The organism is Streptomyces sp. NPDC048197, assembly GCF_043202395.1.
GTDB classification, from domain to species: Bacteria; Actinomycetota; Actinomycetes; order Streptomycetales; family Streptomycetaceae; genus Streptomyces; species Streptomyces siderophoricus.
Window position 1 is genome coordinate 54,695 of sequence record NZ_JBIDAJ010000017.1, and the last position, 113,083, is coordinate 167,777.

At 72.5% G+C, this 113,083-nt stretch carries 100 protein-coding genes, 2 tRNA genes, 1 pseudogene and 1 riboswitch (2 of these 104 cut by a window edge); of the genes and pseudogenes, 55 read left to right on the forward strand and 48 right to left on the reverse strand.

The annotated features are described in order from the left end of the window. From mshA to ACGF4C_RS22600, 3 genes are all read left to right on the forward strand, one after another. A protein-coding gene (mshA, locus tag ACGF4C_RS22590; protein ID WP_393568601.1) for a D-inositol-3-phosphate glycosyltransferase crosses the window boundary here: on the forward strand, positions 1-1,321 show its 3' portion. It extends 50 nt beyond the left edge of the window; 1,321 of the gene's 1,371 nt are visible here — the last part of the coding sequence; the start codon falls outside the window, past its left edge; the stop codon is at positions 1,319-1,321. Then, positions 1,314-1,841 (forward strand): YbjN domain-containing protein, encoded by a 528-nt coding sequence (locus tag ACGF4C_RS22595; protein ID WP_393568603.1) that lies wholly within the window; start codon positions 1,314-1,316, stop codon positions 1,839-1,841. The genes mshA and ACGF4C_RS22595 overlap by 8 nt, the downstream gene beginning before the upstream one ends. 349 nt (positions 1,842-2,190) lie before the next feature. Next, positions 2,191-3,069 carry a class I SAM-dependent methyltransferase gene (locus ACGF4C_RS22600; RefSeq protein WP_393568605.1) on the forward strand — a complete coding sequence of 293 codons (879 nt, stop codon included), beginning with the start codon at positions 2,191-2,193 and terminating at the stop codon, positions 3,067-3,069. A 64-nt stretch (positions 3,070-3,133) separates the two neighbouring features. Here the strand turns inward: ACGF4C_RS22600 and ACGF4C_RS22605 are convergent, their stop codons facing one another. From ACGF4C_RS22605 to ACGF4C_RS22615, 3 genes are all read right to left on the reverse strand, one after another. Next, positions 3,134-4,522 carry an alpha/beta hydrolase family protein gene (locus ACGF4C_RS22605; RefSeq protein ID WP_393568606.1) on the reverse strand — a complete coding sequence of 463 codons (1,389 nt, stop codon included), beginning with the start codon at positions 4,520-4,522 and terminating at the stop codon, positions 3,134-3,136. A 188-nt stretch (positions 4,523-4,710) separates the two neighbouring features. Continuing rightward, complete coding sequence (locus ACGF4C_RS22610; RefSeq protein ID WP_393568608.1) at positions 4,711-5,058, reverse strand: deoxyxylulose-5-phosphate synthase; 348 nt, start codon at positions 5,056-5,058, stop codon at positions 4,711-4,713. 61 nt (positions 5,059-5,119) lie between these two features. Then, positions 5,120-6,517: an MDR family MFS transporter gene (locus ACGF4C_RS22615; RefSeq protein WP_393568609.1), complete on the reverse strand. Its 1,398-nt coding sequence runs from the start codon at positions 6,515-6,517 to the stop codon at positions 5,120-5,122. Between the two features lie 265 nt (positions 6,518-6,782). On the opposite strand from ACGF4C_RS22615, the gene ACGF4C_RS22620 reads away from it, so the two are divergent. Both ACGF4C_RS22620 and ACGF4C_RS22625 read left to right on the forward strand, forming a co-directional pair. Beyond that, complete coding sequence (locus ACGF4C_RS22620) at positions 6,783-7,544, forward strand: phosphoglyceromutase (RefSeq protein WP_393568610.1); 762 nt, start codon at positions 6,783-6,785, stop codon at positions 7,542-7,544. Positions 7,545-7,858: 314 nt separating this feature from the next. After that, a complete protein-coding gene (locus ACGF4C_RS22625) occupies positions 7,859-8,374 on the forward strand; it encodes a hypothetical protein (protein WP_393568612.1) in 516 nt (171 codons plus the stop codon). 55 nt (positions 8,375-8,429) lie between these two features. On the opposite strand, the gene ACGF4C_RS22630 is transcribed toward ACGF4C_RS22625, so the two are convergent. Then, on the reverse strand, positions 8,430-8,867 hold the full coding sequence (locus tag ACGF4C_RS22630; protein WP_393568614.1) for a hypothetical protein: 438 nt from the start codon (positions 8,865-8,867) through the stop codon (positions 8,430-8,432). Between the two features lie 184 nt (positions 8,868-9,051). Here ACGF4C_RS22630 and ACGF4C_RS22635 point away from each other — a divergent pair, with 184 nt between their 5' ends. After that, positions 9,052-9,300, forward strand: a complete 249-nt coding sequence (locus ACGF4C_RS22635; protein WP_265361556.1) for an SCO4226 family nickel-binding protein — start codon at positions 9,052-9,054, stop codon at positions 9,298-9,300. Between the two features lie 58 nt (positions 9,301-9,358). Here the strand turns inward: ACGF4C_RS22635 and ACGF4C_RS22640 are convergent, their stop codons facing one another. Both ACGF4C_RS22640 and phoU read right to left on the reverse strand, forming a co-directional pair. Further along, a complete protein-coding gene (locus ACGF4C_RS22640; RefSeq protein WP_393568616.1) occupies positions 9,359-10,306 on the reverse strand; it encodes an Ig-like domain-containing protein in 948 nt (315 codons plus the stop codon). A 648-nt stretch (positions 10,307-10,954) separates the two neighbouring features. After that, the gene (gene phoU, locus ACGF4C_RS22645; RefSeq protein ID WP_393568617.1) at positions 10,955-11,632 is read right to left on the reverse strand and encodes a phosphate signaling complex protein PhoU; all 678 of its coding nucleotides are present in this window, start codon (positions 11,630-11,632) and stop codon (positions 10,955-10,957) included. Between the two features lie 388 nt (positions 11,633-12,020). On the opposite strand from phoU, the gene ACGF4C_RS22650 reads away from it, so the two are divergent. Together ACGF4C_RS22650 and ACGF4C_RS22655 are read left to right on the forward strand one after the other, a co-directional pair. Next, positions 12,021-13,289 carry a cell wall metabolism sensor histidine kinase WalK gene (locus ACGF4C_RS22650; protein ID WP_030414363.1) on the forward strand — a complete coding sequence of 423 codons (1,269 nt, stop codon included), beginning with the start codon at positions 12,021-12,023 and terminating at the stop codon, positions 13,287-13,289. After that, positions 13,286-13,966: a response regulator transcription factor gene (locus ACGF4C_RS22655; protein WP_006603892.1), complete on the forward strand. Its 681-nt coding sequence runs from the start codon at positions 13,286-13,288 to the stop codon at positions 13,964-13,966. Before ACGF4C_RS22650 ends, ACGF4C_RS22655 begins: the two co-directional genes overlap by 4 nt. A gap of 136 nt (positions 13,967-14,102) precedes the next feature. Here the strand turns inward: ACGF4C_RS22655 and ACGF4C_RS22660 are convergent, their stop codons facing one another. Beyond that, entirely contained in the window at positions 14,103-14,744 is a 642-nt protein-coding gene (locus ACGF4C_RS22660; RefSeq protein ID WP_393568619.1) for a DUF461 domain-containing protein, read from the reverse strand. 782 nt (positions 14,745-15,526) lie between these two features. Between ACGF4C_RS22660 and ACGF4C_RS22665 the strand changes: the two genes are divergently transcribed. The 7 genes from ACGF4C_RS22665 (at position 15,527) to ACGF4C_RS22695 (ending at position 22,727) form a co-directional block, all read left to right on the forward strand. Then, the gene (locus ACGF4C_RS22665) at positions 15,527-16,009 is read left to right on the forward strand and encodes a CarD family transcriptional regulator (protein WP_003953493.1); all 483 of its coding nucleotides are present in this window, start codon (positions 15,527-15,529) and stop codon (positions 16,007-16,009) included. A gap of 439 nt (positions 16,010-16,448) precedes the next feature. After that, positions 16,449-17,195: a 2-C-methyl-D-erythritol 4-phosphate cytidylyltransferase gene (gene ispD / locus ACGF4C_RS22670; protein WP_030414365.1), complete on the forward strand. Its 747-nt coding sequence runs from the start codon at positions 16,449-16,451 to the stop codon at positions 17,193-17,195. Then, positions 17,182-17,703 (forward strand): 2-C-methyl-D-erythritol 2,4-cyclodiphosphate synthase, encoded by a 522-nt coding sequence (ispF, locus tag ACGF4C_RS22675; RefSeq protein WP_030414366.1) that lies wholly within the window; start codon positions 17,182-17,184, stop codon positions 17,701-17,703. The genes ispD and ispF overlap by 14 nt, the downstream gene beginning before the upstream one ends. Before the next feature lie 157 nt (positions 17,704-17,860). After that, positions 17,861-18,265, forward strand: a complete 405-nt coding sequence (locus ACGF4C_RS22680) for a PPOX class F420-dependent oxidoreductase (protein WP_393568621.1) — start codon at positions 17,861-17,863, stop codon at positions 18,263-18,265. Positions 18,266-18,408: 143 nt separating this feature from the next. Next, positions 18,409-19,803, forward strand: coding sequence for a cysteine--tRNA ligase (gene cysS / locus ACGF4C_RS22685; protein WP_393568623.1), 1,395 nt, complete (start codon positions 18,409-18,411; stop codon positions 19,801-19,803). 128 nt (positions 19,804-19,931) lie between these two features. Then, the gene (gene rlmB, locus ACGF4C_RS22690) at positions 19,932-20,885 is read left to right on the forward strand and encodes a 23S rRNA (guanosine(2251)-2'-O)-methyltransferase RlmB (protein WP_030414369.1); all 954 of its coding nucleotides are present in this window, start codon (positions 19,932-19,934) and stop codon (positions 20,883-20,885) included. Between the two features lie 204 nt (positions 20,886-21,089). Further along, entirely contained in the window at positions 21,090-22,727 is a 1,638-nt protein-coding gene (locus ACGF4C_RS22695; RefSeq protein ID WP_393568625.1) for a DoxX family membrane protein, read from the forward strand. Between the two features lie 347 nt (positions 22,728-23,074). Here ACGF4C_RS22695 and ACGF4C_RS22700 read toward each other — a convergent pair whose 3' ends face one another. From ACGF4C_RS22700 to ACGF4C_RS22710, 3 genes are all read right to left on the reverse strand, one after another. After that, positions 23,075-23,803, reverse strand: a complete 729-nt coding sequence (locus ACGF4C_RS22700; RefSeq protein ID WP_393568627.1) for an NDP-sugar synthase — start codon at positions 23,801-23,803, stop codon at positions 23,075-23,077. Between the two features lie 109 nt (positions 23,804-23,912). Further along, a complete protein-coding gene (locus tag ACGF4C_RS22705) occupies positions 23,913-24,329 on the reverse strand; it encodes a hypothetical protein (RefSeq protein WP_030414372.1) in 417 nt (138 codons plus the stop codon). A 254-nt stretch (positions 24,330-24,583) separates the two neighbouring features. Further along, on the reverse strand, positions 24,584-25,720 hold the full coding sequence (locus tag ACGF4C_RS22710) for an ABC transporter ATP-binding protein (RefSeq protein ID WP_393568629.1): 1,137 nt from the start codon (positions 25,718-25,720) through the stop codon (positions 24,584-24,586). 179 nt (positions 25,721-25,899) lie between these two features. On the opposite strand from ACGF4C_RS22710, the gene ACGF4C_RS22715 reads away from it, so the two are divergent. From ACGF4C_RS22715 to ACGF4C_RS22725, 3 genes are all read left to right on the forward strand, one after another. Then, positions 25,900-25,973 (forward strand) — tRNA-Thr (locus ACGF4C_RS22715). A gap of 203 nt (positions 25,974-26,176) precedes the next feature. Then, positions 26,177-27,280 (forward strand): M24 family metallopeptidase, encoded by a 1,104-nt coding sequence (locus ACGF4C_RS22720; RefSeq protein WP_393568631.1) that lies wholly within the window; start codon positions 26,177-26,179, stop codon positions 27,278-27,280. 223 nt (positions 27,281-27,503) lie between these two features. After that, positions 27,504-28,148, forward strand: coding sequence for a pentapeptide repeat-containing protein (locus tag ACGF4C_RS22725; protein WP_393568718.1), 645 nt, complete (start codon positions 27,504-27,506; stop codon positions 28,146-28,148). 133 nt (positions 28,149-28,281) lie between these two features. Here ACGF4C_RS22725 and ACGF4C_RS22730 read toward each other — a convergent pair whose 3' ends face one another. The 3 genes from ACGF4C_RS22730 to ACGF4C_RS22740 all read right to left on the reverse strand — a co-directional run bounded on the left by ACGF4C_RS22730 (position 28,282) and on the right by ACGF4C_RS22740 (position 31,665). Further along, positions 28,282-28,779 carry a hypothetical protein gene (locus tag ACGF4C_RS22730; protein ID WP_393568632.1) on the reverse strand — a complete coding sequence of 166 codons (498 nt, stop codon included), beginning with the start codon at positions 28,777-28,779 and terminating at the stop codon, positions 28,282-28,284. A gap of 391 nt (positions 28,780-29,170) precedes the next feature. Further along, on the reverse strand, positions 29,171-30,079 hold the full coding sequence (locus ACGF4C_RS22735) for a response regulator (RefSeq protein WP_393568634.1): 909 nt from the start codon (positions 30,077-30,079) through the stop codon (positions 29,171-29,173). Beyond that, positions 30,076-31,665, reverse strand: a complete 1,590-nt coding sequence (locus tag ACGF4C_RS22740) for a sensor histidine kinase (RefSeq protein WP_393568719.1) — start codon at positions 31,663-31,665, stop codon at positions 30,076-30,078. The genes ACGF4C_RS22735 and ACGF4C_RS22740 overlap by 4 nt, the downstream gene beginning before the upstream one ends. Before the next feature lie 377 nt (positions 31,666-32,042). Between ACGF4C_RS22740 and ACGF4C_RS22745 the strand changes: the two are divergent. Further along, positions 32,043-32,222 (forward strand): annotated as a pseudogene (locus tag ACGF4C_RS22745) (heme-binding protein); the annotation flags it as partial. A 264-nt stretch (positions 32,223-32,486) separates the two neighbouring features. Here ACGF4C_RS22745 and map read toward each other — a convergent pair. Continuing rightward, the gene (map, locus tag ACGF4C_RS22750) at positions 32,487-33,254 is read right to left on the reverse strand and encodes a type I methionyl aminopeptidase (protein ID WP_393568636.1); all 768 of its coding nucleotides are present in this window, start codon (positions 33,252-33,254) and stop codon (positions 32,487-32,489) included. Positions 33,255-33,331: 77 nt separating this feature from the next. On the opposite strand from map, the gene ACGF4C_RS22755 reads away from it, so the two are divergent. Continuing rightward, positions 33,332-33,628, forward strand: a complete 297-nt coding sequence (locus ACGF4C_RS22755; RefSeq protein ID WP_393568638.1) for a helix-turn-helix domain-containing protein — start codon at positions 33,332-33,334, stop codon at positions 33,626-33,628. Between the two features lie 212 nt (positions 33,629-33,840). On the opposite strand, the gene ACGF4C_RS22760 is transcribed toward ACGF4C_RS22755, so the two are convergent. Then, a complete protein-coding gene (locus ACGF4C_RS22760) occupies positions 33,841-34,416 on the reverse strand; it encodes a TerD family protein (RefSeq protein ID WP_261956221.1) in 576 nt (191 codons plus the stop codon). Between the two features lie 330 nt (positions 34,417-34,746). On the opposite strand from ACGF4C_RS22760, the gene arfB reads away from it, so the two are divergent. Next, complete coding sequence (gene arfB, locus ACGF4C_RS22765; protein ID WP_393568639.1) at positions 34,747-35,175, forward strand: alternative ribosome rescue aminoacyl-tRNA hydrolase ArfB; 429 nt, start codon at positions 34,747-34,749, stop codon at positions 35,173-35,175. A 122-nt stretch (positions 35,176-35,297) separates the two neighbouring features. Here the strand turns inward: arfB and ACGF4C_RS22770 are convergent, their stop codons facing one another. Continuing rightward, positions 35,298-35,912: a flavin reductase family protein gene (locus ACGF4C_RS22770; RefSeq protein WP_393568640.1), complete on the reverse strand. Its 615-nt coding sequence runs from the start codon at positions 35,910-35,912 to the stop codon at positions 35,298-35,300. Positions 35,913-36,235: 323 nt separating this feature from the next. Between ACGF4C_RS22770 and cdgB the strand changes: the two genes are divergently transcribed. Then, the gene (gene cdgB, locus ACGF4C_RS22775) at positions 36,236-37,906 is read left to right on the forward strand and encodes a diguanylate cyclase CdgB (RefSeq protein ID WP_030414926.1); all 1,671 of its coding nucleotides are present in this window, start codon (positions 36,236-36,238) and stop codon (positions 37,904-37,906) included. 338 nt (positions 37,907-38,244) lie between these two features. Next, positions 38,245-39,159 carry a CBM35 domain-containing protein gene (locus tag ACGF4C_RS22780; protein ID WP_393568642.1) on the forward strand — a complete coding sequence of 305 codons (915 nt, stop codon included), beginning with the start codon at positions 38,245-38,247 and terminating at the stop codon, positions 39,157-39,159. A 17-nt stretch (positions 39,160-39,176) separates the two neighbouring features. Here the strand turns inward: ACGF4C_RS22780 and pfkB are convergent, their stop codons facing one another. The 3 genes from pfkB to ACGF4C_RS22795 all read right to left on the reverse strand — a co-directional run bounded on the left by pfkB (position 39,177) and on the right by ACGF4C_RS22795 (position 42,364). Beyond that, on the reverse strand, positions 39,177-40,103 hold the full coding sequence (pfkB, locus tag ACGF4C_RS22785) for a 1-phosphofructokinase (RefSeq protein ID WP_393568644.1): 927 nt from the start codon (positions 40,101-40,103) through the stop codon (positions 39,177-39,179). Positions 40,104-40,235: 132 nt separating this feature from the next. Beyond that, positions 40,236-41,447 (reverse strand): N-acetylglucosamine-6-phosphate deacetylase, encoded by a 1,212-nt coding sequence (gene nagA, locus ACGF4C_RS22790; RefSeq protein ID WP_393568646.1) that lies wholly within the window; start codon positions 41,445-41,447, stop codon positions 40,236-40,238. Next, the gene (locus ACGF4C_RS22795; RefSeq protein WP_393568720.1) at positions 41,447-42,364 is read right to left on the reverse strand and encodes an ROK family protein; all 918 of its coding nucleotides are present in this window, start codon (positions 42,362-42,364) and stop codon (positions 41,447-41,449) included. Before ACGF4C_RS22795 ends, nagA begins: the two co-directional genes overlap by 1 nt. Positions 42,365-42,634: 270 nt before the next feature. On the opposite strand from ACGF4C_RS22795, the gene ACGF4C_RS22800 reads away from it, so the two are divergent. The 3 genes from ACGF4C_RS22800 to otsB all read left to right on the forward strand — a co-directional run bounded on the left by ACGF4C_RS22800 (position 42,635) and on the right by otsB (position 45,212). Continuing rightward, positions 42,635-43,903, forward strand: coding sequence for an extracellular solute-binding protein (locus tag ACGF4C_RS22800; RefSeq protein WP_393568648.1), 1,269 nt, complete (start codon positions 42,635-42,637; stop codon positions 43,901-43,903). Between the two features lie 73 nt (positions 43,904-43,976). Beyond that, entirely contained in the window at positions 43,977-44,258 is a 282-nt protein-coding gene (locus ACGF4C_RS22805) for a DUF3263 domain-containing protein (RefSeq protein ID WP_030810538.1), read from the forward strand. Between the two features lie 90 nt (positions 44,259-44,348). Further along, a complete protein-coding gene (otsB, locus tag ACGF4C_RS22810) occupies positions 44,349-45,212 on the forward strand; it encodes a trehalose-phosphatase (RefSeq protein ID WP_393568650.1) in 864 nt (287 codons plus the stop codon). Between the two features lie 10 nt (positions 45,213-45,222). On the opposite strand, the gene ACGF4C_RS22815 is transcribed toward otsB, so the two are convergent. The 3 genes from ACGF4C_RS22815 to ACGF4C_RS22825 form a co-directional block, all read right to left on the reverse strand. Beyond that, a complete protein-coding gene (locus ACGF4C_RS22815) occupies positions 45,223-45,918 on the reverse strand; it encodes a hypothetical protein (protein ID WP_393568651.1) in 696 nt (231 codons plus the stop codon). 134 nt (positions 45,919-46,052) lie between these two features. Further along, positions 46,053-47,495 (reverse strand): trehalose-6-phosphate synthase, encoded by a 1,443-nt coding sequence (locus ACGF4C_RS22820; RefSeq protein ID WP_393568653.1) that lies wholly within the window; start codon positions 47,493-47,495, stop codon positions 46,053-46,055. A gap of 47 nt (positions 47,496-47,542) precedes the next feature. Then, positions 47,543-48,505, reverse strand: coding sequence for a glucosyl-3-phosphoglycerate synthase (locus ACGF4C_RS22825; RefSeq protein ID WP_393568655.1), 963 nt, complete (start codon positions 48,503-48,505; stop codon positions 47,543-47,545). Positions 48,506-48,691: 186 nt separating this feature from the next. Continuing rightward, positions 48,692-48,836: riboswitch (SAM riboswitch) on the forward strand. A gap of 17 nt (positions 48,837-48,853) precedes the next feature. On the opposite strand from ACGF4C_RS22825, the gene thrC reads away from it, so the two are divergent. From thrC to ACGF4C_RS22860, 7 genes are all read left to right on the forward strand, one after another. Further along, positions 48,854-50,146 (forward strand): threonine synthase, encoded by a 1,293-nt coding sequence (thrC, locus tag ACGF4C_RS22830; protein ID WP_393568657.1) that lies wholly within the window; start codon positions 48,854-48,856, stop codon positions 50,144-50,146. 55 nt (positions 50,147-50,201) lie between these two features. Beyond that, on the forward strand, positions 50,202-50,480 hold the full coding sequence (locus tag ACGF4C_RS22835) for a MoaD/ThiS family protein (protein WP_393568659.1): 279 nt from the start codon (positions 50,202-50,204) through the stop codon (positions 50,478-50,480). Between the two features lie 500 nt (positions 50,481-50,980). Further along, the gene (locus tag ACGF4C_RS22840; RefSeq protein ID WP_003986833.1) at positions 50,981-51,184 is read left to right on the forward strand and encodes a cold-shock protein; all 204 of its coding nucleotides are present in this window, start codon (positions 50,981-50,983) and stop codon (positions 51,182-51,184) included. Between the two features lie 423 nt (positions 51,185-51,607). After that, positions 51,608-53,230: a chaperonin GroEL gene (gene groL, locus ACGF4C_RS22845; protein ID WP_030414913.1), complete on the forward strand. Its 1,623-nt coding sequence runs from the start codon at positions 51,608-51,610 to the stop codon at positions 53,228-53,230. Between the two features lie 378 nt (positions 53,231-53,608). Next, a complete protein-coding gene (locus tag ACGF4C_RS22850; RefSeq protein WP_393568662.1) occupies positions 53,609-54,349 on the forward strand; it encodes a DUF998 domain-containing protein in 741 nt (246 codons plus the stop codon). Between the two features lie 74 nt (positions 54,350-54,423). Further along, entirely contained in the window at positions 54,424-54,822 is a 399-nt protein-coding gene (locus tag ACGF4C_RS22855) for a hypothetical protein (RefSeq protein WP_393568664.1), read from the forward strand. 162 nt (positions 54,823-54,984) lie between these two features. Continuing rightward, positions 54,985-55,263 (forward strand): hypothetical protein, encoded by a 279-nt coding sequence (locus ACGF4C_RS22860; RefSeq protein ID WP_393568666.1) that lies wholly within the window; start codon positions 54,985-54,987, stop codon positions 55,261-55,263. Positions 55,264-55,279: 16 nt separating this feature from the next. On the opposite strand, the gene ACGF4C_RS22865 is transcribed toward ACGF4C_RS22860, so the two are convergent. The 3 genes from ACGF4C_RS22865 to ACGF4C_RS22875 form a co-directional block, all read right to left on the reverse strand. Next, positions 55,280-56,926, reverse strand: coding sequence for a PTS transporter subunit EIIC (locus tag ACGF4C_RS22865; protein ID WP_393568668.1), 1,647 nt, complete (start codon positions 56,924-56,926; stop codon positions 55,280-55,282). Positions 56,927-57,122: 196 nt separating this feature from the next. After that, positions 57,123-58,070: an N-acetylmuramic acid 6-phosphate etherase gene (gene murQ / locus ACGF4C_RS22870; protein WP_393568670.1), complete on the reverse strand. Its 948-nt coding sequence runs from the start codon at positions 58,068-58,070 to the stop codon at positions 57,123-57,125. Between the two features lie 56 nt (positions 58,071-58,126). Beyond that, a complete protein-coding gene (locus ACGF4C_RS22875; protein ID WP_030810494.1) occupies positions 58,127-59,059 on the reverse strand; it encodes a MurR/RpiR family transcriptional regulator in 933 nt (310 codons plus the stop codon). A 132-nt stretch (positions 59,060-59,191) separates the two neighbouring features. On the opposite strand from ACGF4C_RS22875, the gene ACGF4C_RS22880 reads away from it, so the two are divergent. Continuing rightward, on the forward strand, positions 59,192-59,554 hold the full coding sequence (locus ACGF4C_RS22880; RefSeq protein WP_393568672.1) for a hypothetical protein: 363 nt from the start codon (positions 59,192-59,194) through the stop codon (positions 59,552-59,554). A gap of 8 nt (positions 59,555-59,562) precedes the next feature. Then, the gene (locus ACGF4C_RS22885) at positions 59,563-59,838 is read left to right on the forward strand and encodes a DUF4031 domain-containing protein (RefSeq protein WP_030810488.1); all 276 of its coding nucleotides are present in this window, start codon (positions 59,563-59,565) and stop codon (positions 59,836-59,838) included. A gap of 223 nt (positions 59,839-60,061) precedes the next feature. Here ACGF4C_RS22885 and ACGF4C_RS22890 read toward each other — a convergent pair whose 3' ends face one another. Together ACGF4C_RS22890 and ACGF4C_RS22895 are read right to left on the reverse strand one after the other, a co-directional pair. Continuing rightward, on the reverse strand, positions 60,062-61,366 hold the full coding sequence (locus tag ACGF4C_RS22890) for a Cmx/CmrA family chloramphenicol efflux MFS transporter (protein ID WP_393568674.1): 1,305 nt from the start codon (positions 61,364-61,366) through the stop codon (positions 60,062-60,064). An 85-nt stretch (positions 61,367-61,451) separates the two neighbouring features. Continuing rightward, on the reverse strand, positions 61,452-62,159 hold the full coding sequence (locus tag ACGF4C_RS22895; RefSeq protein WP_393568675.1) for a hypothetical protein: 708 nt from the start codon (positions 62,157-62,159) through the stop codon (positions 61,452-61,454). A 119-nt stretch (positions 62,160-62,278) separates the two neighbouring features. Here ACGF4C_RS22895 and ACGF4C_RS22900 point away from each other — a divergent pair, with 119 nt between their 5' ends. Beyond that, positions 62,279-63,007, forward strand: coding sequence for a copper homeostasis protein CutC (locus ACGF4C_RS22900; RefSeq protein ID WP_393568676.1), 729 nt, complete (start codon positions 62,279-62,281; stop codon positions 63,005-63,007). Between the two features lie 109 nt (positions 63,008-63,116). Here the strand turns inward: ACGF4C_RS22900 and ACGF4C_RS22905 are convergent, their stop codons facing one another. Further along, positions 63,117-64,376, reverse strand: a complete 1,260-nt coding sequence (locus ACGF4C_RS22905; RefSeq protein ID WP_393568677.1) for an MFS transporter — start codon at positions 64,374-64,376, stop codon at positions 63,117-63,119. A gap of 197 nt (positions 64,377-64,573) precedes the next feature. On the opposite strand from ACGF4C_RS22905, the gene ACGF4C_RS22910 reads away from it, so the two are divergent. After that, on the forward strand, positions 64,574-64,954 hold the full coding sequence (locus ACGF4C_RS22910; protein ID WP_393568678.1) for an ArsR/SmtB family transcription factor: 381 nt from the start codon (positions 64,574-64,576) through the stop codon (positions 64,952-64,954). 139 nt (positions 64,955-65,093) lie between these two features. Here ACGF4C_RS22910 and ACGF4C_RS22915 read toward each other — a convergent pair whose 3' ends face one another. After that, complete coding sequence (locus ACGF4C_RS22915; protein ID WP_393568679.1) at positions 65,094-67,169, reverse strand: HelD family protein; 2,076 nt, start codon at positions 67,167-67,169, stop codon at positions 65,094-65,096. A gap of 559 nt (positions 67,170-67,728) precedes the next feature. Here ACGF4C_RS22915 and ACGF4C_RS22920 point away from each other — a divergent pair. Both ACGF4C_RS22920 and ACGF4C_RS22925 read left to right on the forward strand, forming a co-directional pair. Next, positions 67,729-67,971 carry a hypothetical protein gene (locus tag ACGF4C_RS22920; RefSeq protein ID WP_393568680.1) on the forward strand — a complete coding sequence of 81 codons (243 nt, stop codon included), beginning with the start codon at positions 67,729-67,731 and terminating at the stop codon, positions 67,969-67,971. A 509-nt stretch (positions 67,972-68,480) separates the two neighbouring features. Further along, positions 68,481-69,701: a glycosyltransferase 87 family protein gene (locus ACGF4C_RS22925; protein ID WP_393568681.1), complete on the forward strand. Its 1,221-nt coding sequence runs from the start codon at positions 68,481-68,483 to the stop codon at positions 69,699-69,701. Between the two features lie 125 nt (positions 69,702-69,826). Here ACGF4C_RS22925 and ACGF4C_RS22930 read toward each other — a convergent pair whose 3' ends face one another. The 4 genes from ACGF4C_RS22930 to ACGF4C_RS22945 form a co-directional block, all read right to left on the reverse strand. Beyond that, positions 69,827-71,479, reverse strand: coding sequence for a DNA repair helicase XPB (locus ACGF4C_RS22930; RefSeq protein ID WP_393568682.1), 1,653 nt, complete (start codon positions 71,477-71,479; stop codon positions 69,827-69,829). Positions 71,480-71,534: 55 nt separating this feature from the next. Beyond that, a complete protein-coding gene (locus ACGF4C_RS22935) occupies positions 71,535-73,922 on the reverse strand; it encodes a tetratricopeptide repeat protein (protein WP_393568683.1) in 2,388 nt (795 codons plus the stop codon). Continuing rightward, the gene (locus ACGF4C_RS22940; RefSeq protein WP_393568684.1) at positions 73,919-75,460 is read right to left on the reverse strand and encodes a hypothetical protein; all 1,542 of its coding nucleotides are present in this window, start codon (positions 75,458-75,460) and stop codon (positions 73,919-73,921) included. The genes ACGF4C_RS22935 and ACGF4C_RS22940 overlap by 4 nt, the downstream gene beginning before the upstream one ends. 287 nt (positions 75,461-75,747) lie before the next feature. Further along, the gene (locus ACGF4C_RS22945; protein ID WP_393568685.1) at positions 75,748-78,528 is read right to left on the reverse strand and encodes a helicase-associated domain-containing protein; all 2,781 of its coding nucleotides are present in this window, start codon (positions 78,526-78,528) and stop codon (positions 75,748-75,750) included. A gap of 177 nt (positions 78,529-78,705) precedes the next feature. On the opposite strand from ACGF4C_RS22945, the gene ACGF4C_RS22950 reads away from it, so the two are divergent. Next, on the forward strand, positions 78,706-79,983 hold the full coding sequence (locus ACGF4C_RS22950) for a hypothetical protein (protein WP_393568686.1): 1,278 nt from the start codon (positions 78,706-78,708) through the stop codon (positions 79,981-79,983). A 186-nt stretch (positions 79,984-80,169) separates the two neighbouring features. Here the strand turns inward: ACGF4C_RS22950 and ACGF4C_RS22955 are convergent, their stop codons facing one another. After that, complete coding sequence (locus ACGF4C_RS22955; RefSeq protein ID WP_393568687.1) at positions 80,170-80,925, reverse strand: helix-turn-helix domain-containing protein; 756 nt, start codon at positions 80,923-80,925, stop codon at positions 80,170-80,172. Positions 80,926-81,187: 262 nt separating this feature from the next. On the opposite strand from ACGF4C_RS22955, the gene ACGF4C_RS22960 reads away from it, so the two are divergent. Further along, a complete protein-coding gene (locus tag ACGF4C_RS22960) occupies positions 81,188-81,847 on the forward strand; it encodes a DUF4097 family beta strand repeat-containing protein (protein ID WP_393568688.1) in 660 nt (219 codons plus the stop codon). Between the two features lie 112 nt (positions 81,848-81,959). After that, a complete protein-coding gene (locus tag ACGF4C_RS22965) occupies positions 81,960-83,201 on the forward strand; it encodes a serine hydrolase domain-containing protein (protein WP_393568689.1) in 1,242 nt (413 codons plus the stop codon). A gap of 54 nt (positions 83,202-83,255) precedes the next feature. On the opposite strand, the gene ACGF4C_RS22970 is transcribed toward ACGF4C_RS22965, so the two are convergent. Then, positions 83,256-83,327, reverse strand: a tRNA-Leu gene (locus tag ACGF4C_RS22970). A gap of 157 nt (positions 83,328-83,484) precedes the next feature. Between ACGF4C_RS22970 and ACGF4C_RS22975 the strand changes: the two genes are divergently transcribed. Next, positions 83,485-84,150, forward strand: coding sequence for a haloacid dehalogenase-like hydrolase (locus tag ACGF4C_RS22975; RefSeq protein WP_310728821.1), 666 nt, complete (start codon positions 83,485-83,487; stop codon positions 84,148-84,150). Here ACGF4C_RS22975 and ACGF4C_RS22980 read toward each other — a convergent pair. Continuing rightward, positions 84,087-84,365 carry a hypothetical protein gene (locus ACGF4C_RS22980; protein WP_030415730.1) on the reverse strand — a complete coding sequence of 93 codons (279 nt, stop codon included), beginning with the start codon at positions 84,363-84,365 and terminating at the stop codon, positions 84,087-84,089. The two genes, ACGF4C_RS22975 and ACGF4C_RS22980, sit on opposite strands and share 64 nt — an antisense overlap. Positions 84,366-84,559: 194 nt before the next feature. Here ACGF4C_RS22980 and ACGF4C_RS22985 point away from each other — a divergent pair, with 194 nt between their 5' ends. Continuing rightward, positions 84,560-84,943 carry a cold-shock protein gene (locus ACGF4C_RS22985; protein ID WP_018089689.1) on the forward strand — a complete coding sequence of 128 codons (384 nt, stop codon included), beginning with the start codon at positions 84,560-84,562 and terminating at the stop codon, positions 84,941-84,943. Between the two features lie 24 nt (positions 84,944-84,967). Here the strand turns inward: ACGF4C_RS22985 and ACGF4C_RS22990 are convergent, their stop codons facing one another. The 4 genes from ACGF4C_RS22990 to ACGF4C_RS23005 all read right to left on the reverse strand — a co-directional run bounded on the left by ACGF4C_RS22990 (position 84,968) and on the right by ACGF4C_RS23005 (position 88,667). Beyond that, positions 84,968-85,819 carry a 1,4-dihydroxy-6-naphthoate synthase gene (locus ACGF4C_RS22990; protein WP_362147695.1) on the reverse strand — a complete coding sequence of 284 codons (852 nt, stop codon included), beginning with the start codon at positions 85,817-85,819 and terminating at the stop codon, positions 84,968-84,970. Continuing rightward, on the reverse strand, positions 85,816-86,562 hold the full coding sequence (locus tag ACGF4C_RS22995; RefSeq protein ID WP_393568721.1) for a futalosine hydrolase: 747 nt from the start codon (positions 86,560-86,562) through the stop codon (positions 85,816-85,818). The genes ACGF4C_RS22990 and ACGF4C_RS22995 overlap by 4 nt, the downstream gene beginning before the upstream one ends. Before the next feature lie 26 nt (positions 86,563-86,588). Beyond that, a complete protein-coding gene (locus ACGF4C_RS23000; RefSeq protein ID WP_030415727.1) occupies positions 86,589-87,092 on the reverse strand; it encodes a hypothetical protein in 504 nt (167 codons plus the stop codon). Positions 87,093-87,227: 135 nt separating this feature from the next. Beyond that, positions 87,228-88,667, reverse strand: coding sequence for an MFS transporter (locus ACGF4C_RS23005; RefSeq protein WP_393568722.1), 1,440 nt, complete (start codon positions 88,665-88,667; stop codon positions 87,228-87,230). 346 nt (positions 88,668-89,013) lie between these two features. Between ACGF4C_RS23005 and ACGF4C_RS23010 the strand changes: the two genes are divergently transcribed. Together ACGF4C_RS23010 and ACGF4C_RS23015 are read left to right on the forward strand one after the other, a co-directional pair. Beyond that, the gene (locus ACGF4C_RS23010; protein ID WP_393568690.1) at positions 89,014-89,919 is read left to right on the forward strand and encodes a DUF3027 domain-containing protein; all 906 of its coding nucleotides are present in this window, start codon (positions 89,014-89,016) and stop codon (positions 89,917-89,919) included. Positions 89,920-90,139: 220 nt separating this feature from the next. Further along, entirely contained in the window at positions 90,140-93,427 is a 3,288-nt protein-coding gene (locus tag ACGF4C_RS23015; RefSeq protein ID WP_393568723.1) for a sacsin N-terminal ATP-binding-like domain-containing protein, read from the forward strand. Positions 93,428-93,490: 63 nt separating this feature from the next. On the opposite strand, the gene ACGF4C_RS23020 is transcribed toward ACGF4C_RS23015, so the two are convergent. Both ACGF4C_RS23020 and ACGF4C_RS23025 read right to left on the reverse strand, forming a co-directional pair. After that, positions 93,491-96,409 carry an FAD-binding and (Fe-S)-binding domain-containing protein gene (locus ACGF4C_RS23020; protein ID WP_393568691.1) on the reverse strand — a complete coding sequence of 973 codons (2,919 nt, stop codon included), beginning with the start codon at positions 96,407-96,409 and terminating at the stop codon, positions 93,491-93,493. A 27-nt stretch (positions 96,410-96,436) separates the two neighbouring features. Further along, positions 96,437-97,894: an FAD-binding oxidoreductase gene (locus ACGF4C_RS23025; RefSeq protein WP_393568692.1), complete on the reverse strand. Its 1,458-nt coding sequence runs from the start codon at positions 97,892-97,894 to the stop codon at positions 96,437-96,439. 52 nt (positions 97,895-97,946) lie between these two features. Between ACGF4C_RS23025 and ACGF4C_RS23030 the strand changes: the two genes are divergently transcribed. From ACGF4C_RS23030 to ACGF4C_RS23040, 3 genes are all read left to right on the forward strand, one after another. Then, positions 97,947-99,002 (forward strand): helix-turn-helix transcriptional regulator, encoded by a 1,056-nt coding sequence (locus ACGF4C_RS23030; RefSeq protein ID WP_393568693.1) that lies wholly within the window; start codon positions 97,947-97,949, stop codon positions 99,000-99,002. Positions 99,003-99,131: 129 nt separating this feature from the next. Continuing rightward, positions 99,132-100,250, forward strand: a complete 1,119-nt coding sequence (gene serC / locus ACGF4C_RS23035; RefSeq protein ID WP_201806822.1) for a phosphoserine transaminase — start codon at positions 99,132-99,134, stop codon at positions 100,248-100,250. Positions 100,251-100,429: 179 nt separating this feature from the next. Continuing rightward, the gene (locus ACGF4C_RS23040; protein ID WP_030415718.1) at positions 100,430-100,840 is read left to right on the forward strand and encodes a PPOX class F420-dependent oxidoreductase; all 411 of its coding nucleotides are present in this window, start codon (positions 100,430-100,432) and stop codon (positions 100,838-100,840) included. A gap of 14 nt (positions 100,841-100,854) precedes the next feature. Here ACGF4C_RS23040 and ACGF4C_RS23045 read toward each other — a convergent pair whose 3' ends face one another. Next, positions 100,855-101,877, reverse strand: coding sequence for a hypothetical protein (locus tag ACGF4C_RS23045; RefSeq protein ID WP_393568694.1), 1,023 nt, complete (start codon positions 101,875-101,877; stop codon positions 100,855-100,857). A gap of 122 nt (positions 101,878-101,999) precedes the next feature. Between ACGF4C_RS23045 and ACGF4C_RS23050 the strand changes: the two genes are divergently transcribed. After that, positions 102,000-102,689, forward strand: coding sequence for a GDSL-type esterase/lipase family protein (locus ACGF4C_RS23050; protein ID WP_030415716.1), 690 nt, complete (start codon positions 102,000-102,002; stop codon positions 102,687-102,689). A 742-nt stretch (positions 102,690-103,431) separates the two neighbouring features. Continuing rightward, on the forward strand, positions 103,432-104,430 hold the full coding sequence (locus ACGF4C_RS23055) for an aldo/keto reductase (RefSeq protein WP_393568695.1): 999 nt from the start codon (positions 103,432-103,434) through the stop codon (positions 104,428-104,430). Positions 104,431-104,726: 296 nt separating this feature from the next. On the opposite strand, the gene thpR is transcribed toward ACGF4C_RS23055, so the two are convergent. Both thpR and ACGF4C_RS23065 read right to left on the reverse strand, forming a co-directional pair. Continuing rightward, positions 104,727-105,293 (reverse strand): RNA 2',3'-cyclic phosphodiesterase, encoded by a 567-nt coding sequence (gene thpR, locus ACGF4C_RS23060; protein ID WP_030415714.1) that lies wholly within the window; start codon positions 105,291-105,293, stop codon positions 104,727-104,729. A gap of 128 nt (positions 105,294-105,421) precedes the next feature. After that, on the reverse strand, positions 105,422-105,856 hold the full coding sequence (locus ACGF4C_RS23065; RefSeq protein WP_393568696.1) for an Hsp20/alpha crystallin family protein: 435 nt from the start codon (positions 105,854-105,856) through the stop codon (positions 105,422-105,424). A 212-nt stretch (positions 105,857-106,068) separates the two neighbouring features. Here ACGF4C_RS23065 and ACGF4C_RS23070 point away from each other — a divergent pair, with 212 nt between their 5' ends. After that, positions 106,069-106,887, forward strand: coding sequence for a type III effector protein (locus tag ACGF4C_RS23070; RefSeq protein ID WP_393568697.1), 819 nt, complete (start codon positions 106,069-106,071; stop codon positions 106,885-106,887). A 359-nt stretch (positions 106,888-107,246) separates the two neighbouring features. Here ACGF4C_RS23070 and ACGF4C_RS23075 read toward each other — a convergent pair whose 3' ends face one another. Then, positions 107,247-108,581: an MFS transporter gene (locus ACGF4C_RS23075; protein WP_393568698.1), complete on the reverse strand. Its 1,335-nt coding sequence runs from the start codon at positions 108,579-108,581 to the stop codon at positions 107,247-107,249. Between the two features lie 502 nt (positions 108,582-109,083). Continuing rightward, a complete protein-coding gene (locus tag ACGF4C_RS23080; protein ID WP_030415710.1) occupies positions 109,084-109,548 on the reverse strand; it encodes a MarR family winged helix-turn-helix transcriptional regulator in 465 nt (154 codons plus the stop codon). Between the two features lie 130 nt (positions 109,549-109,678). Between ACGF4C_RS23080 and ACGF4C_RS23085 the strand changes: the two genes are divergently transcribed. Further along, complete coding sequence (locus ACGF4C_RS23085) at positions 109,679-109,870, forward strand: hypothetical protein (RefSeq protein WP_362148423.1); 192 nt, start codon at positions 109,679-109,681, stop codon at positions 109,868-109,870. Between the two features lie 308 nt (positions 109,871-110,178). On the opposite strand, the gene ACGF4C_RS23090 is transcribed toward ACGF4C_RS23085, so the two are convergent. Further along, on the reverse strand, positions 110,179-111,648 hold the full coding sequence (locus tag ACGF4C_RS23090) for an NCS2 family permease (RefSeq protein WP_393568699.1): 1,470 nt from the start codon (positions 111,646-111,648) through the stop codon (positions 110,179-110,181). Positions 111,649-111,898: 250 nt separating this feature from the next. Between ACGF4C_RS23090 and ACGF4C_RS23095 the strand changes: the two genes are divergently transcribed. After that, entirely contained in the window at positions 111,899-112,177 is a 279-nt protein-coding gene (locus tag ACGF4C_RS23095; RefSeq protein WP_393568700.1) for a DUF2530 domain-containing protein, read from the forward strand. A 457-nt stretch (positions 112,178-112,634) separates the two neighbouring features. After that, a protein-coding gene (locus tag ACGF4C_RS23100; protein WP_393568724.1) for an HAD-IC family P-type ATPase crosses the window boundary here: on the forward strand, positions 112,635-113,083 show its 5' end (the start). 2,020 nt of this gene lie beyond the right edge of the window; 449 of the gene's 2,469 nt are visible here — the first part of the coding sequence; it begins with the start codon at positions 112,635-112,637; its stop codon lies beyond the right edge, outside the window.

The following is a 113,083-nucleotide window of genomic DNA, read 5'->3' on the forward strand; positions in this document are numbered from 1 at the left end:
GGGACCGTCGCGGCTGCGTCTGCCCGGTGGCGCGCGCCGTCCGCGCCGGGTGGCGATGCTCAGCGTCCACACCTCCCCGCTGCACCAGCCCGGCACCGGTGACGCCGGCGGCATGAACGTCTACATCGTCGAGCTCGCCAAGAAGCTCGCCTCGATCAACATCGAGGTGGAGATCTTCACCCGCGCCACCACCGGCACCCTGCCGCCCGCCGTCGACCTCGCCCCCGGCGTCCTCGTCCGCCACGTCGACGCCGGCCCCTACGAGGGCCTGGCCAAGGAGGACCTGCCCGCCCAGCTGTGCGCCTTCACCCACGGCGTGATGCAGGCCTGGGCCGGCCACCGCCCCGGCTACTACGACCTGGTCCACTCCCACTACTGGCTCTCCGGCCACGTCGGCTGGCTGGCCGCCGAGCGCTGGGGCGTCCCGCTGGTGCACGCCATGCACACCATGGCCAAGGTCAAGAACGCCGCCCTGGCCCTCGGCGACACCCCCGAGCCGGCCGCCCGGGTCATCGGCGAGACCCAGGTCGTCCGGGCCGCCGACCGCCTCATAGCCAACACCGCCGAGGAGGCCGACGAGCTGATCCGGCATTACGACGCCGACCGCGGCCGGGTCGCGGTCGTCCACCCCGGCGTCAACCTCGACCGCTTCCGGCCGACCAGCGACGGCATCGCCGAGAGCCGGGCCGCCGCCCGAGCCCGCCTCGGCCTCCCCCCGGACGCGGTCATCCCGCTCTTCGCCGGCCGCATACAGCCCCTCAAGGCCCCCGACATCCTGCTGCGCGCGACCGCCGCCCTGCTGGCCGAGGACCCCTCGCTGCGCTCCCGGCTCGTCGTACCGGTCGTCGGCGGCCCCAGCGGCAGCGGCCTGGCCAAGCCCGAGGGGCTGCAGAAGCTCGCCGCCCGGCTCGGCATCGCCGACCTCGTGCGGTTCCGCCCGCCGGTCGGCCAGGAACAGCTCGCCGACTGGTACCGCGCCGCCTCCGTCCTGGTCATGCCCTCGTACAGCGAGTCCTTCGGACTGGTCGCCATCGAGGCCCAGGCCTGCGGCACCCCGGTCATCGCCGCCGCGGTCGGCGGTCTGCCGGTGGCGGTCCGCGACGGCGTCAGCGGCTTCCTCGTCGCCGGCCACGACCCCGCCGACTACGCCCGCGCCCTGCAGCGCTTCCTCCGGGACCCCGACCTCGCCACCCGCATGGGCGCCGACGCCGCCCGGCACGCCCAGTCCTTCGGCTGGGACACCGCCGCCGCGGCCACCGGCGACGTCTACACCGCCGCGATGCAGGAGCGGCGGCGTCACCTACGATCGGCCCATGGCTGACGACCTGCCCCAGGCTGACGACGCACGACCGGTGGACGACGCACGACGGGTGATCGAGACCGCGCTGGCCGAGGCCGGCCTGGAGTGGGAGTCCCCGTCCGACGGCGCCTACGTCGTCAAGCTCCCCGGGACCCGCAAGCTGTCGACGACCTGCTCGCTCCTCGTCGGCCGGCACTCCCTCTCCATCAACGCCTTCGTCGTCCGCCGCCCCGACGAGAACCACGAGGCCGTGCACCGGTGGCTCCTGGAGCGCAACACCCGCCTCTACGGCGTGAGTTACGCGATCGACAAGCTCGGTGACATCTACCTCGTCGGCAAGCTGCCGCTCGTCGCGGTCACGCCGGACGAGCTGGACCGCATCCTCGGCACCGTCCTGGAGAACGCCGACGGCAGCTTCAACACCCTCCTCGAAATGGGCTTCGCCACCGCCATCCGCAAGGAGTACGCGTGGCGGGTCTCGCGGGGAGAGTCGACGCGGAACCTGGAAGCGTTCGCGCATCTCACGCGCGGGGGCGAGTAGCCCACGTAGCCGGCCGGCCCGCCGCGGGGCTTGCTCGCCGTTGCGCTGTGCGGCGCTGCCCACGTACTCGGCTGCAGCGCCGTGGTTGTTGCGCGCCGAGCGCCTGCGGCGGGCGGTTGTGTGTCGGGTGCGGTGCCGGCCCTCCTGACTTCGTCCTCCGGTCCGGCCCCTCCCGGGAGTGGGGGGAGAGGCTGAGTGGGGGCGTGCCTGGTCGCTTTGCTGCCCGTGTGTGACCACTGAGACCTGGTCGGCTTGCGGGAATGGCAACAAAGATTGCCCTTCTGTGGGGCGGGGTCGCATCGTCTGGGCCGTGGACGGCTGACCCCACACCAACCGGAGGACGGAAGCGATGAGTGGCGACAACCACGGGCACCACCACGGCCACAACCTCGGCCACGGCGACGACTTCGACTGGGCCGCGATGGCCGATCTGCTGGAGCTGGAGGGCGAGATCCACAGCCCCTACGTGCGCCAGGCGTTCGAGGAGCTGAAGCAGCTGAGCCCGCGCCGCGTCCTGGACATCGGCAGCGGCCCGGGGGTCGCCGCCTGCCGGCTGGCGGCGCTGTTCCCGCAGGCCGAGGTCACCGCGGTGGACGGCACGCCGGAGCTGCTGGTCCGCGCCCGGGAGCGGGCCGAGCGGCTCGGCGTACCGCTGCGGACCAAGGTCGCCGAATTCCCGGCCGGCCTCGCCGACCTGGGGCCCGCGGACCTGGTGTGGTCCGGGCAGGTCGTGCACCACGTCGGCGACCAGCAGGACGCCCTGAACCGGCTGGCCCGACTGCTCACCCCCGGCGGTGTCCTCGCCATCGTCGAGGGCGGTCTGCCGCCCCGCTGGCTGCCGCGCGACCTGGGCTTCGGCCGCCCCGGCCTGCAGGAACGCCTCGACGGCGCGACCGCGCTCCGCTTCGGCCGGATGCGGGACGAACTGCCCGGCTCGGTGGCGGTGGTCGAGGACTGGCCCGGCATGCTGCGGGCCGCGGGGCTCACCGGCGCCCGCAGCCGGACCTTCCTCGTGGACCGCCCGGCCCCGCTGGCGGACGGCATCCGGCAGTTCGTACGGCGGTCCCTGGAGCGCTGCCGGGACACCCTCGCCGACCACCTGGACGCCGAGGACGTCGCGACCCTGGACCGGCTCCTCGACCCCGCCGACCCGGCGGGCGTCGACCGGCGCCCGGACCTGTTCCTACTGACGGCGAAGACCGTGCATTACGCGTCGTCGCCGGAGTGAGCGGACGCGGATGAGGAGCTGCCCGGCCGGCCCCCCGCGGACCGGCCGGGCGCCTGAGGTGCGCTCACGGTACGAACCGCACCTCCGGGTAGCGCGCCGACGGCCGGTCCAGCAGACCGCCGTCGCCCCGTCCGCGCAGCCACCGGTCGAAGAACGCCGAGACGTACGCCCGCTGGGCCGCGACCGCCCGGGCCGGCCGCACCGACCCGATCATCTTCGTCACCTCGGCCCGGGACAGCCCCACCTGCCGGGCGACCTGCGGGATCAGCGTCTCCGCGTCCGTGTATGTCGCGTGCCGGCTGCCGCGCAGCGTCAGGTCCCGCAGCCAGGCGCCGCCCCGGCCCCGGCTGTGTTCCCAGACCGCGCCCCAGGAGGCCACCGTGTGGTGGGTGTCGCCGTCCATGCCCATCAGCAGCAACGGCCGGTCGACGCCGTCCCGGCCGACCGTCGACGGGTTCGACGGGTCGTCGTCCCGCTGGGTGTAGCCCATCACCCCGTCCAGGTTCGCCGCGGCGCGGATCCGCCGGTCGTCGTGCATCGTCTGCGCCGCGGTGAACCCGCCGGCCGACTGCCCGAACATCCCCACGGCGCCCAGGTCCAGCACCCCGCGCAGCCCGCGCGGCAACGGGGAGGCCTCCCCGCGCCGGCCCAGCTCGTCGAGCACGAACCGGGTGTCGGCCACCCGCACCGCGCTGACCTTCCGCAGCAGCTCCGTCATCCGCCCGGCCTTCTGCGCCTTGACCACCTCCGCCGGCATCACGCTGCGGGCCAGCCGCCCGCCCGGGAACTCCACCGCCGGCGCCTCGTAGGTGTGGTCGACGGTGACCACCACATATCCGCGGGAGGCCAGTTCGTCGCAGAGCGTGCTGCCGAACCCGCGCGGATCACCGGCGCCGGGGGAGTAGAGCACCACCGGCAGCCGCTGCCCGGGCCGCCGCGCCGCCACCGGCGCCCCCGTGTGCGCGGTGGTCCGGGTGGCCTGCCAGGCGACCTTCCCCGGCGGTACGTGCTCCGAGAAGCTGTTCATCCGGTCGAACGCGGCCGCCTCACGCGGTGTCAGCTGCGCGGCACGCGGGTACCGCCCGGCCCCCGCCCCTGCCGGATACCGGACGCTGACCATCACTTCCCGGTACCGGTGCCCGGGCGTCCCGCCACCCCACGGATCCCGCCGCTGACGATCGATCAGATGCAGGGCCACCGTGCCGACCTGATGACGCCCGGTGGGCGCGGGAAGGGTCATGGCCGCCGCCGAACGCGGTGCGCCGGCACCGCCGGAACGCGCCACCGCAGTGGTGGACGGCTCCCCCGCCGTCGTCCCCACCGTGGTGGACGGCTCCCCCGCCGTCGTCCCCGCCGTCGCGGCCGCCCCTCCCGCCATCAGTGCCCCACCCATCACCAGCACCCCGACCGCCGCGCCCCACCGCGCCACCCGTCGCTCCGCGCCCGCGCCCATGCCCCAACTCCCGTCCGTTCCGCCGGATCATCCGTACGCCCGGACCGGTCGCCGGCCCGCCCGTGCACATCACCAGCGTCCCGGAACACCCCGCCCGGCTCGACCGTGCGGCCACGTCTCTTGAGGGTGGGGCTACCACGAACACCGCGTGGCCGGAGACCCGGCGCTCCTCGCCGCCCGGCGTCGGGTCACGGCACCTCGTAACGGACCAGAGCGCGGGCGAACGGCTCGCCGGTGGCCTTGGCGTACGCCATGCGCTCGCGCACTTCGGCGAGCGTGCGGGGCCGGTAGCCGGGGCCGCCACAACAGCTCTTGTGGAACCGGACGCCGGCGTTCAGCAGCACCGAGAGCACCCGCCAGCCCGCGGTGTCCCGGCGCTTCGGCGGGGCGAACGCGGAGCCGACGTGGATCAACGGCTGTGCGCAGCGCGGGCAACGGCGTTCGTGGTCGCCTACGTACGGCTGCTTGAAGGAGGCCCGGCAGGGGAGGCAGACGTACGACGTCTTGGACCGGGCCGTGGTTTCGGCGTGCAACATGGCCGCGAGGCTAGCCCCGGAGGGCGGGAAGAGCGACGGGTTTCCGGCGCCCCGCCCGCCGTTACGCGAGCGGCTCCCCCGTCGCCGGAGCGGCCGCCGAGGTGGGGGCCGAGCCAGGAACGGAAGCAGGAGCAGGATCAGGAGCGGAAGCAGGAGCAGGGGAAGCGGAAGCGGGTGTGCTGGTCGTGGCCGCCCGGGTTGCCGGGAGGCTCCGTAGGAGCAGGCCGTAGCCCAGGGCCGCCACCGTGCCGACCGCCGCGCAGCCGGCCCAGAGGGCGTCCGCGCCGTAGTGGTCGATGACCGTGCCGCCGATCAGGGGGGCGGTCAGGGAGGCGATGGACCAGGACAGTGCGTACATGCCCTGGTAGCGGCCGCGGCCGTGTACGGGGGAGAGGCGTACCACCAGGCCCATCTGGGTGGGGGAGTTGATGATCTCGCCGAGCGTCCAGACGGCGACCGCGAGGGCGTACATGGCGACCGAGCCGGCCAGCGCGGTCAGTCCGAAGCCGTAGCCGGCGAGCAGTGCCGAGCCGATGAGGAGCGTGGCGGGGCTGCGGTGCTCGATGAAGCGGGTCACCGGGATCTGGAGGAGGACGATCAGGATGCCGTTGACCGCGATGACGGCGCCGAAGTCCGCGCTGGAGAAGCCGTCCCGGCCCATCGAGACCGGCATGGAGACGTAGGCCTGCTGGAAGAGCAGGGCCAGCAGGAGGTTGAGGCCGACGACGGTCATGAAGCGGCCGTCGCGCAGCACGGTCAGCATGGAGACCGGAGCGGTGGACGCGCCCCGGCCGGCCGGGGCCTGCGGGCCGGCCGGGGTGTCGGCCGTGGGCCGGGACTCGGGGAGCTTGACGAAGACCACCACCGCGCAGGTCAGCACGAGCGCCGACTCGCCCAGGAAGAGGGCCAGATAGCCGTGCTGGGCGATGAGCCCGGCGGCGGTGGAGGAGACGGCGAAACCGAGGTTGATCGCCCAGTAGTTGAGGGAGAAGGCGCGCACCCGGTCCTCGGGGGCGACGATGTCGGCCATCATCGCCTGGACGGCGGGGCGGGAGGCGTTGGTCGCCATGCCGACGACGCCGGCCACCACCGCGATGGCGACCGGGTCCTCCATGAAGCCGAGCACCGCCACGGACACCGACGTCGACAGCTGCGCGATCAGCATCGTGGGCCGTCGCCCGAGCCGGTCGGTCAGCACTCCCGCGCCCACCGAGGAGATCACCCCGCCGAGCCCGTAGAGCGCGCCGACCAGGCCCGCGTACGAGGCGGAGTAGCCGCGCTCGACGGTGAGGTAGAGGGCCAGGAACGTCGCGACGAACGCGCCCAGCCGGTTGATCAGGGTGCTGGTCCAGAGCCACCAGAACTGCCGCGGCAGCCCGGAGACGCTGTCGACGGCGGCTCGCCGGAGGGCGGACCACCGTCCCGGGCGGGACGCGTGTGGCGAGGTAGGCGTGGGCATGACAGTGAACTCCCCCGAGCGGTGCGTGCCGTGCGATGTGTCGCGTGGTGGGTGCGGTGCGTGGCGACCGGCTCACTGCCGGACGCGCCGGATGTGGAGCCGGATCTGCAGTGGCGATGTGTAAGTGGCGCCAGCCGCATGCGCAACCTACATACCACCCCGCCCCGGCCACCAGTCATTTGACGAAAAGCGTCAAACGTCACGCGGAAGACCAGGTCCTGGACCTGGGCAAGGCGGTATCCGGTTTTCGATTACGCTCGACGGCATGGCCGACGCACCGTACAAGCTGATCCTGCTCCGCCACGGCGAGAGTGAGTGGAACGCGAAGAACCTGTTCACCGGCTGGGTGGACGTCAACCTCAACGAGAAGGGCGAGAAGGAGGCGGTCCGCGGCGGAGAGCTGCTCAAGGAGGCCGGCCTGCTCCCCGACGTCGTGCACACCTCCCTCCAGAAGCGCGCCATCCGCACCGCGCAGCTGGCCCTGGAGGCCGCCGACCGCCACTGGATTCCCGTGCACCGTTCCTGGCGCCTGAACGAGCGCCACTACGGCGCGCTGCAGGGCAAGGACAAGGCGCAGACCCTGGCCGAGTTCGGCGAGGAGCAGTTCATGCTCTGGCGCCGCTCGTACGACACCCCGCCGCCGGCGCTCGCCAACGACGCGGAGTTCTCGCAGTTCGACGACCCCCGCTACGCCACGCTCCCGCCGGAGCTGCGCCCGCAGACCGAATGCCTCAAGGACGTCGTCGTCCGCATGCTGCCGTACTGGTTCGACGGCATCGTCCCGGACCTGCTCACCGGCAAGACGGTCCTGGTCGCCGCCCACGGCAACAGCCTGCGCGCCCTGGTCAAGCACCTCGACGGCATCTCCGACGCGGACATCGCCGGCCTGAACATCCCCACCGGCATCCCCCTCTCCTACGAGCTGGACGCCGACTTCCGCCCGGTCACCACCGGCGGCACCTACCTCGACCCGGAGGCCGCCAAGGCCGCCATCGAGGCCGTGAAGAACCAGGGCAAGAAGAAGTAAGTTTCGTGATCACGCCCCCGACCTGCGCTTACGGCGCGGATCGGGGGCATTTTCACGGTCCGGGCCCGCTCTGGGCCCTCAGCGCTCCGGATCTTGCGGCCGGAGGACGAGCACTACGTGCGCGTAGCCGGGCTAGCTGCTGGTGGTGCTGCGGCGATTGCGGCGATGGTGGCGATCTGGGCACCGGTGTCGGCGAGACCGCCGCCGCCGTTGTACTGCCCTTCTGAGTAAGTGATTTGGGGTGCGCCGGAGGTCAACTCGGCATGTGCATACGGTCGTTGCAGGCGCTGCCGGTGACGTTAGGGTTCGACGGCATGGACGAACAGCAGCAGGACCAGGAGCGGGAATGGGCGAACAATCCGCGCCTCGAGGCGTGGATCTCCGAGCAGCGCGCAGCGTTCAACGCCCATTACCCGCCCGAAGCAGGCGACTGGGATTTCAGTGTCGAATCCCTCGACCGTCTTGAGGCCTCCATGCGGCGCCGGTTCTCCTCCTGCGAGGAGATCAAGGACGAGCGTGACAGCGGCCCGGTTGGCGCCGCCACGTGGTACCTGGGCGAGGTGCATGTGCGTACGGCCGGCGCGCAATGGCAGTACGGGACCGACCCCGATCCCGCCGCCCCCGAGTACGACCAGCCCTACGTCACCGTCCCCTACGAACGCATCGACGAGTACCCACCGGCCGACGACGACCCTGCTCAGGACGGCCGCCCGCTGACGGTTCCTGGCAACGAGCTGTGCGCCCTGTTCCTACGCGGCCCCGACAACCACCTCCGTGACACCCTCACCCGCTACCACGGCGCGCCGGTCACCGGTAACGACGCGCAGTGACGGACGGCCTGGCCTTCCTGGGCGACGTGGATGACTTTCGACGACCCGGGGGGCCTCAGACGCGCTCCCCCGGCAGGTGCCTGGGGACGGTGACCAGGCCGTAGATGACCAGCAGGGACATGGCCATCACGAAGATCGACCAGTACGGGAACGCCGACAGGAAGATCAGCTGGCCGACGAGGCAGGCGGAGGCCAGCACGATGCCGGTGATCCGCGCGGCCCGCGCCCCGAGGAAGACGCCCAGGCTCGCCAGGACCTGGGCGACGCCGATGACGATCCACACCCAGCCCCAGACGGCGAAGTTGAAGATCAGCAGGCGGTTGCCGTGGTTGGCGGTCGTGGAGTAGTAGCCGCGGTCGAGCAGGGCGACGAAGCCGTTGATGAGGTCGAACAGCCCGCTCAGCATCAGCAGGATGCCGGCGAACGCGACCCAGTGGGACCGTTCGGCGGGCGGTACGCGACGGGTTTCCGGTGTGGGCTGACTCGACTCCATGTGTCCCATCTCGCCGGGCGGAGGGCGGCGGCGCAACCGGCGGCGAGCCGTTGGGGCGAGGCGCGGGCGGCGTCCCGGGCGCCGTCCCGGGCGTGCGGGGGCAGCATGGAAGGAAGGGAAGGGACGGAAGGGGTGCCGGGGGAGGGGCAGGCGGTATTCATCCGCGACGGGAAGGATGAGAGCGATGCCCAAGTTCATGGACATCCATCGCAATATGAAGGGCCTCACGGCCGATCAGCTCAGAGAGGCGCACCAGGCGGACCTCGACATCCAGGGCGAGGAGGGCGTGACGTTCGAGCACGCCTGGGCCGACACCGATTCCGGTGAGGTGTTCTGCCTGTCGGAGGCGCCCTCGGCGGAGGCCGTCCAGCGCATCCACGAGCGCGCCGGGCACAAGGCGGACGAGGTCCACCAGCTGACGCTCAGCGTGTGACCGGAGCGACAGGCGTCAGGCCCCCTGCCCGCGGCTCGCCGCCGGCAGGGGGACTCGGTCACCACACATTGAAGGTGAGCCGGGCTTCGGCCTTTTCGCCGAGGTCGTTCTTCACGGTGTACCAGATCTCGTCGGTTCCTTTGAAGTTCTTGTCGGGCTTGTAGCGGAGTCGGTCGTGGCCGCGCGTGATTTGAAGTTTGCCGTGCTTCGGTTTTTCCGCCTTGTCGAAGTAGATCGGCTGCTTTCCGAGGGTCAGGTCGTTCACCTTGACGTACACCACCGTGTTCTTCTGCATCCGAATGTCTTCGGTGTAGGCGGTCAGCGGTACCACCCGGATGCGGATGTCTACCTTGATCGTCTTGCCGTCGTCGAAGGGATAGACCGGACTTGCCTTCAGAATTACGGGTTGCGGGCGATCCCCGTGATTCGTATAGAGGTGTCTCCAGTTTTCCCCGACGTCATGGGTGTCGTCGAGAGGTCCGGACTGGCTGGCGGGAGCGAAGACCGCGAAATCGGCACTCGCTACCTCGTACACATCGAGAATGCGTACTTGCATTCTCTCCCCGGGCTCCACCATGAATTCGGCATTCGTGCAGGTCGCCCACTGGAGCGTGTCCCCCTCCGGACACTCCTTGGTCTGGTCGGTCGGTGCCATCGCGGCCTGCGCGATTGCCGTCCGCCCGGAAGCGCTTGACTCGGCGGATTCCGCTACCGGGCTGAACGCAGGGATGGCCAGCAGGCCTGAGATGGCTGCCGCGGACAGGGCCCTTCTTCGCATGGCGCACCTCCAGTGGTGCAAGCCAAGAGCCGCTTCGCTCATCATCTGTTTTCGCAGCAGAAAGGCCAGCCACCGCTCGGAACGGCGCAACGTTATGCGTTCCGCGATCCCGCAGTACTGCGCCGCCGGTGCGGTGCCGGAGGCTGGGGCTGCCTTCTTGCTCTCCGGCGCGTCTGCATCGGGCGAGTCGGTATTCCGAACTCCGGCAGCCCGCGCCGTGTCTCGCACCGCCAGTCGTACGGGTTCCGCCCGTACGCGGCTAAGAATCAGCCTACTGCCGGCAGGGCTGCCGCCCCAAGACCGTGGTGCTCGAAGCGTGAGTTACCGCTCACGCTTGGTCAAAAAGTTCAAGAATTCAATGGAGGCACGAGGCACCGGGCGCCTCGGCGAAATGCGGGTCGAGGCCAATTCGGGACTCGGTTCCTCCGCCTGCGGAATCCTCAGAACGGGCACACGCCCGGCCCCACACCGGCCCCACGCCAGGCGCCAGGCAAAGGGCCCCGTCCGACCGGACGGGGCCCTTGCTCACGCCTGCGGCTGTGAAGAGGGGCCCGTCAGCAGCCGCCGCCGCACTGGCAGGGGCCGCCCGACTGGCAGCCGCAGCTGCAGCCGGGGCCGCAGCTGCACCCGGCGAGCAGCGGGAGCTGCGGACGGTCGCCGGCCGTCGGGGTGTGCGGGGACGCGGGGTTCGGAGAGTCCGCCATGAGTGCCATGCATTGCCTCCTAGGGGTCACCTGACGCCATTGCATGCCCGCCTGCCGAGGCGCGTCAACGGCGCGTGGAGGCACACCGCAACGGCGCACGGTGGCGCACAGGCAGACGTACCGGGCCGGCCACGGGACTGTGCGCCCCGGCCGGCCTGTCCGGCGTCAGGACCTACGCGCCCTCGACAGGCGCCGCCGGGGCGATCTCGTCGGCGTGCTCACCGGTGACGAGGTAGACCACCCGCTTGGCGACGGACACCGCGTGGTCCGCGAAGCGCTCGTAGTAGCGGCCGAGCAGGGTCACGTCCACGGCCGTCTCGATGCCGTGCTTCCAGCGGTCGTCCATCAGGTGCTGGAAGAGCGCGCGGTGCAGCAGGTCCATCGCGTCGTCGTCCTGCTCCAGCTGGAGCGCCAGGTCGACGTCCTTGGTGATGATGACCTCGGCCGCCTTCGCCATCAGGCGCTGCGCCAGCTGCCCCATCTCCAGGATGGTGGCGTGCAGATCGCGCGGCACGGCCGTCTCCGGGAAGCGCAGCCGGGCCAGCTTGGCCACGTGCTGGGCCAGGTCGCCGGAGCGCTCCAGGTCGGCGCTCATCCGCAGCGAGGTGACGACGATCCGCAGGTCGGTGGCGACCGGCTGCTGCCGCGCCAGCAGGGCGATCGCCCGGGCCTCCAGGTCGCGCTGGAGGTCGTCGACCTTCTCGTCGCCGGCGATGACGTGCTCGGCCAGCTTCAGGTCCGCGTCGAGTATCGCCGTGGTGGCGCGCCCGATCGCGGAGCCGACGAGCCGGGCCATTTCGACCAGGCCCTCGCCGATCGAATCCAGCTCCTCGTGGTACGCGTCCCGCATCTGTGTCCTTCTCTCGCGTCGAGTGTCGGGTGTCGTGTGTCGCGTGGGGTGGGGGAGTGCGGCGGTGGGTCCCGGTGGTGGTCCGGTGTCCACGCTCTCACGGTCCGTGTCCGCACGGGTCCACTCCCCGGGCGGCACCGGCCCGTCACCCGGACCGCACCCCCACCCTGCGGCCGGATCGCGACCTGCGGTGCCACCGGGGGTGAACCGGCACCGACGTCAAGGTGAACTCTGGGCGACCGGCCACCGCCTCCGGGGCGGCCGCCCGACCGGCGCCGGCGCCCGGAGTGAACCCGCGCGGACGCCACGGTGAACTCTGGGCGACGGCTGTCCGAGCAGCGGCTCGCGAGGCTGGGGGAGTGTCGGACCCGGCACATACTCTGGAGTCATGAACGTGGATGCGGCCGTCGCCGCAGTGGCAGCGATCGCCGGGTTGTGTACCGGTGTCTTCGCCATGCTGGCGTTCCGCTGGAGCGAGCGCGACCAGGCCAAGCCCACCCGCTCCTCGCTCCACACGGACGCGGTGCTGCCGCCCGGCGTCGACACCGTCCTGTCGGTGCTCCGCTCCTCCGCCGTGGTCCTCGACGAGGCCGACGCGGTCGTCAAGGCCAGCTCCGCGGCGTACGCGCTCGGGCTGGTCCGCGGCGGCAAGCTCGCCGTCGAGCCGATGATGCAGATGGCCCGGGACACCCGCAGGGACGGTGAGATACGCCAGGTCGAGCTGGACCTCCCGCGCCGGGGCACCGGCCGCGGTGAGGCGCTCGCGGTCTCCGCCCGGGTCGCCCCGCTCGGCTCCCGGCTCGTCCTGCTGCTGGTCGAGGACCTCACCGAGGCCCGCCGCATAGAGGCGGTCCGCCGGGACTTCGTCGCCAACGTCAGCCATGAGCTCAAGACGCCGGTCGGCGCGCTGTCGCTGCTCTCCGAGGCCGTGATGGACGCCAGCGACGACCCCGAGGCGGTCACCCGCTTCGCCGGCCGGATGCAGAACGAGGCCACCCGCCTGACCAACCTCGTCCAGGAGCTGATCGACCTCTCCCGGGTCCAGAACGACGACCCGCTGGAGGACGCCGAGCCGGTCCGCGTCGACGAGCTGGTCGCCGAGGCGATCGACCGCTGCCGCCAGCAGGCCGGCGCCAAGCAGATCACCATGGCCTCCGGAGGAACCGCCGACCTGAGCGTCTGGGGCAACCGCGGCCAGCTCGCCGCGGCCCTGGGCAACCTCGTCGAGAACGCCGTCAACTACTCCCCGGCCCGCACCCGCGTCGGGATCGCCGGGCGAAGGATCTCCGCGCCCGGTGGCGACCTGATCGAGATCGCCGTGACCGACCAGGGCATCGGGATATCCGAGAGGGACCGGGACCGCATCTTCGAGCGGTTCTACCGCGTGGACCCGGCGCGCTCCCGCGCCACCGGCGGGACCGGCCTCGGCCTCGCCATCGTCAAGCACGTGGCCGCCTCGCACGGCGGGGAGGTCACGGTGTGGAGCGCTGAGGGACAGGGCTCCACCTTCACCCTGCGTCTCCCGGAAGCCGGGGCCGTACGCGACCGCGAACGGCCCGACGACCTCTCCGCGGAGGGCCTCGACGACGAGGACCGCCCGTACGAGACCTTCAACGATCCGCTCCCTGCCCACCCAGCCCCGGAGGTCCTTCCGTGACCCGAGTGCTCGTCGTCGAGGACGAGGAATCGTTCAGCGATGCACTGTCGTACATGCTCCGCAAGGAGGGCTTCGAGGTAGCCATCGCGGCTACGGGCCCTGACGGACTCGACGAGTTCGAGCGCAACGGCGCCGATCTCGTCCTGCTGGACCTGATGCTGCCGGGCCTGCCCGGCACCGAGGTCTGCCGCCAGCTGCGCGGCCGCTCCAACGTCCCGGTCATCATGGTGACCGCCAAGGACAGCGAGATCGACAAGGTCGTCGGCCTGGAGATAGGAGCCGACGACTACGTCACCAAGCCCTTCTCCTCCCGCGAACTGGTCGCCCGCATCCGCGCCGTGCTGCGCCGCCGCGGCGAGCCGGAGGAGGTCACCCCGCAGGCCCTGGAGGCCGGCCCGGTCCGGATGGACGTGGACCGCCACGTCGTCACGGTCTCCGGCGGCAAGGTCGACCTCCCCCTGAAGGAGTTCGACCTCCTGGAGATGCTGCTGCGCAACGCGGGCCGGGTGCTGACCCGCATGCAGCTGATCGACCGGGTCTGGGGCGCCGACTACGTGGGCGACACCAAGACCCTCGACGTGCACGTCAAGCGCCTGCGGGCCAAGATCGAGCCCGACCCGGGCGCGCCGCGCTACCTCGTCACGGTCCGCGGGCTGGGCTACAAGTTCGAGCCGTAGAGACACCCTCTCGGGGGCGCCGGCGACCGCCGCACGCAGGTGCGCGCGCGGCGGCGTCGGAGTACGCGTCAGGGGCGCCCATCCGGGGGGATGGGCGCCCCTGACGCGTTGTCCGGGCCCCTGGAAGGGCCGTGGCTCAGTGCGCGCCGTGCACCGAGGCCGACGGCTTGGGGGAGATGGAGCTCGCACCGGCCTTGGGCTTGCCGGACTCCGACGGCGAGGCCGACTCGGACGGCGAGGCCGAGCCGGACGGCTGCGGCACCACGGCCGGCCCGTAGCCCTCGAAGTAGCTCTTCGCCGGGACGACGTACGCGCCCAGCTTCACCTTGCCGGCGGAGCTGAAGCTGAACGTCAGCGGCTGGAGGTTGCCGTCCTGGACGGCCTCCCGGCCGCTGGCGAGCACGGCCGAGGCATTGCCCTGGCCGCCGATCACGACGGAACCGCCGGCGGGCACGGTGATCGCGCCCGCGGAGCCGCCGGCCGGCGTCAGCTTGGCCGACTGGCCGGTGCCGTTGACGGAGATGGCGGTCAGCTTCTGGTCCTTGGCGCCGTTGTTGAAGACCGTCGCGGTGACCACGGCCGGGCCCTTGGCGTTCAGGTCGGGCTGGGTGACCACGGAGGCGTTCTGGATCTTGATGTCGCCCGCGGAGGTCGCGGCGTTGTCCGGCTTGACCTGCAGCGTCTGGGCGTCGTTCCCGGCCCCGCAGGCGGACAGCGAGGCGATCGAGAGCGAAAGGACGGTGGCGGCGAGGACGCCGCGTCGAAGGCTGCGGCTCACGGCGGCGGCATCTCCTTGACGAGCTACGGCGGCCGAACGTTCGTGCCCGGTCGCGGATGGACGGCTGGGGCGGTCCTGCGTACGCGTCATGACGACGGGCACGTAAAGCCGCCCTAAGGGTGTGTCAGCGCCGCTAGGTTACCGAGCCGTCCCCGCGCCGCCGCACCCGACCCGCCCCCAGCGGGATCACGGGCCCCCGGCCCGCGCGCGGCCCGGGGAGAGCCGGCCGTGGTCGGGGGCCCCGGCCGGCGAAGGGACGGGAATCCCCGGCCGCCCGCGCGGAACACCCGCGCAGGTGCGGAACACCTGCGACAACCGCGATGAAGGGACACCGACAACACGTCGGAATATCCCCGCCGGCCGTTCGGGTGCCGGCCCGCCGAATCCGTGCCACTTTCCCCGGCCGAAAAGGAGTATTCGAAGGGAATGTGAAGGCCCCGCGGAATTGATCACACTGTTCGGCCGTCGGGCAGTGATCAATTCGGGAATCGGTCGGGAGAGGCCCCTGAGCAGCCGAACGGAGTAGCGGAACTCGCTCATGCGGATCCGTGCAAAACGGGACTTTCGACCTGTCGATCAAGGGCTCCCGGGTGTGTGACGGGCACGTTTCCGCTCACCCGAGAAGCCCCTCCGACCTGCGAATACCCGCCTCCCGGACCCCCTCGAAGCACGTCCCGGCCGCTGTTGTCAAGCCCCGAGATATGCCCTGACCTGCGAAAACGCCATTCAGAACGGTCCGTTCCCGTGTTAGCATGGATAGCCACGGAAGGGGTACCTGTCACATGACGTTCAAGGTTGGCGACACCGTGGTCTATCCCCATCACGGGGCCGCGCTGATCGAGGCCATCGAAACTCGCCAGATCAAAGGCGTGGACAAGACCTACTTGGTGCTGAAGGTCGCCCAGGGCGACTTGACTGTTCGTGTGCCAGCGGACAATGCGGAGTTCGTCGGCGTACGCGACGTGGTTGGTCAGGACGGGCTGGACCGGGTCTTCGAGGTGCTGCGCGCACCGTATGCCGAAGAGCCCACGAACTGGTCCCGTCGCTACAAGGCAAATCTTGAGAAGCTCGCTTCCGGCGACGTGATCAAGGTCGCCGAGGTTGTGCGTGACCTGTGGCGGCGCGAGCGGGAGCGTGGACTCTCCGCAGGTGAGAAGCGGATGCTCGCCAAGGCCCGCCAGATCCTGGTGAGCGAGCTCGCCCTCGCCGAGAACACCAACGAAGACAAGGCCGAGGCCCTGCTCGACGAGGTCCTCGCGTCCTGACGACGCTGCCCGGCGCCCCGCCGACGCAGCGACGAACGACGTAGCAATGCCGCGGTGCCCGAGTGACGACCGTCCCCTGTGGAGGGTCTGTTGCCGGGCGCTGCGGCATATCTGGCTGTGAATGCTGCCGGCTGTGAATGCTGACGGTGATTCCGGCTGACTGTGTTCCGGCTGTGAATATCGCGCTGTGACGGGCCGGCGGTGAAACGGGGCCGGACCGTGAAAGGCGGGCTGCCGACGGGACGCCGGGCCCACCCAGGTGTGCCGGGCCCGGGCAGCTGCCCCGACCGATGTCACGGAAGGGTCCGGTCAAGGCGTCGCACCCGGCACTCCCCCAGCTCTTACGGGCCGGGGGTTCTCCCAGGCCATACCCACCCCGTCCAAGGAAACAAACCTGTCTGCCCCAATTCCGGGCTCGCCCCGGACTCCGGAGCCATCGATGTCAGATCCCACCCGCCCGATCCGCACCGCCGTGGTGATCCCGGCCGCCGGCCGCGGTGTCCGGCTCGGTCCCGGCACCCCCAAGGCGCTACGCACGCTGGGCGGCACCCCCATGCTGGTGCACGCCGTCCGCGCGATGGCCGCCTCCCGGGCCGTCTCCCACATCGTCGTGGTCGCCCCGTCCGACGGCGCCACCGAGGTCGACCGCCTGCTGCACGAGTACCCGCTCGCCGACCGCACCGAGCTCGTCGTCGTCCCCGGCGGGCAGACCCGCCAGGAATCCGTACGGCTCGGCCTGGCCGCGCTGCCCGAGGGCATCGACGTGGTGCTGGTGCACGACGCGGCGCGCCCGCTGGTCCCGGTCGACACGGTCGACGCGGTGATCGCGGCGGTCCGCGCCGGAGCGCCCGCCGTCGTCCCCGCCCTGCCGCTCGCCGACACCGTCAAGCAGGTCGAGCCGCAGCCCCAGGGCACCCCCGAGCCGGTCGTCGGCACCCCCGAGCGGTCCCTGCTGCGCGCCGTACAGACCCCGCAGGGCTTCGACCTCGCAACCCTGCGCAAGGCGCACGACACCGTGGTGGAGGGCGAGGGCGCCACCGATGACGCCGGGCTGGCGGAGCGGCTCGGCGTACCGGTCGTGGTCGTCCCCGGTCATGAAGAGGCATTCAAGGTGACCCGGCCGCTGGACCTGGTCCTGGCCGAGGCCGTACTCGCCCGGAGGAGGGCCACCGATGGCTACGTCTGAGCAGATCCCCGCCGGCCCGCCCGTCCCCCTCGTGGGCATCGGCACCGATGTGCACGCCTTTGAGCAGGGCCGGGAGCTGTGGTGCGCCGGGCTCCTGTGGGACGCCGCGGAGAGCGACGGCTACGGGCTGGCCGGCCACAGCGACGGCGACGTGGCCGCACACGCCGCCTGCGACGCGCTGTTCTCGGCGGCCGGCGTCGGCGACCTGGGGGCGCACTTCGGGACGAGCCGTCCCGAGTGGTCCGGTGCCTCCGGGGTGACCCTGCTGGCCGAGGCCGCCCGGATCGTCCGCGCCGAGGGCTTCGCCATCGGCAACGTGGCGGTGCAGGTGATCGGCGTCCGCCCGAAGGTCGGCAAGCGCCGCGACGAGGCCCAAAAGGCGCTCTCGGCGGCCGTCGGCGCGCCGGTCTCGGTCTCCGGGACCACCTCGGACGGGCTGGGGCTGACCGGCCGGGCCGAGGGCCTGGCGGCGGTTGCCACGGCCATCGTCTTCCGTACTACGGCGTAATCCGGCCATGGTGTGATCCGGAAGGCGCGGGTCCGATCGGCCCAACGGCGGCCGGTCGGACCGGCGGCGACCGGCGGGAATGCCGGGCGGCGCAGGGGTGTTGAGGGAGGATCGGAGTGTTCGTGTCCCTCGGAACGGCCCGCAGGAAGGACCCCTCGTGACTGCCACCCTGTCCGACGACCTCAAGAAGCTCCTCGACACCCCGGTCTTCGTGACCGTGGCGACGATCCAGCCCGACGGCAGCCCCCAGGTCTCGCCGGTGTGGGTGAAGCGGGACGGCGACGACCTGCTGATCTCGACGACCGTCGGCCGCCGCAAGGAGGCCAACGTCCGCCGGGACCCGCGCGTCTCGGTGGTCGTCCAGCCCTTCGACGCTCCGTACACCTACGCCGAGATCCGCGGTACGGCCTCGCTGACGACCGACGGCGGGCCGGAGCTGATCGACGAGCTGTCGCAGAAGTACACCGGCAAGCGCTATGCCGAGTTCAACCCGGAGGCGGGCAAGGACGCCCAGCGGGTGGTGGTCCGGATCACGCCGCGCAAGGTGGTCGGCAGTATCTGACGCCGCCCGTGGCGGGCCGGAAGCGACCGCGAGCAGCCTCTACTTCAGGCCTTACTTCCGGCAAATCGGACGGATATGACGGTTCTGTGTCCCCGTGGCCGATGCGTCGCGGGGCACTCCCGGGTTCCGACTACCCTGGTTCCGTGACGATTCGCCTGTACGACACCAGCGCCCGGCAGATTCGCGACTTCTCCCCGCTCACGCCGGGCTGCGTCTCGATCTACCTGTGTGGCGCGACCGTGCAGGCCGCCCCGCACATCGGGCACATCAGGTCGGGGCTGAATTTCGACATCATGCGCCGCTGGTTCGCCCACCGCGGCTATGACGTGACGTTCGTCCGGAACGTCACGGACATCGACGACAAGATCATCGCGAAGTCGGCCGAGCAGGGCCGCCCCTGGTGGTCGATCGGCTACGAGAACGAGGTCGCCTTCAACGAGGCGTACGACGCCCTCGGCTGCCTGCGCCCCACCTACGAACCGCGCGCCACCGGCCACATCCCCGAGATGATCGAGATGATGCGCGGCCTGATCGAGCGCGGCCACGCCTACGCCGCGGACGGCAACGTCTACTTCGACGTCGCATCCTTCCCGGAGTATCTCCAGCTCTCCAACCAGGAGTTGGACAAACTCCGTCAGCCGTCCGGCGAGGGCGAGACCGGCAAGCGCGACCCCCGCGACTTCGCCATGTGGAAGGCCGCCAAGGAGGGCGAGCCCAGCTGGGAGACGCCCTGGGGCCGCGGCCGGCCCGGCTGGCACCTGGAGTGCTCGGCGATGGCCCACAAGTACCTGGGCTCCGCCTTCGACATCCACGGCGGCGGCGTCGACCTCGTCTTCCCGCACCACGAGAACGAGATCGCGCAGGCCAAGGCCTTCGGCGACGACTTCGCCCGGTACTGGACCCACAACGCCTGGGTGACCATGGGCGGCGAGAAGATGTCCAAGTCGCTGGGCAACTCCCTGCTGGTCTCGGAGATGGTCAAGCGCTGGCGCCCCATCGTGCTGCGCTACTACCTCGGCACCCCGCACTACCGCTCGATGATCGAGTACAGCGAGGACGCGCTGCGCGAGGCCGAGTCGGCGTTCGCCCGGATCGAGGGGTTCGTCCAGCGGGCCGTCGAGAAGGCCGGCGTCGTCGAGCCCGCGGCCGAGGTCCCGCCGGCCTTCGCCGAGGCGATGGACGACGACCTGGGCGTCCCGCAGGCGCTGGCGATCGTGCACACCACCGTCCGCCAGGGCAACTCCGCGCTGACCGCCGACGACAAGGAATCGACGGTGGCCCGGCTCGCCGAGCTGCGTGCGATGCTCGGCGTGCTCGGCCTGGACCCGCTCGACGAGCGCTGGTCCGGCGGCGGCACCGACCGCGGGGAGGACCTGCACGGCGTCGTCGACTCCCTCGTCCGCCTCGTCCTCGACCAGCGGCAGTCGGCCCGCGCGCGCAAGGACTACGCCACCGCCGACGCCATCCGCGACCAGCTCCAGCAGTCCGGCCTGGCCATCGAGGACACCCCCTCCGGCCCGCGCTGGTCGCTGTCCTGACCCCCGTCTCGCCCGTGGGCGGCCCACCGGATTCGCCCTTCCCGGCGGACACGGGCGACACTCATTCCATACGTACGTACCCACTCCACGTCGCGAGACGTCGAGAGCAGTGAAGAAACAGGTGACCCATGGCCGGCAACAGCCAGCGCAGGAACCGCCGCACGTCCAACAAGAAGGGCGCCCAGGTCGGCAGCGGCGGTAAGCGGCGCCGGGGCCTGGAGGGCAAGGGCCCGACCCCGCCCGCCTCCGCGCGCAAGGGACACGTCAAGAACCGGGTGGCCAACGCCAAGGCCAAGCAGGCCGCGGCCCGCCGTCCGGCCCCCCGCCGCGGCGGCGCCAAGGGCACCGCCGAGCTGGTCGTGGGCCGTAACCCGGTCGTCGAGGCGCTGCGCGAGGGCGTGCCCGCCACGACGCTGTACGTCCAGCAGTTCATCGACAGCGACGAGCGGGTCCGCGAGGCACTGCAGCTCGCCACCGAGCGCGGCCTCAACCTCCTGGAGGCGCCGCGCCCCGAGCTGGACCGGATGACCAACGGCCTCAACCACCAGGGCCTGGTCGCCCAGATCCCGCCGTACGACTACGCGCACCCCGAGGACCTCGCCGCGGCCGCCTTCGACGCCGGCGAGGACCCGCTGATCGTCGCGCTGGACGGGGTCACCGACCCGCGCAACCTCGGCGCGGTCGTCCGCTCCGTCTCCGCCTTCGGCGGCCACGGTGTGGTCGTGCCGGAGCGCCGGGCCGCCGGCATGACGGCCGGCGCCTGGAAGACCTCCGCGGGCACCGCCGCCCGCACCCCGGTCGCCCGGGCCACCAACCTCACCCGCGCCCTGGAGTCGTACCAGAAGGCCGGTCTGACCGTCGTCGGCCTGGCCGCGGACGGCGAGCTGGAGCTGCAGGACGTCGAGGCGCTGGACGGCCCGGTCGTCATCGTCGTCGGCAGCGAGGGCAAGGGCCTGTCGCGGCTGGTCGGCGAGACCTGCGACCTGCGCGTGCGGATCCCGATGCCGGGCGGCGCGGAATCGCTGAACGCCGGTGTCGCGGCCGGCGTCGTCCTGTGGGAGGCGGCCCGCCGGCGCGCCTGACCGGCCCGTGGCCCGGGGGCGCGTACGTCTGCGTGCCCGCCCCCAGGGCCCACGCCTCCGCGCCCCGATCCTGGCCACCCTGGGGCACGACCTGACCCTCCGTGGGCCTTTTGGACGCTCATCCCGCATCCCGTGATCTTTTGACGGGTCTCGGACAGATCGACCCGGTCAAGGCAGTGTCTTAACCGCGGGTCACTCGGTTAGATGAGCGTGGACACCAGAACACCCCGCACGCCTACGGGGGGACGCTCGCCGGGCTTCGATGACGAGCCGGGCCTGAGCTCGGTCAAGGTGCCGTGCGATCCCGCGCAGGTCATCGTCAACCACGCCAGCTTCCGGGTACAGCTCGCCGCGCCCGCGGCGGGTGACGCCCTGGCCGACACCGCGCGCATCCCCGCCGTCCGCGCACCGTCCTCCGGTGCCAGACGCCGGGCACCCGTGGTGTGGAGCGGCCGCACCACACCGGGCGGCACGGCCGGCGCCACCACCCAACTCCTGCACGCGGTGCGCAACGCGGGCATCGGCCTCGACGGCGGCCCGGGCGACGACGTCGGCACGACCCAGGTGCTGCCGCGGGTCCGGCTCGACGAGTCCGTCCCCGCCCAGACGACCGTGATCGGCCAGCGCGGCCCCGCCGAATCCGACCGCACCCTGCTGCGCGGCGTACGCCCCGTGGGCAGCGCCTACGCCGACAACAACGGCGGGCCCCCCTACCGCAACCCCTACGGTGGCCGCGGCCCCGCCGAGGACGTCTACGACGACGACCACTTCGAGGCCCGGGACCCCTACGACACCGGGTCCCGCCGTCGTGCCGCCGACTCCGTCCGGCACGCCTACTACCCGGGCCGCCGGATGAACCTCGGCGTCGTCCTCCTCCCGCTGCGGATCTTCCTCGGCCTGATCTCCGTCTACGCCGGCATGGGCAAGCTCTGCGACCCCGTCTACTTCGACGGCGGGGAGCGCGGCTCGATGGTCAAGTGGCTGCTGTCGCTCGACCCGTGGGCGTTGGCCGTACCGCTGCGCGACTTCGCCGTCGCCCATCCCGTGGGCGCCGGCCTGACCGTCGCCTTCCTCCAGGTCGTCGTCGGCGTCCTGACCATCTGCGGACTGTGGCAGCGGCTCGCCGCGTCGATCGGTGCGCTGCTCTCCGCCGCACTGCTGATGACCGTCAGCTGGCGCACGGTCCCCGCCTACGACGCGCCCGACATCATCTACCTCGCCGCCTGGAGCCCGCTGATCATCGCGGGCGCCCCCGTCTACTCCATGGACGGCCGGCTGGCCGGCGAGGCGTGGCGGCGGCTCGGGCCCCGCGTGGAGGTCGCCGACCTGCGCCGCCGGGTACTGCGCCGCGGCGCGATGATGACCACGATGGTGGCCGGGCTGACCCTGCTCATCGGCTCGCTGCTCGGCGGCGCCGTACGGTCCGCGACGGTCACGCCCGTGCCGAGGCCCGGTGAGCCCGCGATCAACAACCTGCCCGGCTCGCCCCTGCCCCGCCCCGGCAAGAACACCACCCGGCCGGGCCGGCACCACCCCGGCAGCGGCGCCTCCCGCGCCGGCACACCGTCCGCGGGCGCCTCGCACAAGGCCCACAAGCCCCGCCCGTCCGCGTCGACGCCGGGCACCGGCCGCTCGACGGGCGCCACGACCGGCCTGTCGCAGCAGCCCGGCGCGACCACCAGCGCCCCACAGCAGACCGTCCCGACCCGTCCCTCCGTCCCGAGCCACGCCCCCTCCGCGGGCGGCACCGGCGGCGGCACGACCGGCACCGGCTCCACGGGCTCGGCCGGCTCCGGCGACTCCGGCGGCCGCGGGAGCACCCTGGGCGGGCTGCTGGGCTGAGCTTCTGGCCAGGGGCTCCTTGCCGCCCAACTCCCTCAGGTTCTACCGCCGCCCACCCCCTTCGGGAGGTGGGCGGCGGTATGTGGGGCCGGGATCAGCTGCCGTGCGGTGCACCGGTATCCCTCGACGGTGACGGAACCCTGAGGGTCAACCAGTGGCGGGCTCCCCGAACGGCTGCCTAGGGCCCGCAAGGCGCCGCGTACGGCCGTCAGGCGCCCGTACGCGGTGAGGGGGAGCCCGGGGGTCGACCGGCGCGCGTTAAGGGCTGCAGCGCCGCTCAGGGCGTTCAGGCTGCGTAGGGGCGCCGCGTCGGGCAGCCGCGGCGTACCAGGGCACCCGCAACACCCTCAACGCCCCTGCGCGCTCAGCTCCTTGGCTGCCTCGGCGAGGTCCTTGGCCGTGTCGATGGCGCGCCAGTACGCGCCGTGCGGAAGCGGGTAGCCGGCCAGTCGGCGTTCGCGGGCGAGGCGCGGGAAGGTCATGCGCTCGTGGTCGCCGCGTGCCGGCAGCAGGCCCGTGAAGGTGGCGGAGAAGACGTAGACGCCGGCGTTGATGAGGTACGGGGAGGGCGGCGCCTCGATGAAGTCCAGTACGTGCCCGAACGCGTCGGTCTCCACGATTCCCCAGGGGATGCGGGGGCGGGCCAGCGCCAGCGTGGCCTCGGCGTCGCGTTCGTGGTGGAAGGCCGCCATCTCGCGGAGCGGGAAGCGGGTCCAGATGTCGCCGTTGGTGGCGTACCAGGGTTCGTCCGGGCGGGGCAGCGAGCCGGCCGCGTACTTGAGGCCACCGCCGCGGCCCAGCGGCTCGGTCTCGACAACCGTCGTGACCCGCAAGGGGAGTTGCGCGTGGTCCAGCCACTCCTGGAGCACTTCGGCGAGGTGGCCGCACGAGATGACGACGTCCGTCACGCCCTCTTCGGCCAGCCAGTTCAGCTGATGGCCGATGATCGGGGTTCCGGTGCCGGGAATCTCGACCATCGGCTTGGGGCGGTCATCGGTGTACGGGCGGAGACGTGAGCCCTGGCCGCCGGCCAGGACCACGGCCTGCGTGGGGTACGAATGCTGGACGCCTGTCATGCTTCGCACCTTATGGGGTGCGCGGAACGGTCGGTGGCTAAGCGGGGCGGGGAACGGTCAGAGGCTGAGCGGGGTGGGAGCGGTCAGTGACTGAGCGGGGTGGGGACGGTCACTGGGCGCCGGCGACGCCGGTGGCGAAGGAGGTGTCGCAGACCGGGCGGGAGTAGGCCTGGGCGCGGTGCGCGGCACCGTACTTGGCGACCGCGGCCCGGCCGAGGTCACGTGCGATCGAGGCGCAGTGCCGGGCGAGCGAAGGGTGCTTGGTGGTCGCCTTCTGGAGGTCGGTGAGGGCGACGCCCGGGTCCTTCTCCTGGAGCTCGACCAGGAGGCGCTTGCGCAGGGCCTCCTGCGGGGCGACCGGGTTGGCCTTGGTGGAGGCCGTCCCGGAGGACGCGGTCAGCATCTGGGAGTCGGTGGCCGTCGTCGCCCACGGGACCCGGGTGACCGCGAGGGTCCCGGAGAGTACGAGGACGACGGGGAGGACGAGGGCGAGGGTTCTGCCGATGCGGCGGGCTGCGGAGTTCACGGTCGTGATGGTAGCGAGGAGTGATGATTTGGCGACATTTGGTCACCTTATCGAGCGACGTAATGCCTCGTCGGTCCAGTAGTGATGTTGACGCACTGGTACGAAAAGCCCGTTCTGTCCCGGTGGCACGGGCGCCGCACGGCCGTGAACGCAGCGGTGGCGGTGCCGGGTCCTACCCGCCACCGCCACCCCTCACACGCGGCACACCCGCTCCGGGCTCACGTCCCGGTGCGACGTGCGCAGCGCGCTCCCGCTCAGTCGGACAGGCGCTCCCCGGACGACGTCGAGAACACATGCGTCTCGCCCGGCCGCGGCACGACGTGCAGCTGGGTGCCCTTCTCCGGCACCTGGCGGCCGTTGACGCGGACGACCAGGTCCTTCACCTCGCCGCCGACCTCCGCGGTGCCGTACACGTAGCCGTCGGCGCCCAGTTCCTCGACGACGTTGACGGTGACGGCGAGGCCGGCCGGGGCGTCCGCGCTCTCCTTGGACAGCGACTTCGCCGCGGCGCCGTTCTGCTCGACGATGTCGAAGTGCTCGGGGCGGACGCCCACGGTCACCGTGCGGTCACCCTTGTCGGCGGCCGCGGTCAGCGCCTCCCGGCTCACCGGTACGACGCTGTTGCCGAACCTGACCCCGCCGTCGGTGATCGGCACCTCGACGAGGTTCATCGCCGGCGAGCCGATGAACCCGGCCACGAAGAGGTTCGCCGGCCGGTCGTACATGTTCCGCGGCGAGTCGACCTGCTGGAGCAGCCCGTCCTTGAGGACCGCGACCCGGTCGCCCATGGTCATGGCCTCGACCTGGTCGTGGGTGACGTAGACCGTCGTGATCCCGAGCCGGCGCTGCAGCCCGGCGATCTGCGTACGGGTCTGCACGCGCAGCTTCGCGTCCAGGTTGGACAGCGGTTCGTCCATCAGGAAGACCTGCGGCTCCCGCACGATCGCCCGGCCCATCGCGACCCGCTGCCGCTGACCACCGGACAGTGCCTTGGGCTTGCGCCCCAGGTACTCGGTGAGGTCCAGGATCTTCGCCGCGTCCTCGACCTTCTGCCGGATCTCGGACTTCGGCACGCCGGCGATCTTGAGCGCGAAGCCCATGTTGTCGGCGACGGTCATGTGCGGGTAGAGCGCGTAGTTCTGGAACACCATGGCGATGTCCCGGTCCTTGGGCGGAAGGTGGGTGACGTCGCGGTCCCCGATGCGGATGGCGCCCCCGTCGACGTCCTCCAGCCCCGCGAGCATCCGCAGGGAGGTGGACTTGCCGCATCCGGAGGGGCCGACCAGGACGAGGAATTCGCCGTCCTCGATGGCGATGTCCAACTTGTCGACGGCGGGCTTGTCGGAACCCGGGTAGATCCGGGATGCCTGGTCATAGGTGACCGTAGCCATGGTGATGAGTCCCTTCACCGGCAGGAACGTGCCGGACGATCCGAGTAAAAGGAGTGGTTTAGTCCACTGATGCAGACTTCCCCGTGACGCTACCCGCGCCGGCCCCCCGTGTCAGTAGTCCGTTCTCACAAATTAAGGAGCCGGGCACCCGGCCCGCCTGGGTACACTTCTTCCGGCACGCCTCCTTAGCTCAGCTGGTCAGAGCACCGCTCTTGTAAAGCGAAGGTCGTCGGTTCGAATCCGACAGGGGGCTCTGAATGTGAACGTAAAGGGATGAACGGGACGAAGCCCCGGGCCGGTGGTGGCCTGGGGCTTTGTGTGTTTCGTCCGGGGTTTGGGTGGTGCTTCCGGAGTCGGCCGGGAGGGGCGTGGGGGCGTCGGGGAGTCGCTCGTTGCGGCGGGTTTCGGGTGGGGTGGCGGGGTCCGCGGCGTAAGTTCGCCGGCATGGTGACTTCGATGACGCATGAGGACTACGAGCGGCGGTTGGAGCGGGCGGGGCGGGCGGCGGCCGTTGCCGGGCTGGCCGGGCTGCTGGTGACACCGGGGCCGGATCTGGTGTGGCTGTGCGGCTACCGGCCGCCCGCGGTCACCGAGCGGCTGACGGCACTGCTGATCGAGCCGGGCCGGCGCTCGCGGCTGCTGGTGCCCGTATTGGAGCAGCCGGATGCGGAGCACTCCGTCGGGGCGGCCGCGCTGGACGTGTCCGGGTGGAGCGACGGCGCGGACCCGTATGCGGAACTCGCCGAGTGGATGCGTCCGGAGGGGCGTTACGGGGTGTCCGACGCGACCTGGGCGCTGCATCTGCTGGGTTTCCAGCGGTCGGTGCCGGGGGCGTCGTACGCGGCGCTGACGGAGGTGCTGCCGATGCTGCGCGCCGTCAAGGACGCCCACGAGGTGGCGCGGCTGGCGGCGGCCGGGGCGGCCGCGGACGCGACGTACGAGAAGATCCTGGGCGTTCGCTTCGAGGGGCGGCGGGAGTCGGAGGTGGCCGCGGATTTGGCCCGGCTGCTGATCGAGCACGGGCACAGCCAGGTGGACTTCACGGTCGTCGGGTCGGGCCCCAACGGCGCCAATCCGCACCACGAGGCGGGGGAGCGGGTCATCGAGGACGGCGACATGGTCGTCCTTGACTTCGGCGGGCTGAAGGACGGGTACGGGTCGGACACGTCGCGCACCGTTCACGTGGGTGAGCCGTCCGCCGAGGAGCGCAAGGTGCACGACATCGTGCGGGAGGCGCAGCAGGCGGCCTTCGAGGCGGTGCGGCCGGGCATCGCCTGCCAGGACGTCGACCGGGTGGCCAGGAGGGTGATCAAGGCGGCGGGGTACGGCGAGTACTTCATCCACCGGACCGGGCACGGCATCGGGGTCACCACGCATGAGCCGCCGTACCTGGTGGAGGGCGAACATCTGCCCCTCGTACCGGGGATGTGTTTCTCGATCGAGCCGGGGATCTATCTGCCGGGGCGGTTCGGGGTGCGGATCGAGGACATCGTGACGTGCACGGAGTCGGGCGGCCGGCGGCTGAATGAGACGGCGCGGGGGATGGCGGTGGTGCGGTAGGGGGCAAGGGACGGGGGCCGGGGGGCGGCGATTGAGGGGTCTTTGCGCTGGTCAGGGGGCATTGTCAGTGGGGTGGTTCACGATGGGTGGTGACGGGTTCCGACGGGTGGATTCCGGCGGAGTGTGACGGGTTGCGTTGCGCGGGTGCGGGACGGGCGACGCTTGGGCGGTCGAGGTCGAGGTCGAAAGGGGTGATCGCGTGGCCGGGCGCGGTAAGGAGACGGTGCGGGCGGTGCGGCGGCCGGCGGTGCGGCTGCCGGAGCTGGTGGCGTACGACGGCGGGGAGTTGGAGGAGGACGGGGATTACGACGGGCTGGAGTTCGCGGACGCCGACTGGGCGCGGCAGTCGGCGCGTGGCGCGCGGTTCATGGACTGTGCGCTGCGTCGTTGCGGGCTCGACGAGACGGTGCTCGGCCGGGCCCGGATCATCGACAGCGTGCTGAGTGGGGTACGCGGGGTCGGGACGGACCTGTCCGGGGCGAGCCTGCGCGATGTCGAGGTCTCGGACGCCAGGCTGGGCGGGACGCAGTTGCACGGGGCGGTGCTGGAGCGGGTGGTGGTGCGCGGCGGGAAGATCGACTTCCCCAATCTGCGGAGCGCGAAGCTACGGGACGTCGCCTTCGAGGGGTGCGTGCTGATCGAGGCGGACTTCGCGGGTGCAGAGCTGGAGCGGGTCACGTTCGACGACTGCACCCTGGCGCGGATCGATTTTTCCGAGACGCGGATGAAGGACGTCGATCTGCGCGGCGCGGCGGCGGTGGACATCGCGCGGGGGATCGACCGGCTGTCGGGGGCGGTGATCAGTACGGCCCAACTGATGGATCTGGCACCGGCGTTCGCGGCGCAGGTGGGGGTGCGGGTGGAGTAGGGGAGGGGAGGGGAGGAGCGGAATAGAGGGAGAGGGGGAGAGGGGAGAGGGGGCGCTGGCGGGTGGGCTGTTTTGGGGGACCTGCGTTGGATGTTCTCTTCGGGCGGGCGGCGTCCGGGCGGCCCGGTGGGGGTCAGACGCGGGGGAAGCGGGACTGAAGGTCCCAGATGACGGGGTTGTCGCCTAGGCCGTCGTGCATGTCGGTGAGGTCGGCGATCAGGTCGTGCAGGAAGTCGCGGGCCTCGCGGCGGAGTGCGGCGTGGTTGAAGGTGAGTGGGGGCTCGTCGGCCGGCATCCAGTCGGCCTCGACGTCCACCCAGCCGAAGCGCCGCTCGAAGCGCATCCGGTCGGCGGACTCCGTGAAGTCGAGCTCGGCGTGGACGGGACGGGCCGAGCGGCTGCCGCGGGGGTCGGTGTCGAGCTGCTCGACGATGTCGCACAGTGCCCAGGCGAAGTCGAGGACCGGCACCCAGCCCCAGTCGGTGGACAGTTCGCGGTCCGCCGTGGTGTCGGCGAGGTAGACGTCGCCGCAGAAGAGGTCGTGGCGGAGCGCGTGCACCCCCGCGGTCCGGTAGTCCGTCTGCGGTGGGTCCGGAAAGCGGCGGGAGAGGGAGTAGCCGAGGTCGATCACGCCTTGATGGTGTCACGCCGGGTGGCGGGCGTTGGCGGGTGTTGGCGGGCGGACGTTCGCACCGGCACGTACCGGGACCGGCACGGACCGGGATGGGCACCGACCGGCACGGGCCGGGAGTGGCACCTACCGGGACCCGGCACGGACTTGCACTGACCACGACCGGCACCGACCGGCACCTACCGGGACCGGCACCTACCGGGACCGGCACGGGCTGGGACTGGCACGGACCGGGACCGGCTCCGATCGGCACCCACGGCGCGGGGGCATGGCGTCCGTTACGTCCGGCCATGACGGCGGGGCCGTCTGGGCGCGGAGGTCGCCTGTGGGGTGGGCCTGCCTTGCCTCGTGAGCCCTGGCTTGCCTCGCGGGAACGGGGGGTGGGGCGCCGTCAGGGAAGCAGGCGTTGTTCCTTGGCTACGGAGACTGCGCCGGCCCGGGTGTCCACGGAGAGCTTGTCGTAGATGCGGCCGAGATGGGTTTTGACCGTGGCCTCGCTGATGAACAGGGCGCGGGCGATCTCCCGGTTGCTCAGCCCGCGGGCGAGCTGGCCGAGGATGTCGAGTTCGCGGTCGGTGAGGGTGGGGCGCGGGCTGCGCATCTGGGCCAGTACCCGGTGGGCGACCGGTCCGGAGAGGGTGCTGCGCCCCGCGGCCGCGGCCCGGATGGCGGCGAACAGTTCCTCCGGCCGTTCGGCCTTGAGGAGATAGCCGGTGGCACCGGCGTCGATGGCGCGGGTGATGTCGGCGTCGGTGTCGTAGGTGGTCAGGACGAGGACGTGGGGGGTCGGGCCGGTCGGGCTGGGCGGGCTGGTGGCGCTGGCCGGGCGGGTTGGGGTGGGCGAGCTGGTGGGGAGGGTGGGGCCGGTCGAGGTGGCTGGGGTAGTGGGGCTGGGAGCGGTGGGTGCGGGTTTGGTGGGGCGGGCGGGCGGCGGAGTGGGTGCGGTTGGCGCAGTACCCGCGGGGTTCTCGGTTGCTGCGGCTTGGCGGGCGTCCGGTGCCTCTACGGTGTTGCCGCCCTTGGCGTCCTCCCGGGCGCGGGCGGTGATGCGGCGGGTGGCTTCGATGCCGTCGATGCCCGAGCCGAGTTGGAGGTCCATCAGGACGACGTCGGGGTGGAGCGCGGCGGCCAGCGCCACGGCCTCCTCGCCGTCGCCGGCCTCGGCGATGACCTCGATGCCGGGCGCGCTGCTGAGCAGGGCGAGCAGCCCGGCGCGGACGACCGCGTGGTCGTCGCAGAGCAGAACGCGTACGGGGGTGTGCGGCGCTTCGCCGGTGGAGGCGGTCGCGGAGGAGGTCATGGCGTGCGCTCCAGGGGGACGGCGGCGGACAGGACGGTGCCCTCGCCCGGTGCGGATTCAATGGTGAGCGTCCCGCCGAGCTGCCGCATCCGGGCGTGCATGGCGGGCAGGCCGTGGCCGCGCCCTTGCGCGGCGGCGGTGGTGAAACCCCGGCCGTCGTCGGCGATGTCGAGGACGACCTGGTCGTCCAGGTAGCTGAGGGTGAGAGTGACGGTGTGCGCGGCGGCCTGCTCACGGACGTTCGCGAGGGCGCCCTGGGCGATGCGTAGCAGCGCGGACTGGACCCGGTCCGGGAGCGGTACGGGGGTGCCGTCCTGGTGGAAGCGCACGCTCAGCCGCCCGCCGGGCCCGTCGCCGCCCGGCCCGCCCGTAGTGGCGCCGGTCGTGGGACCTGGCGTGGCGCCGGTCGTGGGACCCGGCGTGGGGCTGGTCGTCGGGCCCGTCGCGGGATCGGTTGTGGGGCCTGTCGCGTGAACGGACGCGTGACCGGTCGTGGGTCCCGTCGCATGAACGGACGTGTGGCCGGTCGTGGGGCTCGTCGCATGGCCGGTCGTACGGGTGGCCAGTCGGCGGAGGGCCTCCGGGAGGGGGGTGCCGCCGGCCAGGTCGGCCGGGGCGAGGTCGTGGACGAAACGGCGGGCCTCGGCGAGGTTGCGGGCGGTGATCTCGGTGGCCGTACGCAGATGACCGCGGGCGGTCGCCGGGTCGCTGTCCCAGGTCCGGTCGGCGGCCTGCAGTAGCATCTGCTGGCTGGACAGGCCCTGGGCGAGGGTGTCGTGGATCTCCATCGAGAGCCGCTGCCGCTCGGCGAGCGTGCCCTCGCGGCGCTCGGTGGCGGCCAGTTCGCGGCGGGTCCGCAGCAGATCGTCGATCAGCGCGCGCTGGCGGGACGCCTGCCGCTCCATGTGGACGAAGACGGCGGTGGCGAGCGCGGCGACGGCCGGCGGGGCCAGCACCAGGATCGGGTCGAAGTCGGTGGACAGCCGGAGTTGGGCGGCCACGACGAACGCCGTGAGCAGGCCGACCAGCACCGATGCGGCGCCGGCCGGCAGCGTCCGCAGGCCCGTGTAGAAGAGCGGCACGGCGCACCAGGCGAAGCTCGGCGCGAGCAGCACCACGACGACCCAGACCGTCACGACCGCAGCAAGCCAGAGCAGCCGGCGGGTGTCGGTCTGCCCGGTGTCTTGCGTATGAGGCCTACGGAGCGTGCGGGGTGTGCGGGGCATGTGAGGCGTACGAGGTGTGTGGGGCGTGCGGGGGTGGCGGGCGAGGGTTGGGCCGAGGATCTGGAGCAGGGCCAGGGTGATGCTGAGGGCGATGATCCACGGGGTGCGGGGCTCTCCCGGGTGCCGGAGCAGGAAGCGGGTGAGCGAGGCGGCGAGCAGCAGGAAGAACGTCAGGTGCAGCACCGGGCCGAACCAGCGGGCGTCGGGATCGCGGCCCGGGTCCGGGGCGCTTCCCCTCAGTACTGCGGTCGAGCCCGGCCCGGGGTCGGTGGTCGAGCCCGTGCCCGGGATGGCGGCCGACCCCGGGTCGGGGACGGTGACCCCGTCCCTGTTCGCGTCCTCGCCTGTGTCCCGGTCCATGGCGCTGCCCGCTTCCCTACCCGGGGCCTGGTACTGGTCCTGGTTCACGGTGCTGCCCGCTTGCGCGCCGGGGTCCTGGTCCACGGTGCTGCCGGCTTCCCTGGCCGGGGCGCCGTCCACGGTCGTGCCCGCTTCCCTGTCCCCGTTCGCGCCGCTGTCCGGCGGCGGCTGCTGAGTGATGTGCACCGTGGTCTCCTCGTAGGCCGACGTCCGTCAGACGGGCCCTGGCCGGGCGCCGACCTCGTAGTCGTCACCCGGGTAGTCGTAACCCGGGCGGAGCGGCGCCCGCATCAACCGATCGGTCGACACCGGTATCCCCCATCATGCACGGCGATCCCGGCCGGACCGCCGATCCGGGAGGACCGGTCCTCCTCCAGGTCAAGCGCCTTGACCAGGCGCCCACGCTCAAGGACATTCCCGGCACCCTCTTCCTGGCGGGCGGTGCGCCGGTCCGGGACGGGGACGCGCCGATCGCCGGGATCGGGGTGGCGGGGGCGCCGAGCGGGACCCTCGACGAGCAGTTCGCCCAGGCCGGAGCGCACGCCCTCGACGGCTAGCCAGCCCAATGGGCGGAGGGGAGGAGAGGCGGAGGGGTGCAGGGGGGCGGGACGCGCCCGAGCGGCGGACGGGCCGCAGGGGCTGGCACGGGCCGCAGGGCTGAACCGGCCGCAGCGCTGAACGAGCCGACGCGGCCACCTCAGCCCCGCGGCCCGGCTACGACAGCACCAGCGCCAGGCCCCCGCAGCCCGGCGACAACGGCGCCAGCAGCAAGTCCCGCACCCGCACCCGCACGCGCACCCGCACCCGCACCCGCGGCCCGTCTACGGCATCGTCAGCACCCGTGGTCCGTCCTCCGTCACCGCGATCGTGTGCTCGAAGTGGGCGGCCCGGCTGCCGTCGGCGGTGCGCAGGGTCCAGCCGTCGCCGTCCGTGACGTACGCGTCCGTGCCGCCGGCGAGGAACATCGGCTCGATGGCGATCACCAGGCCGGGGCGCAGCAGGAAGCCGCGGCCCGGCCGGCCGTCGTTCGGGACCGGCGGGTCCTCGTGCATCTGCCGGCCGATGCCGTGGCCGCCGAAGTCGCGGGAGATGCCGTAGCCGGCGGCGCGTCCGATGCTGCCGATCGCATGGGAGACGTCGCCGATCCGGGCGCCCGGTACGGCGGCCGCGATACCGGCCGCCAGCGCCCGTTGGGTGGTGTCCATGAGCCGCTCGTCCTCGGGGCGCGGGGTGCCGACCGTGAAGCTGATGGCGGCGTCGCCGGCCCAGCCGTCCACCACGGCACCGCAGTCGATGCTCACCAGGTCGCCGTCGCGCAGCCGGTACCCGTCCGGGATGCCGTGCACGATCGCGTCGTTGACGGATGCGCAGATGACGGCCGGGAACGGGGTGGGCGCGAACGACGGGCGGTAGCCGAGGAAGGGCGAGGTGGCACCGGCCTCGCGCAGCACCGCCCGGGCGACCTCGTCGAGTTCCAGCAGCCGCACGCCCGGCGCGGCGGCCGCGCGCACCGCGGCCAGTGCGTCGGCGACGACCCGGCCGGTCAGCCGCATGGCGTCCACCGCGGGCTCCGTCTTGATTTCCACCATGGATGACCTCCGCAGGTCAGAGGGCTGAGCCGGTATTTCTTTACCGGTAATTGTTTACCGGTATTAGTATCACGGGCATGGTGCGAACTCCACTGACTCCTTGGGAGCGGGAACGCGGTGAACGGCTCGGCGCGCTGCTGCGGGTGGCGCGTGGCGGGCGGAGCATGGTCGAGGTCGCGGCGGCGGCGGGACTGTCCGCCGAGACGCTGCGGAAGATCGAGACCGGCCGGGCGCCCACCCCGGCGTTCTTCACGGTCGCGGCGCTGGCCGGCACGCTCGGACTGTCCCTGGACGAGGTGGCGGTGCTGGCCACGCCGCCCGAACCGGCGAAGGGCGAGGGTGAGGGGGAGGGGAACGGCGGCGTGGCCGCCTGAAAACGCGCGCAGGGCCGGCCCCCGAAGGGGACCGGCCCTGAAGCAAGCCCGGGTCTGCGCGCCGGTGGTGCATCCGCGCCTCGGGCGCGGACCACTCAGCGACGGACCGCTCAGCCGCAGACCGCGCCGACAGAGGCCCTTAGCCCAGACCAGTCAGCCGCAGGCCGTGCGGACACGGCCGCTCAGCCGCGGCCCGCGCGGACGTCGATGGCTCAGACGTTGACGCCGAAGTCCTTCGCGATGCCGACCAGGCCCGACGCGTAACCCTGGCCCACGGCGCGGAACTTCCACTCCGCGCCGTTGCGGTACAGCTCGCCGAAGACCATGGCGGTCTCGGTGGCCGCGTCCTCGCTCAGGTCGTAGCGCGCGATCTCCGCGCCACCGGCCTGGTTGACGATACGGATGAAGGCGTTGCGCACCTGGCCGAAGTTCTGACTGCGGTTGTCGGCGTCGTAGATGGACACCGGGAAGACGATCTTGTCGATGTCGGCCGGCAGCGCCGCCAGGTTGACGTTGATCTGCTCGTCGTCGCCCTCGCCCTGGCCGGTGACGTTGTCACCGGTGTGCACGATCGACTGGTCCGGCGTGCTCTTGTTGTTGAAGAAGACGAAGTGCTGGTCGGAGTAGACCTTGCCGGTCGTGTTCACCGCGATCGCGCTCGCGTCGAGGTCGAAGTCCGTGCCGGTGGTGGTGCGGACGTCCCAGCCGAGGCCCACCGTGACGGCGGTCAGGCCCGGTGCCTCCTTGGTGAGCGAGACGTTGCCGCCCTTGGACAGGCTTACAGCCATGGGGATGTCCCTTTCCTAGTCAACGCGTCGAGTCGTCGGGCTCCGTGCTGGCACGAAGCTACCGTCACCCACCAGAACGTCGTCGGGGGACCGTGAGGTTCCACGTCTCTTTACTTTCTTTGCCCAATCCTGATGCCGGTCTTCAGGGGGCGCCGGTCTCCAAGGGGCATGCCGGTCTCCAGCGGGCGTGCCGGTGCCCGCGCGGCCTGCCGGTGTCCGTGTGGCGCACCGTGCTACTTGCCCGCTCATGGGCGGAATCTGATGTGCGGCCAGGTCAAGGGGCGTGAAAAGCGGGTGACGGTGCGGTCGGATCCGCGGGATCATAGGGGCATGTCCGGGCCCCATGTCATCCGCGGTTCGGTCGTCCTTCCCGAGGCCGAGCTCGTCTGGCGTTTCTCGCGGTCCTCGGGTCCGGGCGGCCAGCACGTCAACACCAGCGACAGCCAGGTCGAGCTGCGCTTCGACCTCGGCAGCACGCAGGCGCTGCCGCCGGTGTGGAAGGAGCGTGCGCTGGAGCGGCTGGCCGGCCGGCTGGTCGACGGCGTGCTGTCGGTACGCGCCTCCGACCACCGCTCCCAGTGGCGCAACCGCGAGACCGCGGCCGTCCGGATGGCCGCGCTGCTCGCCGAGGCCAGCGCGCCGCCGCCCAAGCCGCGCCGGAAGTCGCGGATCCCACGGGGCATCAACGAACGCCGGCTGCGCGAGAAGAAGCAGCGCAGTGACACCAAGCGCGGCCGCTCGGGCCGCGACTGGACCTGAGCGGCGGAGCCAGCCGCCCGCCGCGGCCCACCGACCCGCTTTCCGGGCCCCGCAGCCCACCGACCCGCTATCCCGGCCCCGCCCTGGTCCCGTAGCTCGCCGCCCTGCTCCCTCCCGGCCCCTCACCCCAACTGCCGGTACCGCCCCCGGAAGTACGTCAGCGGTCCGTCGTCCTCGTTGGGGATGCCGGTGGCCAGGACCCGCCCGATGACGAGGGTGTGGTCGCCGGCCGTGACGCGCTGCTCGGTGCGGCACTCCAGGGTCGCCAGCGCACCGCCGATGAGCGGGGCGCCGGATGCTTCGCCCCGTACGTGCGCGATGTCCTCGAAGAGAAGCCGGTCGCTGATGCGGCCCTTCATGGCGAATCGTCCGGCGATCTGCCGTTGGTGCCCCGAGAGGACGGAAACGGCCCACAGCGGCTGCTCCGCCAGCAGGTCGTCCATCCGGGAGCCGTTGCGAACGCTCACCATCACCAGCGGCGGGTCGAGCGACACGGAAAGGAAGGCGGTGGCGGTCATGCCGGCGTCCTCGCCGCGCGGCCCGGCGTCCGGGTCGTGGGCGGTGATCAGTACGACGCCGGCGGCGAGCCGGGACAGGGCGGCGCGGAACTCGTCGTCACTCACCCCCACAGCATGCGGGATCGGCGCGCCACCCGGCGTGGCGGCCGGCGCGACGGTGGGGGCGGTGGTGGCGGCGGGCCGGGCGGCCGCCGCATCGACAGGGGTTTCCGTGAACACGCCATGAACGCTAACTTCCCGCCGTCCGGGCGCGCATCGGACCCCGGGACCACCCGCGTCCTAGGTCCAGCGACGGAGGTCGTATACAGGTGACAGAACGCTCGGAATTTGCGTTCAGAAAGTGTAGAAAGAGTGAAGGCGGGTTCGCCGGGACGGGATGGTGGGGCACGGTCAACGCTCGCTCACCGTCTGTGACTTGAGTCACAGACGCTTCTAATTGTTGACCCTGTGTACCGAGTGAAGAGCTCACTGTGATTCAGTGAGCGTGGAATCGGACGACAAGAATCGTGGAGTCTGCTGTCGAGGTCTCAGGGGAGCGAGCGATGGAGACCGAGTCGGAGCCATACGTCCGTCTTGCGACCCTGCGGCAGCTGCACCAAGTGGTCGCCGAACTGAACACCGCACGCAGCCTTGCGGACACCTTGCAGACCGTCGCCGACGGCGCCGTCAACGGCCTCGGCTACGAACTGTCCGCGGTCAACCTCGTGCGGCCCGACGGCGACCTCGTGGTGGCCGCGGTCGCCGGCAGCGCGGGTGCCGAGGCCCTGATGGCCGGCCGGGTCGGCTCGCGCTCCTCCTGGGACCGCCGGCTGTCCATGGGGGAGCGGTGGGGCGACCTGTGCTTCATCCCGTACACCGAGGGCTGGGTGCTGGACGACGACGACGTGCCGCAGTGGCACACGGCCGGGCCGGCGCCGCGCTTCCCCGACGAGTGGCACCCGATGGACCGCCTCTTCGCGCCCATGTACACCGCGGGCAACGGCGGCGGCGAACTGCTCGGCGTGATCTCCGTCGACCGCCCGCGCAACGGCCGCCGCCCCGGCCCCTGGGGCCAGGAAGCGCTGCAGATGTACGCCTTCCAGTCCGCGATCGCGATCAGCAACGCCCGGCTGCGGGCGAACATGCAGCGCGCCCTGGTCCGGCTGGAGCGCGAGCAGCAGGCCCTGCGCGCCAGCGAGGAAAGCTTCCGACAGGCCTTCGAGTACGCGCCGAGCGGGATGGCCGTGGCCGAAATGGGCGGGGACCAGCACGGGCGGCTGCTACGGACCAATGACGCGCTGTGCCGGCTGCTCGGCCGTACGGCCTCCGGGCTGCGCCGCTACTCCTTCTCCGACCTCGTCCACCCCGAGGACATCGGCACCCTGCTGCGCACCTCCGCCGAGGGCGGCCGTGCCGAGCTGCGGCTGGCCCGCCGCGACGGCACGTACGTGTGGGTCTCGCTGCGCAACTCCGTCGTCGCCGACACCGCCGACGGCCCCCGCTACCTGCTCACCCACGTCGAGGACATCGAGGAGCGCAAGCGGCACGAGCTCCAGCTCGCACACCGGGCCAGCCACGACTCGCTGACCGGCCTGCCGAACAGCGCCGAACTGCGGGCCCGGCTCGGCGCCCGGCTGTGTTCCCGGCCGGCCGGCTCGCTGGCCGACGCCTACGCCTCCTCGGGCGGCGCGGACCCGCGGGACCCGCACGGCTTCCGGCCGGACGGCAACGAGCCCTTCGACGGCGTCGACGGCTTCGAGGGCAAGGCCCCGGTCCCGTTCGACCACCACGTCCACCTCGTCGCCCCCGCGGACGGGCCGGCCGACGACGGCTCCAAGGGGCTCGCGGTCCTCTTCTGCGACCTCGACGGCTTCAAGTCGATCAACGACCGCTTCGGGCACAACACCGGCGACGCGGTGCTGATCGAGGTCGCCCGCCGGCTGACCAGCGGCGTACGGGACGGCGATACGGTCGCCCGGCTCGGCGGCGACGAGTTCGTGGTGCTCGCCGACGGTCTGGGCACGGCCGACGCCCAGGACCTCGCGGTGCGGCTGCGCAACGCGATCATCCCGCCGATCCGGGTGGAGGGCCGGGCGGTCCGGGTGGGTGCCAGCTTCGGCATCGGCTGGGCGAGCTGCGGGATGACCGCCGAGGAGGTCCTGGAGTCGGCGGACCAGCGGATGTACGTCGAGAAGCGCTCCCGGTCGAAGGCGAACCGGCGGGCGGCGGGCTGACCCCGGGCGGCTGACCACGGACGGCGGACCACGGGCGCTCCGCGGTGGACCGGGCAGGGCTGTGCGGCGGACCGGCCGGGGCTCGGCGGGGAAACGCGGCCGCCGCGCGGCGCATCTCACATCCGCGGCCCGCCGGCCCCCGCACCAGCAGTTCACCGATCCGTAGCGATCTTGTGGCCCGCCGGGCCCGGTGTGGTCCGGACGCGAGGGGGTAGGCTGCGCCGATGCGGCGCGGCGCCGCCGGGGGCCCGGACCAGAGATTCGCGCAGAAGACGTCTGCGCACGCGTACCGACCGACGCGTTCATCACGCGCACACATCGCTTGGGAGTGACACGGAATGACGGCCGGCAACAACGGCGCGGACACGCCGGAGAACGACGACCCCTTCGCCTACCTCTACCGCGCGGAAGGCGGCGAGGGCGGGGCACCGGGCTCGCCGGGCGCCGGCGGGGCGGCCCGGCAGCCGGGGGTGCCGCGCACGTCGTACAACCAGGTGCGGGCGGTCGGCCAGCGCCAGTACGGCCAGCAGGCCCAGCAGCCGGTCACCTACGGCCAGCAGAACGCGACCTACGCCGCGCCGGAGACGCTGCCCGGCGGCGACCGCACCCGGGGCGTGCCGGCGCCCGGCCACGGCGGCGAGCCGGAGCCGCGCCGCCGCAACGGCCTGCTGATCGGTGCCGTCGCGGTGGTCGCGGTGGTCTGCATAGGCATCGGCGTCGCGATGCTCACCAACAACGGCGACGACACCAAGAACGCCAACGCCGGCAAGTCCGGCCCGACGGCCGGTGACACCGTCAAGCCGAGCGAACAGCCCCACACCAAGCCCAAGCCCGGCGAACTCCCCAAGGAGGACGCGGGCAGCCTGCGGCTGGACGGCGGCGCGACGACGGCGAAGGACGTGCCCGGGGCCCGCTCGGCCGGCGGGACGTACATCGGCGGCATGAACACCCCCGGCGCCTCCGCCACATGGACGGTCGACGTGGACACCGCCGGCAAGTACAAGCTCTGGGTCGGTTACGGCGTGCCCGGCAAGGACGCCAACCTCACGCTGAACGTGAACGGCACGACGATCCCCCGCCCGGTCAACATGGGGAACTTCGCCCACGGCCCCGAGGGCGCCTGGGACAAGGGCTGGACCAAGACCTGGTCGTACGTCCAGCTGAACAAGGGCACCAACACCGTCAAGCTGTCCTGCGAGAGCGGCAACCAGTGCGACGTGAACCTCGACCAGGTCTGGCTGGCCCGGCCCTGAGACCCGCCGGGGCCGGTTCAGGCCGCCGTCGGATGATCCGTCACCACCACGCGCTCCAGCAGCTCCTCGTACGTCGTCCGGTCGAACTCGCCGGCCGCGGGGGCCCGGACCGTCGCGGCGGACAGGGCCACCGCGCGGGCCAGGCGTGCGGGCCAGGGGAGGTCCTCCACCAGTCCGGACAGCAGGCCGGCGACCGCGGAGTCGCCGGCGCCGGTCGGATTGCCGGCGAACCGCCGGGGCGGGGCGGCCTGCCAGGCGCCGTCGGCGGTGACCGCCAGCATCCCGTCCGGGCCCAGTGAGGCGGCCACCGCGTGCGCGCCGCGGCGGCGGGTGTCGCGGGCGGCGCGCAGCGGCTCGGTGCTGCCGGTCAGGGCGGCCAGCTCGTCGGCGTTGGGCTTGGCGAGGTCGGGGCGGGCGGCCAGACCCCGGCGCAGCGGTTCGCCGCTGGTGTCGAGGAGGACGGGGACGCCGGCGGTGCGCGCGGTGCGGGTGAGGCGGGCGTAGACATCGACCGGGACGCCCGGTGGCAGGCTGCCGCACAGCGCCACCGCCCGGGCCTCGCCCAGCAGTTCGCGGTAGGTGCCGAGGAAGGTGTCCCATTCGGCGGGGGAGACGGTCGGGCCCGGCTCGTTGAGCTGGGTGGTGTCCCCGGTGGTCGCGTCGACGAGGGCGACCGTGCGGCGGGTGGCGCCGCCGACCGGGACCAGGGCGTCGGTGACCGCCGTCTCGGCGAGCAGGGCGCGCAGCGCGTCCCCGGTGCCGCCGCCCGCGAAGCCGGTGGCGACCGTGCGGTGGCCGAGCGCGGCCAGCACCCGGGCGACGTTCACGCCCTTGCCGCCGGGGCGCTCGGACACCTCGGTGATCCGGTTCGTGCGGTGCGGGCGGAGCCGGGGCACGCGGTAGGTGATGTCCAGGGCGGCGTTCAGCGTGACCGTGAGGATCATGGTCGCCCCTCCGGGTAGTCATGGCCGGGCGGCGGCCTGGGTCGGGCAACCGCGCACGGCGGTGGCATGCGGACAAGTGCGCGAGCGATCATGCCATCGTCGGTGGCGGTTGGCCCAGACCCGCAGCTCACCTCACGCGCTCTGCGGCCGCACCACCCACTCGCCCCGGCGCATCACCCCGACCAGGGCGAACGCCGCGTCCAGCACCACCAGGTCGGCGTCCTTGCCGGCCGCCAGGGAGCCGGTGCGGTCGTCGATCCCCAGCAGCCGGGCCGGGGTGGCCGACAGTGCCTGGACGGCCTGGTCCACCGTCAGGCCGTCGACGAGGACGGCGCGTTGGAACGCCCGGTCCAGGGTGAGCGTGGAGCCCGCGATGGAGCCGGCCGTGGGGCCGTCGGCGATCCGGGCCACCCCGTCCCTGACCTCGACCTGCATGGGCCCGAGCGGATACCTCCCGTCGTCCATGCCGGCCGCGCCCATGGCGTCCGTGATGAACGCGACCCGGCCGCCGCCCGCCTCACGCACGGCCAGCTGGAGCATCGCGGGGTGCAGATGGGTGCCGTCGTTGATCAGCTCGACGGTGATCCGCTCGTCCTCCAGGAGCGCGGCGACCGGCCCCGGCGCCCGGTGGCCGAGCGGCGGCATCGCGTTGAAGAGGTGGGTGGCGACGGTGGCGCCCGCGTCGATGGCCTGCCGGGCCGCCTCGTAGGACGAGTCGGTGTGGCCGACGGCGGCGATCACCCCGGCGTCGGAGAGCAGCCGCACGGAGGCCAGCCCGCCGGGCAGTTCGGGGGCGACGGTCATCATCGCGGCGGTGCCGTGGGCCGCGTCGAGGAGCTTGCGGACGTCGGACGGGTCCGGGTCGCGCAGCAGTCCCGGCTGGTGGGCGCCGCAGCGCTGCGGGGAGATGAACGGGCCCTCGAAGTGGATCCCGGCCAGCTCGCCCTGTTGGACCAGTTCGGCCAGCACCGCGGCCTGCCGGGCGAGTTCGGACAGCTCGCCGGTGACCGTGGAGGCGACCATCGAGGTGGTGCCGTGCCGGCGGTGGGTCTCGACGACCGTCATGCACTCGCCGGGGTCGGCGGACGAGAACGAGCCGCCGCCCCCGCCGTGCACGTGCATGTCGACGAAGCCGGGCACGACCAGGTGGCCGGTCAGGTCCACGGCGTCGGCGCCGCGGTCCTCGGTCAGGTCGGCGTCGCGGCTGTGGACCGCGGTGATCCGGCCGCCCTCGACGGTGATCCGGCCGCGCTCGACGACGCCGGACGGGCGGGCGATCCGGGCGCCGGTCAGGACGGTGCGCCGGGGACCCGCGGCGGGCTGCACGGACAGTTGCTGTGCCATCAGGCGGTTACCTCCGTGGAGAGAAGATCCCGGGCGAGGAGTCCCGCGCCCAGGCACCCGGCGGCGTCCCCGAGGGCCGCCGGAACGATCGAGGGGAGCCGCTGGAACGTAACGCGCCGCCGGACCGCTTCCCGCAGAGGCGTGAACAGCGTGTCGCCCGCCTCGGCCAGTCCGCCGCCGATGATCAGCATCTCCGGGTCGAGCAGGGTCAGCCCGGTGACCAGGCCGTCGGCCAGCGCGTCCACCGCGTCCCGCCACACCGCCCGGGCCCGTTCGTCGCCGGACGCCACGGCCTTGGCCGCGTCCGCCGCGCCGGCCCCGGGGTCGCCGCAGGCCGCCGCCCAGTCCCGGCCGACCGCGGCGGCCGAGGCCAGCGTCTCCAGGCAGCCCCGCTGCCCGCAGCCGCAGGCCCGCCCCCCGGGCCGTACGACGATGTGGCCGATCTCGCCGGCGCTGCCGTGCGCCCCGGCCTCGATGCGGCCGCCGATGCCGATGGCACCGGCGATACCGGTGCCCAGCGGGACGAACAGGAAGCGGCCGGCGTCCCGGCCGGCGCCGATCCGGCCCTCGGCCAGGCCGCCGGTGCGCACGTCGTGGCCGAGCGCGACCGGGATCCCGCCGAGCCGCTCGGAGAGCAGCGCCCGCAAAGGGACGTCCCGCCAGCCGAGGTTCGCGGCGTAGACGGCGGTGCCCGAGGCCTCGTCGACGATGCCGGGGACCGCGACGCCGGCGGCCTCGGCGGGGGTGCCGAAGCGGGCGGTGCCGAGGTCGCGGAGCTCGGCGGCGAAGCCGAGGATCGTCTCGACCACCGCGTCGGGGCCGCGTTCGCGGCCGGTGGGCCGCCGTGCCTCGTAGAGCAGGGCGGGCGGTGTCTTCCCGGACGGTTCGGGATCCGCCCCTACGAGGGCGGCCTTCATCCCGGTGCCGCCCACATCCAGGGCGATGACATGTCTCACGGGAACAGTTTCGCGCGATGCGCCCCGAAAGGTCTAGTCCACTCACCGGAGCGGTCCGGGTGAAGGAAGTGTGGGAGCCCGATACCGAAGCGCAACCACCTGTGGTGTAGACCTTGTATCGGACGCGGGTGGAAACTCGCTGTTCACGCCGGGCGAGGGCGATCCCCGAGACGGTGTCGAGGAACCCGGCAAGCACGGAATTTCGGGACAGGAAAAGGGCGGTAACAGCGGGTGCAGCGGCGGTACTTGAGCCTGGCGGCGGCAGCAACGGCCACCACCATGACACTGACACTCACCGGCTGCGGCGGCGGATCGGGGGACGACGACGTCACCCTCAAGCTGATCGCCGCGGACTACGGTGACAGCGAGGCCAACAGCTCCCAGCACTACTGGGACCAGCTCGCCCGCGCCTTCGAGAAGAAGCACCCCGGCATCAAGATCGACGTCGAGGTCGACAGCTGGACCAACGTCGACAAGCACGTCGAGGACCTGGTCAAGGCGGGCAAGGCCCCCGACCTCGCGCAGATAGGCGCGTACGCCGACTACGCGGCCAAGGGCAAGCTCTACAGCGCCGACCAGCTGCTCTCCATACCGGTGCAGGCCGACTTCACCCCCGCCCTCGCGGAGACCGGCGAATACCACCGCGTCCAGTACGGCCTGCCCTTCGGCGCCAGCACCCGGCGGCTCTTCTACAACAAGAAGCTGTTCACCCAGGCCGGCATCACCAGCCCGCCGAAGACCTGGGACGACATCGCCCACGACGCCGCCCTGCTGAAGGCACACGGCGTCAAGATGCCCTACGCACTGCCGCTCGGCCCCGAGGAGACCCAGGCCGAGACGCTGATGTGGATGCTCAGCGGCGGCGGCAGCTACACCGACAGCATCGGCAAGTACCAGATCAACTCGCCCGAGAACATCAAGACCTTCAACTGGCTGAAGAACGACCTCGTCGCCAAGGACCTGACCGGCAGCGACCCCGCCAAGCTCAACCGCGAGGACGCCTTCGCCGGCTTCGCCGCCGGTGACGTCGGCATGCTCAACGGCCACCCCACCCTCATGAAGCAGGCCGAGGCCAAGGGCATCGACTACGGCACCGTCGACCTGCCCGGCGTCAAGGGCCCGGCCAAGACCACCATGGGCGTCGCCGACTGGATGATGGCGTTCAAGCAGAACGGCCACCGCGCCGAGGCCGGCAAGTTCCTCGACTTCGTCTACAGCGACAAGAACGTCGAGAAGTTCTCCGGCGAGTACGGCCTGCTGCCCGTCACCACCTCCGCCTCCGAGGCGATGATGGCCGACGACCACTACGCCAAGCTGCACAGCTTCCTCAAGCAGCTGGCCGGCGCCGAGTTCTACCCGGCGGACAAGACCTCCTGGCCGCTGGTCTCCAAGACCATCAAGGCCAGGATGGGCGCCGCGGTCGGCCCGAACGGCAACCCGGCCGGTGTGCTCACCGACATCCAGAACACCGCGGACACCGAGGACAACAGCGGCGAGTGAGGCCGCGCGCGGGGGACCGGGCCACCCGCCCGGCCCCCGCCCCGTCCGACCGTGCGCTTATCGTGGGAACGTGATGACGAGCGGCACCGGCAGTACGGACGACCCGCAGGCCACCGGCGGCGCGGGCGGCTCCGGGCTGTCCGCCAGGGACGAGGCGGTGCTCGCCGTCGAGCGCCGCTCCTGGCCGGGCCCCGGCCCCAAGGAACGGGCCATCCGCGAACGCCTCGGCCTCTCCCCGACCCGCTACTACCAGCTCCTCAACGCCCTGCTGGACGACCCCCGCGCGCTCGCCCACGACCCCGTCACCATCAACCGCCTGCGCCGGATACGCGAGGCGCGCCGCGCCCGCCGCTGATCGGAGGGGCCTGCCGCGCACCGCGACCCGTCGGCCCGATGCGCCCGTGCACCGGCCGTGCGCCCGCCCACCGCCGGTAGGGTCGGCGGCATGGGCAGCCCCCCGAACGTGCCGACTCCCGTCACCCCCGCCGGCCGCGACGGCCTCGCCGCGCTGCTGGCCCACCCGGAACGCGCCGTCGTCGCCCTCGACTTCGACGGCACCCTCGCCGACATCGTCCCCGACCCGGAAAAGGCCCGCGCCCACGACGGCGCGGTCGCCGCCCTCGGGCGCCTCGTGCCGCGCCTGCGCGCCGCCGCGGTGATCACCGGCCGCCCGGCCACCGTCGCGGTCCGCCTCGGCGGCTTCGCCGCCGTCCCCGGACTGGACCACCTCACCGTCCTCGGCCACTACGGCGCCGAGCGCTGGGAGGCGTCCACCGGCACCGTGCACGCCCCGCCGCCGCACCCCGGCATCGCCGCCATACAGGCCGAACTCCCCGGCGTCCTGGACACCTCCGGCGTCTGGCACGGCACTTGGGTCGAGACCGCCATCGAGCGCAAGGGCGGCCGGGCCATCGCCATCCACACCCGCCGCGCCGACGACCCCCAGGGCGCCTTCGAGCGGCTGCGCGCACCGCTCACCGCGCTGGCCGAACGCCACGGCCTGATCGTCGAACCGGGCCGCCTGGTCCTCGAACTCCGTCCGCCCGGGATGGACAAGGGCGTCGCGCTCGCCGACTGGATCCGCGAAACCGGCGCCTCGACGGTCCTCTACGCCGGCGACGACCTCGGCGACCTGGCCGCCTTCGCCGCCGTCGAAAAACTCCGCTCCGAGGGCCTGACCGGCCTCCTGGTCTGCAGCGGCAGCAACGAGGTCACCGAACTCGCCGACCGCGCCGACCTGGTCGTCGCCGGCCCGACCGGCGTCGTGGACCTGCTGGGCGCGCTGGCGGCCCACCTCGACACCCGCTGAGCCGGACGCGCTACCTCCCCGCCCGCTCGATCCCCAGCACCGCCTCCGCCGTCGTCCAGTCCCGTGCGATGGCCTGCTGGGCCTCCGTCAGGTCGGCCTTGCCCGCGCAGATCGCGGCCTTGAGGCGGTTCTCCACCACGTCCTTGGGGTTGTTGGGGCCGGCGCCCGGCCGGTGCCCGGGCGACGGCGGCTCGACCCAGAGGTTGCGCGGATCGTTGGGGTCGCCGCCCAGCTGGAGGCTGATGAGGTGGTCGTACTCGGCGTCGTGCAACGGGCCGGTGTAGCCGTACGAGGCGGCGTTGGCCTGCTTCTCCCGGCCGGTGATGTTCACCGGGGGCCGGATGTCCTTGGTGTAGCCGCTCCGGCAGATCGTCGATCTGAGGGTCGCCGCGGTCACCTTGGGGTTCGTCGCGCCCGGCGTGCACTTCGGGTCCGGCAGCGGCTGCTTGCCGGCGGTGTGGCGGGCATGGCAGGTGCCGGGGGCGGGCTGCCGCTGCACGGTGTACGCACCCTGGGGGCCCGGCCCCACGGCTATCGCCCCCGAGGGCGAGGCGGGGGACGACGCCCCCGAACCGGCCGAACCCCCCTTGGCGTCGGGATGGGTCCGGGCGGACGAACACCCGCCGGCCGCGAGGGCCAGCACGGCGACGGCCGCCATCGTGGACGTACGGACGGAAGACGGCAGGGCACGCGCGGAGTTCGGCATGGAGAAAGAACTACCCCACCGCGGCCCGGAACAGCCCGCGCCCCGGCTTCCCGGCCCCGCCTCCCCGCTGCGCCCCGCGCCACCTTCCCGCTGCGCCCGGCCCCGCCTCCCCGCTGCGCCCCGCGCCGCCCCGATCACCCCTCCCGCAACGCCGCCAACTGGTCCAGGAACCAGCGGGCCGGCGGCAGCGCGGTGGCCGCCGCGGCCAGCCGCTCGGTGCGCTCCGCCCGCTCCCCGGCCTTCATCGACAGCGCCTCGTGCAGCGCCCGCGCCGTGCCGCCCACGTCGTACGGATTGACCGTCAGCGCCGCGGACCCCAACTCCTCGTGGGCGCCGGCCTCCCGCGACAGCACCAGCGCGCAGCCCTCCTCGGACACCACCGGGATCTCCTTCGCGACGAGGTTCATCCCGTCCCGGATCGGATTGACCAGCGCCACGTCCGCGAGCCGGTACGCCGCCAGCGACCGCGCGAAGTCGTCCTTCACGTGCAGCACCACCGGCCGCCAGTCCGCCGTGCCGAACTCGGCGTTGATCTCCTCGGCCAGCCGCCCCACCTCCGCGGTGTACTCCCGGTACACCGCCAGGTCCTGCCGCGAGGGGTACGCGAAGGCCACGTGCACCACCCGCTCCCGCCACTCCGGCCGGTCCACCAGCAGCTCCCGGTACGCCAGCAGCCCGCGCACGATGTTCTTCGACAGCTCCGTACGGTCCACCCGCACGATGCTCCGGCGCGCCGCCCCGTCCGGGCCGGTGCCGATCTGCTCGCGCAGTGCCGCCAGCCGCTCCTCCACGTCCGACCGCCGCGACCGCTCCCGCAGGAACCCGGCGTCCGCCCCCAGCCCGTACACCCCGAGCCGGGTGCCGCCGGTGCCGCCCAGCACCTCGGCGCAGCACGCGCTGAACGCGTCCGCCCAACGGTGCGTCAGGAACCCCAGCTGGTCGGCGCCCGTCATCCCGCGCAGCAGCTGCTCGGCGATCCCGTCCGGCAGCATCCGGAAGTACTCCGGCGGCGCCCAGGGGGTGTGCGAGAAGTGCGCGATCTTCAGGTCCGGCCGCAGCGCCCGCAGCATCCCCGGCACCAGCGCCAGGTGGTAGTCCTGCACCAGCACCGCCGCGTCCCGGCCCGCCTCGTCGGCGAGCGCCTGTGCGAAGGCGTGGTTGTACGCCTCGTACGCCCCCCACTGCCGCCGGAACTCCGCGTCGAAGACCGGCTCCAGCGGCGTCTGGTAGAGCATGTGGTGGACGAACCACAGCACCGAATTGGCGATGCCGTTGTAGGCGTCGGCGTGCACATGGGCCGGGATGTCCAGCATCCGGACGCACTGTCCACCGGTGTCGGCCGGGTCCAGCGCGCCCCCGGTCCGCCGCGCTGCCTCCCGGTCGCCCTCGCCGAGCGCGGCACACACCCACACCGCATCCGTCTCGGGACCGATCGCCGACAGCCCCGACACCAGCCCGCCCCCGCCCCGCTTCGCGGTCAGCGCCCCGTCCTCGCCCAGGGCGTACGAGACCGGTCCGCGATTGGACGCGACGAGAACCTCGGCACCTGCGTTCACCACACTGCGCTCGGAGACCATGTCGCGAGATTAACCAGTGACAGATCCGTGCAAACGTGCGACGCGGGTCAGGCCGCCCGCCTGGCCGCGTATTCCGGGACGTCGGCCATGGGCGGCCGTTCCTCGGTGTCCACGTCCGTGGTGCGGGGCACGAAGCCCGCCTCGCCGCGGTCGAACTGGGTGAGCCGGGGCCGCACCAAGTGGCCGCGGGCCAGCCGGAGTTGGGCGGTGCGGTAGATCGCGGCGGCCATCCGGCCGAGGGCCTGGCCGTCCTGATGGCGGTGCTTGCGTACGCCGACGTCCACCTGGGCGAGGGCGTCCAGGCCGACGGTGTGCAGCGCGTCGACGAGCAGACCCAGCTCGACGCCGTAGCCGACCGGGAAGGGCAGCCGCTCCAGCAGGGCCCGGCGGGCCGCGTACTCGCCGCCCAGCGGCTGGACGAAACCGGCCAGCTGCGGCCAGTGGAGGTTGAGCAGCGGACGGGCGACGAGTTCGGTGACCCGGCCGCCCTGGCCCGGCCCCGCGCCCTCGCCCCCGGTCTCCAGCGGGCGGTCGTACATCGCCTTGACGAACTGCAGGTCCGGATCGGTCAGCAGCGGGCCGACGATCCCGGAGACGAAGGTCGCGGAGAACTCGCGCAGATCGGCGTCGACGAAGCAGATGATGTCGCCGGTGGTCGCGAGGAGCGAGCGCCACAGCACCTCGCCCTTGCCGGGGACGGCGGGGATCCGCGGCAGCACCGTGTCACGGTGGACGACCTTGGCGCCGGCCGCCGCCGCGACCTCGGCCGTCCGGTCGGTGGAACCGGAATCCAGCACCACCAGCTCGTCGACCAGCGGGACGTCGTCGGTCATCAGCTCGGCACGGATCGTCGCCACGATCGTGCCGACCGTCGCCTCCTCGTCCAGCGCGGGCAGCACGACGCTGACCGTCCGGCCCGTCTGGCGCTTGGCCGCCAGCAGCTGCTCCAATGGGCGATCGGCAGCCGACCAGGAGCGGCTGCGCAGCCAGCGCTCCACCTCTTCCAGCACGTCTACGACTCCTCGGTGGCCGCCGGTGCAGCGGTCGGTATGTGATCCATCGTGTGATCCATCTCGCGGTTCGGACGACTATCTCAACTGTCAGTGCCTTCGGTTACAGTCTTGAACAACGCGGATGACCCTCGCATGTCGGGGTCGCCACGCGACAAACGCCTGGGTTTCGGCCCAGCGCCATACCGCTCATCCAGAGGGGCAGAGGGATACGGCCCGTTGAAGCCCCGGCAACCCTCCAGTCGGTCTCCGCGTGCAGCGCGCGAGGCTCCCGGCTAGGGAAGGTGCCAAATCCGTCTCGCGGCGAGATGCGCCGCGAGGAAGATGAGGAGAAAGGGCCTCGCCTCCATGGCTGTGCAAGTTACCGAAACCGCCACAAACGCCACCCCCGTCGCTCTGGGCCCCGCCGTCGCGCTGTCCTGCCGGGAGTGCGGCGAGCGCTTCGACCTCGGACCGATCTTCGCCTGTGCCAGCTGTTTCGGGCCGCTCGAAGTCGCGTACGACCTGCCGAGCGGCGACCCTGAGGCCCTGAGGAAGCAGATCGAGGCCGGCCCGGACAACATCTGGCGCTACGCCCCGCTGCTCCCGGTCCCCGTCGACGTGGCCGAGAAGCCGAACCTCAACCCCGGCTTCACCAAGCTCGTCAAGGCCGACCGGCTCGCCGCCGAGCTCGGCGTCACCGGCGGCCTGTACGTCAAGGACGACTCCGGCAACCCGACCCACTCCTTCAAGGACCGGGTCGTCGCGATCGCCGTCGAGGCCGCCCGCGCCTTCGGCTTCACCACCCTGTCCTGCTCCTCGACCGGCAACCTCGCCGGTGCGGTCGGCGCCGCGGCGCGCCGCGCGGGCTTCAAGTCCTGCGTCTTCATCCCGCACGACCTGGAGGCCGGCAAGGTCGTCATGGCCGCGGTCTACGGCGGTGACCTGGTCGGCATCGAGGGCAACTACGACGACGTCAACCGCTTCTGCTCGGAGCTCATCGGCGACCCGCTCGGCGAGGGCTGGGGTTTCGTCAACGTCAACCTGCGGCCGTACTACGGCGAGGGTTCCAAGACGCTGGCGTACGAGATCTGCGAGCAGCTCGGCTGGCAGCTGCCGGACCAGATCGTCATCCCGATCGCGTCCGGCTCCCAGCTGACGAAGATCGACAAGGGTCTCAAGGAGCTGATCGCCCTCGGGCTGGTCGAGGACAAGCCGTACAAGATCTTCGGCGCCCAGGCGGAGGGCTGCTCGCCGGTGTCGACGGCCTTCAAGGCCGGGCACGACGTCGTGCGCCCGCAGAAGCCGAACACCATCGCCAAGTCGCTGGCGATCGGCAACCCGGCGGACGGCCCGTACGTGCTGGACATCGCGCGCCGGACGGGCGGTGCGGTGGAGGACGTCAACGACGAGCAGGTCGTGGACGCGATCAAGCTGCTGGCCCGTACGGAGGGCATCTTCGCGGAGACCGCGGGCGGCGTGACCGTCGGCGTGACCAAGAAGCTCATCGAGGAGGGTCTGCTCGACCCGGCGCTGACCACCGTTGTCCTCAACACGGGTGACGGTCTGAAGACACTGGACGCGGTCGCGCCGACCACCGGGCCCACGGCCACGATCCGTCCGAACCTGGATGCGTTCCGCGCGGCCGGCCTGGCCGGCTGAGCCCGCGCCGCCCTTCGCACCCGTACTCCGTAATCCCTGTCCGGAAGGCAGAACCATGAGCGTCAAGGTCCGCATCCCCACCATCCTCCGTACGTACACCGGCGGCGAGGCCGAGGTCACCGCCGAGGGCGCGACCCTCTCCGAGGTGATCGCCGACCTGGAGAAGAACCACCAGGGCATCGCGGCCCGGGTGCTCGACGACGCCGGCAAGCTGCGGCGCTTCGTGAACGTCTACGTCAACGATGACGACGTCCGCTTCGAGCAGGGCCTTGAGACGCCGACGCCGGCGGGCGCGGGCGTCTCGATCATCCCTGCGGTCGCCGGAGGCTGCTGACCTTCCGTTCGGTTCTTACGCCGCGCGTCCCTCCTGGCGCGCGGCGTCATCCGGACGTTGATCGAACGGGCGCGGATTTGCGCCATCTCTTCCCCTGCTTGACCGGAATTGCCCCGTCCATCGAAATCGGACGGGGCAATTCCGTTTCGTGAAAGGGGATAGCATTGTGGCGATCTCCTCGCTGTATATGTCCCGGGGTATGCCGAGCGCATAAGAAACCGTGCTGAGTTGTGCTCAAAGTGTGTGCGGCATTTGTCGGTTAGGCATGTCTATGCCTGGCCCGGCTTGCCCGGGAGAATCGCGATTTCACCGCATATAGCCGATTCTCCGGCGCCAGAATTCTCGTCCGATTGACCTGTTGCGCTGGGCATCGGTCCAGATACATTCAGCGGCGGTCGACGCGTTCCGGCGCACACCCCACGGGCCTTTCGCGGGGTGAGGTCTGACCCGGGTCCGCGGAGTGCGGTCCTGCGCAAGGGCCAGTAATAGGGGAGTTAGGCATGGCTCAGGGCACCGTCAAGTGGTTCAACGCGGAGAAGGGGTACGGCTTCATCGCGGTCGACGGTGGTGCGGATGTATTCGTCCACTACAGCGCGATCCAGATGGACGGCTACCGCACCCTTGAGGAGGGCCAGCGGGTCGAGTTCGAGATCTCGCAGGGCCAGAAGGGGCCGCAGGCGGACATGGTCCGGGTGGCCGGCTGAGGCGCCGACCGACTGCTGCGTTGTGAAGGCCCGTACCCCTGAAGGGGTACGGGCCTTCTGCTGCACCTCGAACGACGGACGGGCCTCCCGGCCGCCCCCTCGATGGGTGGCCACGCTCTGAACGGCTTGCGCCCACCCGTCGCCCTACCGCCACCCCCCAATGACGCCCTCCGGGCGGCTTGCGCCCACCCGTCGCCCGACCGCCAACCCCCGATGACGCCCTATCGGGCGGCTTGCACTCGACTGCCCCGAGTGCTAATCATTGGCGTTAGCACTCTCCGAGTGAGAGTGACAATGAAGGACCGGGTCGGTGAGGCCCGCAGGCCGGGTGGGGCAAGGAACCACAGCAGGTCTGCAGGTCGTCCGTCGCGGGCGCCAGCGCGGTCCGGAGCAATCCACCCCAGTCCGGGAGGACCACTTCACATGGCCAAGATCATCGCGTTCGACGAGGAGGCACGGCGCGGTCTCGAGCGCGGGATGAACCAGCTCGCCGACGCCGTCAAGGTCACCCTCGGCCCCAAGGGCCGTAACGTCGTCCTCGAGAAGAAGTGGGGCGCCCCCACGATCACCAACGATGGTGTGTCCATCGCCAAGGAGATCGAGCTCGAGGACCCGTACGAGAAGATCGGCGCCGAGCTGGTCAAGGAGGTCGCGAAGAAGACGGACGACGTCGCCGGTGACGGCACGACGACCGCGACCGTCCTGGCCCAGGCCCTGGTCCGCGAGGGCCTGCGCAACGTCGCCGCCGGCGCCAACCCGATGGCCCTGAAGCGCGGTATCGAGAAGGCCGTCGAGGCCGTCTCCGCCGCCCTGCTGGAGCAGGCGAAGGACGTGGAGACCAAGGAGCAGATCGCCTCCACCGCCTCCATCTCCGCCGCCGACACCCAGATCGGCGAGCTGATCGCCGAGGCCATGGACAAGGTCGGCAAGGAAGGCGTCATCACCGTCGAGGAGTCCCAGACCTTCGGTCTGGAGCTGGAGCTCACCGAGGGTATGCGCTTCGACAAGGGCTACATCTCGGCGTACTTCGCCACCGACATGGAGCGTATGGAGGCGTCGCTCGACGACCCGTACATCCTCATCGTCAACTCCAAGATCGGCAACGTGAAGGACCTGCTGCCGCTCCTGGAGAAGGTCATGCAGTCCGGCAAGCCGCTGCTGATCATCGCCGAGGACGTCGAGGGCGAGGCCCTGTCGACCCTGGTCGTCAACAAGATCCGTGGCACCTTCAAGTCCGTCGCCGTCAAGGCCCCGGGCTTCGGTGACCGCCGCAAGGCCATGCTCGGCGACATCGCCATCCTCACCGGTGGCACCGTCATCTCCGAGGAGGTCGGCCTCAAGCTCGAGAACGCCGGTCTCGACCTGCTCGGCCGCGCCCGCAAGGTCGTCATCACCAAGGACGAGACCACCATCGTCGACGGTGCCGGTGACAGCGAGCAGGTCCAGGGTCGCGTCAACCAGATCCGCGCCGAGATCGAGAACAGCGACTCGGACTACGACCGCGAGAAGCTCCAGGAGCGTCTGGCGAAGCTGGCCGGCGGCGTGGCCGTCATCAAGGCCGGTGCCGCCACCGAGGTCGAGCTCAAGGAGCGCAAGCACCGCATCGAGGACGCCGTTCGCAACGCGAAGGCGGCCGTCGAGGAGGGCATCGTCGCCGGCGGTGGCGTGGCCCTGCTGCAGGCCTCCTCGGTCTTCGAGAAGATCGAGCTCGACGGTGACGAGGCCACCGGTGCCGCGGCTGTGAAGCTGGCCCTGGAGGCCCCGCTGAAGCAGATCTCGGTCAACGCCGGCCTCGAGGGCGGCGTCGTGGTGGAGAAGGTGCGCAACCTGGCCGTCGGCCACGGTCTGAACGCCGCCACCGGCGAGTACGTCGACATGGTCGCCGAGGGCATCATCGACCCGGCCAAGGTCACCCGCTCCGCGCTGCAGAACGCCGCCTCCATCGCGGCGCTCTTCCTCACCACCGAGGCCGTCATCGCCGACAAGCCGGAGAAGGCCGCCGCGGCCGCTCCGGGCGGCATGCCGGGCGGTGACATGGACTTCTGATCCATCGCGCCGGACCTCCGGCCCGCTGGACCAGAACGCTGATCCTCCCGGATCACCCGTCCTGAACGCCGGGGCGGCACCCTCCTCCCAGGGGGTGCCGCCCCGGCGGCGTTTGTACCCCGGCCCGCCGCCGTGCCCTGAGCCTCTCGGGGCCGAGACGGCAGGGCGGTTACGCTGTGCACTGGATCGGCTATGGACAGTCACGGCCAAGGGTCTCGGGGTGGCCGCGCCCCCTGTGATCGCAAACGAAGGAGTGTTCGTGCGAGCCAGGGTGCGTAGAGGTCTGATCAGGTCCGATGCGGGCGGCGACTGATCATGTCCGGGCAGGAGCGGAACGCGAACCGGCAGGGGGGACGGGCGCGAGGCGATGACCGGGCGGTGCGGCCGCGGCGGGCGGGCGGAGCGGCCCAGCGGCACGCGGGCCGGCTGCCCGGCGATCCGGGCCGGCGGGACGCCTGGGCGGCCCGGCTGCTCGCCGTGGCCGCGGTGCTCTACAACGGCTGGCTGCTGGAGTTCGTCCTGCCGACCGGCCTCGACCCGCGGCACTCGTACGTCAGTGAGCTGTACGCCGCCGACCAGCCGCTGCGCGGTCTCTTCGGCGGCATCGAATGCGTCTGCGCCGCCCTCGTCGTCCTGGGGGCGCTGCTGGCGTACGGCCCGGCGGCGGGCCGCTGGTCCCGTGCCGGGTGGGCGGCGCTGGCCGGCCTCGGGCTGTCGTCGCTGGCCGATGTGGCGCTGCCGATGCGCTGCGCGCCCTCCCTGGAGCCCGGGTGCGAGGCAGTGCATCCCTGGCACACGGCCACCAGCGCCCTGGCCCACTTCTTCCTCTTCGCGTCGATGGCGCTGCTCAGCCGCGCCGCCGTGACCGAGCGCCCGCACCGGCAGCTGATCCGCCGGTGGGGGCCGCGGGTGCTGGCGCTGGCCCTGCCGGCCGCCGTGTGCACCGTGGGCCCGCTGTTCGGCCGGCCCGGCTGGCACGGCGTCCCGCAGCGCATCCATCTCGTGCTGGTGGGTGTGTGGTTCGCGCTACTGGCCGCCGAATCGCTCCGCTCGGCCGCGACGGCCCGGACGTCCGCCGCACCTCCTGCGGAGATCCCGGCGCCTGCGCCTACTTCCTGAGCGGTCGTTACGCGACTCGGGGAAGGCCGGTGAGCGGTCGTTGCGCGGCGGCGGGGGTGGGCGGGCCGGTTGTCATGCGGAGGTGGGGGGCGGTACCTGGCCGTCTCCGCCGCGAAGGAGTCCGTCGACGGTGTGGGCGGACCGGCGCGGTCACCGTCCTGTACGGCGCTCCCTCGGGCCTCGACACCGGCCACCGCGTCCAGTACTTCCACCAGACCTCCCCGGGCGTCCCCGGCGCCAACGAGAAGGACGACCTCTTCGGCGGCGAGGTCTTCCTCTCCGACCTCAACGGTGACAAGAGGGCCGATCTGATCGTGGGCGTCACCTACGAGAACGGCGGCGACGGCGCGGTCATCACCCTCCCGTCCGACGGCAGCCGCCTCACCACCACCGGCTCCCGCTTCATTTCCCCGTCGTCGGCAGGCGTCTCGACGGCGGGTGCGCCGCAGTTCGGCAGCGTGACGGCGGGCTGAGCGACCCGGCTGGCCGGGCGGCGGGCGGCGGGTGGCAGATGGCGCCGGACGTCAATCGCAGGGGGTGGTCTCACCCCTTCGAGGGTGGCGGGTGTGCGGAGGTCCTGGTATTTGACCGAACCGATCGATGGCCGCCCGCCGGACGCGTACGCTGCTCCGACGATGACCGAGTTTGTCGAAGAAGTCCGTTCCCGTGTGGTGCGCCTGCTCCAAATGGCCAACACCACGGACGACCGGCTGCGCAAGCAGATCATCGCCTACGCCGACGCGACCCCCGAGCCGCCGCTGATGGGCGCGGACGGGATCGGCACGACGGGCTGTCCCCGCTGCCGCCGCACGATGTGGCAGCAGCGGGATACCGAAGGACCCGTCTGGGTCTGCGCGTTCTGCGGCCATGTCGAGGCGGTGGCCACCCGCACACACGAGGGCTCCGGGGCGTAAGGAGGCTGTCTCCTCCTTACGTTCCGGCGGGTGCCCGGGGGGTGGGTGACGGCGCGGCGGGGGCCGCGGTCGCCGTTTCCGCTGCCTGCGCCGGTTCTGGCGCTTCCGGTGTTTCCGGCGTCTGCGGTGGGGCGTTGAGGTCGGTGCGCATCTGTCTGCTGAAGCCGAAGAGGTACGTCGCCAGGAAGCCGGTCAGATAGCCGACGGCCAGCCCCGTCGCGTAGACCACGAGCGTGGTGACGATGCCGTGGTTGCCCTGGATCAGGGGGAACAGCGCCCAGCCGGAGGGGCCGATGGCGGTGGCGCCTACGGTGTCGCCGAGCTGGTGGAACAGGCCGATGAACCCGCCGCCGAACGCGCCGCCGAGGCAGGCCGTGATGAAGGGCCGCCCGAGGGGCAGCGACACGCCGTAGATCAGCGGCTCGCCGACGCCCAGGAAGCCCGCGGGCAGGGCCGACTTGATGGTCGTACGGACCGAGCGGTTGCGGGGCAGGCGGACATAGACGGCGAGAGCCGCGCCGACCTGGCCTGCGCCGGCCATGGCGAGGATCGGCAGCAGGACGGTGTAGCCCTGCTGCTGGATGAGGGTGGCGTGCAGCGGGATGAGGGCCTGATGGAGGCCCAGCATGACGAGGGGGAGGAAGAGCCCGCCCAGCAGGAAGCCGGCCGCCGCGCCGCCGTGCGCGAGCAGCCAGGTGGCGAAGGCACCGATGGCGGTGGCGGCCTCGCCGGCGACGTACATCAGGCCGAAGAGTGTGACCAGGCCGGTGACCAGGACCGTCAGGGTGGGGGTGAGGAGGACGTCGAGCGCCTCGGGGATTCTTTTGCGGCAGTGCTTCTCCACCTGTACGGCGAGCAGCGCGGCGGCCAGTGCGCCCAGGACGCCGCCCTGGCCCGGGGAGAGGTGCCGGCCGAAGGCGGTGATGTGGGCGACGCCGGGGAAGACGATGACCGCGGCGACCGCACCGCCGAGCACCGGTGTCCCGCCGAACTCCTTGGCGGTGTGGTGGCCCACGAACACCGCGATCAGCGACATGAAGCCGGAGGCGATGGCGGTCAGCGCGGGGATGACGGACGGCAGCCAGCCGAGGTTGGTGAGCAGACCGTTGATCCCGGCGACGATGCCGCAGCCGATCAGTGCGGGGATCAGCGGGACGAAGATGTTCGCCACCCGGCGCAGGAACAGCTTGACCGGGGTGGCGTTCCGGGCTTTCCGGCGCGCCTTGAGCGCGGCCCCCTGCGCGGCGAGGTGCTCGGCGGTGGTGGGCGGTGTGGTGCTGGTGTGTTGTGCGGTGGTGGGTGGTGTGGCGGTGGGCGGTGCGGATTCCGCTTCCGCGGCGGCGGTCTCCCATTCCGCGGCGTCGGTTTCCGCGCCGGCGGTTTCCCGTTCCGCGGCGTCGTGGGCCTGGGCCAGCAGGGTTTCGAAGGCGGGGGTGACCCGGGCGACCGCGCCGGGCCCCAGCACGATCTGGTACGTGGGCCCGTCCTCGACCACTCCCATGACGGCGGGCAGCGCCTTGAGTTCCTCGTCCCGGACCAGGGAGCGGTTCCGGACACCGAGGCGGAGCCGGGTCATGCAGTGGGCGACGGAGGTGACGTTGGGGGCGCCGCCGACCAGCGGGAGGAGCGCGGCGGCGGTGGCGCGGTGGGTGTCTTCGGACATGTGCGGTGCCTTGCTGTGCGGACGAACCGGGTGCGGGGGTCGGCGCGGGCGGGGCGAAGGGACGGACGGGTGACGGGAGACGGAGGGGTGACCGGAGACGGACGGGTGGCCGGAGTGACGAGGGCTGCCGCTGCCCGGCGGCGAGAGACGCCGCCGGGGGGCGGATGACAGGGGTACCGGGCGCTGGTGGCGGTGGTCAGCGGGCTCGGGCCGCTTCCAGGGCCGCGCGCAGATGGCCGTCGGAGGCGGCGAGGAGGCGGGCGGCGGTCGGGCCGTCGACGCCGGCGAGCACGGTGAGGATGGCGTTCTTCACCTCGCCGTCCGTTATGGCCAGCGCGGTCTCGATCTCGGCGTCGGTGGCGCCGGTGGCGAGCGCGACGATCCGCCGCGAGCGGGCCCGCAGCTTGTCGTTGGAGGCGCGGACGTCGACCATCAGGTTCCCGTAGGTCTTGCCCAGCCGGATCATGGTGATGGTCGAGAGCATGTTGAGCACCAGCTTCTGCGCGGTGCCCGCCTTGAGCCGGGTCGAGCCGGTCAGCAGCTCGGGGCCGACGACGATCTCGATGCCGTGCTCGGCGGCCGCGGCCAGCGCCGAACCGGCGTTGCAGGACAGGCCGATGGTCAGCGCGCCGCGGGCCCGGGCGTGCTCGACCGCGCCGATCGCGTAGGGCGTGCGGCCGGAGGCCGAGATGCCGACGACGGTGTCCCGCTCGGTCAGCTTGATCTCGGTCAGGTCCTCGGCGGCGAACTCCTTGCTGTCCTCGGCGCCTTCGACGGCCGTGACCAGCGCGGACGGGCCGCCGGCGATCAGGCCGAGGACCTCGGAGGGGTCGGTGTTGAAGGTCGGCGGGCATTCGCTGGCGTCCAGCACCCCGAGCCGGCCGGCGGTGCCGGCGCCGGCGTAGACCAGTCGGCCGCCACGGGCCATCCGGGCGGCGGTGGCGTCGATGGCGGCGGCGATCTCGGGGAGCCGGCGGGCGACCGCGGCGGGGACGGTGGCGTCCTCGTCGTTCATCGTGCGGGCGATGTCGAGGGTGGAGCGGCGGTCGATCTCGGCGAGGTCGGGACGGAACGCCTCGGTGGTGAGGCCGTCCAACTCGGCGCGCAGTTCTGCGTAGTGGGGGTGGTCGGCGGTGGAGGTCATGGCTCGGCGGCTCTTTCCGGGTCGGGCGCACGCCGCCCCCGTGCGGCGGGCGGCGGTCAGGGCTGGTGGCGGTGGGCCAGCGCCTCGTAGGAGGCGGAGAGGGCGGGGGCGGCGGTCTCGTACGTCCGCTGCGCGACGCCTATGAACAGGCAGTCCACGACCAGCAGTTGACTCGTCCGGGAGGACATCGCGGCCGGGCGCAGCTCGCTCTCGCGCGCGGTGGAGGTGGTCAGGATGTGGTCGGCGTACGCGGCGATCTCGCCGTCCGGGCGGCCGGTGATGGCGATGGTCGTCGCGCCGTGGTCGAAGGCCACCCGCAGGGGCTCTATGACGTCGGTGGTCCGGCCGGAGTGGGTGATCGCCAGGGCGACGTCACCGGTGCGCATCTGGACGGCGTTCGTCACCGCGAGGTGGGGGTCGGCGTGCGCATGCGCGATCAGGCCGATGCGCAGCAGCTTCTGGGCGAGGTCCTGGCCGACGAGGTTGGACGCGCCGATGCCGTACACATCGATGCGGCGGGCGGAGGCGAGCGCGGCGACCGCCGCTTCGAGCTGGGTGACGTCCAGCGCGGCCGCGGTGTCGGCCAGGCACTGCTGCTCTTCCTGCGCCAGCTTGGCGACGACGTCGACCAGGGAGTCGTCGACCGCTATGTCGGCGGTCACCGCGGGCGCGCCGCCGGCCGCCTGCTGCGCGGCGAGCGCGGCGAGCGCCAGTCGGAGGTCGCGGTAGCCCGGATAGCCGAGCAGCCTCGACGTGCGTACGACGGTGGCTTCGCTGGTGCCGGTGCGCTCCGCGAGGCCGGTGACGGTCAGTGCGGCGCAGCCGGCCGGGTCGCTCGCGACGGTCTCGGCGACCCGCTGCATGGAGCGGGTCATCGTCGGCGCGAGGGTGCGGACCTTGGCGGCCAGCGCCGCGGGGGCGGGTGGGGCCGGGGCCGGTCGGGTCTCGACGGCCACGTCCTTGAAAGTTTCCTTCAGGCTGCTGCTCACGCTTGAAAAGTAATTTCATCACCGGCACCGCGTCAATACCCTCCGTGAGGGCTGTGGACAACGCCCGGCCTCCGCCGCCGGGCCTGTGGACAACGCCGAGCGGCGTCCGGCGCACGGGAGACAATGGGGGACATGGAGCTGGAACAGGCATTGCACGCCGCGCGGGCGCTGGTGCTCGCCGACCTGATGGCGGACGAGGTGGCCGACGCCGACATCGTCTCGCTCGTGGAGGATGCGGTCGTCCACCGCCGGTGGTGGGTGGAGCAATGGCCTGAAGGCGCGGCGTTCGTCGCGGGACTGATAGCGCAGGACGTCCAGGACGCCCTCCTGGAGCGGTACGGCCGCTGGCCGTTGTGCCCGGTGTGTACGGAGTCGGGCGACCCCCATGCCCTCGATGTGGAGCCGGAGTTGGGGCCCGACCCGCACTGGGTCTGTCCCAAGACGGCGGTCGCGGTCGCCCCCGTCGGCCGGCTCCGCACCCTGGCGGAAGGCTGAGGTGGCCGTTGGCGATCTACATAGACCCGCCGATATGGCCGGGGCACGGCCGGATGTGGTCGCACCTGGTCAGCGATGTGTCCTTCGCCGAGCTGCACGCCTTCGCCGCCCGCATCGGCGTGCCCCGGGGTGCCTTCGAGCGTGACCACTACGACCTGCCGGCCGAGCGGTACGGCGATGCGGTGCGCGCCGGGGCCGTGGAGGTCGGCAGCAAGGAACTGCTCCGCCGGTTGACGGCCGCCGGCCTGCGTCGCCCCAAGCACCGGCCGGCGCGCATGCCGTAGGGACGCGGGAGTCATACGGACGCGAGCCGTATGGGCGCGAGCCGTACGGACGCGAGCCGTGCGGAAGTGCGCTGTACGGAAGCGCGGTGTACGGAAGCGGCCCGGTGCGCCTGTCGGTGCGCCGGGCCGCCGGGCCGTTGTCGCAGATGTCCGGAGTTGCCTCGCGATCTGCGGAACGGTCTCCCTGGTGCTGTTTCGCGTTCTCGGGAGTTGCTTCGCCGTCCTAGAGCTGCTTCGCCGTCTCCGGTACGGCCGTCGTGGCGGGGGTCGTGGCGGGAGCCGTGCCCGTAGCCCCCGACGGCGTGTCCGCCGCCCCCGACGACGCGACCAGCCGTGACCGGTTCGTCGTGCGGTGCAGCCGGAAGGCGACGGCGGTGGTGAGGACCGCGACCGCGGCCAGCGCCGCACCCGTCCAGGCCACGGACGGGTAGCCCCAGCCCGCGCCGATGACCAGACCGCCGAGCCAGGGGCCGACGGTGTTGCCGATGTTGAAGGCGGCGGTGGTGGTCGCGCCGGCCAGCGTGGGCGCGGCGTTCGCCACGTTGAACATCCGGGCGTTCAGGGCCGGGGCCGTGGCGAACGCGGTCACCCCGAGCATCAGCGACAGCGCGATCGCGGCCACCGGGCTGTGGGCGGTCAGCGCCAGTACGGCCAGGACCACCGTGGACGCGGAGATGCCGGCGAAGAGCGTCCCGAAGAGATGGGCATCGGCGACCCGGCCGCCGATGAACGTGCCGATCAGCGCGCCCACGCCGAACAGCGCCAGCACCGTCGGCACCCAGCTCTCGGCGAGCCCGGCGGTGTCGGTCAGCAGCGGCGAGAGGTAGGAGAACAGCGCGAAGACCGCGGCGCCGTTCATGGCGGTCGCGGTCAGCGCCAGCCACACCTGCTTGTCCTTGTAGATGGTCAGCTCGCGGCGCAACTGCGGGCGGTCCGCGCCGGTCGGCACGCTCGTCCGCGGCACCAGCGCGACGACGCCCAGCAGCCCCACCGCGGCCAGCCCGGCCACGGCCCAGAAGGCCGCACGCCATCCGGCGTGCTGACCGAGGAGAGCGCCGGCCGGGACGCCCGCGATGTTGGCGATGCTCAGCCCGCCGACCATCACGGCCATCGCCCGGGCCCGCGCGGTCACCGGCACCAGCGAGACCGCCACCGCCGCACCGACCGCCCAGAAGCCCGCGCAGGCGAGCGCGCTGACCACCCGGGAGACGAACAGCACGCCGTACGTCGGAGCCAGCGCGCCCGCCACCTGGCCCAGACCGAAGACCGCGAGCAGCGCGATCAGCGTCGTACGGCGCGGCAGGCGGAGGGTGGCCGCGGCGAGCACCGGAGCGCCCACCACCATGCCGATCGCGAAGGCGGACACCAGGAGCCCGGCCTGCGGAATGGAGACCCTCAGATCACGGGCCAGGGGCTGGAGGATCCCGGACAGCATGAACTCGGACGTGCCGAGGGCGAAGACGGAGAGGCCGAGGACGTAGACGGCGATGGGCAGTCGGGCACGGTCGGACGGTGCGGGAGCTGGCATGTCAGCTACTAACACCGATAGGACGCCTTACATTCCCGCCGCCGGTGATCGATTGTCCGGCAGCCCGCCGACGCCGCCCTTCCGGTCAGCCGCCGCCGGACAGCAGGTCCAGCTCCGTCGCCAGGTTGCGGCGGGCCAGGTGTTCCCACCGGTCGTAGCCCTGCGGGGTCCTGAACAGGCGTGGCAGGGCCAGGAGTTGGCGCAGTACGGCGGAGCGGCCGGCAGCGAAGTCCGCATCGGGCACGAAGGCGTACTCGTCGCGGACCGAGGCGGCGTAGGCGGCGTACGCGTCGGGCGAACCGGCGAGCACCGCGAGATCGGCGTCACACAGCACCTCGCCGTCCGGGTCGTCGGGCGCCGGGTCGTGGGTGACGGTGAGCCGCACCAGCCGGGCCACCTCGGCCGTACGGGCCGCGCCGACGCCCAGTTCGGGCAGTGCGCGCTCGGCCAGGGCCGCGCTGCGCTCCTCGTTCTCGGAGCGGTCCGGCCGGTAGACCGCGTCGTGGAACCACGCCGCCAACTGGACGACGGGCAGGTCATCGGCGTGCTCGGCGAGTTCGTCGATCCGGTCGAGGACCGCGGCCAGGTGCGCGACGTTGTGGTACCGCCGCTGCGGCTCGCTCCAACGGGAGAGCAGGTTGTCCGCGTAAGGGGTGGGGTCGGGCGCCGGGGCGCCTCCGGGCGCGGCGGACCTTCTCGCGCCGCGGGCCGCGGCGACCGTGATGGCCCAGCGTGTGCGCAGCTCCGGTACCGGGTCGATGGTGCTGCCTGCCGTACGGGACACGGACGTCATGCGAATCATTGTGCCTTGCGCCTGGCGACCCCGTAGGCTGGGAATATTGGACTAGACCTGTTGGGTGGTGTGCGGACGCAGAGCTTCCGCGCCACTTGTCGCCGAAGGATTGGGGTCATATGAGCAAGCGCGCACTCCTCGAGGTGATCGCGCTCGGCCCGCAGGACGCGGTCGCCGCCCAGGAGGGCGGTGCCGACCGCCTGGAACTCGTCACCGACATGGCGGCCGACGGGCTCACGCCCGCGACGGCCACCTTCGCGGCGATCCGGGCGGCGGTCGATCTGCCGCTGCGGGTGATGCTGCGGCTGGCCGACGGGTTCGCGGCCGGCGATCTCCCGGCCCTCTGCGGCCGGGCGGCGGCCCTCCGGGAGGCGGGGGCCGACGAGTTCGTCCTCGGCTTCCTGACGCCGGACGGGCGGCCGGACCTCGCCGCGGTGACGGCGCTGGCCGACGTGATCGACGGCTGCCCCTGGACCTTCCACCGGGCCATCGACCGGTCCGCCGACCGGGACGCGCTGCGCAAGGAGCTGGCCGGCATGACGAGCGCCGGGCCCGACACCTATCTGACCGCCGGCGATCCCCGGGGCGTGGCGGCCGGGCGGGCGGTCCTGGTGGCCGAGCAGGCCCGTACGGCCGTGGGTGAGCCCGGTTACGCGCCGCGCATCCTGGTGGGCGGCGGCCTCGGCCTCGACCACGTCCCGGCGCTGCGCGCGGCCGGCCTCGACGCCTTCCACATCGGCGGCGCCGCCCGCCCCGACGGCTGGTCCGCACCGGTGGACGCGGGGGCGGTACGGCGCTGGCGCGAGGCGCTGGACCAGGAGGCGGAGCGGCCGGTTCCGCTGGGGTGAGCGGGGGTGGGGGCCAGAGGGGCTGAGGCCCGGGGGAGCGGACGTGCGCCTTACGGGCGGCCCCCCTGCGGGCGTACCTTCCCGGACGCGCCTCTCGCGGGCGTGCTTCTTACAGGTGTGCCGCCGGAGCCTCGGCCCCTGATACGGGGGCGGAGCCGGGGGATGAAGTGGACGCGGCCGCCCCGGTTGCCCCAGCTGTTTCTCCCGGAGGAGCCATCCCACCCGCCCCGGCCGTCCGCCGGCGGGTCGTGACCGCCGCGAGGACGACCGACACCAGGCTCAGTGCGGTCGAGGCGAGCGGGAACCACCGGTCGCCGAGCACGGTGAGGGCGAGACTGCCGGCGCCGCCCGCGGCCGCCATGCCCAGATAGAGCGCACTGCTGTTGAGGGAGATCAGTAGCGGCGCGTTGGGCGGGTCCAGAGAGGCGAGCCGGTGCGGCAGTGCCACCGCGACCGCCCATCCGGCGAGCGGTGAGAGCGCCGCGTACGCCAGCGCGCCGGGCATCGTCGCCGAGACCCAGGGCAGCGCGAGGAAGGCGAGGGCGGCCAGTGAGCCGCCGGTGAGCAGGACGGTCCGGACGCCCAGCCGGTCGACCGCCCGGCCGCCCAGCCAGTTGCCGGCGATCGAGGCGAGGCCGGACACCAGCATGATCAGGCTGAGCCGGCCCGCATCGCCTCCGGTGGCGGGGCGCACCACCGTGCCGAGGTAGATGTAGACCGTGTTGAAGGCCAGGAAGAACACCAGCGTGGTGGCCGCCGCGGCCAGCACGTTCCCGTTGCGCAGCGGTGCGAGCCGGGCGCGCAGGCCCGGCGCGGTGGCCGGCGCCGGCAGGTCGCGCAGCAGCAGGGCGAGGCCCAGGAACGCCGCGGCGCCCAGTGCGACCACCAGCCACATGGTCAGCCGCCAGTCCGTTCGCCCTATGTAGGTGCCGAGGGGGACGCCGAGCGCGGTGGCCACCGTCATGCCGCCGAGCACGGTCGCCAGCGCCCGGCCGCGCCGTTCGGCGGGTACGAGCGTGGTGGCCACGGCGTTGGCGGTCGGGGTGTACAGGGCGGCACCGGCCGCGGCCAGCACCCGAGTGGCCAGCAGGAGGGGGTAGTTGGGCGCCAGGGCGCTCAGTGCGTTGGCGGCCGTGAAGACGGTGAGCGCGGTCAGCAGGACGCGGCGGCGCGGCCACCGGGCGGCGGCGGTGGCGAGTACGGGGGCGAGCACGGCGTAGGAGAGTGCGAAAACGGTGACCATCTGGCCGGCGGCGGGCACGGAAACGCCCAGGTCATGGGCGATCAGTCCGAGGATGCCGGCCATCACCATGGAATCGGTGCCCATGGCGAAGGTGCCGAGGGCGAGCAGGAGCAGGCGGAGACGCACGGGTGTCCTTCCCGGTACGAACGGGGACGAGCTGATGCGCAACTACGCAGCAGCCACACGCGGTGGGACGTGGCGACGGGGCCGCGGCGTGTGTTTGATGTGCGTCAAACAATATTGGTTGTTGGATGGATGTCAAACAGATTGGTCGAGGAAATACAGTGGGGCGTGAACGAGCGACGGAAGGAGGCCGGACGGCCGTGGTGAGTGGCGTCGGTACGGACGACGGTGACGGCGCGCTGCTGGCGCAGCCGGAGACCGAAGACATCCAGCTGGTGAAGGTGCTGCACGCGCTCGGGGACCCGGCCCGGCTGCATCTGCTGCGGATCTACGCGAGCGGGCAGCAGTACGACTGCTCGTCGGAACGGCTGGGCCTCGGCCATCTGCACAAGTCGACCGTCTCGCACCACATGCGGACCATGCGCGAGGCCGGGATCACCTCCACCCGGGTCGTCGGCCGCAACCGCTATGTGCAACTACGCCGCGCCGACCTCGACGCGCGCTTCCCCGGCCTCCTGGACGCGCTGCTCCACTCCGTCGAGGGGGAGGACCTGTTGGGGGCGGGTGGCGGCGGGGCCTGAACCGGGGGCCGGGGCCTGATGGTGCTGCGGCGGCCGGCCCCGCGGACTGCGTCGGGGCCCGGCGGGGGCCTGGCGCCTGATGGCGCTGCAGCGGCCGACCCCGCGGTTCGCCCCTGAGTCGGCCGTCGGGAGAGGGACTCTAGGCAGGCCCGTCCGCCAGCTGCTCCGGCAGCGGCGCCGCATGGATCACCGTCAGGCCGGACACCGGGCGGGTCAGGCAGACGTACAGGCGGCGCAGGCCGGTCCGCTCGTCCGGTTCGCCGTCGACGATCGCGGCCGGCTCGTCCAGCACCACATAGTCGTACTCCAGACCCTTGGCGAGCGTGGCCGGCACCAGCGTCAGCCGGGACCCGGCCGACGTCTCCTCGCCCGGGGCCAGCACGGTCACCCCGGCCGCCTCCAACGCCGCGCGTAGCTCCGGAATGCGCGCCTCCGCCGCGATCAGGCCGATCGAGCCCTCCTTCGCCAGCGCATCGTCGCAGGCCGCCAGGGTCGCCGCGGTCAGTTCCGCGGCCTCGACCCGGCGGATCGCGAAATCGCCCGCCGACTCACGGATCGAGGTGGCCTCCGACAGATCCGGCGCGATGGCCGGCAGCAGCCGGGACGCGTAGGCGATCACCTCGCGCGGCACCCGGAAACCCTGCGTGAGCTCCTCGACCGCCGCCCCCGGCTTGCCCAGATGGGCCAGCGCCTCCTCCCAGGTGTCGGTCGCCCACGGCGTCGTCCCCTGGGCGATGTCGCCGAGGATCGTCGCCGAACCCGTCGTGCAACGCCGGCCGACCGCCCGGTACTGCATCGGCGAGAGGTCCTGCGCCTCGTCGAGCACCACATGGCCGAGCGAGTGCGTGCGCTCCACCAGGTCCGTCGCCTCGTCGATCAACACCGCATCCGCCGCGGACCACTTGGCGCTCTTCACGCTGCGCGCCGGTTTGGTCCACAGGATCGTCTTCTGCTCCTCGGGGGAGAGGATCCCCTCGGCCTGCTCGGCGAGGAACTCGGCGTCGCCCAGCAGCCGCAGCACCAGCTTCGCCGGATCGACCGGCGGCCAGACCTCCTTGACCACGGCCTTCACGGCGGCGTTCCGGGCCACCGCGTTCTGCACCCGGTCGTCCGGCGCCTCCCCGGCCTGCTCCATCCGCACCAGCACGGCATGCGCGATCCGCTGCGGCAGCGCCTCACGGGCCGCGCCGTAACGGATGTCGCGCGCCATCAACTCCTCCACGATCTCCTGCAGTTCGTACGCCGGTACGCGCCAGCGGCGGGAGCCGCGGACCACCATGCAGGGCTCCTGCGGCAGCGTGATGTGCGAGCGGACGGCCCGCCGCAGGACCTCCGCCATCCGCGCGTCCCCCTTGACCGTCGCCGCGGCCGCCTCGTCCGTACCGCGCACCTCGACATGTCCCACGAGGTCGTCGACCGTGGCCTGCTTGACCTCCAGCTCGCCCAGCGCCGGCAGCACCTGCTCGATGTACTGCAGGAAGGAACGGTTCGGCCCGATGACGAGGGTGCCCGCCCGCGCCAGCCGCTCCCGGTGCGCGTACAGCAGATACGCCACACGGTGCAGACCGACCGCGGTCTTTCCGGTGCCCGGCGCCCCCTGCACACACACCGAACCGGTGATGCCGGCGCGCACGATCTCGTCCTGCTCGGGCTGGATCGTCGCGACGATGTCCCGCATCGGTCCGACACGCGGCCGCTCGATCTCCGACTGCAGGAGCCGGCTGGTCCGCTCCAGTTCTGCGGGGTCGGTGAGGTGCTCGTCCTCGTAGGCGGTCAACTCGCCGCCGGTGTAACCGAAGCGGCGGCGCAGCCTGAGGTCCATCGGGTCCTTCTTGGAGGCCCGGTAGAACGGCTGGGATACGGGCGCGCGCCAGTCGATGACCATCGGATCGCCGTCGGCGTCGTGGACGTGCCGCCGGCCGATGTAGAAGTTCTCCCCGTCCGCCCCCTCGGCGAGGTCGAGGCCGGGGGCGTGGAGGTAGTCGAGGCGGCCGAAGAACAGCGGGGTGTGGGAGAGGTCGGCGAGCGCCTTGATCCGGGCTTCGATCTCGCCCTGGAGCACCTCGGCGTTGACCCAGTTCGCGGTGACGTCCGCGATGTTCAGCGACTCGGCGTCGGCGCGCATGGCGCGGAGCGCGGCGCGGGAAGCGGCGAGGTGGGCGCGTTCGCGCTGGAGCGGCTCGTCGTCGGACAGGTCGTGGGCGTGCGAGGGCACGGCATTGCCTCCGGTGGCGGTACTGCGGCGGGCGCGCCATGGTGCGCGGGCGCGGCGGGCCGGTGTCGGTGCGTAGCGCAGGTCATGCGATGCGCGGGTCAGCGGCGTGAAGCGAAGGCCGGCCGGTTTCCGACCGGTCGGCGGCACTCCTCGGCGGGAGGCAGGCAGACGCGCGATTGTAGTCAGGGGTGGATGGGGGCGCCAACGAATTATTGGCGGGGGGGGGGCGGGTGCGGGGGGGGGGGGCAGGCGCCGCGGGGCCGGGGCGGGGGCCGAAGGACGAGGCCGGCGAGGGCGGGCGGGCCCGGGCCCCGCGCAGGCGGGCGAAGGACGAGGCCGGGCGAATGACGAGGCCGGGGCGAAGGCGCGGGCGGGGCGGGGGCGTCCACGTTGTCCGGTGGGGCGCGCCGGGCGGTCAATGCCGTACCGCGGGTTGACGACCCCTACAACCGTGGGTCTCCCGTAGGGGTTGGAGTGGGTCTGGAGACTGACGCCAGGCCCGCCCAGGATCGACCCGTGGACCGATGTGCGGCAATCGCGTGAAATTCATCATTGACCCATGAGCAGCGCAACGATTCCCCCCGCATCCATCCCGTCCCTCCCCTCCCTCGCCGCCGCCTCTCCCCACCCGGCCAAGGGCGCCACGGCCCTCGGCGCGGCCCCGGCCGACGGCGCCGCCCCGGTGGCCGGGCACCGACACCTGGTGGGCAACGCCCTCCGCGCGATAAAGGTCTTCGCCACCGCGGCCTTCAGCGTCGTCGTCCTCGGCGAGTACGCGGACGACCGCCGGGCCGCGGGCTGAGCCCCGGGGGCCGAGCCGCGGGGCCCGACCCCCGGCCCCGGCTGGTCTTGTTCGACGCCGTGACGACATCCGGATGACCGGAAACCGTTACGGCCTGCCGGTCCCGATCCACTAGCGTCGGCGCGGAGTGCGCGCTCAGGGCGTCGAGGCGAGGCGACGAGAGGGGTCAACGGGTGTCTTCCGCCGACGGTACGCGGACGGAGAGCGAAGAGACCGAAACGCAGGGGGAGGGGGAGGGGGAGGGGAGGGGGAGGGCCCCCCGAACCAGACCCGACGAAACCCCGCCCCCCACCCCCACAGACACCACCCCTACCGGTACGAGACCCACCAGTACCGGTACGAGACCCAGCCCTACCGGTACGAGACCCACCCCTACCGGTACGAGACCCAGCCCTACCAGCACGACGTCCGCTGCCACCCGCACCCCCCGCCACCTCCTCTACGCCGCCGCCCTGTTGCTCGTTTCGTTCGTCGGGCTGTGGGTGCTTTACGAGGTGCAGCCGCTGCCGATGTCCGACATAGCGGTCTACCGGGCCGAGGGGGAGGCCGCCGCGAGTGGCGGTGATCTCTACGGCTTCACGGTCACCAAATGGGACCTCCCGGCCACCTACCCGCCCTTCGCCGCCCTCCTCTTCATCCCGACGACCTGGCTCTCCCTCGGCACCCTCAAGATCGTCTGCGTGCTCGTCAACGCCGGGCTGCTCGCCCTGCTGATCCATCTCTCCTGCCAGGCCACCGGTGTGCGCCGGGCCGCGCACACCGCGCCGGCCGTACTGGCCGCCACCGCGCTCGGCCTCTGGCTCGAACCGGTCTTCCAGACGTTCGTCTTCGGTCAGGTCAATCTCGCCCTGACCTGCCTGGTCCTGTGGGACCTCGGCCGCCCGGACGGCGCCCGCGGCAAGGGGTTCGCCACCGGAATCGCGGCGGGCATCAAGCTCACCCCCGCGATCTTCGCCGTCTACCTCTTCATCACCGGCCGGGTGAAGGCCGCCTTCAGCGCCCTCGCCGGGTTCCTGGTGTCGGTGCTGCTGGGCTGGCTGGTGCTGCCGGACGCCAGCGTCGAATTCTGGACCCGGCGGATGTTCGAGACCGACCGGGTGGGCAAGGTCTGGATCGTCGACAACCAGTCACTCCAGGGCCTGATCAGCCGCGTCCTGCACAACCCCGAACCGGGACTGCTGTGGGCGGTGCCGGCGCTGCTGACCGCGGCCGCCGGGCTCTACGCCGCACGCCGGGTCTATCTGCGCCGCGGCCTCGACACCTGGGGCGTGCTGTGTACGGCCGTGACGGCGCTGCTGGTCTCACCGATCAGCTGGTCGCACCACTGGGTCTGGTGCGTACCGCTGCTGATCGGCCTCGCCGCCCGCGTCCGGCGGCACCCCTGGCGGCGGGCCCTGCTGGCCGCCGTCACCCTGGCCTTCACGGCCCGCACGATGTGGATCGTGCCGCACCGCGGCGACCTCGATCTGCACTTCTCCTGGTGGCAGCAGCCGCTCGCCGCGCCGTACCCCCTGCTCGGGCTGGCGCTGCTGGCGGCCCTGATCTGGTGGACCCGGCGTACGGGGAACATGCCGGGAAGGGAGGGAGAGCCGGGGGAGCAGGGGAAGCCGGAAGTGTCCGCGCGCCGCCGTATTCCCTCCCCGCGCGCCGACCAGGACCTGACCGCCCGGACCGCCCAGACTGCCCGGCCCACCCAGACGGCCCGGACCGCCCGGCCCCGGACCGCATGAGCCCGGACCGTATGAGCCCGGGCCGGGCGGACACCCCCAGGAGCGCCTGAACGTCCTCAACGTCCGGCCCCCTGCCGCTTCTCCCTACACGTCCTCGTCCGCCGCCGGAAGCTCCTACACGTCTCCTACACGTCCTCGTCCGCCGCCAGCAGTTCGTCCGCGTCGACGATCCGGTACGCGTAGCCCTGCTCGGCCAGGAAGCGCTGGCGGTGGGCGGCGAAGTCCTGGTCGATGGTGTCGCGGGCGACGACGGAGTAGAAGCGCGCCTCGTGGCCGTCGGCCTTCGGGCGGAGCACCCGGCCGAGCCGCTGGGCCTCCTCCTGGCGGGAGCCGAAGGTGCCGGACACCTGGATCGCGACCGTCGCCTCGGGCAGGTCGATGGAGAAGTTGGCGACCTTCGAGACGACCAGCACCGAGATCTCGCCCTCCCGGAACGCGTCGAAGAGCTTCTCCCGCTGGGCGTTGGAGGTCTCGCCCTTGATCACCGGGGCGTTCAGATGCTCGCCCAGTTCGTCCAGCTGGTCGATGTACTGCCCGATGACCAGGGTCTGGTCGCCCTGGTGGCGGCGGACCAGCGCCTCGGTCACGTACTGCTTGCTCGCCGTGGTGGCGCAGAAGCGGTACTTCTCCTCGGTCTCGGCGGTGGCGTACGCCAGCCGTTCCGACTCGGTGAGGTTGACCCGTACCTCGACGCAGTCGGCCGGGGCGATGTAGCCCTGCGCCTCGATCTCCTTCCAGGGAGCGTCGAAGCGCTTCGGGCCGATGAGCGAGAACACGTCCGACTCGCGGCCGTCCTCGCGCACCAGCGTGGCGGTCAGCCCGAGCCGGCGCCGGGCCTGCAGGTCGGCGGTGAACTTGAAGACCGGCGCGGGCAGCAGGTGCACCTCGTCGTAGACGATCAGGCCCCAGTCCCGGGAGTCGAACAGCTCCAGGTGCGGGTAGACGCCCTTCCGCTTGGTCGTCAGCACCTGGTACGTGGCGATGGTGACCGGCCGGATCTGCTTCTTCGTCCCGCTGTACTCGCCGATCTCGTCCTCGGTCAGCGAGGTGCGCCGGACGAGTTCGTGCTTCCACTGCCGCGCCGAGACCGTATTGGTCACGAGGATGAGCGTGGTGGCCTTGGCCTGCGCCATGGCGCCCGCGCCGACCAGCGTCTTGCCCGCGCCGCACGGCAGGACGACGACGCCCGAGCCGCCGTGCCAGAAGCCCTCGACGGCCTGCTGCTGGTACGGCCGCAGCGCCCAGCCGTCCTCGCGGAGCTCGATCGGATGCGCCTCACCGTCGACGTAACCGGCGAGGTCCTCGGCCGGCCAGCCCAGCTTGAGCAGCGTCTGCTTGATCTGGCCGCGTTCGGAGGGGTGGACGACCACGCTGTCCGGGTCCAGCCGGGCGCCGACCAGCGGCTGCACCTTCTTGGAACGGAGGATCTCCTCCAGCACCGGGCGGTCGGTGGTGGTCAGCACCAGCCCGTGCGTCGGGTGCTTGATCAGCGTGAGCCGGCCGTAGCGGGCCATCGTCTCCGCGACGTCGACGAGCAGCGCGTGCGGCACCGGATACCGCGAGTACTGCACCAGCGCGTCCACAACCTGCTCGGCGTCGTGCCCGGCAGCCCGCGCGTTCCAGAGCCCCAGCGGCGTCACCCGGTACGTGTGGATGTGTTCCGGCGCCCGCTCCAGCTCGGCGAACGGCGCGATGGCCCGCCGGCAGGCGTCCGCCAGCTCGTGGTCCACCTCCAGCAGCAGCGTCTTGTCGCTCTGGACGATGAGGGGTCCGTTCACGTACTACATCCCTTCCGAGCGGGCCAAATATCCAGTGTGCCTCATTCGCGGGCGATCACATCAGGCTCTCGACCGGGCGCAAGCCGACTCCGGTTCGCCTTCGCACCTGGTCGGCCAGGTCGAGCGCGTCGACGGCCTTCTCCGTATCGCCGGCCTGGTGATACAGCTCGGCGGCGAGCTCCAGGTTCTCCAGGGCCTCGGTGTTGCAGCCCTGCTGGAGCAGGGCGACCGCGAGACCTGTGAACTCGGTGGCCATGCCGTGATCGTCCTTGCTCTCAAGGAATGCCTCCAGGGCAAGGGTGTGCAGCCGCACCGCCTTGTTCCACTTGCCCTGCTCATGGCGTACGAGGGCCATGTTGCCCAAGGTCATCGCCTCACCACGATGGTCTCCCAGCTGCCGGAAGGTGCCCAGTGCCTCTTGTTGTGCGGTGAGAGCCGCTTCGAATTCCCGGGCGGCGGTCAGCGTGCCGGCGAAGTTGGACAGCTCGACCGCCCTCTCGTGGGGCAGCAGGAGTCCGTCGGGCATGTCGAGTGCGCGTCTGTGCAGTTCCACGGCCTGTTCGGCCTTCCCGTCGTTGCGCGTCGCCTTGGCCAGGCTGCCCAGAGCCTGGGCGTAGCCGCGGAGGTCCCCCTGCTTCCGGAAGGTTTTCGCGGCCTTCTGGAGGGCTCGGGTGGCTTCCCCTGTGCGGCCCAGCTCGGTCAGGGTCTCGCCGGCGTTGCTCAGAGCGCGCGCCACCCCGACCCGGTCACCGGCGTGCTTGAACAGCTGTGCGGCTTCGGTATGGGCCGCCACCGCCTGTTCGAACTCGCGCTGCTCGTGGAGGGAAAGCCCGAGGTTGTTGAGCGCACTGGCCAGGGCGCGGCGTTTCTTCAGTCTCCGGCAGATCTTGATGGCTTTGTGGTGCGCGCGAACAGATCTGCGCAGTTTGCGCATGTCCCGAAGGACCACACCGAGGGAGCTCAGCAGGGATGCCTCGCGAAAGCTGTCCTCGCACCGCTGGCTCGACCGGATGCCCGCGGACAGGACCCAGCCGGCTTCCTCCAGATACCGCATCTCCATGAGGAATTGCGAGATGGGCCTGGCCAGGGCCCCACACATCAGGTGGTCGTCGGCCTCGTGTGCCCAGAGGGCTGCCGCGACCAGGGTGTGTCGCTCGGCCTCCAGCCACTCAAGTGCTTCGGTTCGCCTCGTGAAGCCGGGCTCCGCCGCAGGGCGTGGTTCCGCGGGGTCGAAGAGCCTCTCACACGCCAGGGTGGCCATCTTGTGGAAGTAGGCGAGCAGACGCATGAGGCTCTGGCCCCAGGAGTCGTTGCCCGACACGAGTCGCTCCCGAGAGTAGAGACGCACGAGATCATGTTGTTGCCAGCGGCCGTACGGTTCTCGCGGCTCGATCAGGTGCCGCCGGGCCAGTTCCAGCAGGAGCCGTTCGCTCGCCTTGACGCTCTCGCCGTACAACTCTGCCGTGGCCTCGGTGGAGAAGTCCGGTCCGGGGTGCAGGGACAGCAGCCGGAAGAGCTTGGCCTGGTCCTTGGTGAGTCTTCGGTAGGAGAGTTCGAAGGCCGCGGTCACGGCGCGCTCCTCCCGGCTCAGCACGGAGAGCCTGGAGTGGGTGCCTTCGAGGTCCCGGCGGAGGTGGGCCAAGGGCCGGGTCGGCACGTCCACGAGCAGGGACGCCAGGATGCGCAGGGCCAGCGGCAGACCGCCGCACAGTGCGACGAGCCGGTCGGCCTCGCTCGCCTCGGCCGCCACCCGTGAGTCCTCGGGCAGAGCCGTGCGGAGTGTGTTGCCCAGCAGCTCCCGCCCCTCGTCGGCGGGTAGTGCCCGTAGGGTCAGAGCCAGCGCGTCCAGATTCGCGAGGGAGTGCCGCGACGACACGAGTGTGGCTGTGCTTCCGTCACTCGGCAGGAGGTGACGGATCTTGCCGGTGGCCGGTACGTCGTCCAGGACGACCAGGACCCGTCGCCCGGCAGCGGCGAGGGCGCCGAGCGCGGAGCGGAAGACGAGCGCGCGCTCCTCGATCCCCGGAGGAATGTGTTCTGGGGGGACCCCGAGCGCCCGCAGGAGGGTGCCGAGCGCCCGTTTCGGCGACACCCTGCGTCCCGCGTCGTAGCCGTGCAGATCGACGAAGAGCACCCCACCGGGGAACCACCCCTCTTCCCGCAGTGCTCGGTGGGCGGCTTGGACCATGAGTTCGGTCTTGCCCACCCCGGCGAGCCCGGTCACCGCCACGGTGCTGGTCGTTCCGCCCGGCGCTGCGGGTGCCAAGGCGGCGAGGAGCTGTTCCAGCTGGGGACGTCGCCCCGCGAAGGCCGCCGACCGCAGGGGCAGACCGGCGAGTGCGGGATCCGGGCGGTCCGGGAGCGTCAGGCTGACGGTTCGCCCCTGGACGACGACGCCGAAGAAGACTCCTCCGCTGATGTGGTTCTCGGTGCTGCCGGTCATTCCCCGGCCTCCCGGTGCCGGGCGAGGGATCTGTTGAAGGCGATGACTTCGGCAGCGGTGAACCCGCTTCTGGTTTCCTCGGTGACCACATACCCGACCTCGCGCCAGGCGTGGAAGAACGCAGGGTCGACGCCCATCTCGCCGGCATGTTCCGCCATGCGCAGCAGCATGTCGTCGAAGTACTCCCTGGAGAGACGGGTGGGTTCGTCGGCGTCGGGGTCGAAGAACAGCGGGTCGTCCGGACCCGGCTCGCGGCCGAACTTCTCCCGGAAGGCGTCCAGTTGGCCTGCCAGGGCTTCTTTCAGGTCTCGTCCGTGCGAGGTGTGGGTCGAGATCCGTATCTCGGAACTGCCGTCTGCGTTCCAGATGCGCTCGACGGCATGGTCGGGTGGGCGGTTCATGGCGTCCGTTCCGCCGGACTTCTTGCGGATCTTCTGCCGCGCCGCCTCTCGGACGGCCGCACGCCGCTCGGCCCAGTGCTCGTCCGAATCCTTCTGTGCGCTGTCCGTGCTGTCCGTGTTGTCGGCGCCTTCCGTCTCCTCGACGTCGATATCGGCGCCGCTGCTGCGAACGGCGGCACTCAGGCGCATTCTCGCGTGCATACCCGTCCAGTCCAGCAGGTCCGGGGTGACCGTTCGGTCGCGGGTCAACACCTCTGGAATGCCCAGCTCGAAGGCCAGGCGGGGGAGGGCGAGACCGGGCGAGCTGGTCCACAGCAGGGCGTCCGACGGGAGCGGCTCGGTGAAGGCGGGCACGGCGAAGAGATGCCCGAGGGTCTCCGCCACGGACAGCTCCCACTCGGGGGCGATGAGGAGGATGTCGAGCACCGGCACCAGCGTTGACGCCTCGTCCAGGGAAAGGGCCCATGCCCGGGCATGTTCGCCCGTGTCCTCCAGCAGCTCGCCGGGCTTCGTCATGAGCACCGCGTACAAGGCCGGCAGCAACAGTCCCGACTCCTCTTCCACGGGCAGCCCCGCATCCCGGAACCGGCGCAGCCCGTCGCGGAGCACCGCCCGGGGCGTGTCATCGGCCCACGGCTCGTCTTCCGTGTCCTCCCAGAAGCGCCGGATCCGCTCCTTCGCGTCCTCGGGTGGGTCGGGGAGCCGCAGATCCAGAGACGGTCCATGGGCCGCACGGCACTCCTGCAGGGCTGATTCCGGCAGCAGTTGTCGAGGCAGCCGACGCCGGTCGAGTCCGGCCGCTTCGAGGCGGTCGGCGAGCGCCAGCATCAGTTTCCCGTCGTCCACGGGGAGCCCCAGTTCCTCGCTCGCCGAGACAGCCTCGCGTACGAAGCGCTGAATGCCCTTCTCGTGCACGGTGCCGCGCAGAAGGCGCAGCCATGTGTCGCGTGCGTTGGCGAATTCGAACTCGTCACGGAACCATTTGGGCCAGGCGGTGCCCAGGAACAGCACGTCCAGGGGATCGATCTCCTCGTACCAGCCCGGATCGGTTCCCTCCTGCTGGGCGTGTCCCAGCGCCGCGTAACCCCACGCGTAGGCGCCCGCCAGGCTGAGCTTCCCTGGTGTGTTCGAGCGCATCAGGCGGCCGAGCGCCTCCTCGCCGAGTGCTGGTGGATCACCGCCGCCCTCGACTTCGGTCGAGGGGGCCGATGCTGCTGGTCTCCGAGACCGCCGTTCGTGTTTCTTCCTCGATGCCTTTCCCACGTCACCCTCCCAGTGGGAAGGATGACGCATCGCACCGTCCTCGTCCGGCGTATCCGAGGAAGCCTCCTCGGGCGGGAAGAGAGTGTTCCCTCGACGGGGTGCCGCCTGCCTCGGCAGGTGGGCGACCGCCCAGCCCGCCTAACAGTGGCTCTGCCGCCGCCTCACACCACGTCGTCCGCGAGTTCCGCGACCCCGGTGATCCGGTGCAGCGGATAGGTGCGTACCTCGTCGGCGGTGTGGTCGTACGCCGTGACGAAGCCGCCCTCCACCCGTACCGGGGCGATCACCCGCTGGCTGGCCGCACCGTCGGCGTTGACGTAGCCGATCCACAGGGCGGAGTTGGTCAGCACCGCGGCCTGCATCGTGGCGAGGGTCTCGGCGGAGGTGGTGCGCGGGAGCGTGCCGGGGGCCGGGGCGGGGGCGTGCACCGGCTTGCGTTCCGCCGTGGCGGCGAGGTCGCCGGCGCGGATGGCGCGCACCGCCGCCTCCAGGAGGGTGCCGTCGGGCGACGGCGGGCCGTCCGGGACGGGGGCCGGGGCGGTCCGCGGCGGGGTGCGGTACGAGTCGGCGCGGGCGATCAGGACGTCGCCGGCGGCGGACTCGGCGGCCGGGGCGTAGCCCATCGCCCGTAGTCCGTCGAGGAGTTGCTCGGGTGCGGTCTGGGCGGCGAGCACGGTGGGGGCCAGCCGGCGCAGGCGGAGTCCGGCGGCGCGCCGGTCGGCGAGGATCTCGGAGAGCAGCGCGTCGTCGTCGCAGCGGACGTAGGCGGCGGCCGCGCCGATCCGCAGTCGGCCGTGCTTACGGGCCACGTCGTCGATGAGGTAGGCGAGCGGCTGGGGGACCGGGGTACGGGAGTGGCTGCTGAGGAAGTCCTGCAGTTCGGCGGCGGAACGGCCCGCGTCGAGGGCGCGGCGCACCGAGGCCGGGGTGAAGCGGTAGACCGTCGCACCGCCCTTGGACTCGATGTCCGCGAGGACGTCCAGCGCCTCGGCGAGCGGGCGCTGCAACGGGCCGGGGGCGACCGCGGTCAGGTCCGCCTGGAGGAGGACGTGGTCGAGGGGTTCGGGGAGGAGGGGGGCGAGCAGGGCGGCGGCACGGGTCGCCGCGGCACCGATCTCGGCCCCGGATGCCACCCCGCCCCCGTATGCCGCTCCGGCCGCGAGGGGTGCTGCCCCCGCTCCGGCTTCCGGCCACGTGCCGGTCCGCGTCCACGTGCCGGATTCCGTTCGTGTACCGGCTTCCGTCCATGTACCGGATTCCGGCCCCGTGCCGGCTGCCGTCCTCGTACGGGCTTCCGGTCCCGCTCCGGCCTTCGCTCCCTCCGCGCCGATCAGCGTCCGGCCGTGGGTGGCGAGTGCGCCGCGCCCGGTGACGCCCAGCAACTCGGCCTCCTCCAGGGCCCATTGGGCCAGGCGCGAGCGGAGGTCGTCGGCGCCGGCGGATTCGGCCTCCGCGCCCCCGCCTGCCGTCGCTCCCGCGCCCCCGCCCGTCGGTCCTGCGGCACCACCCGTGGCCGACCCTGCGGCACCGCCTGCCGTCGGTCCCGCGGTCCCACCCGCCGTGGCTCCCCCGGCCCCGGCCGCCGTCGGGCCCGCCCCGCGCAGTGGGCGTTCCCAGCGGAGCCGGGAGAGCACCGTCGCCGCCGGTACGGACGTACCGGGCGGCAGGGTGGCGAGCAGGGTGAGGGCGCGGCGGCGGACCTCGGGGGCCGGGGAGCGGTCCAGGTGCGGTCCGAGGGCGGCGAGCGCGCGGCCCTTCGCGTCGGCGGTGCCGACCACGCCCGAGGTGCGGGTCGCGGCCAGCCAGCCGGCCGCCAGCTCCGCCCACCGCTCGTGATCGGGCAGCTGCCGCCACTCCTCGGCGGCCGGGGTGGCCGCGTACCGCTCGTCGGCCTCGCCGTCGGAGGCGATCAGCCCGGCCGCGTAGGCGAGTTCGAGCCAGAAGGCGGCGAGCCGTTCGGTGGTGTCCAGGGCGGTGGCGGTGCGCTTGAGGTCGCGGACGCTCATCCCGCCGGCGCGCAGCACGGGCGGGCCGCCCAGGTCCCACTCCTTGAGGAGTTCCTCGACGGTCGCCAGGGCGGTGAACGCCTGGCTCGCCGCGGCGTTGTCCACAAGCTGTGGATCACGTTCCGTCGTGGGCGCGAGCGCCGGCGGCACCGGCTCCGGGCTGCGGTGGGCGCGCCCGCCGCGCAGGTGGAGCGCCGCCTCCCGCGGCAGGACGACGTTGCGGGCGCCCGCCGGGAGCAGCAGACCGCGGTCGAGCAGCCACTGCAGATGGGGGGCCGGGCGGTCGGTGACCGCGCCGTACGGCGGGCCCCACAGCAGTTTGTCGAGGACCGCGACGGACTCGGCCGGCGCGGTGTCCAGCAGCGCGGCCATCCGCTCCCGGTCGCGGAACAGCGCGGTCAGCGCGGCGACCGCGGAGACCGGGTCGTGGGTGGTGGGCAGCCCGGCCGCGGCCAGGATCTCCTGCAGCCGCCCGGGCGACATCCCGGCGGCGGCCTCGGCGACGGTCGGGCCCAGACCGGTCGGCGAGGGACGCGCGGCGCCGGGCGCCAGCAGCTCCCGGGCCGTCCGCACCAGCCGCAGCCGGTCGTCCGGCCCCCACACCAGGGCCTGGCCGCGCAGCTCGGCGACCGCCCGGGGCAGCGCGGCGGCCACCGCCTCGTCCCCGGCGTCCCCGCCCATCAGCGCGCCCAGCGTGTCGTACGGGCACGGGTCGGGCGCCACCGCCAGCGCCTCGGCGGTCTGCAGCGCGAACCGGTCGAGCCGCTCCACCGCGCGTACCACCGATGCCCGGGTCCCGGCCCGGGTCGCCAGCTGGGTGACGTCGCCCGGCACCGGGCTGAGCAGATCGGGCCGTGCCCGCAGCAGCCCGACGAGCCCGCTGTCACTACGGGTCCGCAGCTCCTCGGCGAGGGTGCGGGGGGTATCGGTGGTCATTCGTACAACGTTAGCGGGGCGACCGGGCCAGGGGCAGGGAGCGGCGGCGGGGTACCGGAGGATCCGGCGCCGGGCCGCTCGCGGCGGATCCGCCGGCGCCCCGCCGCCGCTCCGGGCCGGGTGGCGGCCGGCGCGGTACCGTCGGGGCAGTAACCAGCGGACGCCGCAGGGGATTTCGTGGGGATCGAGAGTGAGCAGCTCGTCTTTGACTATCTGAGCCGGGTCGGTGACCTGGCCCAGCAGCGGGGCCTGCCCCCTGCCGCGCGGATGCGGCTGGTGACGGGGCTCCGGACACAGATCGAGGCGCAGAGAGCCGACTCGGTGGTGGGCACCAAGCGGATGCTGGCGCGGCTGGGCACGCCGGAGGCGCTGGTCGAGGCGGCCGGCGGCGCCCCGGCGGCGGCCGGCACCCCGCAGCCGGACCCGGCCCCGCCAGCCCCGTCCACCTCGTCCGCCCCGTCCGTTTCGTCTATGTCATCCGCCCGGTTCGGCTCGTCCGCCCGGTCCGCCGCCCGTGATCGGCTCGACGCCTTGACGGCCTGGCGCGACGGGCTGCTCGCCAAGGCGGCGCCGAAGGAGCGGGCGGTACAGAAGCGGGCGGCGGACGCGGCAGGCACGGCGAACGGGGACGGGAGGGCGACCGGCGACGGCGCGCCCCGGAACGGCGACCGGCCGGCGTCCGGCAGGAGAGGTCTCTTCACCAAGGGAGCGGCGTCCGGCAAGGGAGCGGCGTCCGGCAAGGTGCCCGGCCCGCGCGCCGGTGCGCCGGAGTCCGCGCCGTCCGTCGGGCTGCCGCCGCACCTCGCCGGCGCGGACGAGCTGGGCGACGGGCAGGACGTCCCCGACTGGTGGCGGGTGGAGCCGGGGCCCTACGGGCCGGGGGAGACCGTGCCCGGCTTCGTGGGCGGGATCGAGATCCCGGAGATATGGCAGCACCCGAAGGGCGACCCCGCCGGGCGGCGGCCGTCGCTGCGGAAGGACGGCACGGAGGCGGACGACGACGCGGACGGCGAGGACCCCGGGGCCCGTACGGAAGACGGTGCGGGCGGCGGTGCGGACGAGGGCGCGGGCGACGACGGGGCGGCGGTGGAGGCCGTCCGGCCGGTGCCGCTGCGGGCCTGGCTCAGTCCGGTGCCGGCGCTGGCGGTGGTCCTCCTGGTGGCCGGGGCGGTGCTGGGGTCGTGGCTCGCGCTGGCGGGCGGCTGGGCACTCGCCTACGTGTCGCGGCGGCTGAGTCCGGCCGAGGCCAAGTTCGCGGCGCTCGGCGTGCCCGGGACGGTCGTCGGCGGTCTGCTGGTGTGGCTGTGGGGCCGGTTCGACGGGCGGTGGGGCGAGCCGATCGCGCAGGGGCGGCTGGGCCAGGAGCTGATCGATGCGCTGCCCGGGGTGGTGCGGGGCGCGGCGGTCGCCTCGGCGCTGTTCCTGCTGTGGCGGATGCGGCGGGCGGCCCGCTAGGGACACTCGTCAGAGACCCTGATCCAGAGACCCTGATCCAGAGGCCCTGGCCGCCCCCGGATCAGCCACGGAGCTTCACGACGAAGGATCCCACTGACCGGGCCCGTCGAGCGACTGGGCCCGTCGAGCGCTGGGCCCGTCGAGCGACCAGGCCCATCGAGTGACCAGGCCCATCAAGACGGCTGTCTATGCGCGATCCGGTCGTGGCGTGGCGGTGCCGTCCGGGGCCGTTTCCGTTCTGGTGTAGAGGACCTCGCGGCCTTGCTCCGCGGCGCGGATGAGCGCTTCGCTGACGAAGTCGAGGAAGCGGGCGGCGTTTTCGAGGCGGGTGGCGGCCGGGGTGTCGCGGCCGAGGACGACGGCACCCTGCCGCGCGGCCTCGATGAACTCGTCGTTGGCGCGGGCGCTGCGGAGCATCGACTGGTACCAGAGGTCGTCGTCGACCACGTAGCGCTCGCGGCGGCGTTCGCCTGATTCCCGGCGGACAAGCTCCAGGCCCTCGAGGAACGTGATCGCTTTGGAGATGGACGCCGGGCTGACCTGGAGGCGTTGGGCGAGTTCGGCGGCGGTGAGGCTGCCGGTGTCGGTGGTGTAGAGGCAGCCCAGCACCCGGGCCATCATCTTGGGCAGGCCCGAGGTCATGAAGACGGTGGTGAGGCTCTCCTGGTAGTCGCGCACGGCCTCGGCGTCGCGTCCGTAGGGCTGCGGAAGCGCCTGCGCCCCCTGGGGAGCGGCTTGTTTGCGCCGGTGGGTGCGCTGCTGGGTGGCGCGGTGGGCGAGGTCGGCGCGGTATCCGGTCGGGCCGCCGTTGCGCATCACCTCACGCGTGATCGTGGAGGTCGGACGGTCGAGACGGCGGGCGATCTCGGCATAGGCCAGGCCGTCGGCCAGCCCGGTCGCGATCTGCTGGCGCTCGGACTGGGTGAGTCTGCCTCCCGGCATCACGACCCCCTTCATGCCCCGTGGGTGCTCCACGGCGCTGCTCGATGTTCCTCAACGCCTCCACCATAGCGTTCATCTTCAATGCGTTGCAACGGGCGCATATGTCATCGTTGCGTTAAACGAGAGGGCGTTGCAATGATTATTCGCCTCTCACCTGCGTAAACCCTAGCTCTGCGCAAAGATCTCGTTGCGACGAACCGTAAAGCAACGTAGCGTTTCCGTTGTTCCGAAACAGCGAACCGCAGGTACAAGGGAGAGCACGATGCAGAAGTTCGACACCCCCGCCCCGATCGCCGCCGTCCTGGCCGTCCCCGCCGGACGTGTCCAGTTCATCGCCGCCGACCGTGCCGACACCGTGGTCGAGGTCCGGCCCGCGAACGCCTCGAAGGGCCGCGACGTGAAGGCGGCGGAGCAGACCACGGTCGACTACGCCGACGGGGTCCTGCGGATCGAGAACCTGACGAAGAACCAGTACCTCGGCCCCACCGGAGCCATCGAGGTGACGGTCAAGCTGCCCGCCGGTTCCGGCGTCGAGGCCAAGACGGAGAGCGCCGAACTCCGGACCCTCGGCCGCCTCGGCGACGTCGCCTTCGAAGGCGCATACCGTCAGATCAAGATCGACGAGGCTGCGAGCCTTCGTCTCACCGCGGTCGACGGCGACGTCGAGGTCGGCCGGTGCGGCCCCGCGGACATCAGCACCGCGAGGGGCGACATCCGGATCGCCGAGGCCACGGGCGGCAAGGTCGTGCTCCACACGCACTCCGGCGACATCACGGTCGTCGCCGCCGCCGGCGTCTCCGCCGCCCTGGACGCCGGCACCAGCCACGGCCGCGTCAGCAACGCCCTCACGAACGACGGCACCGCCGAACTCGACATCCACGCCACCACCCCGCACGGCGACATCACCGCCCGCAGCCTCTGACCCGCTCCCTCCGAGGAGCACCCGCAACGCCCCCGGCCACCGGGCGAACGCGAACCCGCGAACGCGGCACCCACACCCACACCCACACCCGCACCACAAGGAGCACTCAGCCATGTCCCTCAACCCCACCGGCCGGCACAGCGGTTTCTCCGAAGCAGGGCTGCGCAGGATGCGCGACGTGCTGGCACGGCACGTCGAGTCCGGGAAGATCCCCGGACTCGTCGCCCTGGTCAGCCGGGGCGGTGAGACGCACGTCGAAGCGCTCGGAACGATGCGCCATGACGGTGGCGCAGCGATGCGCCGGGACACGATCTTCCGGATGGCGTCCACGTCCAAGCCGGTCACGATGGCGGCGGCGATGGTCCTGCTCGACGAGTGCCGACTACGGCTGGACGACCTGGTGGAGCCATGGCTTCCGGAACTGGCCGACCGCCGGGTGTTGAAGCGGACCGACGGCCCGCTGGACGACACCGTGCCGGCGCGGCGGCCGATCACCGTGCGGGACCTGCTGACCTCCACGTTCGGGCTCGGCGTGGATCTGACGTCGATGGGCACCCCGATCATGGACGCGATCTTCGAGCGGGGCGTCTTCTCCCAGAGCGCGCAGGAGACGCCCGGGCCGGATGAGTGGATGCGCCGGTTGGGCACGCTTCCGCTGATGCACCAGCCCGGGGAGCGCTGGCAGTACCAGATAAGCCACGATGTGCTCGGCGTGCTGGTGGAGCGGGTCACCGGCCAGTCGTTCGAGGCGTTCCTGCGCGAACGCGTCCTCGACCCGCTGGGCATGACCGACACCGGGTTCCACGTGCCCGCCGGCAAGATCGACCGGCTGCCGACCGCCTACGTCCCCGACCCGCAGACCGGGGAGTTCACCGTGTGGGACGAGGCGGCGGGCGGGCAGTACAGCCGGCCTCCGGCGTTCCAGTCCGGCGGTGGTGGGCTGGTCTCCACCGTCGACGACTACCACGCCTACTTCCGGATGATGCTCAACGGCGGGATGCACGGGAGCGAGCGGATCCTGTCCCGGCCCGCCGTCGAGCTGATGACCACCAACTGCCTCACGCCCGAGCAGACCGCCGCCCGCAGCGCCATGGCCCGTGACAACGTCCACATCTCGTTCGGCCAAGGGCAGCACGGCGGTTGGGGCTTCGGGATGGCGGTACGCACCTACCGCGGCGACTACGCGCCCATCGGCCAGTTCGGCTGGGACGGCGGAACCGGCACCACCACCTACGCCGACCCGCACCACCAGGTCAGCGGAATCCTGCTCACCCAGGTCGGCATGTCCACCCCGGATTCGGCGCGGGTCATCCACGACTTCTGGACCACGGTGTACCAGGCCATCGACGACTGACGCCGCCGGCAACAGCAAAGGGCTCTTCCCCGGACGGGGAAGAGCCCTTGTGTGTGGAGCGCCCGGCAGGCCTTGCACCTGCATTTCCCACCGGTTGGTGGACGTCTTTCCTTGGACCACAGACGCGCGACTCCCGCCCGCGGGCGGAAGCTTCATCATGATCATACCGGATCGGCGGGCCGGCGAAAAACAGTCCCGCCGGGCTGTGGCGCCGGGGACGCCCGCCGGACGCCCACCCGGGCCACCGTCCGGCTGCCGCGGGCCCCCGGGCACAATGGCGGGCATGGCTGCGTACCCCCTGACGGTCGGCTTCGACCTCGACATGACGCTGATCGACTCCCGCCCCGGAATCAAGGCCGCCTACGAGGTGCTGTCCGCCCGGACCGGCACCCATGTCGACGCCGACGCCGCGGTGACCCGGCTCGGGCCGCCGCTGGAGGAGGAGATCCGCCGCTGGTTCCCCGCGGAGCGGGTGGCGGAGATCAGCGCCCAGTACCGCGCGCTGTACCCGGAGTACGCCATCACCACCACCCCCGCGCTGCCCGGCGCCCACGAGGCGATCGCCGCGGTGCAGGCGGCCGGCGGGCGGGCGATCGTGGTGACCGCCAAGTACGAGCCGAACGCCAAGCTCCACCTGGCCCACCTGGGCCTCGAACCGGACGCGGTGATCGGCTCGCTGTGGGCGGAGGCCAAGGCCGAGGCGCTGCGCGACCACGACGCGACGGTCTACGTCGGCGACCACACCGGGGACGTGCGGGGCGCACACACCGCGAAGGCGCTGTCGGTGGCCGTGGCCACCGGGCCCTGCGACGCGGCGGAGCTGCGGGCGGCCGGCGCCGATGTGCTGCTCGCCGACCTGACGGAGTTCCCGGCCTGGCTGGCGCGTTACCTCGCGGAGGGCGCAGGGGGCGCGGACGGTGCGGAGCCCTCGGCGGCCGCCACCGCCTGACGCCGCTGGACCACCGCGGAGCGGATCACTCCGCTCGCGGCGACCAGGAAGCCGGCGCCCATCAGCATGCACAGCCAGTAGAAGCCCCACGGCAGCGGCGTGGTCCCGAGGAACAGCGGCGTCACGGTGGCGAGAGTGGCCAGTGCGCCAACTAGGAACATGATCGCGCCGATTCGGACCAGCAGATCCCCTGCGCGGGGCGTTTCGTCAGACACCTGACCAGGGTAAGTCCGCACCGGAAGCAGAGAGGATCCACCCGGCGGCGTCTTGTCACCGGCCGGGGGACCATTAGCCTTGGTGGTGGCGGGTCCTGCGGCCCGCTGCATTGCTATCCAGACCGTTTTTCTTCCGCGCTTCCGCGGCGGACCAGCCCAAGTTTTTTCCAACGAGTACGAGGACGAGGACAGACGTGCCTACCGGCAAGGTCAAGTGGTTCAACAGTGAGAAGGGCTTCGGCTTTCTCTCCCGCGACGACGGCGGTGACGTCTTCGTGCACTCGTCGGTGCTGCCCGACGGTGTAGCCGCACTCAAGCCCGGCCAGCGCGTCGAATTCGGCGTCGTCGCAGGTCAGCGCGGCGACCAGGCGCTGACGGTGACACTCCTCGACCCCGCGCCCTCGGTGGCCGCCGCCCAGCGCCGCAAGCCCGACGAACTCGCCTCGATCGTCCAGGACCTCACCACGCTCCTGGAGAACGTCACCCAGCAGCTGGAGCGCGGCCGCTACCCCGACAAGGTGCACGGCGCCAAGATCGCCGGCATGCTGCGGGCGGTCGCCGACCAGCTGGACGTCTGACCGCACCGGGCAGCCCGGCCCACCTCACACGAAACGCAAGGCATCCCGGCCGAGGGGCGGCACCAGCCCCTCGGCCGCGGCACGGGTGAGCAGCCCGCGCACCGCGGCATAACCGTCCTCACCGAGGTCGGCGGTGAACTCGTTGACATACAGCCCGATGTGCTGGTCGGCCACCTTCGGGTCCATCTCCTGCGCGTGCTCCAGCACGTACGGCCGGGACGCCTCCGGGTCGTCCCAGGCCATCAGCACCGACGTCCGGATCGCCGCCGCGAGCTCCCGCAACGCCCGCTCGCCCAGCGACCGCTTGGCGATGATCGCGCCGAGCGGGATCGGCAGCCCGGTCGTCTGCTCCCAGTGCTCACCCATGTCCGCCAGGCACACCAGCCCGTAGTCCTGGTACGTGAAACGGGCTTCGTGGATGACCAGTCCGGCGTCGACCTTGCCGTCCCGCACCGCCGGCATGATCTCGTGGAACGGCAGCACCACGATCTCCCCGACCCCGCCCGGCACCTCGGCCGCCGCCCACAGCCGGAACAGCAGGTACGCCGTCGACCGCTCGCTGGGCACCGCCACCGTCTTCCCCGCCAGGTCCGCCGCCGCGCCCTGCCCGCGGGTCAGCACCAACGGCCCGCAGCCGCGCCCCAGCGCCCCGCCGCAGGGCAGCAGCGCGTAGTCGTCGAGCACCCAGGGCAGCACCGCGTACGACACCTTCAGCACGTCGAACTCACCGCGCTCGGCCATGCCGTTGGTGAGGTCGATGTCGGCGAAGGTCACCGCGAGCTCCGGCGCGTCCGGGACCCGGCCGTGCGCCAGCGCGTCGAAGACGAAGGTGTCGTTCGGGCACGGCGAGTAGGCGATGTTCAGCGGCCGGGTCACGGAATCCTCCTGGCGGGACGGTGGGGGCCCGGGGCCGGCCGGGCGGTGGCCACCAGGGCTCCGGGAAGCGTACGGAAGGCGCCGGTCAGCGCGGTCAGCGCGGCGCCGATGCGCCAGGCGGCCCGGTCGCGCGGGCCGACGGCGTTGGAGACGGCCCGGACCTCCAGCACGGGCACCCCGTGCGCGGCGGCCGCCTCGGCGACCCCGAAGCCCTCCATGGCCTCGGCCAGCACCCCCGGGTGACGCCGTGCCAGCTCGGCGGCGCGGTCGGCGCTGCCGGTGACCGTGGAGACCGTGACGACGGTGCCGGTGACCGCGCCGGCCGCCGCCGCGAGGGCCTTCACCAGCGCCGGATCGGGGCGGTGCCGCACCGTTCCGAAGCCCAGGTCGGTGACCGGAACGAAGCCGTCCGGGGTCTCGGCGCCCAGATCGGCCGCGACGATCGCGTCCGCGACCACCACCGCGCCCAGCGGCGCATCAGGCGCCCAGCCGCCACCGATACCGGCCGAGACCACCAGGTCGTACGGCGCTCCGGCGAGCGCCGCGGCGGTCAGCGCGGTGGCCGTCCCGGCGGCCGCGGCGGCCGGTCCGACCCCGGCGGCCAGCACGTCGAACGCCACCGGCCCGCCGTCCGCCCGGCACAGCTCGTGGCCGCCCGGCAGCACGGTCGGCGCGCCGCACTCCGCCGCGGCGCACACCGCGTCGCGCTCGGCGGCCACCGCGGTGACGGCCAGCACCCGCAGCGGCCGCCCGGCGTCGCTCAGCGGGCTCAGTCCTTCTGCTTCAGCGTGAAGTGCCACATCGTGGTGGGGCCGTCGCCCTCGTGGAGCTCGGCGACCTGCAGGGTGACGTCCTTGGTGTACGTCGTCTGACCGGTCTGCGGGTTCTGCTGCATGAACAGCGCGTCCGCGTCGAAGCTGCGGTACGTCTGCTTGCTCGGCTCGCGCATCACGGGCCCGGCACCGATGACGATCCAGCCGGACTTGGCGACGTCCGGGTCCACACCCACGCGCACCTTCTCACCGGGGTGCACGGTGATCGTCTTGCCGCCCTTCTTGGTGATGCAGGCGGCCACGGCCTTCCTGGACAGTTCCTTGCCGTTGCCGTCGCAGCCGGGGGTGGCCTCGGCCGTCACCGTCGACGAACCGACGGTCACGGTCGCGAGCGCGGTCGGCTTCTCGCAGGCGGAGAGGGTCACCAGACCCAGGGACACGGCACCGATGGCGGCAGCGGCGCGGCGGCCCTTGCCCCAGGAGATCAACGCAGCGGTCATACGGGCAGGCTATCTGGCGCCCCGGCCCACGCCACCCCCGGGTGCGGCGTGCCGCGCGGCACGCCCCCAGGGGGTGCCCCCGGGCACGCCGGCCCGATCGGGGAGCCACCCTCTTCCGGTCCGGCCCGCCCGCGCTCAGGCCACCCGCGGTGCCGGCGTACCGCCCCGCCGCGTCGCCTGCAGCAGCCCCCGAACCGACAGCGCCGCACCCACCGTCACCAGGCCCGCGGCCACTGCCATGCCCACCACCCCGACCAGCGGCAGCGCGATCCCGAGCGCGCCGCCCACCACCCACGCCAGCTGCAGCGCCGTCTCCGACCGGGCGAACGCCGAGGTGCGCACCTCCTCCGGCACATCGCGCTGGATCATCGCGTCCAGCGACAGCTTCGCCAGCGCCTGGCACAGCCCCGCGGTCGCCGCCGCCGCGGTGACCACGACCACCGCCAGCACCGGGTAGAACACCGCGGCCAGCACCGTCGCGCACAGCGCGAGCCCCAGCATCGACGCGACGATCGGCTCCGGCCCGCGCGCCCTCAGCCACGCCCCGATCGCCGTGCCCAGCGCATTGCCGGTCCCGGCCGCCACCGCCACCAGCCCCAGCGACGCCGCCGCGCCCAGCCCGTCCAACGGATGCTCGCGCAGCAGGAAGGCCAGGAAGAACGTCAGGAAACCGGACAGCGCCCGCAGCGCGGCGTTCGCCTGCAGACCGTGCAGCACGGACGGCCCGACGGTCCGCAGCCCCGGCTTCGGCACCCGCCCCGCCGCCCCCGCCGCAAGACCGTTCCGGGACGCCAGCCGGGCCCGCCGCTCACCCTTCGCCGAGTCGACCTTGTGCGGCAGCGAGAACGACAGCACCGTGCCCACCGCGAACACCACGAACGCCCCGTACAGCGGGCACGCCGGCCCGAGCAGATGCAGCCCCGCCCCCGCCGGCGCGGCCAGCCCGGTCGCCAGCAGCCCCGCCAGCGTCACCCGCGAATTCGCCTTCACCAGCGAGATCCGCGGCGGCAACAGCCGCGGCACCACCGCACTGCGCACCACGCCGTACGCCTTCGACGACACCAGCACGCCCAGCGCCGCCGGATACAGCTCCAGACCGCCGCTCGCCACCGCCCCCGACATCGTCAGCGCCAGCAGCGCCCGGGCCAGCATCGAACCGGCCATCGCCGCCCGCCGGCCGTGCGGCACCCGGTCCAGCAGCGGCCCGACCACCGGCGCCAGCACCGCGAACGGCGCCATGGTCACCGCCAGATACAGCGCCACCCGGCCGCGCGCCTCCTGGGTCGGCACCGAGAAGAACACCGTCGACGCCAGCGCGACGGTGATCAGCATGTCGCCCGCGGAGTTCACCGCGTGCAGCTCGATCAGCTTGCCCAGCCCCGACTCGCCCGCACCGTGCGCATGGGTGGCCCGCCGCACGCCCTGGGCCGCGCCGGTGAACGGCCGGTGCAGCGCCCGCCCGACCGCCCGCGCGGCCCGCCGCCCCCGGCTGCCGCCGAACCCGCCGCGCGTCGGTGCGCGCGGCTTCCGTACCTTCGACGCCCTCGCGGCAGCCACCTGGCCATAGTGCCCCAACTCGCCCAAGAGGGGGCGGTTCCTCCCGCTTGCCGCGCGGGGCGCACCGGCCCGCCGTCGCCACCTGCTGCCAATTGCCGCTCCCTCCGAGGAGTCGTACACCGTTGAAGGGGTAGCGTGTCTAGCGCGCCACCGGCGGTCGGTTTTGGCCGCGTGTCTCATTGCGATCCGCGATCCCGCAGAATGGGTTGTAAGAGGTGCGCTCGACCAACCGATCGGGCGCGGACGTCGACGCGGTCCCCAGGTCCGCTCCGCCCGCCCCGGCCTCCGGACGGACAAGGACAGCTCCGGCTGGCGCACTCGTGAGACGGCGTGGAAGAGAGAATCGATTCTTGTGAGTGCTGCGATGCGAAGCCGTACCCCTGACCGCCTGTGCGCCGAGGCGGTCGACCTCGCCCGGGCGGCGGCGGAGGAGACCGCACTCCCCGGCATGGTCGGCGAGCACATCGAGGTCGTGGCCGACGGCGACCGCGTCGTCACCCATCTCTTCGCCTGCAACGAACCCGGATACCGCGGCTGGCGCTGGGCCGTGACCGTCGCCCGCGCCTCCCGCGCCAAGGTCGTCACCCTCGACGAGACGGTCCTGCTGCCCGGCCCCGACGCCCTGCTCGCCCCCGAGTGGGTCCCCTGGAGCGAACGCCTCCGCCCCGGCGACATGGGCCCCGGCGACCTGCTCCCCACCGAGGCCGACGACCTCCGCCTGGAGCCCGGCTACACCGGCGAGGACGTCCCGCCGCCGAACTCCCCGGTCGCCGAGGGCATGGCCGCCGACGTCGCCGACTCCGAGGAGGCCGACGTCGTCCCCGGCTCGCCCGCCGTCCAGCCCGCCCCCGCCCGCGGCGGCATCGCCGACGTCGCCGAGGAACTCGGCATGCGCCGCGCCCGGGTGCTGTCCCGCTACGGCCTGCACGCCGCCGCCGACCGCTGGGAAGAGGCCTTCGGCGCCAAGACCCCGATGGCCCAGGCGGCCCCCGCGACCTGCATGACCTGCGGCTTCCTCACCCCGCTCACCGGCTCGCTGCGCCAGGCGTTCGGCGTCTGCGCCAACGAGTTCGCCCCCGCCGACGGCCGCGTGGTCTCCCTCTCCTACGGCTGCGGCGCCCACTCCGAGGCCGCCGTCATGCCCAAGCCGCCGCGGCCGGCGCCGCCGGTGGTCGACGAAACGGTCGTCGAACCGCTGGCCCTGCGGCCGGAGCGGGACGGAGGATCCGTGGAGGAAGCGGGCCCCGCGGAGGAACTGGGCCACAGCTGAGACCGCACGGGCCGGGGCCCGGACGCGCCGGGAGCGCGGCCGGGCCCCGGCCCTCGTCCTGCCCCTCCCGCCGTGGGCGGCCGCGCCGCCGCGGCCGCCGACGTGGGGCGATACCGTCAGGGCAACCGACGGACACAGAGGAGACGAAGACGTGGCAGCTACGTCGTGGGTGCGAGGCGCAGCCGGCGACCCGTTCGGGACGGCCCGTCTGCGGCGCGGTGTGCTGGACGCCTGGGCCGCCTCGCCGGCCCGGTTCCGGGAGGACGCCAACGCCGAGGAGGACCTCGCGCTCGGCGGCTACCGCGACCGCCTCGCCGTCGAGCTGGCGCAGAACGCCGCGGACGCGGCCGCCCGGGCCGGCGTCCCCGGCCGGCTCCGGCTGACCCTGCACCCGGCCGACGGCGACGCCCCCGCCGTCCTCGTCGCCTCCAACACCGGCGCCCCGATCGACGCCACCGGCGTCGAATCGCTCTCCACCCTCCGTGCCTCCGCCAAGCGGGAGGCCGGCGTGGCGGCCGGCGCGGTCGGCCGCTTCGGCGTCGGCTTCGCCGCCGTACTGTCCGTCAGCGACGAACCGGCCCTGGTCGGCCGCACCGGCGGCGTCCGCTGGTCGCTGGCCGAGGCCCGCGCGATGACCGAGGAAGTGGCCGCCCACAGCCCCGGCCTCGGCGGTGAGCTGCGCCGCCGCGAGGGCCACGTACCGCTGCTCCGGCTCCCGCTGCCCGCCGAGGGCACCGCACCCGAGGGCTACGACACCGCCGTCGTCCTGCCGCTGCGCGACGGCGCCGCCCAGGACCTCGCCGAACGGCTGCTCGCCGGCATCGACGACGCGCTGCTGCTCACCCTCCCCGGCCTGGCCGAGGTCATCGTCGAAACCCCCGACGGCGTACGGGAGTTGCGGCAGACCCGGCAGGGCCCGTACCTCGTGGTCGAGGACAGCGAGCGCGGCACCACCCGCTGGCGGGTGGCGTCCGACAGCGGCCGGCTGGACCCCGCACTGCTCGCCGACCGGCCCGTCGAGGAGCGGCTGCGCCCGTTCTGGTCGGTGACCTGGGCGGTACCGGTGGACGCCGACGGCGCCCCGGCGCACCCGCGGACCGCACCGGTCGTGCACGCCCCGACGCCCACCGACGAGCCGCTGGGCCTGCCCGCCCTGCTCATCGCCTCCTTCCCGCTGGAGCCGACCCGCCGCCACGTCGCGCCCGGCCCGCTCGCGGACTTCCTGGTCGCCCGGGCCGCCGCCGCCTACGCGGACCTGCTCGCCGGCTGGCAGCCGGTGACCGTCGGCACCCTCGACCTGGTACCCGGACCGCTGGGCAAGGGCGGCCTCGACGGCGAACTGCGCCACCAGGTGCTCGACCTGCTGCCGCGGGTCCGCTTCCTGCCGAGCGCCGCCGCGCCGAGCGCCGCAGCACCCGGCACCACCGCGTTCGACGCCGTCGAGCAGCCCGGGCCCGCGGGCGGCACACCGCACGACGAGTGGGACGGCGTCGACGGCACCGACGACACCCCGCGCTACGTCCTGCGGCCCACCGAGGCCGAACTGCTGGAGGGCGCGGGCGCCGCGACCGTCGCCGTCCTCGCCGAACTCTTCCCCAGCCTGCTCCCCGCCGGTCTCGAACGCCGCCCGGAACTGCGGTCGTTGGGCGTGACCCGGGTGCCGCTCGGCGAGATGGTCGACCGGCTCGCCGGCGTCGAGCGCCCGCCGGGCTGGTGGTGGCGGCTCTACGACGCGCTGGCCGGCACCGACCCCGACCGCCTCACCGGCCTGCCGGTCCCCCTGGCCGGCACCGCGACCACCGGCCCCGCCGGGGCGCACGGCGCGGTACGCACCACCATCGGCCCCCGCCAGGTCCTGCTGCCGCTGCCCGGCGGCGCCCCGGACGAGGACGACGGCCCCGCCGCCCGGCACCGCACCCTCGCCCGGCTCGGCCTGAAGGTCGCCCACCCCGAGGCCGTCCACCCGCTCCTGGAGAAGCTCGGCGCCACCCCCGCCGCGCCCCGCGCCGTACTGACCACGCCCCAGGTGCGCGCCGCCGTGGCGAACTCCCTCGACGCCGACGAGGACGCCTACGACCTCTTCCCCGACGACGACCCCGGCGGCGCCGGCCCGGGCGGCCCGCTCGGCTCCGAGGAACTCGCCGACACCGTCCTCGCCCTGGTCCGCGACGCCAACCTGGCGCCGGGCGACGAGCCCTGGCTGGGCGCCCTCGCCCTCCCCGACGAGGACGGCGAACTGACCCCGGCCGGCGAACTCGTCCTGCCCGGCAGCGACTTCGAACGGGTCATCCGCGAGGGCGAACTGCCCGCCTGCGACGCCGAGCTGGCGGCCCGCTGGGGCGAACAGCCGCTGACCGCGGTCGGCGTGCTGGCCGGCTTCGCCCTCGTTCGCGCCACCGATGTCGTCCTCGACCCGGACGAGATGGAGCCGCGGGACACCGACTTCGCCGAGCCCGACGACGTCGGCCTGCTCGACGCCGTCGACGTCTGGTGCGAGGACGTCCTCGACACCCTCCCCGACACCCCGGTGCCCCCGGTCGTCACCGAACTGGTCGCCGTCCGCGACCTCGACCTGGTCGACGACGACGCCTGGCCCGAGGTCCTGGCCATGCTCTCCCGGCCGCCGCTGCGCGACGCGCTGACCGCCCCGGTCCGCGTCCTCCTCCCCGACGGCACCACCGAATCCGTCCGCCCCTACACGGCCTGGTGGCTGCGCGGCCACCCGGTCCTGGACGGCCGCCGCCCCGCCGGGCTGCGTTCGGCCGGCGGCGACCCGCTGCTGGCCGGCCTCTACGAATCCGCGGACGCCGGGGACGTCGACGCCCAGGTGCTGCGCGCCCTCGGCGTCCGCACCTCCGCCGCCGCCCTCCTCGACGAACCGGGCGGCGCCGCGGAACTCCTCGCCCGGCTCGCCGACCCGGACCACGCCGTCGGCGCCGCCCAACTCCACGCCCTCTACGGCCTGCTGGCGACCCTCGACCCCGACCAGGTCACCCTCCCCGACTACTTGCGCGCCGTCGTGGACACCGAGGCCCGGGTGGTGGACGCAGCCGACGCGGTCGTCGCCGACGCCCCCGACCTGATGCCGCTCGCGACCGGCCTGCCGCTGCTCCCGGTCGTCCCGTCCCGCGCCGCCGACCTGGCGGAACTCCTCCAGGTGCGCCGCCTGAGCGAGGCGGTCACCGCCGAGGTCCGCTCCGAGGGCGTCCGCCACGAGGTCCCCCCGACGGTCCGCACCCTCCTCGGCCCCACCACCCCGCCCACCTACGACGAACACGAGGAACTCCTCGTCACCGCCGCCCCGGATCCCGCCGGCGGCCCGGCCGCCACCACCGAACTCGACTGGCGCTGGACCCCCGACGGCACCCTCCACGCCGCCACCCTGGAGGGCGTGGCCGCCGGCCTCGCCTGGGCCACCGCCCAGTGGCCCCGCCGCTTCGAGGTCGCCGCCCTCCTGGAGGATCCCGACCGGGGGGACGAACTGGAACGCGCGCGCTGGTTCGACTGACGGCATCCGCCTGACGGCATCCGACCGACGGCACCCGCGGGACGGCACAGCGGCCGGAAGACCTCAACCGGCCGCTGCCTCCAGCCCCTCCGCCAGTACCTCCGCCAGGTGCCGCCCTTGCCGGTCGCCGAGCTGCTGGAGCTGGGTGCGGCAGGAGAAGCCGTCCGCCAGGATCTCCGTGCCGGGGGCGGCCTCGCGTACGGCAGGCAGGAGCTGTTCCTCGGCGCAGGCGACCGACACCTCGTAGTGGCCGCGTTCGTAGCCGAAGTTGCCGGCGAGGCCGCAGCAGCCGCCGGAGAGCGTGCCGGTGAGGCCGGCGCGGGCGCGCAGGCGGCGGTCGGCGGCGTCGCCGAGCACCGCGTGCTGGTGGCAGTGGGTCTGGCCGGCGACCGGGCGGTCCAGGCGCGGCGGCCGCCAGGTGGGGGCGTACTGCTCCAGGGTCTCGGCGAAGGTGCGGACGGCGGCGGCGAGGCGGGCGGCGCGCGGGTCGTCGGGGAGGAGCTCGGGGAGGTCGGTGCGCAGGGCCGCGGCGCAGCTCGGTTCCAGGACGACGAGCGGCCGGCCGGGCCGGAGCAGGGGGGACAGGGTGTCGACGGTGCGGCGCATGACCCGGCGGGCCCGGTCGAGCTGGCCGGTGGAGACGTAGGTCAGGCCGCAGCACAGGGGGCGGTGCCGGCGGACGCGGAGGCCGGGGCGGAGCGGGGCCGTCGGCGGGAGCAGCGGGCGCAGGCCGGCGGCTTCTAGGACCTGGACGGCGGCGCGGCCGACCTGGGGCGCGAGGTGGTCGGTGAAGGTGTCGGGCCAGAGGATGACGGTGGGACCGCCCGAGCCGACGGGTGCGGAGCCCGCCGTCCCCGCCGTCCGCCGCCTGTCCCACCACCACCGGGTGAAGGTCTCCGTGGCCAGTGCCGGCAGCGGGCGCTCCGGGGTGAGGCCGGCCAGGCGGGTGGCCAGGGCGGCGGCGAGGGGGGCGCGGGCCAGGGCGTTGACGGCGGGGGCGACGGGCGCCGCGAGGTGCAGCCACTCGGGCAGGCGGCCGAGGGCGTAGTGGGCGGCGGGGCGCAGCCGGCCCGCGTAGTGGTGGTGGAGGAATTCCGCCTTGTACGTGGCCATGTCGACGCCGACCGGGCAGTCGCTGCGGCAGCCCTTGCAGGAGAGGCAGAGGTCGAGGGCGTCGTGCACCTCCGGGGACCGCCAGCCGTCGGTGATCACCTCGCCGGCGAGCATCTCGTGCAGCAGCCGGGCCCGGCCACGGGTGGAGTGCTGTTCCTCGCCGGTGGCGCGGAACGACGGGCACATGACGTCCGGGGAGCCGGCGGCGCTTGCGGCGTTTCGGCATTTGGCGACGCCCACGCAGCGGCGGACGGCGGCGGTGAAGTCGCCCTCGTCGTGCGGGTAGCCGAAGGCGACCGGCACCGGGTTCCGGGGGAGCGGGGCGAAGCGGAGGTTGTCGTCGAGCCGGGCCGGGCGGACGAGCATGCCGGGGTTGAGGCCGGCGGCCGGGTCCCAGAGGTCCTTGAAGTCCCCGAAGAGACGGACCAGTTCGGGCCCGTACATCTTCGGCAGGAGCTCGGCGCGGGCCTGCCCGTCACCGTGTTCGCCGGACAGCGAGCCACCGTGGGCGACGACGAGCCCGGCCAGGTCCTCGGAGAAGGCGCGGAAACGGCGGATGCCGGGCGCGGTGAGCAGGTCGAAGTCGATACGGATGTGGATGCAGCCGTCGCCGAAATGGCCGTAGGGGGTGCCGCGCAGGCCGTGCTGCGCCAGCAGGGCGCGGAAGTCGCGCAGATAGGGGCCGAGCCGGGCGGGCGGAACGGCGCAGTCCTCCCAGCCGGGCCACGCCTCCGCGCCGTCCGGCATCCGGGTCGCGGTGCCGGACGCGTCCTCGCGGATCCGCCACAGCGTCCGCTGCCCGGCCGGGTCGGTGACGATCGCGTGGTCGGTGCTGCCGTCCGCGGCCGCCGCCCGGGCCAGCGCCTCGGCCCGGGCGGCCGCCTCCGCGGGGCCCGCACCGCCCACTTCCACGAACAGCCAGGCGCCGCCCCGTGGCAGCCCTTCCGCATCGCCCACCAGATCGGCGGCCATCCCCTCGACGGTCAGCGGCCGGTGGACGAGCAGGGTGTGGGCGGCCTCGGCGGCGGCGCTCTCGTCGGGGTAGCCGAGGACGGCGAGCGCCCGGGCCGCGGGGGTCTCCACGAGCCGTACGGTCGCCTCGGTCAGCACGCCGAGGGTGCCCTCGCTGCCGGTGAGGGCGCGGGCCAGGTCGGTGCCCCGTTCCGGCAGCAGCGCGTCGAGGGCGTAACCGGAGATGCGGCGCGGGAGATCGGGGTAGCCGGTGCGCAGGAGCGCCAGTTCGCGGTCGACGAGGGCCTTCACGCCGCCTTGGAGGCGCGGCGGAAGACCGGTGGGGGCACCGGTGGCGTCGGTGCCGCGGCCGGCCCGGACGCCCTCGCCGCCGTAGGTGAGCAGGGCCAGTTCGCGGACGTTGTCGGCCGTGGTGCCCCACGCGACCGAGTGCGAGCCGCAGGCGTTGTTGCCGATCATGCCGCCGAGGGTGCAGCGGCTGTGCGTGGAAGGGTCCGGGCCGAAGGTCAGCCCGTGGGCGCCGGCCGCCGCCCGCAGGTCGTCCAGGACCACACCGGGCTGGACGACGGCGGTGCGCGCCCCGGGGTCCAGGGAAACGATCCGCCGCATGTGGCGGGTGAAGTCCAGGACCACGCCGACACCGGTGGCCTGCCCGGCGATGCTGGTCCCGGCGCCGCGCGGCACCACGGGCACACCGTGCTCCCGGCACACCCGTAGTGCCGCGGCGACGTCATCGGCGTCCCTGGGGGCGACCACCGCCTGCGGCACCCGGCGGTAGTTGGACGCGTCCATCGTCATCAGCGCCCGGTCGGCCGCGGAGAACGAAACCTCCCCCCGCACCGCCGCCGACATCTCCCGCGCCAGGTCCCGCTGCTCCCTCTGCGTACGCTCAGCCATGTCTCCAGCCTGCCCACCGGGGCGGGGTCATGCGACGGCCGGCGGGTGCCGGCGCGTGGCGGCCGCGGCCGGGTGGAAGCGGAACAGGTCACGCGGATCGAGGCGGGACTTGAGGGCGGCGAGCCGGCGGTGCGCGTCGCCGTCGTGGACGCTGCGGGCGACCTCCGCGGCGTCCGGCCGCTCCCCGTGGCGGCCGAAGAGGAAGTTCACGCTCCGGCCGAGCCGCCAGGGCTCGACGGCCGCCAGCGCCTCGGCGTGCAGGGCCCGTACGGTCCCCAGGTCGTCACCCTGGAGCGGCGAGAGGAGACGCAGCGCGTAACGGGCGGCGCGGTGGCCGACGGTGGCGGCGCCGGACCGGGCGGCCAGGGCGCCGCCGAGGTGGTTGAGCTGTACCACGCACATCGCCGGCGCGTCCGGCCCGGTGAGCCGTGCCACCCGGCGCAGCGCGGCCGCGTCCAGGTCGCTGAGCAGCGCATTGTCGCCGTCGTAGGCGTGCGGATCGCTGGGATCACGATGGATGGTGTGCGATGCGGCGTACGGCATTTCGCGCAGGTCGTCGCTGACCCGCGGGCCCACCGCCCGCAGCGGCGCGACCAGTTGCCCGCCCCGCTCCGCGCTGCCCGTGTACGCGATACGGACGTGCGCGAGGTGCCGGCCGCGCAGCTGCTCCGGCAGCTGCGGCAGGTCGGGGTAGGCGATCAGGGCGACGGAGGAGGTCAGCTCGTCCGGAACGGTCCCGGTCCAGCGCAGGTACGCGGCCAGGAGGTCGTCGAGGTGCTCGGCGCCGAAGACCAGCTGGCCGCCGTAGAACCGGGCCACCGGCATCAGCGCGAACTCCATCGCGGTGACCACGCCGAGCCCGTGGCCGCCGCCGAGCAGCGCCCCGAACAGCTCGGGGTCCCCCTCGGCGGTGAGGTGGCGCAGCCGGCCGTCGGCGGTGACCAGGTCGACGGCGCGGACATGGTCGGCGGCGTACCCGTAGGTGCGGGCCAGGACGCCCACCCCGCCTCCGAGGGTGTACGAGATGACGCCGACGCCCGGGGACGAGCCGTTGAGCGGCGCGAGCCCGTGCGGGGTGGCCGCCTCGACGACCTGGCCCCACACGGCGCCGGCCTCGGCCCGCGCGGTGCGGGCCACCGGATCGACCGTGACCCGGGCCATCCGCCCGGTGGTGATCAGCAGCCCGCCGTCGGTGCCGGCGGCCAGGCCGTGCCCGGTGGCCTGGACGGCGACCGGCAGGCCGTGCGCGCCGGCGAACCGCACCGCGGCGACCACGTCGTCGGCGCCCGCCGCCCCGACGACGACGGCCGGCCGGTGCGGATGCGCCAGCTGGAAGCCGGTGCGCTCGGCGTCGTACCCGTCGTCGCCGGGGAGCAGCACGGGGCCGCGCACGGCCCGGGCGAGGGCGGCGGTGTCGAGCGCGGCGGTGTCGAGCATCGTGGGCGCCGGGACGGCGGCCTGCGGGGCGAGGTCGTTGATCTCCATGCCCGCACTCTCGCGGCATAAGTTGACACCGGCCGTCATATATAAATCGGGTGTGAAGTCGGACCGTCTGCTGTCGATCCTGCTGCTGCTCCAGACCCGCGGCCGGGTCCCGGCCAGGGAGCTCGCCCAGCGGCTGGAGGTCTCCCCCCGCACCGTCTACCGCGACGTCGAGGCACTCTCGGCGGCCGGCGTGCCGGTCTACGCCGAACGCGGCCGGCACGGCGGCATCGCCCTGCTGCCCGGCTTCCGCACCGACGTCACCGGGATGACCACCGACGAGGCGCGCGCCCTGTTCGTACTGGCCGCGCAGGGCGCCCACACCGCCCTCGGACTGGACGACGCGCTCGGTTCGGCGCTGCGCAAGGTGATGGCGGCGCTGCCCGCCCCGCACCGGCCGGCCGCGGAACTGACCGGCCGCCGCATCCTCGTCGACCCGGACCGCTGGCTCGGCGGCCCCCGCCCGGCGGCCGACCTGGACGCCCTGCAGACCGCCGTCTTCACCGACCTGCGGCTGCGGATCCGGTACCGCCACAGCGGCGAGACCCGCCTGCGGACGTACACCGTCGACCCGTACGGGCTGGTCGCCAAGGCCGGCACCTGGTACCTCGTCGCCGACCGGCGCGGCCGGCCGCAGCTGTTCCGGGCCGACCGGGTGGCGTCCGCGGCCGTCACCGACGCCCCGGTGCGCCGCCGGCCGGGCGTCGAGCTGGCCGAGGTCTGGCAGCAGCTGCGCCGCCAGGTGGAGGACCGGCCCGCGGACTTCCGGGTGACCGCCCGGATCCGCCGCGACCGGCTGGACCTCGCGGTACGGATCCTGGGCGGCGCACTGACCGGACCGCCCCGTACGGGTGACCCGGACGGATCCGGGAACGGCAAGGGGAGTGGGAAGGGGCACGGCAACGGGGACGGGCCCGGGAACGAGGACCGTAACGGGGACGAGCAGTGGGCCGTCATCGAGCTGGCCTTCCCCGTGCTGCGCGCCGTGCGGCAGCTGCTGCAGTTCGGCGACGCGCTGGAGGTGCTCGATCCACCGGAGGCCCGCCGGGTGCTGGCCGAGGCCGCGGCCGGCATCACCGCGCTGTACGCCGCCGACCCACCGCCCCCGTAGCCCACTGCTGTCCGCGTGACCCCGCCCGTCCGCACCGCATCGCCCCGCCCTGTCCACGGACGACGCGCCGCCATCTCACCGTCTGGACGTGCCGCCGGAGTGCGGACGGTGACGGATTAGGCTTCCTCCGTGGCTGATATCCAGATTCCCGCTGACATCAAGCCCGCCGACGGACGCTTCGGCGCGGGCCCCTCCAAGGTGCGGACGGAGGCGCTGGCCGCCCTGGCCGCCACCGGCAGTTCCCTCCTCGGCACGTCCCACCGCCAGGCACCGGTCAAGAACCTGGTCGGCAAGGTGCGCGACGGCGTACGCGACCTCTTCCAGCTCCCCGAGGGCTACGAGGTCGTCCTCGGCAACGGCGGCTCGACCGCGTTCTGGGACGTCGCGACGCACGGCCTGATCGAGCGCAAGTCCCAGCACCTCTCCTTCGGTGAGTTCTCCTCCAAGTTCGCCAAGGCCGCCAAGCTGGCGCCGTGGCTGGACGAGCCCACCGTCATCTCCGCCGACCCGGGCAGCCACCCGGAGCCGTCGGCCGAGCAGGGCGTGGACGTCTACGGCTTCACCCACAACGAGACCTCCACCGGTGTCGCCGCCCCCATCAAGCGGGTGGCGGGTGCCGACGAGGGCGCCCTGGTCCTGGTCGACGCCACCTCCGGCGCCGGCGGCCTCCCGGTGGACATCGCCGAGACCGACGTCTACTACTTCGCCCCGCAGAAGTCCTTCGCCTCCGACGGCGGCCTGTGGATCGGCGTGTTCTCCCCGGCCGCCATCGAGCGCGCCGAGCGGATCCACGCCTCCGGCCGCCACGTCCCGGAGTTCTTCTCGCTCCCCACGGCGATCGACAACTCCCGCAAGAACCAGACGTACAACACCCCGGCGCTGTCCACCCTCTTCCTGCTCAACGAGCAGCTGGAGTGGATCAACGGCCAGGGCGGCCTGGACTGGGCGGTGCGCCGCACCGCCACCTCCTCGCGCACCCTCTACGGCTGGGCCGAGGACGCCAAGTACGCCACCCCGTTCGTCACCGACCCGGCCAAGCGCTCGCAGGTCATCGGCACGATCGACTTCACCGACGAGGTCGACGCCGCCGCCGTCGCCAAGGTCCTGCGCGCCAACGGCATCGTCGACACCGAGCCCTACCGCAAGCTCGGCCGCAACCAGCTCCGCATCGCGATGTTCCCGGCGATCGAGCCGTCGGACGTCGAGGCCCTGACGGCCTGCATCGACTACGTCATCGGCCGGCTGTAACGGCAGGTTCCGGGCCGCACTTCACGACAGGCCCCGGCGGGCGACCGCCGGGGCCTGTCGCATGGCCGGCGCCGGCCCGGCGCCCCGAGGGCACGACCACCCGAACGGGCCGCCGAAGCACCACCCGTACGGAGGCATCGCGGAGTGACGAAACCGCCCGGATGTGCCGTTATGGGGGCATGACGACTCCCCCGAGCCCCGGCCTCGCCCCCTTCGAGCGGCAAGGGGCGGTCTTGCTGACCACCTACAAGCGGGACGGCACCGGCGTCGGCACCCCCGTCAACCTCGCCGTCGACGGGGACCACGCCTACTTCCGCACGTACGGCAGCGCCGGCAAGGCCAAGCGGATGCGGAACTTCCCGGACGTGGAGATCTGCGCCTGCACCTGGCGCGGCCGCCCCACCGGCCCCACCGTCAACGCCCGGGTGCGCCTGCTGGACCCGCAGACCCGCGAATACCGCCGGGCCGAGCGCTCCCTGACCCGCAAGTACCCGCTCATCCACGGCCTGTTGGTGCCCCTGCTGCACCGGCTGAAGCGGGAGCGGACCCTGCACTACGAACTGCGGCCGGCGCCGGACGGCTCCTCCTAGGACGCCCCACCCGCCTACGAGCGACGCCGCAGCAGCCTGCGCACCACCACGACCAAGCCCGTCGCCACCGCCAGGACCAGCGCCCCCTTGGCGTAGCTCGGGCCGAGACCCTTGCCTCCCGAACTCCCCTCGCCGGCAGAGGAGTTGCCCGAACTGTCCGACGTGCCGCCGTCCGCCCCGTCACCCGCCCGGGCCGAGTCCGGCAGCTGACTGCCGCTCAGGCCGACCGGCGTGACGTCACTGTCCCGGCCCTCCGAGCCGTACATCAGCGTCCGGCCGTCCGGGGTGAAGGTCACCGATTCGCCCTGCTGCTGGATCGGCACCCCCACACTGCCGAGGTCCTTGGGGCGGCCGTTCGCCCACCGGAAGATCCGCGCCCCGAAGTAGCCGCGCAGCACCAGCCGGGTGCCGTCGGGGGAGAACGCGCCGTCCGTCACCCACAGCTCGGCCGGCGCCACCTTGCGGAAGGTGTTGGTGCCGGAGGAGGTGAGATGCGGCGGGCCCTCGTAGAGCGCGCCGGTGCCGTCCTGCTTCTTGCTGGCCAGGTAGACCCGGCCGGTCCGGGGATGCACCATCAGCGCCTCGGCGTCACGCGGGCCGTCGGCGTACTTCACGGTGTACTGGGTCGCGGTCACCGTCGCGTCGCGCAGCCGCTTCGGCTCCGGGAAGCGGTAGATCCAGACGTGGTTCCAGCTGCCGCCGAGGTTGTCGCCGATGTCGCCGAGGTAGAGGTCGCCGTCCGGGCCGAGCGAGATCGCCTCGACGTCACGCGGCGCCCCGATGCCGCGCAGGGTGATCCGGGCGACGGTCCGGCCGGTCCGGCCGTCCACGGCGTAGACGTAGGGGCCGTCGTCACTGTCGTTGTGGGTCCAGTAGATGCCGGGGTGCGCGCGGCTGGCGGCCAGACCGCTGGACTCGGTGATCCTCGGATCGCCGATCGTGAAGCCGTCCGGCTCATCGGCGGCGGCCGGCACCACCGCCACCGCCCCCACCCACAAGGCCCCCGCGGCACCGGCCGCGCACAGAAGCGAACGCATGGGCACAGACTGCCATCCGCGGGGCCGGGTGCGGACCCGGGAGGCCGCGGCGGCAGCCCGGGCACCCGGGCGTGGCCAGCGTCACGTACCCCGCAGTAGGGGTTCTCGGACATCATGGCCGGATGAGGATCATGTTCGTCGGCGACTCGATGACGATCGGGAGCGCCGGCGATTTCACCTGGCGATACCGGATGTGGCAGCACCTGAACGCCTGCTTCGGCGGCCCGTACCGGATCGTCGGCCCGCGCCGGACGCTCCACGAACCGGCCGAGGACGCCGCCACCTCGCACGCCTACCGCGACCCGGACTTCCCCGAGTCCGCCCGTGGGCACCTCGCCGGGTGGGGCGAGGGCTGGCTGCACATGGCGCCGGTGATCGGCGAGACGGTACGCCGGCACCGGGCCGACACCCTGCTGGTCTCGCTCGGCCTGATAGACCTCGGCTTCTACACGAACGCCGCCCAGACGGCGCAGAACGTCCGCGAGTTCGTGGCCGGCGCCCGGGCCGCGGCGCCGCACATACGGGCGGTGCTGATGCCGGTCATCCCCAACGTGCGGGCCGCGGCGGACCCGGCGTTCGGCGCGGAGTGCGCACACTTCAACGAACTCCTGGCCAAGGCCGTCGCCGACCTCTCCACCCCCACCTCACCGCTCCTGCTGGCCTCCGAGCCGGCGGACTGGCACATCGACCTGGCCACCTACGACGGCACCCACCCCTCCGAACGCGGCGAACACCTCCTCGCAGCGTCCTTCGCCGACGCGATGCACCAGGGCTGGGGCTTGGGCCGCCCTTACGAGGCGGTCCGGGGGTGATCCCCACGTACTCGTTGCGCTTTGCGGCGCCTCCCACGTAGCTGTCTGCGGCGCCGCGGGTCGTCTCGCCGTTGCACGCTTTGCGGCGCCTCCCACGTACCTGGCTGTCCCGCCGCGGGTCGTCTCGCCGTTGCGCCTGGCGGCGGGCGTGGTGTTTTTGGGTGCGGTGACAGCCCTACAGACTTCGTCCTCCGGTCTGTCCCCTCCCGTTGGTGGGTGGTTGAGAGGCCGGTGGGGGTGGGCGTCGTCGTCCTGGGTGCACGCGCGGTGCACTCTCGCGTTGTGGGGTGGGGTGGGGTGGGGGGTGGGCGTGGGTGCCGGGAATACCTTCCCTACCCGTTGGGTTGAGGCCTGCAAGGGGCGCTCGCGACCCTTACGGGTTCTGTTCGACCGTCCCCTACGGGTCCCCAAGACCCCTTGCATCCCCAACGTCCACCCCCACCCACCGCATTCCCCTCCCCCAACGGGAGGGGACGGGCCGGAGGGGCCGGTGTTTGGGACGTAAAGCGACAGCAGTCCCAAACACCGGCCCCGGAGGTCCGTCACCGCACCCACCACAAACCCAGCCCGCCGCAGGCGCAACGGCGACCAACACCCGCGGCGCGAGAGACGGGTACGTACGCGGCGCCGCAAAGCGCAACGGCGAGAAACCACCGCGGCGGGACAGCCAGCTACGTGGGCGGCACCGCAAACCGCAACGCCCCTTGCTTAGAGCGCACTTGAACCGCTTGGCTGAATGGCCATGAAGTACACGCAGCTCGGACGCACCGGACTCAAGGTCAGCCGACTCGTCCTCGGGACGATGAACTTCGGCCCGCAGACGGACGAGGCCGACAGCCACACGATCATGGACGCGGCGCTCCACGCGGGCGTCAATTTCTTCGACACCGCCAACGTCTACGGCTGGGGCGACAACAAGGGCCGCACCGAGGAAATCATCGGCTCGTGGTTCGCCAAGGGTGGCGGCCGGCGCGACAAGACCGTACTGGCCACCAAGGTCTACGGGAACATGGCGCCGGACGGCGATGCGGCCTGGCCCAACCACGACAAGCTTTCCGCCGTCAACATACGGCGCGCGGTGGACGCCAGTCTCAAGCGGCTGGGCACCGAGTACATCGACGTCTACCAGTTCCACCACGTCGACCGGGACACGCCCTGGGACGAGATCTGGCAGGCCATCGACGTCCTCGTCCAGCAGGGCAAGATCCTCTATGCCGGCTCCTCCAACCACGCCGGCTGGCACATCGCCCGCGCCAACGAGACGGCCGCGCGCCGCGGTTCCTACGGGCTCGTCAGCGAACAGTGCCTCTACAACCTCTACGAGCGGCGCGCCGAGATGGAGGTCATCCCGGCCGCGCAGGGCTACGGCCTGGGCGTCATCCCCTGGTCCCCGCTGCACGGCGGGCTGCTGGGCGGCGCGCTCCGCAAGGAACGCGAGGGCGGCGGCGCCCGGTCGGTCTCCGGCCGCTCGGCCGATTCGCTCGCCGACGCCACGATCCGCGCGAAGATCCAGGCCTACGAGGACCTGCTCGACAAGTACGGACTGGAGCCCGGCGAGGTCGCCCTGGCCTGGCTGCTGACCCGGCCCGGTGTCACGGGCCCGATCGTCGGCCCGCGCACCTCCGCCCAGCTCGCCTCCGCGCTGCGTGCCGTCGAACTGGAGCTGCCGGACGAGCTGCTCGCCTCGCTGGACGAGATCTTCCCGGGCCCCGGACCGTCCCCGGAGGCGTTCGCCTGGTGAACTCCGGTTCGTTCGCGAATCGCGCTGCGGACGTCCTCAGCGCATCCTGACCCGCATCTCCTGGCCGGCGCATCCTGACCCGCGCTCCTGATCCGCGAACCGTAGGCCGCATGCGCCGCATACGTCGCGTACGCCGCGGTCGGGTGGGACTCAGCGCAGGGCTGCCGCCACGATCACGACGATGAGCAGCACGGCGAGCAGGCCGGACATGACGCGGTTACGGGTTTTCGGGTCCACCCTCTGAGCGTAACCGGGGTGGACCCGAGCATTTCACCGGGCCGGACCGTCCGCCCGCCTCACTCGCCCAGCGGCCAGGAGGCGATCTCTTCGTAGTGGGACTGCGCTCCGGCCGTGCCGGGGGCCGGCGGATGGCTGCGCATCAGTGAGAGTGTCCCTACCGTCCAGGAGCGGCCGCTGAATTCCTTCAGGGCGGCCGCGTAAGGGGCGAGCTTCAGGTGGCCGACGCGGTTCCGGGCGAGGGTGAGGTGCGGGGTGTAGGGGCGGTGCTCGTCCACGTCGAGGCCCGCCCGCCGGCCTGCGGCCGCCGCCGAGTCGGCCAGCTTGCGCATGGCCGGCCGGTCGCCGTCCGCGCCGGCCCACACCACTCGGTCCGCGAAACGGCCACCGCCGGCGATCCGCAGCTCGTACGGATCCCGGCGGTGGGCCGCCCGGGCCAGCCGTTCCTGCAGCTCGGGCGTGGTGTCGTCGGGCACCTCGCCGTAGAAGGCGAGGGTGAAGTGCCAGCCGTCCCGCGCGCTCCAGCGCAAACGCTCAGCCGCGGGAAGCTTCTTCAGCAGCGCCACCTCGGCGGCGAGCTCGTCGAGCACGGCGGCGGGCGGCAGGACGGCGGCGAAGAGTCTCATGCGGTCAGTGTGGCGCAGCCGGGCGCCGTCCGGCCGGGTCCCGGAAGGCTCCTGGCCGCGTCCCGGAAGGGGACCGGCCGGTGCCCGGGAAGGCTCCCGGCCGGATCCGGGAAGGGTCCGGCCAGGGCTCAGCCGCTGATCTCCCTGCGGGACGCGTCCCCGCCGATAGTGATCTTGCGGGGCTTGGCGCGCTCCGCGATCGGGATCCGCAGGGTCAGCACACCCGCGTCGTAGTCGGCCTGGATGCGCTCGGTGTCCAGGGTGTCGGCCAGCATCAACTGCCGGGAAAAGACACCCAGCGGACGCTCGGAGAGCTCCATCTGCACATCGCCGGCCTTGGTGACCGGCCGGCGCTCGGCCTTGACCGTCAGCATGTTCCGCTCGACGTCGATGTCGATCGCGTCCGGCGAGACACCCGGCAGGTCGAGAGCGATCACATACTCGTCGCCCTCGCGGTAGGCGTCCATCGGCATCGTGGACGGCCGCGACCAGGTGCCGGACGTGCCCAGCAGCTGCTGGGTGAGACGGTCGAGCTCACGGAACGGGTCGGTGCGCATCAACATCGGGAAACACCTCCAGGGGGATCAGGCTCTGATGCCTGCCAATGCGCTTCACCTGTCTTCTGTTGTACATTGTCATCGGATGGATGACAAGTGGAACGTCATCGGTGAGTTGACATCTGGTGGACCCGGCACCTTGAGGCCCTCTCTTGAGGTAGGTATGGACGTCTTGGTGTCGCACGTCCCGACGTCGACGTGTCGCGAAGGAGAGGCCCGTGCCCGCAGACGAACACCCCCAGAGCGCCGCACCCGCGTCCCTCCTCGCCGCCACGGCTGCCCTCCGCACGATCGACGAGGCCCTGCGCGACGCCCGTACGCAGGAGATCCACATTTCGGCTGACGCACCCACCGCCGGCCCGGCTGCTGCATCCACCGGCGGTCCGGCCGACGCACCAACCGACGTACGCAACGCCGGTCCGGTCGCCGCGCCCTCCGGAGGTCCGGTCGGCGGGTCTGCCCCTACGTCGGCGTCGGGGGACGCATCGTCGGCCGTGGAGGGCAGCCGTGTCGAGCAGGCGCTGGCCTCGCTGCTGTTGTTGCGGGAGGTGCGTGAGCAGCTCGCGACGTGGGAGACGGGTCTGATCGAGACCGCCCGGGAGGCCGGCGCCAGCTGGGCCGACCTGGCCGGACCGCTGGGGGTGGCCAGCCGCCAGGCCGCCGAACGCCGCTATCTACGGCTGCGCCCCGGCGCCGCCGGCACCACCGGCGAACAACGCGTCAAGGCCACCCGCGACCGCCGCGCCGCCGACCGCAGCGTCACCACGTGGGCCCGCCACCACGCCGCCGACCTGCGCCGCCTCGCCGGCCAGATCACCGCCCTGACCGACCTGCCCACCGCGGCCCGCACGCCCCTCGAAGAGCTCGGCCAGGCCCTGGGCGACGATGACGCCGCCCAGCTCGTGGCCCCGCTCACCGCCACCCGCCCCCACCTCCAGCACCGCCACCCCCAACTCGCCGCCCGCATCGACGACCTCACCCGCCACACCGACCGCCTCCGCCAAAACAGCGACGACCAACGCCGCACCACGCCCTGAGGGCAGGGAGACCAGGTCGGGGGCAAGCCGGAGAGGCCAAGTCGGAGAGATCGAGCCGGAGAGGCCACGTCATGGCGGCCAACATGGACGGCCCGTAGTGCGGCCCCGATAAAAGACGCGGACGCCACCGGCGAGCTCCTCACCCTCCAGCGCGCAGCGCACGCCGACGTCCACGCCGGGGAAGCCGCAAGCCCCCCGGGCCGTCGCCGAGCTGACCGCCCGACCGGCCCGGTCTGCTCGGCAACCCGGCTGCTCAGCGACTCGGCAACCCGGCCGAGCCCCCGTACGCCCCCGCCCGCTACGACGCCGCCCGCTGCACCGTCGTCTTCGCCGCCCTCTACACCGCCCCTACGCCGCCCCTACGCCACCGGAGCCAGTTCCTGCTCCTCGGACCGCGTGCTGTCGGGGGCCCGGGGGACGAACCTGACGTGTGGGTGGCCGGGACGTAGGTCGATCTTGAGGCGGAGGCCGCCGACCCGGGCGAGGATCAGGCCGATGAGGGCCGCGGCCGCCATGGAGATCAGGCCGCCGGCCAGGAAGCCGATCCGGGGGCCGAAGGCGTCGGTGACCCAGCCGACGATCGGGGCGCCCAGCGGGGTGCCGCCCATGAAGACCATCATGAACAGGCTCATGACACGGCCCCGCATCAGCGGATCGGTGGCCATCTGGACACTGGAGTTGGCGGTGACATTGATCGTCAGGCCGACCATGCCTATCGGGGCGAGCAGCGCCGCGAAGACCCAGAAGGACGGCGCGAGCGCGGCGGCGACCTCCAGGAGGCCGAAGAGCAGCGCCGCGCCCACCAGCAGCCGCAGCCGCGAGCTGCCCCGGCGGGCCGAGAGCAGCGCGCCGATCAGCGAGCCGGCCGCCATCAGGCCGTTGAACAGGGCGTACGTACCGGCGCCCTGGTGGAAGACGTGGTAGACGAACGCGGTCAGCCAGATCGGGAAGTTGAAGCCGAAGGTGCCGATGAACCCGACCAGGACGATGGGCCAGACCAAATCCGGGCGGCCGGACACATAGCGCAGGCCCTCGCGCAGCTGGCCCTTGCTGCGCGGAACGCGGTCGACCTTGTGGAGTTCGGCGGTCCGCATCATCAGCAGACCGGCGACCGGCGCCACGAAGGACAGACCGTTGAGGAGGAAGGCCCAGCCGCTGCCGAAGGCGGTGATCAGGACACCGGCGACGGCCGGGCCGATCAGGCGCGCGGACTGGAAGTTGGCGGAGTTGAGGCTGACGGCGTTACGCAGCTCGTCCTGGCCGACCATCTCGGAGACGAACGCCTGACGGGCCGGGTTGTCGACGACCGTGACCAGGCCGAGCAGGAAGGCGACCAGGTAGACGTGCCACACCTGGACGTGTCCGGTGAGCGTGAGCGCGGCGAGGGCGAGCCCGGTGAAGCCCATTGCGGACTGGGTGAGCAGCAGCAACTTGCGCTTGGCGAAGCGGTCGGCGATCACCCCGCCGTAGAGGCCGAACAGCAGCATCGGCAGGAACTGCAGCGCGGTGGTGATACCGACCGCGGCGGAGGAACCGGTGAGGCTGAGCACCAGCCAGTCCTGGGCGATGCGCTGCATCCAGGTACCGGTGTTGGACACCATCTGCCCGGTGGCGAAAAGGCGGTAGTTGCGGATCCGGAGCGAGCTGAACGTGCCCTTACGCGGTGCGGCAGCGGGGCCGTTGGCTATCCGCACACCAGCGGCAGTACGAGCATCAGTACGAGCACCAGCAGGGCCGGCGGCGCCCGAGACAGAGTGGTCAGCAATGGGCGGCCCGCCGCGAGCCCGGATGCCCGAGGTGGCCCTGGCGGTGTCGGCCCCGGCCGCGTCGACCCTGGCCGCCTCACGTGTGGCCGCGTCGTCGGGGGACGCGTCGACCTCGGTGGGCGTGGCCGCGCCACCGTGAACCGTGTGGCCGTGGACGGTGTGACCGTGAACCGTGCCGTCGTGAACCGTGCCATCGCGAACCGTGCGGCCATGAACCGGGTCGCCATGAAGCGGAGTGTGACCGTGGACCGCGTCGCCATGAAGCGAGGTGTGACCGTGGACCGCGTCGTCGTCAACGGTGTGACCGTGAACCGGGATGGCCTTGAACCGTGTCGTCGTGAACGGTGTCGTCGTAGGAGTTCGGTGCGGGGGCGGAGTGTGCTCCGGATCCCGTACTCAAAGTGGGTTCGCCTCCTCGGCCTCGTGTTCTCTACAGCTGTGCCAGCTTCTCCAGTACGGGCGCGGCGGCCCGGAGCTTGGCCCACTCGTCCTCGTCCAGCCCGGAGGTCAGCTCGGCGAGCCAGGCGTTGCGCCGGCGGCGGCTCTCCTCCAGCATCGCCTCGGCCTCTTCGGTCTGGGTGACGACCTTCTGGCGGCGGTCGTCGGGGTGGGGCTCCAGCCGGACCAGTCCCTTGGCCTCCAGCATGGCCACGATGCGGGTCATCGACGGCGGCTGCACATGCTCCTTGCGAGCCAGCTCGCCGGGGGTGGCGTGACCGCACCGGGCCAGCATCCCGAGCACCGACATCTCGGTGGGCGTCAGCGACTCGTCCACCCGCTGGTGCTTCAGACGGCGGGACAGGCGCATCACGGCGGACCGCAGAGCATTGACCGCGGCCGCGTCCTCTGGGGAGCCCTCCCCGCCTTCCGGCTGGGAGTGGGACAGTTCCGGCATGGTCTTTAGCATAACTCATTACCCTCTCTAAGGAAAGCGAGGCGGCGCCGCTCGTCGCGGATCACCCATATGAGTGAGGACGCGGCGGAAAGTGACACACCTGACCGCTCAGGGGCGGGACCGTGTCCGTATGGGATCGCAAGTGCTCAGCCTGCGCGTGGACGGGGAGCTGCTGGAGCGCATTCGGCAGCACGCCACAAAACGCGGAATGAGCGTCCAGGACTATGTCGTCCGGACGCTCATCCGCGAAGACTTCGACGAACGCTTCAAATCCTCGGTCGACGAGACCGAACGCCTCGGCGTATGGGGAACGGTCACCTGACGGTCCCGGCGGCCATTTGGTGCGTGAGGAACGGTCGCCTGACGGTCCCGGCGGCCATTTGGTGCGTGAGGAACGGTCGCCTGACGGTCCCGGCGGCCACTGCCCGAGCGCCTGGAGTAGCCGCCCCCTTGCCCGAGCGCCTGGAGTGGCCGCCCCCTCGGAATGGGAACCGGAACGGCTACCCAAACCCTTCACTCTCCGCCACCCTCAGGCGAGAGTCGGTTACTCTCCGTGGAACTAATAACTCTCCGCGTTCGTTGCCGTAGAGGAAGGGGGCAGGCGGGGCGGGGGGAGGCAGCGTCGGCCGGCTACTTGACGCCGAGCGCCAGCTCGATCGGGTGCAGCAGGAAGTACACCAGGAAGCAGAGGCCGACGACGTCCAGCAGCCACGGGATCTGCTTGAAGCGCCCGGTGGCCGTGCGCAGCAGGATGAAGGCGAGCACGCCGATGCCGATGCCGTTGGTGATGCTGTACGTGAACGGCATCGAGATGATCGTCAGGAACGCGGGGATGCCGACGGTGAAGTCGCCCCAGTCGATGTCCCGCACGTTGGCGGCCATGATCAGGAAGCCGACGACGAGGAGCGCGGGGGTGGCGGCCTGCGAGGGCACCACCGTCGCCAGCGGCGTGAAGATCAGTGCCAGCAGGAAGAGGCCACCGGTCATCAGGTTCGCCAGCCCGGTCCGGGCCCCCTCGCCGACGCCGGCCGTGGACTCCACGAAGCAGGTGTTGGCGGAGGCGGAGCCGAAGCCGCCACCGGCGACCGCGATGCCGTCGACCATCAGGATCCGGCCCATGCCCGGCAGGTTGCCGTTCTCGTCGGTCAGTCCGGCCTCCTCGCCGACGCCGATGATGGTGCCCATCGCGTCGAAGAAGCCGGAGAGCAGCACGGTGAAGACGAACAGGCAGCCGGTGAGTACGCCGACTTCCTTGAAGCCGCCGAAGAGGCTGATGTGGCCGATCAGGCCGAAGTCCGGGGCGCCGATGATCTTGTCCGGGACGTTCGGGACCGCCAGACCCCAGGCGGCGTCCGGGGTGTTGGTGACGGCGTTGACGATGATCGCGACGACGGCCATGGTCACCATCCCGATCAGGATCGCGCCCTTGGTCTTCCGTACGACCAGCACGAACATCAGGGCCAGGCCGATGACGAAGACCAGCACCGGCCAGCCCTTGAGCTGACCGCCCTGGCCCAGTCCCATCGGGACGGTGGTGTGCGCGGCGTCCGGGTTGCGGCTGACGAAGCCGGAGTCCACCAGGCCGATCAGCGAGATGAACAGGCCGATGCCGATCGCGATGGCGCGCCGCAGGCCGTTGGGGATCGCGTCCATCACTCGCTGACGCAGGCCGGAGGCGACCAGGATCATCAGCACCAGGCCGGCGAGCACCACCATGCCCATCGCGTCCGGCCAGCTCATCTTGGGGGCGAGCTGGAGGGAGACCACGGCGTTGATGCCGAGGCCGGCGGCGATGGCGATCGGGACGTTGCCCATCACGCCCATCAGGACGGTGCTCAGGCCGGCCATCAGGGCGGTGGCGGTGACCAGCTGGCCGTTGTCGAGATGGTGGCCGAACTTGTCGACTCCGGAGCCAAGGATGATCGGGTTCAGCACGATGATGTAGGCCATCGCGAAGAACGTGGCGAGCCCACCGCGGAGTTCACGGCCGACCGTGGACCCCCGCTCGGAGATCTTGAAGAACCGGTCGAAACCGTTCTTCGGGGGCTGCGGGGCCGGGTTCTCAAGGGTGTCGACCGGCGTGGTGGCCGAGGGGGACATGCGGGACCTCAGTCGGACGGGCCTGGGCAGGCGCAGGGGCCCGAGGGCCCGGGAACACGTACAGGAACATCACTATCCGGATCGGATTGGATGAATCGACGATTCAAAACGGTCAGATCCAGAAAGGTTCAGTATGAATAAACAATGCGGTGATCGCTATCTCCGCGCGTAGACCCTTGGTGGGCAAGGGGCGTACTCAACGGCAGCTCTGGTGGAAGGCCGTCCGGCCGGCCCCCGTAAGCTGAGCACCATGTGGAAGAAGTCCGAACTGCGCGAGGCTCCGGCGCCTCTCGAGGGCCCCGTCGTCGGCACGATCACCGGCGGCACCATCATCTGGTTCGTGCTCTTCCTCGGCCAGCTCCCCTTCTATGGCTGGCTCGCCGACCGCGGCCACGCGTGGTGGGTGTGGACGTGTCTGGCCGGCGGCGGGCTCGGCCTGCTGGGCATCTGGTACGTCCGGAAGCGGGACGCCGCCATCAAGCGCGATGCCGCGGCCAAGCGGGCGGCGACCACGACGGACGCGCACTGATCGTCTGAAGCGCCTTTCCTCCTTTTCTCTTCCTCTTCCTGTTCCTCTTGCGCCTTCCCGCTTTTCCGCTGCCCTCTTCCTCCCTTCCGTCAGGTGTCCGGTCGACGGGTAATTCCGGCATTTCGCCCGTAACGTCGAGGGCATGACGGAGCGGGCCCGAACCGGAGCCGAGCACCCCGTACCGAGCGGCAGCGGTGAACGGGCTGGCCGGAAACCGACCGACGGTGAGCCGGGCGATGGCGAACCGGGCGGGCGGGAACGGGGCGAGCGGGAGCGGGATGACCGCGAGCCGGCCAAGCGAGAACTCCCCGACCGCGAGCCGGTCAAGCGAGAACCCGCCGACCGCGAGCCGGCGGACTTGAAACCGGCCGGGCCAGCCGAGCCAGCCGAGCCGGCCGAGCCGGCCGAACCAGTCGAGCCGGCTGGAGCGGCTGAATCGGCCGAGCCGGCCCCTGGTCTGACCCCCGCCGAAGTTGCCGAGCGCGTTGCCCGGGGGGAGGTCAATGACGTTCCCGTGCGGTCCTCGCGTTCGGCCGTTGAGATTGTCCGCGCCAATATCTTCACGCGGTTCAACGCGATCATCGGCGTGCTCTTCGCGATCATTCTCGTCGTCGGACCGATCCAGGACGGACTGTTCGGCTTCGTGATCGTCGCCAACACCGGCATCGGCATCGTCCAGGAACTGCGCGCCAAGAGGACGCTCGACAAGCTGGCGGTGATCGGTGAGGCGCAGCCGACCGTCCGCCGGGGCGGCACCGCATCCCGTGTCCCCACCGCCGAGGTCGTCCTCGACGACGTCATCGAGCTCGGTCCCGGTGACAAGGTCGTGGTCGACGGTGAGGTGGTGGAGACCGACGGGCTGGAGATCGACGAATCGCTGCTCACCGGTGAGGCCGACCCGGTCGT

Coding starts and splice junctions, on each gene's coding strand:
- ACGF4C_RS22595 (WP_393568603.1), top strand. CDS start 1,314: ATGGCTGACGACCTGCCCCAGGCTGACGACGCACGACCGGTGGACGAC.
- ACGF4C_RS22600 (WP_393568605.1), top strand. CDS start 2,191: ATGAGTGGCGACAACCACGGGCACCACCACGGCCACAACCTCGGCCAC.
- ACGF4C_RS22605 (WP_393568606.1), bottom strand. CDS start 4,522: ATGGGCGCGGGCGCGGAGCGACGGGTGGCGCGGTGGGGCGCGGCGGTC.
- ACGF4C_RS22610 (WP_393568608.1), bottom strand. CDS start 5,058: ATGTTGCACGCCGAAACCACGGCCCGGTCCAAGACGTCGTACGTCTGC.
- ACGF4C_RS22615 (WP_393568609.1), bottom strand. CDS start 6,517: ATGCCCACGCCTACCTCGCCACACGCGTCCCGCCCGGGACGGTGGTCC.
- ACGF4C_RS22620 (WP_393568610.1), top strand. CDS start 6,783: ATGGCCGACGCACCGTACAAGCTGATCCTGCTCCGCCACGGCGAGAGT.
- ACGF4C_RS22625 (WP_393568612.1), top strand. CDS start 7,859: ATGGACGAACAGCAGCAGGACCAGGAGCGGGAATGGGCGAACAATCCG.
- ACGF4C_RS22630 (WP_393568614.1), bottom strand. CDS start 8,867: ATGGAGTCGAGTCAGCCCACACCGGAAACCCGTCGCGTACCGCCCGCC.
- ACGF4C_RS22635 (WP_265361556.1), top strand. CDS start 9,052: ATGCCCAAGTTCATGGACATCCATCGCAATATGAAGGGCCTCACGGCC.
- phoU (WP_393568617.1), bottom strand. CDS start 11,632: ATGCGGGACGCGTACCACGAGGAGCTGGATTCGATCGGCGAGGGCCTG.
- ACGF4C_RS22650 (WP_030414363.1), top strand. CDS start 12,021: ATGAACGTGGATGCGGCCGTCGCCGCAGTGGCAGCGATCGCCGGGTTG.
- ACGF4C_RS22665 (WP_003953493.1), top strand. CDS start 15,527: ATGACGTTCAAGGTTGGCGACACCGTGGTCTATCCCCATCACGGGGCC.
- ispD (WP_030414365.1), top strand. CDS start 16,449: ATGTCAGATCCCACCCGCCCGATCCGCACCGCCGTGGTGATCCCGGCC.
- ispF (WP_030414366.1), top strand. CDS start 17,182: ATGGCTACGTCTGAGCAGATCCCCGCCGGCCCGCCCGTCCCCCTCGTG.
- rlmB (WP_030414369.1), top strand. CDS start 19,932: ATGGCCGGCAACAGCCAGCGCAGGAACCGCCGCACGTCCAACAAGAAG.
- ACGF4C_RS22695 (WP_393568625.1), top strand. CDS start 21,090: ATGAGCGTGGACACCAGAACACCCCGCACGCCTACGGGGGGACGCTCG.
- ACGF4C_RS22700 (WP_393568627.1), bottom strand. CDS start 23,803: ATGACAGGCGTCCAGCATTCGTACCCCACGCAGGCCGTGGTCCTGGCC.
- ACGF4C_RS22710 (WP_393568629.1), bottom strand. CDS start 25,720: ATGGCTACGGTCACCTATGACCAGGCATCCCGGATCTACCCGGGTTCC.
- ACGF4C_RS22720 (WP_393568631.1), top strand. CDS start 26,177: ATGACGCATGAGGACTACGAGCGGCGGTTGGAGCGGGCGGGGCGGGCG.
- ACGF4C_RS22735 (WP_393568634.1), bottom strand. CDS start 30,079: ATGACCTCCTCCGCGACCGCCTCCACCGGCGAAGCGCCGCACACCCCC.
- ACGF4C_RS22740 (WP_393568719.1), bottom strand. CDS start 31,665: ATGGACCGGGACACAGGCGAGGACGCGAACAGGGACGGGGTCACCGTC.
- map (WP_393568636.1), bottom strand. CDS start 33,254: ATGGTGGAAATCAAGACGGAGCCCGCGGTGGACGCCATGCGGCTGACC.
- ACGF4C_RS22755 (WP_393568638.1), top strand. CDS start 33,332: ATGGTGCGAACTCCACTGACTCCTTGGGAGCGGGAACGCGGTGAACGG.
- ACGF4C_RS22760 (WP_261956221.1), bottom strand. CDS start 34,416: ATGGCTGTAAGCCTGTCCAAGGGCGGCAACGTCTCGCTCACCAAGGAG.
- arfB (WP_393568639.1), top strand. CDS start 34,747: ATGTCCGGGCCCCATGTCATCCGCGGTTCGGTCGTCCTTCCCGAGGCC.
- cdgB (WP_030414926.1), top strand. CDS start 36,236: ATGGAGACCGAGTCGGAGCCATACGTCCGTCTTGCGACCCTGCGGCAG.
- ACGF4C_RS22780 (WP_393568642.1), top strand. CDS start 38,245: ATGACGGCCGGCAACAACGGCGCGGACACGCCGGAGAACGACGACCCC.
- pfkB (WP_393568644.1), bottom strand. CDS start 40,103: ATGATCCTCACGGTCACGCTGAACGCCGCCCTGGACATCACCTACCGC.
- nagA (WP_393568646.1), bottom strand. CDS start 41,447: ATGGCACAGCAACTGTCCGTGCAGCCCGCCGCGGGTCCCCGGCGCACC.
- ACGF4C_RS22795 (WP_393568720.1), bottom strand. CDS start 42,364: ATGAAGGCCGCCCTCGTAGGGGCGGATCCCGAACCGTCCGGGAAGACA.
- ACGF4C_RS22805 (WP_030810538.1), top strand. CDS start 43,977: ATGACGAGCGGCACCGGCAGTACGGACGACCCGCAGGCCACCGGCGGC.
- otsB (WP_393568650.1), top strand. CDS start 44,349: ATGGGCAGCCCCCCGAACGTGCCGACTCCCGTCACCCCCGCCGGCCGC.
- ACGF4C_RS22815 (WP_393568651.1), bottom strand. CDS start 45,918: ATGCCGAACTCCGCGCGTGCCCTGCCGTCTTCCGTCCGTACGTCCACG.
- ACGF4C_RS22820 (WP_393568653.1), bottom strand. CDS start 47,495: ATGGTCTCCGAGCGCAGTGTGGTGAACGCAGGTGCCGAGGTTCTCGTC.
- thrC (WP_393568657.1), top strand. CDS start 48,854: ATGGCTGTGCAAGTTACCGAAACCGCCACAAACGCCACCCCCGTCGCT.
- ACGF4C_RS22835 (WP_393568659.1), top strand. CDS start 50,202: ATGAGCGTCAAGGTCCGCATCCCCACCATCCTCCGTACGTACACCGGC.
- ACGF4C_RS22840 (WP_003986833.1), top strand. CDS start 50,981: ATGGCTCAGGGCACCGTCAAGTGGTTCAACGCGGAGAAGGGGTACGGC.
- groL (WP_030414913.1), top strand. CDS start 51,608: ATGGCCAAGATCATCGCGTTCGACGAGGAGGCACGGCGCGGTCTCGAG.
- ACGF4C_RS22855 (WP_393568664.1), top strand. CDS start 54,424: ATGCGGAGGTGGGGGGCGGTACCTGGCCGTCTCCGCCGCGAAGGAGTC.
- ACGF4C_RS22860 (WP_393568666.1), top strand. CDS start 54,985: ATGACCGAGTTTGTCGAAGAAGTCCGTTCCCGTGTGGTGCGCCTGCTC.
- ACGF4C_RS22865 (WP_393568668.1), bottom strand. CDS start 56,926: ATGTCCGAAGACACCCACCGCGCCACCGCCGCCGCGCTCCTCCCGCTG.
- murQ (WP_393568670.1), bottom strand. CDS start 58,070: ATGACCTCCACCGCCGACCACCCCCACTACGCAGAACTGCGCGCCGAG.
- ACGF4C_RS22880 (WP_393568672.1), top strand. CDS start 59,192: ATGGAGCTGGAACAGGCATTGCACGCCGCGCGGGCGCTGGTGCTCGCC.
- ACGF4C_RS22890 (WP_393568674.1), bottom strand. CDS start 61,366: ATGCCAGCTCCCGCACCGTCCGACCGTGCCCGACTGCCCATCGCCGTC.
- ACGF4C_RS22895 (WP_393568675.1), bottom strand. CDS start 62,159: ATGACGTCCGTGTCCCGTACGGCAGGCAGCACCATCGACCCGGTACCG.
- ACGF4C_RS22900 (WP_393568676.1), top strand. CDS start 62,279: ATGAGCAAGCGCGCACTCCTCGAGGTGATCGCGCTCGGCCCGCAGGAC.
- ACGF4C_RS22920 (WP_393568680.1), top strand. CDS start 67,729: ATGAGCAGCGCAACGATTCCCCCCGCATCCATCCCGTCCCTCCCCTCC.
- ACGF4C_RS22925 (WP_393568681.1), top strand. CDS start 68,481: ATGTCCGACATAGCGGTCTACCGGGCCGAGGGGGAGGCCGCCGCGAGT.
- ACGF4C_RS22935 (WP_393568683.1), bottom strand. CDS start 73,922: ATGACCGGCAGCACCGAGAACCACATCAGCGGAGGAGTCTTCTTCGGC.
- ACGF4C_RS22940 (WP_393568684.1), bottom strand. CDS start 75,460: ATGCGCTCGAACACACCAGGGAAGCTCAGCCTGGCGGGCGCCTACGCG.
- ACGF4C_RS22945 (WP_393568685.1), bottom strand. CDS start 78,528: ATGACCACCGATACCCCCCGCACCCTCGCCGAGGAGCTGCGGACCCGT.
- ACGF4C_RS22955 (WP_393568687.1), bottom strand. CDS start 80,925: ATGCCGGGAGGCAGACTCACCCAGTCCGAGCGCCAGCAGATCGCGACC.
- ACGF4C_RS22960 (WP_393568688.1), top strand. CDS start 81,188: ATGCAGAAGTTCGACACCCCCGCCCCGATCGCCGCCGTCCTGGCCGTC.
- ACGF4C_RS22965 (WP_393568689.1), top strand. CDS start 81,960: ATGTCCCTCAACCCCACCGGCCGGCACAGCGGTTTCTCCGAAGCAGGG.
- ACGF4C_RS22975 (WP_310728821.1), top strand. CDS start 83,485: ATGGCTGCGTACCCCCTGACGGTCGGCTTCGACCTCGACATGACGCTG.
- ACGF4C_RS23000 (WP_030415727.1), bottom strand. CDS start 87,092: ATGACCGCTGCGTTGATCTCCTGGGGCAAGGGCCGCCGCGCCGCTGCC.
- ACGF4C_RS23010 (WP_393568690.1), top strand. CDS start 89,014: ATGCGAAGCCGTACCCCTGACCGCCTGTGCGCCGAGGCGGTCGACCTC.
- ACGF4C_RS23020 (WP_393568691.1), bottom strand. CDS start 96,409: ATGGCTGAGCGTACGCAGAGGGAGCAGCGGGACCTGGCGCGGGAGATG.
- ACGF4C_RS23025 (WP_393568692.1), bottom strand. CDS start 97,894: ATGGAGATCAACGACCTCGCCCCGCAGGCCGCCGTCCCGGCGCCCACG.
- ACGF4C_RS23040 (WP_030415718.1), top strand. CDS start 100,430: ATGACGACTCCCCCGAGCCCCGGCCTCGCCCCCTTCGAGCGGCAAGGG.
- ACGF4C_RS23045 (WP_393568694.1), bottom strand. CDS start 101,877: ATGCGTTCGCTTCTGTGCGCGGCCGGTGCCGCGGGGGCCTTGTGGGTG.
- ACGF4C_RS23050 (WP_030415716.1), top strand. CDS start 102,000: ATGAGGATCATGTTCGTCGGCGACTCGATGACGATCGGGAGCGCCGGC.
- ACGF4C_RS23055 (WP_393568695.1), top strand. CDS start 103,432: ATGAAGTACACGCAGCTCGGACGCACCGGACTCAAGGTCAGCCGACTC.
- thpR (WP_030415714.1), bottom strand. CDS start 105,293: ATGAGACTCTTCGCCGCCGTCCTGCCGCCCGCCGCCGTGCTCGACGAG.
- ACGF4C_RS23065 (WP_393568696.1), bottom strand. CDS start 105,856: ATGTTGATGCGCACCGACCCGTTCCGTGAGCTCGACCGTCTCACCCAG.
- ACGF4C_RS23080 (WP_030415710.1), bottom strand. CDS start 109,548: ATGCCGGAACTGTCCCACTCCCAGCCGGAAGGCGGGGAGGGCTCCCCA.
- ACGF4C_RS23085 (WP_362148423.1), top strand. CDS start 109,679: ATGGGATCGCAAGTGCTCAGCCTGCGCGTGGACGGGGAGCTGCTGGAG.
- ACGF4C_RS23090 (WP_393568699.1), bottom strand. CDS start 111,648: ATGTCCCCCTCGGCCACCACGCCGGTCGACACCCTTGAGAACCCGGCC.
- ACGF4C_RS23095 (WP_393568700.1), top strand. CDS start 111,899: ATGTGGAAGAAGTCCGAACTGCGCGAGGCTCCGGCGCCTCTCGAGGGC.